This window comes from Flavobacterium sp. (genome assembly GCF_013823965.1).
Classification (GTDB): domain Bacteria; phylum Bacteroidota; class Bacteroidia; order Flavobacteriales; family Flavobacteriaceae; genus Flavobacterium.
Window position 1 is genome coordinate 1 of the sequence record NZ_PNNA01000095.1, and the last position, 115,343, is coordinate 115,343.

General features: G+C 35.2%; 102 protein-coding genes and 2 pseudogenes (1 of these 104 running past the window's edge). 27 read left to right on the top strand and 77 right to left on the bottom strand.

The window, feature by feature from the left end:
* Positions 1-693: 693 nt before the first annotated feature.
* A complete protein-coding gene (locus C0430_RS11110; protein WP_290869863.1) occupies positions 694-1,227 on the bottom strand; it encodes a hypothetical protein in 534 nt (177 codons plus the stop codon).
* A 123-nt stretch (positions 1,228-1,350) separates the two neighbouring features.
* A complete protein-coding gene (locus tag C0430_RS11115; protein WP_290869866.1) occupies positions 1,351-1,842 on the bottom strand; it encodes a thermonuclease family protein in 492 nt (163 codons plus the stop codon).
* Between the two features lie 97 nt (positions 1,843-1,939).
* Between C0430_RS11115 and C0430_RS11120 the strand changes: the two genes are divergently transcribed.
* The 4 genes from C0430_RS11120 to C0430_RS11135 all read left to right on the top strand — a co-directional run bounded on the left by C0430_RS11120 (position 1,940) and on the right by C0430_RS11135 (position 3,772).
* On the top strand, positions 1,940-2,743 hold the full coding sequence (locus C0430_RS11120; RefSeq protein WP_290869869.1) for a hypothetical protein: 804 nt from the start codon (positions 1,940-1,942) through the stop codon (positions 2,741-2,743).
* 68 nt (positions 2,744-2,811) lie between these two features.
* Complete coding sequence (locus tag C0430_RS11125) at positions 2,812-3,264, top strand: DUF5675 family protein (protein ID WP_290869872.1); 453 nt, start codon at positions 2,812-2,814, stop codon at positions 3,262-3,264.
* A 12-nt stretch (positions 3,265-3,276) separates the two neighbouring features.
* Positions 3,277-3,540 (top strand): hypothetical protein, encoded by a 264-nt coding sequence (locus C0430_RS11130; protein ID WP_035671714.1) that lies wholly within the window; start codon positions 3,277-3,279, stop codon positions 3,538-3,540.
* The gene (locus tag C0430_RS11135) at positions 3,530-3,772 is read left to right on the top strand and encodes a hypothetical protein (protein WP_233549327.1); all 243 of its coding nucleotides are present in this window, start codon (positions 3,530-3,532) and stop codon (positions 3,770-3,772) included. The genes C0430_RS11130 and C0430_RS11135 overlap by 11 nt, the downstream gene beginning before the upstream one ends.
* Positions 3,773-3,957: 185 nt before the next feature.
* Here C0430_RS11135 and C0430_RS11140 read toward each other — a convergent pair whose 3' ends face one another.
* From C0430_RS11140 to C0430_RS11330, 39 genes and pseudogenes are all read right to left on the bottom strand, one after another.
* Positions 3,958-4,380: a hypothetical protein gene (locus C0430_RS11140; protein WP_290869885.1), complete on the bottom strand. Its 423-nt coding sequence runs from the start codon at positions 4,378-4,380 to the stop codon at positions 3,958-3,960.
* Positions 4,381-6,090: 1,710 nt separating this feature from the next.
* A complete protein-coding gene (locus tag C0430_RS11145; RefSeq protein WP_290869888.1) occupies positions 6,091-7,335 on the bottom strand; it encodes a hypothetical protein in 1,245 nt (414 codons plus the stop codon).
* Positions 7,336-7,505: 170 nt separating this feature from the next.
* Complete coding sequence (locus C0430_RS11150; protein WP_290869891.1) at positions 7,506-7,970, bottom strand: 5-fold beta-flower protein; 465 nt, start codon at positions 7,968-7,970, stop codon at positions 7,506-7,508.
* 77 nt (positions 7,971-8,047) lie between these two features.
* Entirely contained in the window at positions 8,048-10,585 is a 2,538-nt protein-coding gene (locus tag C0430_RS11155) for a heavy metal translocating P-type ATPase (protein WP_290869894.1), read from the bottom strand.
* Between the two features lie 78 nt (positions 10,586-10,663).
* Positions 10,664-11,224 (bottom strand): AraC family transcriptional regulator, encoded by a 561-nt coding sequence (locus C0430_RS11160; RefSeq protein WP_290869897.1) that lies wholly within the window; start codon positions 11,222-11,224, stop codon positions 10,664-10,666.
* A gap of 86 nt (positions 11,225-11,310) precedes the next feature.
* A complete protein-coding gene (locus tag C0430_RS11165; RefSeq protein WP_290869900.1) occupies positions 11,311-11,622 on the bottom strand; it encodes a heavy metal-binding domain-containing protein in 312 nt (103 codons plus the stop codon).
* A gap of 65 nt (positions 11,623-11,687) precedes the next feature.
* Positions 11,688-11,993 carry a four-helix bundle copper-binding protein gene (locus C0430_RS11170; protein WP_290869904.1) on the bottom strand — a complete coding sequence of 102 codons (306 nt, stop codon included), beginning with the start codon at positions 11,991-11,993 and terminating at the stop codon, positions 11,688-11,690.
* Between the two features lie 129 nt (positions 11,994-12,122).
* Positions 12,123-12,533, bottom strand: a complete 411-nt coding sequence (locus C0430_RS11175) for a hypothetical protein (RefSeq protein WP_290869907.1) — start codon at positions 12,531-12,533, stop codon at positions 12,123-12,125.
* Between the two features lie 238 nt (positions 12,534-12,771).
* Positions 12,772-13,005 (bottom strand): hypothetical protein, encoded by a 234-nt coding sequence (locus C0430_RS11180; protein WP_290869910.1) that lies wholly within the window; start codon positions 13,003-13,005, stop codon positions 12,772-12,774.
* A gap of 88 nt (positions 13,006-13,093) precedes the next feature.
* Positions 13,094-14,314, bottom strand: a complete 1,221-nt coding sequence (locus tag C0430_RS11185; protein WP_290869913.1) for an efflux RND transporter periplasmic adaptor subunit — start codon at positions 14,312-14,314, stop codon at positions 13,094-13,096.
* Positions 14,314-15,561, bottom strand: a complete 1,248-nt coding sequence (locus C0430_RS11190) for an efflux RND transporter periplasmic adaptor subunit (protein WP_290869916.1) — start codon at positions 15,559-15,561, stop codon at positions 14,314-14,316. Before C0430_RS11190 ends, C0430_RS11185 begins: the two co-directional genes overlap by 1 nt.
* A 2-nt stretch (positions 15,562-15,563) precedes the next feature.
* Positions 15,564-16,817 (bottom strand): TolC family protein, encoded by a 1,254-nt coding sequence (locus tag C0430_RS11195; RefSeq protein WP_290869919.1) that lies wholly within the window; start codon positions 16,815-16,817, stop codon positions 15,564-15,566.
* Positions 16,804-18,741 carry an efflux RND transporter permease subunit gene (locus C0430_RS11200; RefSeq protein WP_086452983.1) on the bottom strand — a complete coding sequence of 646 codons (1,938 nt, stop codon included), beginning with the start codon at positions 18,739-18,741 and terminating at the stop codon, positions 16,804-16,806. Before C0430_RS11200 ends, C0430_RS11195 begins: the two co-directional genes overlap by 14 nt.
* A gap of 11 nt (positions 18,742-18,752) precedes the next feature.
* On the bottom strand, positions 18,753-20,033 hold the full coding sequence (locus tag C0430_RS11205) for an efflux RND transporter permease subunit (RefSeq protein WP_290869928.1): 1,281 nt from the start codon (positions 20,031-20,033) through the stop codon (positions 18,753-18,755).
* 15 nt (positions 20,034-20,048) lie between these two features.
* Positions 20,049-20,609 carry a DUF3347 domain-containing protein gene (locus C0430_RS11210; RefSeq protein ID WP_290869931.1) on the bottom strand — a complete coding sequence of 187 codons (561 nt, stop codon included), beginning with the start codon at positions 20,607-20,609 and terminating at the stop codon, positions 20,049-20,051.
* A gap of 23 nt (positions 20,610-20,632) precedes the next feature.
* Positions 20,633-21,091, bottom strand: coding sequence for a heme-binding domain-containing protein (locus C0430_RS11215; protein ID WP_290869934.1), 459 nt, complete (start codon positions 21,089-21,091; stop codon positions 20,633-20,635).
* 1 nt (position 21,092) lies between these two features.
* Positions 21,093-21,644 (bottom strand): DUF3347 domain-containing protein, encoded by a 552-nt coding sequence (locus C0430_RS11220; protein WP_290869937.1) that lies wholly within the window; start codon positions 21,642-21,644, stop codon positions 21,093-21,095.
* Between the two features lie 41 nt (positions 21,645-21,685).
* Positions 21,686-22,303, bottom strand: a complete 618-nt coding sequence (locus C0430_RS11225) for a heavy metal-binding domain-containing protein (protein WP_290869941.1) — start codon at positions 22,301-22,303, stop codon at positions 21,686-21,688.
* A 226-nt stretch (positions 22,304-22,529) separates the two neighbouring features.
* Positions 22,530-22,895 (bottom strand): hypothetical protein, encoded by a 366-nt coding sequence (locus C0430_RS11230; RefSeq protein ID WP_290869944.1) that lies wholly within the window; start codon positions 22,893-22,895, stop codon positions 22,530-22,532.
* A 191-nt stretch (positions 22,896-23,086) separates the two neighbouring features.
* Positions 23,087-23,950, bottom strand: a complete 864-nt coding sequence (locus C0430_RS11235; RefSeq protein ID WP_290869947.1) for a DUF3943 domain-containing protein — start codon at positions 23,948-23,950, stop codon at positions 23,087-23,089.
* A 62-nt stretch (positions 23,951-24,012) separates the two neighbouring features.
* Positions 24,013-26,037, bottom strand: coding sequence for a heavy metal translocating P-type ATPase (locus C0430_RS11240; protein WP_290869950.1), 2,025 nt, complete (start codon positions 26,035-26,037; stop codon positions 24,013-24,015).
* 16 nt (positions 26,038-26,053) lie between these two features.
* Complete coding sequence (locus tag C0430_RS11245; RefSeq protein WP_290870183.1) at positions 26,054-26,260, bottom strand: GDCCVxC domain-containing (seleno)protein; 207 nt, start codon at positions 26,258-26,260, stop codon at positions 26,054-26,056.
* A 97-nt stretch (positions 26,261-26,357) separates the two neighbouring features.
* Positions 26,358-26,732: an STAS/SEC14 domain-containing protein gene (locus C0430_RS11250; protein ID WP_290869953.1), complete on the bottom strand. Its 375-nt coding sequence runs from the start codon at positions 26,730-26,732 to the stop codon at positions 26,358-26,360.
* A 157-nt stretch (positions 26,733-26,889) separates the two neighbouring features.
* Complete coding sequence (locus C0430_RS11255; protein ID WP_290869956.1) at positions 26,890-27,357, bottom strand: MgtC/SapB family protein; 468 nt, start codon at positions 27,355-27,357, stop codon at positions 26,890-26,892.
* Between the two features lie 133 nt (positions 27,358-27,490).
* Positions 27,491-27,823, bottom strand: coding sequence for a YnfA family protein (locus C0430_RS11260; protein WP_290869959.1), 333 nt, complete (start codon positions 27,821-27,823; stop codon positions 27,491-27,493).
* 202 nt (positions 27,824-28,025) lie between these two features.
* Positions 28,026-28,658: a phosphatase PAP2 family protein gene (locus C0430_RS11265; RefSeq protein WP_290869962.1), complete on the bottom strand. Its 633-nt coding sequence runs from the start codon at positions 28,656-28,658 to the stop codon at positions 28,026-28,028.
* A gap of 141 nt (positions 28,659-28,799) precedes the next feature.
* A complete protein-coding gene (locus C0430_RS11270; protein ID WP_290869965.1) occupies positions 28,800-28,946 on the bottom strand; it encodes a hypothetical protein in 147 nt (48 codons plus the stop codon).
* A 17-nt stretch (positions 28,947-28,963) separates the two neighbouring features.
* Positions 28,964-29,158 (bottom strand): annotated as a pseudogene (locus tag C0430_RS11275) (GDCCVxC domain-containing (seleno)protein); the annotation flags it as partial.
* Between the two features lie 75 nt (positions 29,159-29,233).
* A pseudogene (locus C0430_RS11280) lies at positions 29,234-29,572 on the bottom strand (MerC domain-containing protein); the annotation flags it as partial.
* A 26-nt stretch (positions 29,573-29,598) separates the two neighbouring features.
* On the bottom strand, positions 29,599-30,864 hold the full coding sequence (locus tag C0430_RS11285; RefSeq protein ID WP_290869968.1) for an efflux RND transporter periplasmic adaptor subunit: 1,266 nt from the start codon (positions 30,862-30,864) through the stop codon (positions 29,599-29,601).
* Positions 30,865-30,875: 11 nt separating this feature from the next.
* The gene (locus C0430_RS11290; RefSeq protein ID WP_290869971.1) at positions 30,876-35,198 is read right to left on the bottom strand and encodes a CusA/CzcA family heavy metal efflux RND transporter; all 4,323 of its coding nucleotides are present in this window, start codon (positions 35,196-35,198) and stop codon (positions 30,876-30,878) included.
* Positions 35,199-35,294: 96 nt separating this feature from the next.
* On the bottom strand, positions 35,295-35,603 hold the full coding sequence (locus C0430_RS11295; RefSeq protein ID WP_366559339.1) for a DUF6660 family protein: 309 nt from the start codon (positions 35,601-35,603) through the stop codon (positions 35,295-35,297).
* Positions 35,604-35,717: 114 nt separating this feature from the next.
* Complete coding sequence (locus C0430_RS11300) at positions 35,718-38,411, bottom strand: DEAD/DEAH box helicase family protein (RefSeq protein ID WP_290869984.1); 2,694 nt, start codon at positions 38,409-38,411, stop codon at positions 35,718-35,720.
* 114 nt (positions 38,412-38,525) lie between these two features.
* Positions 38,526-39,416 carry a KilA-N domain-containing protein gene (locus C0430_RS11305; RefSeq protein ID WP_290869987.1) on the bottom strand — a complete coding sequence of 297 codons (891 nt, stop codon included), beginning with the start codon at positions 39,414-39,416 and terminating at the stop codon, positions 38,526-38,528.
* A 62-nt stretch (positions 39,417-39,478) separates the two neighbouring features.
* Positions 39,479-41,077: a site-specific DNA-methyltransferase gene (locus C0430_RS11310; protein ID WP_290869990.1), complete on the bottom strand. Its 1,599-nt coding sequence runs from the start codon at positions 41,075-41,077 to the stop codon at positions 39,479-39,481.
* A 431-nt stretch (positions 41,078-41,508) separates the two neighbouring features.
* Positions 41,509-43,614, bottom strand: a complete 2,106-nt coding sequence (locus C0430_RS11315; RefSeq protein WP_290869992.1) for a VapE domain-containing protein — start codon at positions 43,612-43,614, stop codon at positions 41,509-41,511.
* Positions 43,615-43,711: 97 nt separating this feature from the next.
* Positions 43,712-43,993, bottom strand: coding sequence for a helix-turn-helix domain-containing protein (locus C0430_RS11320; protein ID WP_269685188.1), 282 nt, complete (start codon positions 43,991-43,993; stop codon positions 43,712-43,714).
* A 189-nt stretch (positions 43,994-44,182) separates the two neighbouring features.
* Positions 44,183-44,971: a hypothetical protein gene (locus tag C0430_RS11325; RefSeq protein WP_290869995.1), complete on the bottom strand. Its 789-nt coding sequence runs from the start codon at positions 44,969-44,971 to the stop codon at positions 44,183-44,185.
* Between the two features lie 336 nt (positions 44,972-45,307).
* A complete protein-coding gene (locus tag C0430_RS11330; RefSeq protein ID WP_290869997.1) occupies positions 45,308-46,525 on the bottom strand; it encodes a site-specific integrase in 1,218 nt (405 codons plus the stop codon).
* A gap of 719 nt (positions 46,526-47,244) precedes the next feature.
* Between C0430_RS11330 and rpsA the strand changes: the two genes are divergently transcribed.
* Positions 47,245-49,026, top strand: coding sequence for a 30S ribosomal protein S1 (gene rpsA, locus C0430_RS11335; protein ID WP_290870186.1), 1,782 nt, complete (start codon positions 47,245-47,247; stop codon positions 49,024-49,026).
* 406 nt (positions 49,027-49,432) lie between these two features.
* On the opposite strand, the gene pheT is transcribed toward rpsA, so the two are convergent.
* Positions 49,433-51,853, bottom strand: coding sequence for a phenylalanine--tRNA ligase subunit beta (gene pheT / locus C0430_RS11340; protein ID WP_290869999.1), 2,421 nt, complete (start codon positions 51,851-51,853; stop codon positions 49,433-49,435).
* A 195-nt stretch (positions 51,854-52,048) separates the two neighbouring features.
* On the bottom strand, positions 52,049-53,044 hold the full coding sequence (locus C0430_RS11345; protein WP_290870001.1) for a hypothetical protein: 996 nt from the start codon (positions 53,042-53,044) through the stop codon (positions 52,049-52,051).
* A 364-nt stretch (positions 53,045-53,408) separates the two neighbouring features.
* On the opposite strand from C0430_RS11345, the gene C0430_RS11350 reads away from it, so the two are divergent.
* On the top strand, positions 53,409-54,914 hold the full coding sequence (locus tag C0430_RS11350) for an aldehyde dehydrogenase family protein (RefSeq protein ID WP_290870189.1): 1,506 nt from the start codon (positions 53,409-53,411) through the stop codon (positions 54,912-54,914).
* A gap of 76 nt (positions 54,915-54,990) precedes the next feature.
* Positions 54,991-55,365, top strand: coding sequence for a DUF779 domain-containing protein (locus C0430_RS11355; RefSeq protein ID WP_290870192.1), 375 nt, complete (start codon positions 54,991-54,993; stop codon positions 55,363-55,365).
* A gap of 1 nt (position 55,366) precedes the next feature.
* Here the strand turns inward: C0430_RS11355 and C0430_RS11360 are convergent, their stop codons facing one another.
* The 6 genes from C0430_RS11360 to recG all read right to left on the bottom strand — a co-directional run bounded on the left by C0430_RS11360 (position 55,367) and on the right by recG (position 65,225).
* Positions 55,367-56,290, bottom strand: a complete 924-nt coding sequence (locus C0430_RS11360; protein ID WP_290870008.1) for an AraC family transcriptional regulator — start codon at positions 56,288-56,290, stop codon at positions 55,367-55,369.
* 76 nt (positions 56,291-56,366) lie between these two features.
* Positions 56,367-57,230: a bestrophin family ion channel gene (locus C0430_RS11365; protein ID WP_290870011.1), complete on the bottom strand. Its 864-nt coding sequence runs from the start codon at positions 57,228-57,230 to the stop codon at positions 56,367-56,369.
* A gap of 24 nt (positions 57,231-57,254) precedes the next feature.
* Positions 57,255-58,565 (bottom strand): TolC family protein, encoded by a 1,311-nt coding sequence (locus C0430_RS11370; protein WP_290870014.1) that lies wholly within the window; start codon positions 58,563-58,565, stop codon positions 57,255-57,257.
* Positions 58,566-58,647: 82 nt separating this feature from the next.
* A complete protein-coding gene (locus C0430_RS11375; RefSeq protein ID WP_290870017.1) occupies positions 58,648-61,743 on the bottom strand; it encodes an efflux RND transporter permease subunit in 3,096 nt (1,031 codons plus the stop codon).
* A 61-nt stretch (positions 61,744-61,804) separates the two neighbouring features.
* Positions 61,805-62,863: an efflux RND transporter periplasmic adaptor subunit gene (locus tag C0430_RS11380; RefSeq protein WP_290870020.1), complete on the bottom strand. Its 1,059-nt coding sequence runs from the start codon at positions 62,861-62,863 to the stop codon at positions 61,805-61,807.
* A gap of 253 nt (positions 62,864-63,116) precedes the next feature.
* Entirely contained in the window at positions 63,117-65,225 is a 2,109-nt protein-coding gene (gene recG / locus C0430_RS11385) for an ATP-dependent DNA helicase RecG (protein WP_290870023.1), read from the bottom strand.
* Positions 65,226-65,387: 162 nt separating this feature from the next.
* Between recG and C0430_RS11390 the strand changes: the two genes are divergently transcribed.
* On the top strand, positions 65,388-65,942 hold the full coding sequence (locus tag C0430_RS11390) for a DUF1697 domain-containing protein (RefSeq protein ID WP_290870026.1): 555 nt from the start codon (positions 65,388-65,390) through the stop codon (positions 65,940-65,942).
* Positions 65,943-65,960: 18 nt separating this feature from the next.
* Here the strand turns inward: C0430_RS11390 and C0430_RS11395 are convergent, their stop codons facing one another.
* A complete protein-coding gene (locus C0430_RS11395) occupies positions 65,961-66,482 on the bottom strand; it encodes a hypothetical protein (RefSeq protein WP_290870029.1) in 522 nt (173 codons plus the stop codon).
* A gap of 97 nt (positions 66,483-66,579) precedes the next feature.
* On the opposite strand from C0430_RS11395, the gene C0430_RS11400 reads away from it, so the two are divergent.
* From C0430_RS11400 to C0430_RS11415, 4 genes are read left to right on the top strand one after another with little or no spacing between them, the layout of a single operon-like run.
* Positions 66,580-67,347 carry a TSUP family transporter gene (locus tag C0430_RS11400; protein WP_290870032.1) on the top strand — a complete coding sequence of 256 codons (768 nt, stop codon included), beginning with the start codon at positions 66,580-66,582 and terminating at the stop codon, positions 67,345-67,347.
* A 58-nt stretch (positions 67,348-67,405) separates the two neighbouring features.
* Positions 67,406-69,739: an ATP-dependent helicase gene (locus tag C0430_RS11405; RefSeq protein WP_290870036.1), complete on the top strand. Its 2,334-nt coding sequence runs from the start codon at positions 67,406-67,408 to the stop codon at positions 69,737-69,739.
* 18 nt (positions 69,740-69,757) lie between these two features.
* Positions 69,758-70,246, top strand: coding sequence for a hypothetical protein (locus C0430_RS11410; protein ID WP_290870039.1), 489 nt, complete (start codon positions 69,758-69,760; stop codon positions 70,244-70,246).
* 30 nt (positions 70,247-70,276) lie between these two features.
* Positions 70,277-70,897 (top strand): L-threonylcarbamoyladenylate synthase, encoded by a 621-nt coding sequence (locus tag C0430_RS11415; protein WP_290870042.1) that lies wholly within the window; start codon positions 70,277-70,279, stop codon positions 70,895-70,897.
* 93 nt (positions 70,898-70,990) lie between these two features.
* Here the strand turns inward: C0430_RS11415 and C0430_RS11420 are convergent, their stop codons facing one another.
* The 3 genes from C0430_RS11420 to C0430_RS11430 form a co-directional block, all read right to left on the bottom strand.
* On the bottom strand, positions 70,991-71,827 hold the full coding sequence (locus C0430_RS11420) for an OmpA family protein (protein ID WP_290870045.1): 837 nt from the start codon (positions 71,825-71,827) through the stop codon (positions 70,991-70,993).
* 79 nt (positions 71,828-71,906) lie between these two features.
* Positions 71,907-72,893, bottom strand: a complete 987-nt coding sequence (locus C0430_RS11425) for a glycosyltransferase family 2 protein (protein ID WP_290870048.1) — start codon at positions 72,891-72,893, stop codon at positions 71,907-71,909.
* Complete coding sequence (locus tag C0430_RS11430; protein ID WP_290870051.1) at positions 72,890-73,354, bottom strand: type I restriction enzyme HsdR N-terminal domain-containing protein; 465 nt, start codon at positions 73,352-73,354, stop codon at positions 72,890-72,892. The genes C0430_RS11425 and C0430_RS11430 overlap by 4 nt, the downstream gene beginning before the upstream one ends.
* A 48-nt stretch (positions 73,355-73,402) precedes the next feature.
* Between C0430_RS11430 and holA the strand changes: the two genes are divergently transcribed.
* Genes holA through ettA form a run of 3 tightly spaced genes read left to right on the top strand, consistent with a single transcriptional unit; the run spans position 73,403 to position 76,374 of the window.
* Entirely contained in the window at positions 73,403-74,407 is a 1,005-nt protein-coding gene (holA, locus tag C0430_RS11435; protein ID WP_290870054.1) for a DNA polymerase III subunit delta, read from the top strand.
* Between the two features lie 50 nt (positions 74,408-74,457).
* Positions 74,458-74,640, top strand: a complete 183-nt coding sequence (locus tag C0430_RS11440; protein WP_290870057.1) for a CAL67264 family membrane protein — start codon at positions 74,458-74,460, stop codon at positions 74,638-74,640.
* Between the two features lie 39 nt (positions 74,641-74,679).
* Positions 74,680-76,374 (top strand): energy-dependent translational throttle protein EttA, encoded by a 1,695-nt coding sequence (ettA, locus tag C0430_RS11445; RefSeq protein WP_290870060.1) that lies wholly within the window; start codon positions 74,680-74,682, stop codon positions 76,372-76,374.
* Positions 76,375-76,644: 270 nt separating this feature from the next.
* On the opposite strand, the gene C0430_RS11450 is transcribed toward ettA, so the two are convergent.
* Together C0430_RS11450 and C0430_RS11455 are read right to left on the bottom strand one after the other, a co-directional pair.
* Positions 76,645-77,058: a thiol-disulfide oxidoreductase DCC family protein gene (locus tag C0430_RS11450; RefSeq protein ID WP_290870063.1), complete on the bottom strand. Its 414-nt coding sequence runs from the start codon at positions 77,056-77,058 to the stop codon at positions 76,645-76,647.
* Positions 77,059-77,087: 29 nt separating this feature from the next.
* A complete protein-coding gene (locus C0430_RS11455; protein ID WP_290870066.1) occupies positions 77,088-79,253 on the bottom strand; it encodes a DNA mismatch repair protein MutS in 2,166 nt (721 codons plus the stop codon).
* A 114-nt stretch (positions 79,254-79,367) separates the two neighbouring features.
* Between C0430_RS11455 and C0430_RS11460 the strand changes: the two genes are divergently transcribed.
* Both C0430_RS11460 and C0430_RS11465 read left to right on the top strand, forming a co-directional pair.
* Entirely contained in the window at positions 79,368-80,048 is a 681-nt protein-coding gene (locus tag C0430_RS11460) for a uracil-DNA glycosylase (protein ID WP_290870068.1), read from the top strand.
* 15 nt (positions 80,049-80,063) lie between these two features.
* Positions 80,064-81,206 (top strand): serine hydrolase, encoded by a 1,143-nt coding sequence (locus tag C0430_RS11465; RefSeq protein ID WP_290870071.1) that lies wholly within the window; start codon positions 80,064-80,066, stop codon positions 81,204-81,206.
* Positions 81,207-81,231: 25 nt separating this feature from the next.
* On the opposite strand, the gene C0430_RS11470 is transcribed toward C0430_RS11465, so the two are convergent.
* The 8 genes from C0430_RS11470 to truA all read right to left on the bottom strand — a co-directional run bounded on the left by C0430_RS11470 (position 81,232) and on the right by truA (position 92,226).
* Positions 81,232-81,768 carry a GNAT family N-acetyltransferase gene (locus tag C0430_RS11470; protein WP_290870074.1) on the bottom strand — a complete coding sequence of 179 codons (537 nt, stop codon included), beginning with the start codon at positions 81,766-81,768 and terminating at the stop codon, positions 81,232-81,234.
* 3 nt (positions 81,769-81,771) lie between these two features.
* Positions 81,772-82,638 (bottom strand): nucleoside phosphorylase, encoded by an 867-nt coding sequence (locus C0430_RS11475; protein WP_290870077.1) that lies wholly within the window; start codon positions 82,636-82,638, stop codon positions 81,772-81,774.
* Between the two features lie 108 nt (positions 82,639-82,746).
* On the bottom strand, positions 82,747-83,076 hold the full coding sequence (locus C0430_RS11480; RefSeq protein WP_290870081.1) for a translation initiation factor: 330 nt from the start codon (positions 83,074-83,076) through the stop codon (positions 82,747-82,749).
* A 70-nt stretch (positions 83,077-83,146) separates the two neighbouring features.
* Entirely contained in the window at positions 83,147-84,097 is a 951-nt protein-coding gene (locus tag C0430_RS11485; RefSeq protein ID WP_290870084.1) for a 2-oxoglutarate and iron-dependent oxygenase domain-containing protein, read from the bottom strand.
* Between the two features lie 237 nt (positions 84,098-84,334).
* The gene (locus tag C0430_RS11490) at positions 84,335-87,859 is read right to left on the bottom strand and encodes a PAS domain S-box protein (protein ID WP_290870087.1); all 3,525 of its coding nucleotides are present in this window, start codon (positions 87,857-87,859) and stop codon (positions 84,335-84,337) included.
* Between the two features lie 280 nt (positions 87,860-88,139).
* Positions 88,140-89,528 carry a dihydrolipoyl dehydrogenase gene (gene lpdA / locus C0430_RS11495; RefSeq protein WP_290870090.1) on the bottom strand — a complete coding sequence of 463 codons (1,389 nt, stop codon included), beginning with the start codon at positions 89,526-89,528 and terminating at the stop codon, positions 88,140-88,142.
* 132 nt (positions 89,529-89,660) lie between these two features.
* Positions 89,661-91,415, bottom strand: a complete 1,755-nt coding sequence (locus tag C0430_RS11500) for an ABC transporter ATP-binding protein (protein ID WP_290870093.1) — start codon at positions 91,413-91,415, stop codon at positions 89,661-89,663.
* Between the two features lie 76 nt (positions 91,416-91,491).
* Positions 91,492-92,226: a tRNA pseudouridine(38-40) synthase TruA gene (gene truA / locus C0430_RS11505; protein WP_290870096.1), complete on the bottom strand. Its 735-nt coding sequence runs from the start codon at positions 92,224-92,226 to the stop codon at positions 91,492-91,494.
* 254 nt (positions 92,227-92,480) lie between these two features.
* On the opposite strand from truA, the gene C0430_RS11510 reads away from it, so the two are divergent.
* Positions 92,481-92,975 (top strand): metallophosphoesterase family protein, encoded by a 495-nt coding sequence (locus C0430_RS11510; RefSeq protein ID WP_290870099.1) that lies wholly within the window; start codon positions 92,481-92,483, stop codon positions 92,973-92,975.
* Between the two features lie 96 nt (positions 92,976-93,071).
* Here C0430_RS11510 and C0430_RS11515 read toward each other — a convergent pair whose 3' ends face one another.
* Positions 93,072-93,485 (bottom strand): DUF4293 family protein, encoded by a 414-nt coding sequence (locus C0430_RS11515; protein ID WP_290870102.1) that lies wholly within the window; start codon positions 93,483-93,485, stop codon positions 93,072-93,074.
* A gap of 180 nt (positions 93,486-93,665) precedes the next feature.
* Between C0430_RS11515 and rho the strand changes: the two genes are divergently transcribed.
* A complete protein-coding gene (gene rho, locus C0430_RS11520) occupies positions 93,666-95,438 on the top strand; it encodes a transcription termination factor Rho (protein ID WP_290870105.1) in 1,773 nt (590 codons plus the stop codon).
* Between the two features lie 375 nt (positions 95,439-95,813).
* On the opposite strand, the gene C0430_RS11525 is transcribed toward rho, so the two are convergent.
* The 8 genes from C0430_RS11525 to C0430_RS11560 form a co-directional block, all read right to left on the bottom strand.
* Positions 95,814-96,917 (bottom strand): endonuclease, encoded by a 1,104-nt coding sequence (locus C0430_RS11525; RefSeq protein WP_290870108.1) that lies wholly within the window; start codon positions 96,915-96,917, stop codon positions 95,814-95,816.
* Positions 96,918-96,921: 4 nt separating this feature from the next.
* Positions 96,922-98,145 (bottom strand): methyltransferase domain-containing protein, encoded by a 1,224-nt coding sequence (locus C0430_RS11530; protein WP_290870111.1) that lies wholly within the window; start codon positions 98,143-98,145, stop codon positions 96,922-96,924.
* A 116-nt stretch (positions 98,146-98,261) separates the two neighbouring features.
* Complete coding sequence (locus tag C0430_RS11535) at positions 98,262-100,223, bottom strand: KUP/HAK/KT family potassium transporter (RefSeq protein WP_290870114.1); 1,962 nt, start codon at positions 100,221-100,223, stop codon at positions 98,262-98,264.
* A gap of 122 nt (positions 100,224-100,345) precedes the next feature.
* Positions 100,346-101,578, bottom strand: coding sequence for a hypothetical protein (locus C0430_RS11540; RefSeq protein ID WP_290870117.1), 1,233 nt, complete (start codon positions 101,576-101,578; stop codon positions 100,346-100,348).
* Positions 101,579-101,804: 226 nt separating this feature from the next.
* Positions 101,805-102,260: a sensor of ECF-type sigma factor gene (locus tag C0430_RS11545; protein WP_290870120.1), complete on the bottom strand. Its 456-nt coding sequence runs from the start codon at positions 102,258-102,260 to the stop codon at positions 101,805-101,807.
* A gap of 6 nt (positions 102,261-102,266) precedes the next feature.
* The gene (locus tag C0430_RS11550; protein ID WP_290870122.1) at positions 102,267-102,683 is read right to left on the bottom strand and encodes a hypothetical protein; all 417 of its coding nucleotides are present in this window, start codon (positions 102,681-102,683) and stop codon (positions 102,267-102,269) included.
* A 33-nt stretch (positions 102,684-102,716) separates the two neighbouring features.
* Positions 102,717-103,259, bottom strand: coding sequence for a sigma-70 family RNA polymerase sigma factor (locus C0430_RS11555; protein ID WP_290870132.1), 543 nt, complete (start codon positions 103,257-103,259; stop codon positions 102,717-102,719).
* Positions 103,260-103,321: 62 nt separating this feature from the next.
* On the bottom strand, positions 103,322-104,431 hold the full coding sequence (locus C0430_RS11560) for a transcriptional regulator (protein WP_290870135.1): 1,110 nt from the start codon (positions 104,429-104,431) through the stop codon (positions 103,322-103,324).
* 304 nt (positions 104,432-104,735) lie between these two features.
* Between C0430_RS11560 and C0430_RS11565 the strand changes: the two genes are divergently transcribed.
* From C0430_RS11565 to C0430_RS11575, 3 genes are all read left to right on the top strand, one after another.
* Complete coding sequence (locus tag C0430_RS11565) at positions 104,736-106,772, top strand: dihydrofolate reductase (RefSeq protein WP_290870138.1); 2,037 nt, start codon at positions 104,736-104,738, stop codon at positions 106,770-106,772.
* A 248-nt stretch (positions 106,773-107,020) separates the two neighbouring features.
* Positions 107,021-107,404, top strand: coding sequence for a hypothetical protein (locus tag C0430_RS11570; RefSeq protein ID WP_290870141.1), 384 nt, complete (start codon positions 107,021-107,023; stop codon positions 107,402-107,404).
* Between the two features lie 12 nt (positions 107,405-107,416).
* The gene (locus C0430_RS11575; RefSeq protein WP_290870144.1) at positions 107,417-107,887 is read left to right on the top strand and encodes a PEGA domain-containing protein; all 471 of its coding nucleotides are present in this window, start codon (positions 107,417-107,419) and stop codon (positions 107,885-107,887) included.
* Between the two features lie 96 nt (positions 107,888-107,983).
* Here the strand turns inward: C0430_RS11575 and C0430_RS11580 are convergent, their stop codons facing one another.
* Complete coding sequence (locus C0430_RS11580; protein ID WP_290870146.1) at positions 107,984-108,172, bottom strand: hypothetical protein; 189 nt, start codon at positions 108,170-108,172, stop codon at positions 107,984-107,986.
* A gap of 81 nt (positions 108,173-108,253) precedes the next feature.
* On the opposite strand from C0430_RS11580, the gene C0430_RS11585 reads away from it, so the two are divergent.
* A complete protein-coding gene (locus C0430_RS11585; RefSeq protein WP_290870149.1) occupies positions 108,254-108,643 on the top strand; it encodes a nucleoside triphosphate pyrophosphohydrolase family protein in 390 nt (129 codons plus the stop codon).
* Positions 108,644-108,761: 118 nt separating this feature from the next.
* Here C0430_RS11585 and C0430_RS11590 read toward each other — a convergent pair whose 3' ends face one another.
* A complete protein-coding gene (locus tag C0430_RS11590) occupies positions 108,762-109,829 on the bottom strand; it encodes a branched-chain amino acid aminotransferase (RefSeq protein WP_290870153.1) in 1,068 nt (355 codons plus the stop codon).
* Positions 109,830-110,103: 274 nt separating this feature from the next.
* Here C0430_RS11590 and mnmD point away from each other — a divergent pair, with 274 nt between their 5' ends.
* Positions 110,104-110,766 carry a tRNA (5-methylaminomethyl-2-thiouridine)(34)-methyltransferase MnmD gene (mnmD, locus tag C0430_RS11595; protein ID WP_290870156.1) on the top strand — a complete coding sequence of 221 codons (663 nt, stop codon included), beginning with the start codon at positions 110,104-110,106 and terminating at the stop codon, positions 110,764-110,766.
* Positions 110,767-110,904: 138 nt separating this feature from the next.
* Positions 110,905-111,102 (top strand): hypothetical protein, encoded by a 198-nt coding sequence (locus C0430_RS11600; protein ID WP_290870159.1) that lies wholly within the window; start codon positions 110,905-110,907, stop codon positions 111,100-111,102.
* Between the two features lie 54 nt (positions 111,103-111,156).
* Here the strand turns inward: C0430_RS11600 and C0430_RS11605 are convergent, their stop codons facing one another.
* On the bottom strand, positions 111,157-112,098 hold the full coding sequence (locus C0430_RS11605; RefSeq protein ID WP_290870162.1) for a LysR substrate-binding domain-containing protein: 942 nt from the start codon (positions 112,096-112,098) through the stop codon (positions 111,157-111,159).
* Between the two features lie 95 nt (positions 112,099-112,193).
* On the opposite strand from C0430_RS11605, the gene C0430_RS11610 reads away from it, so the two are divergent.
* Positions 112,194-112,667, top strand: a complete 474-nt coding sequence (locus C0430_RS11610) for a DNA starvation/stationary phase protection protein (RefSeq protein WP_290870165.1) — start codon at positions 112,194-112,196, stop codon at positions 112,665-112,667.
* 80 nt (positions 112,668-112,747) lie between these two features.
* Positions 112,748-113,383, top strand: coding sequence for a carbonate dehydratase (gene can, locus C0430_RS11615; protein ID WP_290870168.1), 636 nt, complete (start codon positions 112,748-112,750; stop codon positions 113,381-113,383).
* A gap of 131 nt (positions 113,384-113,514) precedes the next feature.
* On the opposite strand, the gene C0430_RS11620 is transcribed toward can, so the two are convergent.
* Positions 113,515-114,717, bottom strand: a complete 1,203-nt coding sequence (locus tag C0430_RS11620; protein WP_290870171.1) for an LETM1-related biofilm-associated protein — start codon at positions 114,715-114,717, stop codon at positions 113,515-113,517.
* A gap of 117 nt (positions 114,718-114,834) precedes the next feature.
* Positions 114,835-115,343 carry the 3' portion of a superoxide dismutase family protein gene (locus tag C0430_RS11625; protein ID WP_290870174.1) on the bottom strand. It continues 19 nt past the right edge of the window, so only the last 509 of its 528 coding nucleotides appear in the window; its start codon lies beyond the right edge, outside the window; the stop codon is at positions 114,835-114,837.

Genomic DNA, 115,343 nt, shown 5'->3' on the forward strand with positions numbered 1-115,343 from the left:
TATTTTCGGATTTGCCAAATCATTCCAAGTACAAAACCATCTTTCCATTAAACCTAATGCCCAAATCCGTTGTAGTGGCTGTTAGCGGTTCGGTTGTTGCTTACCGATATTCCTAATTATTAATCGATTCTCAGCCTTATCTTGGCAGATTTAAAACCCAATTCTTGCCCAAATCTCGGCTAAATTTATTCCCTTTTTTCGCTTCAATTTCACAATCAAAACGTTTGTTTCGTTTCACTTAGAAAACCCAAGAATTTAAGTTTTAGTTTTCCTTTTTCCACTTAAAATCTCGAATATTTACATTCCAATATTCACGTTTCTGCTTTTCAAGTTCCAATTAAAAACTCAGATTTTCAAGTTTCAATTGTCAGATTCCAATATTTAAATTTCGGTTTTCCGCTTTCCAATCTTAAACATCAAAAAAATCGAATTCCGCCAATTCCGACCCAATTTTCACGCTTGCTTTTTCAGTTTCTGCATTTAAAAAGCCAAATCTTTAAATCCGGTTTTCTCCTCGTTTCTCGTCAACTGACCGCTAACGTTCTGGTACTACAGCGGGTTTGGGACTAAATTAAGCCCATTCTTCGGATTTGCCAAATCATCACAAATACAAGACCATCTTTCCATTAAGCCCAATGCCCAAATCCGTTGTAGTGGCTGTTAGGTAGCGTAACTTTATGCGTAAATTTATTACTAGTTCTTTTTAAAAATTATTGTATCCACAATTTTAGGTGGCGGAGGTGGTGGAAGGAGTTTTATATGATGTTTGCCATAATTTATATCTTTTGGATAAGGAACGAATGTTAATGATTTAAGCATTTTTTTAAATTCACTCGAAATTTGATTTATAATTTTTGGCGCTTTTCTTCCATAAACAAATATAGAATCAAATTTATTTTGATTTTGAATGATTATTCTAAATGCTTGTCCGTCTTGTAAAGATGCTTCAAAATATTCATTTTGTATATTTTTAAAATCAACTTGATTAACTAATGAATCTATTTTAAGTTTTTGTTTTCGACCATTTAGAGCAAAGAAAGATTGTTGAGTAGGATAATATTCTGTTAGAAATACTGTGTCTTCACAAGTTAGTTTTGCCGTGTAGACTTTTGATTCAGTTGCATTTGAATAAATGTATGATTTTAAAGAATCACATTCGCTAGTTTCCTTTTTATGACAAGCAGAAATGAGGAAAGAGAATAATATTATATAACTAAATTTCTTCATTTTCGTTGGTTTTTGTGGTTATGCTACCTAACTTGTATATATCTTCTTAACGCCTGTAAGGTATTGTATTTATTGGTACTCCTTAATTTTTAAAACCCTCTAGTACAACATAAGTACAACAAATCAGAATACTTTTACTTGACTATAGATCCCAATATTATCAAGCTGTGCTTGGCGGTTCATCGTTTGATATTCTGCTAACTTGCCACAATAATACTGCTGGGTTGCTTTAGCATACCCATTTTGTAAAAGTAACTCATTTAGACATAATCCGCTAGGCAAAATTACATATCCCAATTGCCTGTTCCAGTAGTCGTAATAGTTCTCTTGTTCCGTGATGATGGTTATAGCCGTTTTAGGCGGTGCAACCGACAAAACGAAGTGCAAGGATTGCAAACCAAATTGGAGCAATAATTGGGCAGGTAAACTGCTTTTCTCTTCGTCCTCTTTCATCTTCCTATTTATCTTCACTTCTGGTGCATCCAAGCCATAAAGACGAATTTCTTTTTGCAAACCAGTGAAACGATGGCAAATGATGATGCTATCGCCGTCAAGGACTTCTTCAATTTGCCAGTGGGTTTCCACTGTGTAGGGTGCTTTTGCGTTGTATTGCATTGATTTACAGTTGTTTAAGTTATTGATAATCAAAGATAATCATTGAACTTTGTTACTGCAATTGCAAGCAAATATTAACTTTAAAAATTTAGAAAAAATGGCAAGACAAAAAGGTGTTATTAAGTATGTTGGAACTCTTGGAGATATCCGACACTTCAAAATTAAAGGACAAGAAGGCTATTTCGCTGGAATGGTTGGCGGTCCAAGTGGTGAACAGGTAAACACTGCACCAGAGTTCGAGAGAACTCGTGAGAATATGAATGAATTTGGTGCTTGCGCCAAAGCTGGAAAATCGGTACGAACTGGTTTATCTCAAGTGATGAAACAAATGGCCGACAGCCAAGTAACAGGAAGATTAACTTCGATAATGAAGAAAATCAACTTGGAAGACCAAACTGAAGCTAGGGGTTACAGAAAAATTGAAATTAGTACCCAACGTAATTACTTGAAAGGTTTCGAGTTTAACAAAAACGTTTCTTTCAATGGCATTTTCAATGCACCCTATTCAATTGCTCACACAAATGACAGAGAAAGTTGTGATTTTGTAGTTGCTGATTTTAATCCAGCGAATTTGGTTAATGCTCCATCTGGTGCAACTCATTTCCGTTTGATTACAGCTCTTTCCGTAGTGAGTGATTTTGAGTACAACGCTACCACAAACAGCTATGATCCAATGGATGCAGCTTTGAATGAAGTAAACGACATTCAATACAGCGACTTTTTGGACTTGTACGTTCCAGTTCCTGCTACAACTGTAACTGCAACTTTACCTAATGGAGTACTTCCAACGGTAAATACCACAGTTTTACAGTGTATCGGAATTGAGTTCTACCAACAAGTGGGTGCAAACTTCTACTTGTTCTCCAGTGGTAACTGCTTGAAAGTCGAGGACGCTTTTTAGAAATAAAACTGAAGAATCCCTCACTTAAAACGAGGGATTTTTCATTTAAACTCAAATCTATCACAATTATGGAGACTAAAATAATAAGAGTAGCCCAGGGCAAAGAAAGCACTTTGAGCCAGTTATATATCAACGGAATATTCCAATGTTATTTGTTGGAGGATAAAATTAGAGAAGTGAAAATCCCTTCACAAACTGCCATTCCAAAAGGTGTTTTTAATTTGAAGTTGAACACTCACGGAGCTAAAAATGTGGATTACAAAAAAGCATTTGGAAAGCTTCACGAAGGAATGATTGAAATTACTGGTTTGCCAAATTTCAGCTTTGTTTATATCCATACCGGAAATACTATCAAAGAAACTGCCGGGTGTCCGCTTTGTGGTTTTGGTTTCCAATTCGTTGATGGCAATTTTCAAGTTACTCAAAGTGTTGCAGCTTACAAAATGATTTATCCAAAATTAGTAGCACTGGCAAAAGTTGAAAACAATGTAATAACTATTGAAAATAATTTTCAATTCTAAAAAGGCCAAAAAATGGAAAATATCAACATCATCGCCACACTTTTTGGAACGTTAATCACCTTGTTACTCTCGATTGTGGCTTATTTTATCAAGCAATTACACACTGATTTCAAGAGTATGGAGAAAGATTTGATTGAAGTAAAAACGATGGCTTTAATCATCAAAACAGAGTTCAAAAGTGGTAACGATTTATTGAACCAGAAAGTAGAATACATCGAAAAAAGAGTACACAATTTAGAATTATCAATTTTTAAAAATCCAGATTATGAAAAATAACAAAATGAATTTAGTAGAAAGAACCTTGGCACCAACCCCAAAATGGTTTAAAATTCTTCGCACTGTCGGAATTGCTTTGGCAAGTGTTGGAGGAATAATCATCGCTTCGCCTATTGCTTTACCTGTTGGATTGGTTTCGGCTGCCGGTTACTTGGTTCTGGGTGGTAGTATTATTTCAGTAGTTTCTCAAACTGCTGTAAAATCGGAAGAAGAACCGAAAGCAAACCCTTAAAAACGGTTAATAACCACCTCGAAAGCTCCATTTATTGGAGCTTTTTTTGTTTTTAGCAGTCAATACAAGTAGATTGCTTTGCTTTTCTTCGATTTATTTAAGTGGTGCAATCATATTGCACTTATGCGTTGGTTTGCTTGGGAATAAGGCGCAATCAATGCTAGTCTAGTTGGACCAGGATTGTTTTATTTCCTGCAATAGCGGTATAAAATGGCTCTGCGGATGTCATTTATGAGCATCATATCCTCTTTGTATTGTTTTTCTTTTTTCTCCAGAAGTTTGAGAGCTGCAACATTTTTTAGATGCTGCTCGTGCTCCAACATCATCAAACTGGCTTGTGGATTGAACTCTTTTTTGAAGTCTGGAAGTCGTAAAAAGGGAATAACTGAACCTATTAAAAATTGGTGCCAGAATTTTGTTTGCCATAAACTATATGCAACAAAAAATAGGCTTTCGCAATCTTCTTCTTTCTCAAAAATGACTACAAAACTGTTTGTGAACTGCTCTTTTTGGGGCTTCCCGCTGTTCATCCCCTTGTTAAGTATGAATAAATGGGGTTTTGAGTAAGCAGTATCTTTTCGGTGGGTCTTGATGATAAAATTCGGCATAGCTTCGGATTTAAGGGATGTGCCTCGCTACGCTCCGCACACATAAAATTTTTAAAAGAAAAAAAAAGAAAAAAAAGAAAGTCGTCCTTCAAGTGGAGGTTTCAAGAAAAGCAAGTTTTTTCAAAAAAATACTACCCGGGTTTTTAAGATGATGTTGTTCGGAAGTGGGGATTTGATTTTGTAATAAGTGTTGCAGCGAACCGTAAACGTAGGGTGGAGATTTTATTGAAAACCGTAGGCTTGAACTTTCTTTTCTTGAAACTGGAGCTTACCTTTACTTTCTTTTTATTTATTTTTTTATTTTCCTTTTGACCGAGATGTTTCTACTGAAGACTGATTGAAAACGTTGATGAGATAGATGGGCGTCTTCGGAAAGGGTGTGGATTCTTAAAACAGAAAAAAGAAATATCAAAACCATTCCTATTATTTTTCTGTTTTAAGAAACCACACTCTTTCTTGGACTTGATTTTGTGGGTATTGAAAATCACTTTCTGGAGTTTTTTAATTTTATGGTATAGGTTTTAAAGTGATTTTCAATACTTACAAAAACAATGAAAAAATAATACCTAGTGCGATGGGGCAGCAGCGCAGGCAAGTGTGTGGTTTTTTATTTGCTTACTGGGGTGTTTCTGATTGCTTTAGTGGAAAAGCTGGTGCCATTGACTTGAAAGAAAAATGATACTTCGGGCTGGTCAACTTTATATTTAGGAACGGTATGGCATCGGCTTTTCCGCTGAAGCAATTACTGCTTATTTTCTGGCAAATAAAAAACCACACTCTTGCTGGCTTCTCTTGATTTTGTGGGTGTTGCAAATTGCTTATTCCTGAATCGTGAATGTTTGAAATGTAGTTGATAAGCAATTTGCGACACGCACAAAAACAATGCAAACACTTACCGCTTTAAACATCAAGTTGCTAAAAACAGTGACCGTGAACGTTCTTGAAACTAGGTAGTTCAGTAAAAGTTCTTATGAAATGGCGAACGTTGTTAATGACAGTGGCGAAGGATGGTCTTTTTTATTGCAGGCCGGTGCGAGGAAGCAATAAAAAAGACTGTCCTGGAGCCACTGTCTTGCGCGTTGGGTGTGGCGGCTGTTTTACATAAATGATATTATAGCTTCATTGCAAAAACCAAAAAAACAATATAAACGCTTTGTAATGAACTATAATACTCAATTATGTAACACAGCTTGGGGGAAAAAATTACTGGCGCAAGTTGCGAAGCGTACGTGTTTTTTCTAAAAACTGTGCCAGTAATTTTTTTTGGAGCGTTGGCAAAGGAGTGGCAACTGAAATGTAAAACGTCCTTTTTAAAACAAACAAAAAAGAATGTTCTCGTTATTATAACCGTAATTAGTGAAATGAAGCAAACAAATACTTGAGTTTAGGAATACTTGGACTAAATGAAAGTTTTGTGCAGATGAATGAGATAATGGCTTTAGGATGATTTATTCACTTACTTTTGGATAAATATATTGTAAAAACCAAAACCCTCCTTTTGTGTCTTAACGTTCTAATAATCCTTCATCTTTTTGTGTTTCTAAATTTTTACCACGCATCGTTTGATTGTGTCATCAATTTCTAAATCTATGAAGTTGAGTTGTTCGTTTAGGTCTAAAAGTAGCTGGTTTATTTTTGAGTTCAATTTTTGGATTTAAATTAATTGGATAGACAGGAGGCTTTACTAAATGGTTAATTTTATTGACGTTTTTAAATTGATTTTGCGATTTTTTCCATAATAGAATGGTCTGTTCCAAATTTGCAAATTGCATCGCAATTGGCTCTTAATTCTGAAAACAGAATGTACTTGATATTCATTTTTGAGTTTTTTATAACTGGTCGGTTGAGTTGTTGAATGACATCTTTTTCCCGACTGTCCGGAATAATGATATAAAAGACTTCTTCTCCATTAGAGATACTAAAATACAAATCAGATAATCGTAATATTCCCGAATAGATACTGGTACTTTTTTCGACTTCAAATGCTCCAATAATTTTGTTTGTCCCTTTTTGAAACCATAACACATCAATTAATTTGATTGTATTTTGAGTGTCTTTGTCTGTTGGTAATTCTGGGAACTTATTAAGCGAAATAAATGAAAAACTTTGTCCGTCAAACGATTTGCTTTTGTCGTTACTCGCTGGTGTTACATCAAAGCCTAATGAAATCCCAATTTTTAATAAATGGTATTGCATTTCGTTATGAAGGTTTTCTGCTAATTTTTCTTCCTGGATTTCTTTTTGGCGTTTTAAGATGTTTTTTTCAAATTTATTGCGTTCTTCTTCGCTTAAATATTCATCGTTACCAATAATCATTTTTTGTGTCCCAATTTCAAAACATAATCCTGCAATCGCTCCTAAATCATTTGATAATACCGACTTATGTTTACTGTTAGTTTCTATTAAGGTTTCCCTAATTTTTAAATATTCTGTCCAACTGCCCAACTTCTTTTTGTCTTTAAACAGAAAATTAAATCCGTTGAGAATTGCTGTATTGAAAGGCGGAAACCAAGTTGGGTGCAAGAAATATAAAATACTGGCCACTGCTGGGCCAAGACCTTTTATTTTTAGTTCATCAAGTTTCACAATTTCTTTTATAACCAGCTCTTCAGTTTTGGCATTGATGCAGTTTTCCAGAAATTGCCCAAATGAGATTTTGTTGTTTTGGTTTTCGTAAATATCCGGAATTCTTAATTTTGGTTTCCAATAAAATGGATGTGCCACACCTACAAATATTTGTTTTTGTTCTGCAATACAGCTCAATACAAATTCTAAACTGCTTCCCTTAAAATCGTTTGGAAAAGTTTTGTTTTTAATGTCATCAATGACTTGTAAAACACCACGACGAATAGTCCGAAATGCTTTTAATCGTTGGTCATTATCTACAAACCAAGTAGTATAAACACTTTCGGTGTCGGTTTTGTATTGTTGGATTATTTGTGTAAGGTTGTTCATTTTTAATGCAGCTATAACTTATTTGTTTTTACTATTTCAGAGACCAAGTTAATATAATTTCAAAAAATCATATTTTTTTCATCCACACAGTTAACTGAAAGTCATTTTATAGTATAAAATAAATGGTTCGTTTTAGTACGAACCATTTATTAAAAAAATTAATTTTTAGATTATTCATCATTCATCTTTTTCTCCAACAATAAGCAATGAGCGGCACAGGCGTGGAGTTTGTAATTTTTATGTACGCTACCTACATTATGACCTTTTCCATCCAGTATTTCGCATTTTTCTTCTTGTGTTTTTCCAATATTAACCACGTTTTCACCTTTTATGTTGTAGTACGAACCATTCTTTTTAGCCATACCCATCTTTTTCCCATTAGAATCAATAACATTACCGTTTGCATCAATAAAATAGATGGTCTTGCCTTGGTTGTCTTTCACGATATTGTCTTTGGTAATAAATCCTAATTTGTTCCAACCGTGATCGTGAATTTCACCCTTTTTATTGATGTAAATTTTTTCAGTAGGGTTGGAGTCCGATTTAGTTTGTGCATTGGCACTTAACGAGATAATCATTAAAAACATTGTTAGTAATGAAACTGTTTTTGTCGAAATTAATCTTTGAATTTTCATAATAAATTGTATTTAATTATTCTTCAGTTCCGCTGTTGCCCGGTCTTCAGTTTCGCTGTTGCTCGATTTTTATTTTTCTATAGTTTCAAATTTCTCAATCGCAAAGCATTTACAATTACAGAAACCGAGCTAAAACTCATTGCTAAAGCTGCAATCATTGGCGATAATAAAATTCCGAAATATGGATATAAAACTCCTGCTGCAATTGGAACTCCTAAAACATTGTAGAAGAATGCAAAAAACAAGTTTTGCTTGATGTTTCGCATTACAGCGTGGCTCAAATTCTTTGCTTTTACGATACCTTGTAAATCGCCTTTTACTAGAGTGATTTTAGCACTTTCAATAGCTACATCGGTTCCTGTTCCCATCGCAATTCCAATGTCGGCTTGTGCTAATGCAGGTGCGTCATTAATGCCATCGCCAGCCATTGCTACAATTTTTCCTTCGGATTGCAAACGTTTTATTTCGTTTAATTTGTCTTCGGGTAAACAGCTTGCTTTGTAGGATGATAAGCCTAATTCATCGGCAACTGCCTTGGCAGTATTTACATTATCACCGGTAAGCATAATTACTTCAACTCCTTGACGCATTAATTCTTTTATGGCTTCTTTGCTTGATATTTTAATTGCATCAGAAATTGATACAAAACCAACTGCAACACCATCAACAGCAATATATGAAACTGTTTTTCCTAGTTTTTGCTCGGCAATAATTTTGTTTTCTAAATCATCAGAAACAGTGGCTTTGACCTGTTCCATTAGTTTTTTATTGCCTAATGTTATCTTTTTATCGGTAACTGTTCCTACAACTCCTTTACCTGCAATGGCTTCAAAATCCTTGACTTCAATTAACGCTATGTTTTTTGATTTAGCAAAATTTACGACCGCTTGTGCTAATGGATGTTCGCTGTATTGATTTAATGAAGCGATACTTTGAAGTAAATCATTCTCATTATTGTTTGATGCAAAAATCTTCTCTACCGATGGTTTTCCTTCTGTTATTGTTCCTGTCTTATCGGTTATTAAAACATTCACTTTATTCATATTTTCTAATGCTTCGGCATTCTTTATCAAAACTCCCGATTGTGCGCCTTTGCCCACACCAACCATTACGGACATTGGCGTAGCCAATCCCAATGCACACGGACAAGCGATAATTAAAACCGCAATAGCATTTATAAAACCATATACTAATGCCGGTTCGGGACCAAACTTTGCCCAAATGATAAATGTAATTGCTGATATAATTACTACAATAGGAACAAAATATTTGGAAATGCTATCGGCTAATTTTTGGATTGGCGCTCTCGAACGGGAAGCATCGTTGACCATTTGAACGATTTGAGAGAGTAGTGTTTCTGAACCCACTTTTTCTGCAATCATTACAAAGGACTTGTTACCGTTTATAGTTCCTGCAATTACATTGTCATCTTTTTTTTTGTCAACAGGTATTGGCTCGCCTGTAATCATTGCTTCGTCAATGCTACTTTCTCCATCAGTAATTTTACCGTCAACTGGTATTTTGTCACCAGGTTTTACGCGCAATAAGTCACCTTTCTTGATGTCGTGAATTGAAATTACTTTATCACTTCCATCAATTACTAAAATAGCTTCAGTAGGAGCGAGTTTTAATAATTCCTTAATTGCTCCACTGGTTTGGCTGTGTGCTTTGGCTTCCATTAATTGTCCTAATAAAACCAATGTTAGAATTACTGTTGTAGCCTCGAAGTATAATAATACTGTTCCGTGTTCTGTTTTGAATTCGTTTGGAAAAATGTTTGGAAAAAACATACCCACTAAACTAAACAAAAAGGCAACTCCGGTTCCTATACCGATAAGGGTAAACATATTCAAATTCCAAGTAATAATAGATTTGAAGGCACGAACAAAGAACATCCAACAAGCATAAAAAACAACAGGAAGTGTAAGTATAAATTGTACCCAATTCCATTTTGTAGCATCCATTATTTTAAGTAACGGATTGTTTGGCATCATTTCTATCATTGCGATGGCAAAAATGGGAACTGTAAATACGACCGCTATTTTCATTTTTTTGACCAAATCTTTATAGGTCTTTTGATCTTCTGTATCAGTTGGATTCATAGGCACTAAATCCATTCCACAAATGGGACAAGAACCTGGTGTTTCACTAATTACTTCTGGATGCATTGGACAAGTATATAAGGCTTTACTAACTGTCAACTCTGAGGCTTTTACTAAATCCATACCGCATACAGGACAGTCGCCTGCTTTGTTATAGACTTTTTCGCCTTCACAATGCATTGGACAATAATATTTGCCACTAGCAATAACAGGAACATTGATTTCCCTTTTATCGCTGTGGGAATGCTTAGAACAACAAGATTTTGTTGTATCATTATTAGTTGTTATTTGTTGTGGTGTATTACCATTAGTCACTTTTATGGTGTATTTTCCAACGGCAGATAATGCTTCTTGCAACTGCGTTGTTGGAATGTGTTTTTCCATTGTTATAGTGGCTATGGATGGGTTTAAGGAAACTTTTGCTTCAACGCCATCAATAGCATTCAATGTTTTTTCGACTTTAGAACGACAGCCATCGCAAGTCATTCCGGTAATGCTGTAAGTATGTATCATCTTTTATATTATTTTAATACAAATTTCTATCATAACTGTTTTTTGCATTTGCACAATTTTGGGTTTGATATGCAAGATTTACACATCTTCTATTTGCTTTCTTTTGATAGTTTTTATATTCTTGAAGTAGGTTGGCGAAAAGCCAGTTACTTTTTTGAATTGATTACTTAAATGCGAAACAGTACTATAATTTAAAGAGTAGGCAATTTGGCTTAGAGATAATTCATCATAAATAATCAATTCTTTTACTTTCTCAATTTTCTGATTGATGAAATACTTCTCAATAGTAGTATTTTCGACTTCTGAAAACAGATTACTCAAGGTGTTATAGTCTTGATGGAGTTCTTGTGAAATATAACTGGATAAGTTACTTTTCAAATCGTTGTTTTTATTTTGAACCAAATCAATGATCAATGTTTTAATCTTATCTATTGTTTTACTTTTCCTATCATCAATTAAATCAAAGCCAATGGCACGAAGTTTTTTTAACAATTCGCTTTTTTGATTTTCGTTAATGTCATTTTTTAATTCGACTTCACCTAATTCAACTGAAATTGGATTAATTCTGATATTCTCAAATACAGATTTTACTACCATTTTACAACGGCTGCATACCATATTTTTGATATAAAGTTTCATAGTAAACCGATTTTAAATGAATTATATAAACTAACCCTGCTAACACAATAACAAGGTTAATTTAGAATTTCCGCCCAGATAAAGTGTTATTTACTTTCTTCCGTTTTTTCTGGAACAGGTTCGGTTAATTTCATACCACATTTTGAGCATTTGTCATTCAGTTTTCCTTGTACTTCTGGGTGCATTGGGCAGGCATACATTTTTGTTTGATTGTTCATCATTTTAGTTTTATCATTCATTACTGTGCTATCATTACTCATCATAGTACTATCATTTTCCATCATAGTACTGTCATTGCTCATCATATTAGAATGATCTGTCGTGGCTTCTTTGTTTTTTTGATTACAAGAAACTAATACGTAAGCCATTATTACGGCTGAAAGAATTACTTTTTTCATTTTTTTAGATTTTTTAAAACAATACAAAATGCTTTTGAAAAGCATTTTGTATTGAATTAATTTTTTTACATTTTGCAGGCTTCTGCACATTTTGTGCAAGCTTCTGCGCATTTTTTGCAACATTCCATATCGTGTTTTTTGCACTCGTTGGCACAATCTTCACAACATTTTACGCATAATTCACAAAGTGCATCGGCAAATTTTGAACCTCTCGCACATAATCTTGCACAAAGGGCACAAATGTCGGCACAATCACGACACAATTTTACACATTCTAAATGGTCTTTTACTATTAGACAACCATCAGCACATTTTTCACATTCAACCATACAGGCTAAACACGCTTCAACACTTACTTGAACATTTTTCATTTTATGAATTTATTAATTGCAGATTAATTTCTGCACACAATAGTACAATTTACTTATGTTTAGAATGTTACAGAATTATTCGTTTAAGTTGTGTAACTTACATTTTTATATTATTCATATTTTTTTGTTTCATATTTTAAAGTATTTTTTATATGATAGTTCGGATTCAAAATAAAGAATGTCATTATTGCCACTCGGGGACAATACTATATAAGCCAGTGCTTTATCTACTTCTTTACCAGTAAGAGGGTCTAAGGCATAACGAACTTCTCTTATAGTTTTTATTTTTTTAACACAATCAGGACAACAACCATAATAGGTTTTACCTTCAACTTCTACAGGAATTTGGTCTATACCCATAAACTTATTGTTAACAAAACAAACTAAGCTTGATTTTATTTTAGCCTCATTTACCTTGATTCCTTGACTTGTTTCAACAGATGTAGACTCCTGAACAACTTCATTTTTAGCCTTATTACAGCTTACACTAACTACAAGAGCAATAAAACTTATTACTATAACATTGATTTTTGTTTTCATTTCATTTTTTAAATTTATAATATATTTATTTTGTGCCTGCTCAAGAAAAGAGATTGTTATTTTTTATTGAAAAACTATTATCAACAGGTTATTTCCAATATATGTTCCTAGCTCTTTTCTTAACAGGTCTTATTTTTAAATATGCTTTTATTTATTTTGTGTTTATTATCTTTTGATTTTTTTGATTTTTAAAATTCATACCGCAAACGGGACAATCATCTTATATCATATCCTATTACTATTGGGCGATGTATTTACCTTTATTTGTAGGGTTTGAATTTTTTTTGGGAATAATTTGAGCAATATTCTTTTTTTTTAATTTTATTTTCTGTTTTATTATTTGGAATACTGATTTGATACTTACCTTTTGAAATTTTTGTAAGTCTTTAATATCAAAGTGTTTATCCATTGTAACTATAGCTGTATTATTCTCTTTTGAAACTTCAATAGCAGTTACATTTTTAGTTGTCATTAAAACTGTTTTACTTTAGTTTCACAACTTGAACAAGTCATTCCTGTAATTTTATAAGTATGTGTCATAATTTTTTAATTTTTATTTATTACATCTGATGCCCAGCCATTGGGTCACTTCCTTTTCGGAATTTATATTCGCTGTTTATGGCATAAGCCCCTGTAATAACGACTTTTTTGGCAGGATCTATTTCAGATTTTATTTCTATCATTCCATTGGTTTCTATTCCAGTTTCGACCATTACGTTTTCAAATACTCCCGGTCTTTTTTCAACCCAAATATAGGAAGCGTTTTCCTCCCTGATCACTGCATCAACAGGAATATACAATCCTTTTAAATTGGATTGTGTTAATTTTGCCATAGCCTGCATCCCGGGTTTTAATTGCAAATTTGGATTTGATATTTCTAATCGAATTAAAAGCAGACGAGTATCTGGATTTATTTCAGGATTGATAAAAGAAACTTGCGCATTTATGGTTTTATCAGGAAAATCGGAAAATGTAATTTGGGCTTTTTGTCCTATTTTTAGTTTCTTGGCATAGTTTACGTTTACCTGTGTTTCTAACCAAAGACTGTTTAAATCCGCCAATTTAATGATGGGGGAACCTTCCATTGCATAACTGCCTTCTGTGGTACTTATTTCCGATATTGTTCCACTGGCAGTGCTATAAAAAATGGTATAAGGAGAAACTTCCTTACTGGTTTTTATACTTTCAATCTGGGCATTGGTTAAACCAAAGAACAACAGTTTTTGTTTTGCTACATTGAGCATATTTCGGGCATTTTTTCCAAAATCCCCTGGCATTGCGAGTTGTTTGTATGCCGTGAAATAATCCTGTTTGGCAATGGCAATATCTTCACTATACAATTGATATACGGCTTGGTTTTTAGCCACATAATCGCCAACGGTTTTGAAATATAACTTTTCAATTCGTCCCATTGCTCTTGCAGAAATGGTTTTTATTTTTTCTTGATTAATGGCCAAGACTCCCGTGTAATTTTGCTCTAAACTGCTTTGAGTTTCTGAAATAGTTTGTGTAGTGATATTTCCCAGTTGTATTTGCTGTTTACTCAAACTTATTTCATTAGCCTCTGTGTCATCTTGTTTTATTGGGGTTAACTCCATATGGCAAATGGGGCATTTTCCGGGTTTGTCTTCCTTAACTTGTGGATCCATAGAGCAAGTGTAAAATGTTGTTGCTGCACTCTTATTGTGTTTGCTATGGTCTTCTTTGTCTTTAGTATTACAAGCCACCATTACCATAAATAGTATTGATAGTACACTTATTTTTTTTATTGTCTTCATCATTATTCGGTTTTAATAAAGCTTTCGCTGTCAATTAAATATTGTGCGTTTTTGGCAATGGTGTCTTTTACTGAAATACCCTCAATAATTTGGATAAAATCATCTATTTCAATTCCTGTCTTTATAGTGGATGCCTTAAAGCCATTGTCCATTTTTAAGAAAACTATTTTCTTGTTTCCAATGCTTACCATTGACTGTTTTTGAATCCAAATCCCATTTACTGAATTTGTTTTCACAACTCCTTGCAATCTTAACCCAATTGGTAATTTGAATTTATTATTATTTAAATAAACTCGAATTCTGTTGGTTTTATCGGCTGGATTTAATTGTGTTTCGACAAAATTGATTTTTGCATCTATGAGTTCGTTTTTGTCTAGTTCGGAAGTAATTCTGATGGATTGATTGGTTTTGACTAGACTATTATAGCCTTGGATAACATTGAATATTCCCCAGACTTTATCTGTATTTAATAGTTTAAAAATGACTTCCCCTTTTTTTATATAACTCCCTTCCTTAACATCCAATGTTGCTGTGTTGTTACTTGCACTTTGCATCGCAGGATTTATTGTATTATCCATCGTTCCTGTTCCGTCAATAATCCCTGAAGCAGGACTGTAAATTGAAATTTGTGGGTTTACTTTTTTGGAATTTGACAGCGCATTTATTTGATTTTGAGTCATTCCATAAAGCAACAATTTTTGTCTTGACGCATTAATAATCGAAGGATTTTCAACATCATTAATGACCATATAAATGAAGTTTTGTTGCTCTGTCAGTAATTCAGGGCTGTACAAATCAAATAGTTTTTGTCCTTTATTTACTTTTTGATATTTATAATTGACATACATTTTTTCGATTCGACCGCTCATTCGAGCTGCAATATTTACCGATGAATTGGGATCATATTCCACAATTCCCGGTAGATTTATTTCACTGCTTATGGTGGTGTCTATTGCCGTTGTCGTTTGATAATTACCTACTATAAAATTGTCGGTAGGCTTTATAAGATTGTCGATTGAATTGTCGTCAACTGAATTATTCTCTGTTACTTTTTTTACCAAAGTCATTCCGCAAATGGGACAATTACCAGGTTCATCTCTAATAATTTCTGGGTGCATCGAGCAAGTGTAAACCTCGTTTTGATGCTCCATTTCCGAATGATTATCTGATTTTTTGGCAAAGAAATAGATTGCAATTCCGATAATAAAAATTCCAATAAAAGCTAAACTATACTTTATATACTTGTTCATAATTATTTGGTTTCTAATTGTTTTTCAATTTCTACTTGTGTAGTTAAAATTGATTTTAATTTGTCTAAAGCATCGATTTGAGTCATATTCATTGCTTCCCAAGCTTCTAACGCTATGAATAAATCTCCGGTATTGTTTTGCCAAGCTAAAATAGCCGTATCGTAGTTTCGTTTTAAAGCTGGAATAATGTTGTCTTGGGTAATTTGGTATTGTTTTTTTAGGTTCAAAAACTCAGCATTCATCCCTTTTATCATTCCGCTTGCTTCGTTGGCAATCATTTGCTTTTGCCAATCCAAACTTTCGTTTTTAATACGATAACTTTCTATATTGGCTTTATTCATTTTGGTTGACCAAGACATCGGAATGGTAATCATTCCCATTAATGAAAATTGCTGTGGCTGATTCCCGAAAGCAAACATATGGTCATATTTCACACCAAATTCTGGTCTGGTTGCTACTTTTTCAACCTCAATTTTATAGTTGTTAATTTCCTTAGTTTTATCAATGGCTTTGATGTCACTACGGTTGTTGATGTAGGAAGACAAATCGGTTTCGAAGAGATTGAAATCTTTAATCTCGTAATTGGAATCAATTTCTAATTCCTCATTTTTATTACGAGCCATTAAAGTATTGAGCATATATTTTCGCTGTGATACATCATTTTCCAACATCACAATCATACTTTGCAAAGTAGCTAATTGGGATTTCGCTTTATAATAAGACGGTAGTTTGTCCATATTATACTGATACCGTATTTCCATACTTTTAATCATATACTCAAGAAGCTGGAGATTGTCTTGGGCTATTTTTATTTTTTTCTTAATGATAATCCATTCATAATAATAGGTTTTGGCCAATGCATTTAATTGGTTTAGTGTAAAGTTTTTATTTTCACTTTCGACCGAAGACATCGCTTTCATCAAATTTTCATTGGCATTAAGCTTAGAAGCATTCGGAATCATTTGGGTTACACCCAACATATAACTCCCCATTCCTGGTTCCATTTCATTGGCTTTCCACATTTTTGTATTGTAGGGAGTCATAAAAAAACCCGTTTCTATTTGTGGAGCCATCCAACTTCTGGCACCTTTTGCCGCTGCATCCATACTTTGAATGTCGGCATCGTACATTTTTAGTTGAGGATTGTTTGTCTTGATTGTACTCAAGACATTATCCAAGGAAAGTGTTTGTGCTGCCAAATTAGTGGCGCTCAAAATCAAACAACTTATTGCTATATATAATTTATTCTTTAACATCTATAAGATCTATTTTTCCTTTTGTTCTTAATTCTCGAAGTTTTACCATTTCAAAAACAATCGGTGTTACTAATAATACATAAATCGTGGAAGTAATTGTACCTCCAATTAGTGGAACAGTAATGGGAAGCATTATATCAGATCCTGTTCCTGTTGCCCAAAGAATAGGGATTAATCCAAATAAGGAAACTGAAACCGTCATCAATTTTGGTCTTAACCTTTTGGCTGAACCATCAATAATATATTGTTTCAATATTTCTTCAGTTATGGTTTCCTTCGTGTTTCCGTACTTTTCTACCATTTTATTCATTGCTTCATTCAAATAGATGGTCATTAACATTGCCGTTTCGATTGCCATTCCAAACAAGGCAATAAATCCAACGGCAACAGCAACGGATAAATTAATGCCATAAAAATAAACCATAAATATTCCTCCAATTAAAGCAAAGGGTACTGTAATCATCGTGATTAATGCCTCTTTCATTGAATGGTACGTAAAATATAAAACAAGAAATATAATGACCACAACAATAGGCAGTATTAAACTTAATGTTTTGTTGGCTCTAATTTGATTTTCCCATTGACCGCTCCATTCCACATAATATCCTTTTGGCATTTTAGTCATCATTGCATCGAGTTTTTTCTGCGCCTCTTTTACAGTACTTCCTAAATCACGTTCCCGAACATTGAACAACACAGTGCCCCGAAGCATTGCATTTTCGCTATTTATCATTGGAGGGCCATCACTTATTTTTACATTAGCTACAGTTTCTAATGGTATTGGGCCAAAATCCATTGTTTGCACCTGTAGTTTTTTTAAGGCTTCAATGCTGTTACGGTATTCTTGAGCATATCTTGCATTTACAGAAAAACGCTGTCTTCCCTCGATAGTCGTGGTTAGTTTCATACCTCCAATAGAAGCTTCAACCACATTATTAATGTCGTCTATGGTCAATCCATATCTACCAATAACGTCTCTTTTTGCTTCAATGTCAATATATTTTCCGCCTGTTATGGGTTCCGCATACAAATCTTTAACTCCAGAAGTTCCTTCCAATGTTTTTTTAATTTTTTGAGCCAAAACATTGATGGTGTCTAAACTTGCTCCGTAGATTTTGATTCCTACATCGGTTCTGATTCCTGTTGAAAGCATATTGATACGGTTGATAATAGGTTGCGTAAAACCATTGGTCACACCAGGGATTTGCAGTTTGTTGTTTATTTCCGTGATAATATCATTCTTGGTTTTGTCTTCTCGCCATTCTGCTTGAGGTTTTAGCAAAATAATGGTTTCAACCATACTTATTGGACTGTTATCAGTTGCCGTATTTGCCCTGCCTGCTTTTCCCAACACGTGAGCCACTTCGGGAATCGACTTAATCAATTTGTCTTGAACTTGAAGAATTCTCTTTACTTCGGAGTTGGATACATCGGGTAAGGTTACTGGCATAAACAGTACAGATCCTTCATCTAAAGGGGGCATAAATTCTGAACCTAAACGAGTAAACATTAATACACCAATCAGCAAGGCAATGATATTGATGCCCAATACTGTTTTTCTCCATTTTAAACAAAAAATTAAAATGGGTGTATAAATACTTTCCAATTTTTTGTTAATTGGATTTTTATTTTCTGGACGAAGTTTTCCTTTTAGTAAAAAACTAATTAGCACTGGTACAAGTGTAATGGCTAAAAAAGCATCAACTATCAGAATAAAAGATTTCGTCCAAGCCAATGGTCCAAATAACTTGCCTTCCATTCCCGTGAGAAGAAAAACAGGCAAAAAGGATGTAATTACAATTATTGTTGAGTAGAAAACACCTGGACCTACTAATTTGGAAGAGCTTTCTATAAGCTTCAACTTATCTTCAGGAGATAGTGGATCGTTTTCTTTTTTGAATATATTTTTAATTTTATTTTTCATCTTATTTCCAATTACTGATTATTGTCCATTTCTTCTTGTTTCTCCGAAACTGTCCTGTATGCATTCTCAACCATTACAATACCATCATCAACAACAACACCAATTGCCAGAGCAATACCCGTTAATGACATAATATTAGATGAAATGCCAAATGCTTCAAGTAAAATAAAGCCAATGGACACAGAAATAGGTAATTGAATGAGTATAATTAAAGCACTTCGCCAATGAAAAAGGAAAAGAAGAACCACAAGAGAAACAGTAATCATAATTTCGATTAAAGTTCCTTTAACTGATGCGATTGCTTTTTCTATTAAATCACTTCGGTCATAAGAGGTTTTAAAAGTAACCCCTTCAGGCAATCCTTTTTCAACTTCTTTCATTTTTTCCTTGACTGCCGTTATTACCTTATCAGCATTTTCGCCATAACGCATTACCACAATTCCGCCAACAACTTCACCAGTGCCATTTTCATCAAAAATACCTAGTCTCAAATCGCCACCCATTTGTATTGAACCAATGTCTTTAACTTTTACAGGAACGGAATTATAATTTTTAATAGCAATCTCTTCCACGTCCTTTATGTTTTTGATATATCCTAATCCTCTTATAATGTATGACATATCACTCATTTCGAATTTTCGCCCACCAACATCGTTATTATTAGCCTTGACTGCATTCATCACTTCCATCATACTGACGTTATAGTATTGCATTTTCAAGGGATCCAACACTAATTGATACTGTTTTTCAAAACCACCAAAAGATGCCACTTCGGCAACTCCAGGAACAGTTTGCAAGGCGAATTTCACGTACCAATCTTGTAAGGCTCTTTGTTCACCCAAGTCCATACCGTTCGCATTTAAATGATACCAAAAAACGTGACCAACACCTGTACCATCTGGTCCCAATGTGGGAACTACATTTTGAGGTAACAATCGTTGCGCATAATTTAATCTTTCTAAAACCCGAGTTCTTGCCCAATATATATCGACATCATCCTCAAAAACAATATACACGAAGCTCATCCCAAACATAGATGCTCCACGAATATTTTTGACTTTTGGAATGCCTTGTAGGTTAGAAACCAATGGATAAGTAACCTGCGCTTCTATAACCTGTGGACTTCTTCCCATCCATTCCGTAAACACGATAACTTGATTTTCGGATAAATCAGGAATAGCGTCTATGGGATTTTGTTGCACACTGTAAACTCCCCAAGCAAATAAGCAAGCCGAAACCAGTAAGACAATTACCCGATTTCGTAGTGAGAATGTTATTAATTTTTCTACCATTATTTTTAATTTAGTTTAGTTAATTTGCTTTTTAACGCTACCACATTTTAGCATTTTGCTTCCATAATAAGGGTTTTTTACTTCTTTGCTTGTGCTTAACCACGCACTTCCTTTATCATACATTGGGCAAAACTGCTCATATAATGTGTTTGCAGTTCCAGTAATGGCAAGAAAATCGGCCACATCTTTGCTCAATGTTTTGAAATGTTCTCTTTGATGATCGATAGGGCTTTTTACAATGTGTTCGGCGTGCTCTGTTGCATCTACAATAATTTCGATAAGTTCCATTTGTTGCATTCCTTTATACGTTTTTCTATCAAATGCCTTTAGGGATACTATCAATTTCGACCCTGCTTGAGCCGCTTCTTTGGCATCATCATTCACCAAAGCATCTTTTAAATTGAAGTAATCACTTAAAATCGCCTCTGCTTTCGCATCGCTTTTTATAGTCATTTTGCTATGATCCATTTTCTTATTGTCCATTTTCATTGTGCTGTGGTTGTGTCCAGCTTGTGCGTTCACATAGGTTACTGCTAACAATAGTATTGCTGCTATACTCATTTTTAATCTCTTCATCTTTTTTTATTTTTAAATATTAATTATAAACTGTCTTTTAGTTGTGAAATCCAATTGATTATTTCTTTTTTTTGAGTGGCTGAAAGTGTTGCGTTTTTATGGATCATAGTGTAGGACGACAAAGGCATTTCGTTTGATTTGATTTGTTTGGCAATTCTATCTAATTTATTATTTTGTTTACGGGCACTATAATTTCCCCATTCATTGAAATTCAAATTTTCTTTACCTTCTTTAATATGACTTTCCATAAAAAACCGAGCGGGTTGAATGTAAGAGTACCAAGGATAATTGGTCTTGTTACTGTGGCAATCATAACAAGAGGTACGTAATATGGTTTCTACATTTTTAGGAACTTTATAAACTTTTGTAAAATTGGAAGTTATATCCTGCTCAAAACTTTCGTTACGAGCAGGTTGATATAACTGCATCAACAAAAAAATAATTAACCCAATAAAAAGTATCTTTTTGATGATTTTTTTCATTCTAGAATTCTTTTTTTATAGAACCGCAAGTAGCCATATCTTTTCCAAAATAAGGATTTGTAATTTCTTTGGTTTCGCTTATCCAAACAGCACCTTTGTTGTTATCTGCCATTGGGCAAAAATCCAGATAAAGTTTTTGATTGGTTCCGAATAATTGAATTAAGTCATCCATATCCTTACTTAAAGTTACAAAGTGCTCTCTTTGGTGTTCTATCTTTCCACCATTATCTCCAATATGCTCTGCGTGTTCTTTTACATCATCTGCAATACTCATATAAGCTTCCATCTGATCGGAAGAAACCTTTTCCATACCTGTTTTTGCCATTGTCTCTGACAATGCTTTTCCGGCATCAGCCGCAGCATCAGAATCATCAATTGCCAATGAATTTTTAATAGCTAAATAATTCTTTACAATTTTATCAATTGAAAAGGAGGATTGCCCAACAACTTCTGTTGTTGATTCTATTTTGATCGTTTCTTCCTGTTTGTTTTTTTGATTGCAGGAAATAATTGTTATTGCTAACGCTACTATTGTAATAATTCTATTTTTCATTTTGTTTGTTTTAGATTGTTAGTGTTGCTATTGGTAACGTTTTACTTTTTATCAGATTTTTTTTCAATCATATCCATTCCACATTTAGGGCATTCTCCTTTTATGTCGGCAGTTGTGCCATCCATTGGGCAAACATATCTTGTCACAATTTTAGTTTTAGGTTGACTGCCTTTTTGAGGATGGTTGTCTACAGTTTCGGTGATTTTTACCATTCCTGTTCCACATTTAGAACATTTTCCTTCAGTTTCAGAAGTTGAGCCATCTGTAGGACAAACATATTTTGTCACAATTTTAGTTTTAGGTTGGCTACCTTTCAGTGCGTGGGTATCTACTTTTTCGGTAGTTTTTACCATTTTCATTGCACATTTAGAACATTCACCTGGTTTATCAGAAGTTGATCCATCCATTGGGCAAACATATTTTGTTACCGTTTTAGTCATCGGTTGACTACCTTTTGTAGCGTTGGTAGGTACTTTTTCGGTAATTTTTGTTAATGCCATTCCGCATTTTGGGCATTTTCCTGCACTTGGATTCATCTTGTCGGGATGGGTAGGGCAAATGTAAATTGTTTCAGGGCTTTCTTTTTTTGCAGCTGTTTGAGCTGATATTGATGTGATTGCTATTAAGAATACGCTTAATACGATTATTAAATTTTTCATTTTATTTGATTTTATAAAACAGGGTAATGCCTTCATCGAAATTTTCGATTTAGTGAATTACAGTTTCGTTAATAAGTATAGATAATTTTTAAATTGAACACGCTAAAGCATAAGTAAACAATAGCAAAAAGCTATAATTTAATAGTTGATTAGCCAATAAAAAATAAATGATTTAAAAGCAAGAATTGCTTTCAATTTGACACACCTATGGCTGTCAAAATTTGATTTAGCTTATTTTTGGTATAAGCCAAAGAGAGGAAAAACCAGAAGAAAGATTGTCTTCTGAATTGAAATAATTTGATTTTTTTTCTGAAAAAGCAAAATTACTGTTGTTGAATTGTATTTCGAAAAATACTACACTAAATTGAGTTGAAGTAGTTACACAATTTGAATGACCACATTTTCCATTACAGCCTTCGCCTTTTTTATTTTTTGAATGATTATCATTTTTGCAACAATCCATTTTTTCTGTATTTGCAGAAGTTTCTTTGTTGCAAGAATCTTTTTCTGAATTACTTCCACACGCAAAAGTTACCGTTGGTATCAAGAAGATACCAAGTATAACTATTACTAAAATGTGAAACTTATTCATTTAAACCTTAATTTGCATCAAAAATAATCAAATTATATTGATTTGGCATTAACATTGTGTTAAAAAGTTTGTACATTAAATCAGAAAAGACATTAATTCTAAAATTAAATATGCTTTTTCTTAAATAATGACTACACTCTAAAACTTCATTCTCTGAATTCTAATTGCATTCAAAATAGTCAATTTGAAAACTAAAAGCTAGCCGAAAATTTAAGTCCTAAAGTAGCATTTTTGGTATATGGATTGAAGCCTACAGGAGCTACATTAAGTTGTGTTTTTACCTTTTGCTTGTAACCAAAACTATCCATAATAGTATTAAGAGGATCCATCAAAAACAAAGAGGTTTTACCTAGAAATCTCGAATTTAAAATTTTGGAATTATTTTTAAGAATACTTTTCTTAGCATAGAAAAATCCTTCACCCACAACAGAACCCAAGACAGGTGTAACTATTAAATCCTGAACAGAAGGTATTTCAGCAAAAGCTTCAATTCCATATTCCCAAAAAAAGGTTGACATTATAGCTGAATAAGTAAAAGATTCAAAGATGTTAAAACCATTACTTCTAGCTGTCATATAATAGACACCTCCAAAATAGGGGTGCATTACATAATTTAAAAAGAAATTATCTTCGTCTACTACTGGACCTGCTTTCACATTTTCTTTCCATTTAGCTCCAATTCCATTTTTTTTCATTTCTTCTTTATCCCATTGAGTGAAGCTTTCTGGGAGTAACCATAAAACACCATAAGCAACAATAGTAGTTCCAAAAACAATAGCGGTATTGTAGCCTAATTTTCTATAATCTCTTGTTAAAGATGGGTATGTAATAGTATCATTAATCTGTAAAGTTCTATTTAGCTGAACTATATTCTCTTTGGTAATAATATAAGTTCTAGTATCTGTATTTTCTAATATATCCTTACTAGAATTAGAAGTCAATAAAGATGTGTCTAATGAGAATTTATCCGTATAAATTGTATTTAATTGTTGTGCAAATGTTGTAATTCCTATCAATGTAAAAAGTAGGATGTAAATATTTTTATTTGTTTGCATTGTATTAATTTAAAATATGTTTTCTCTTATTTGTTATTAAGAGTATATGATTTATAGATTAATTAAAACTTCATTCGTTGTATTCTAACTGCATTTAATATTGCTAATAATGCTACCCCAACATCGGCAAAAACGGCTTCCCACATTGTGGCTAACCCTCCTGCTCCGAGTACCAAAACAATAGCTTTTACTGCAAACGCTAAACCAATGTTTTGATAGACAATTTGTTTGGTTTTTTTACCGATGTTTATTGCTGTATATATTTTATAGGGCTGGTCGTTTTGAATTACGATATCGGCTGTTTCGATTGTTGCATCACTTCCTAAACCACCCATTGCAATTCCTGCATCGGCTAGGGCTACCACGGGTGCATCATTTACACCATCGCCCACAAAGGCTAATTTTAGATTCTGAGATTTTAATTCCTCGACTTTTTGGACTTTGTTTTCAGGCAGCAAATCGCCATACGCTTGATCGATATTCAATTCTTTGGCAACAGCATCAACAACGGCTTGTTTATCTCCCGAAAGCATTACTGTTTTTACATTTATTTTATGCAGACTTTCAATAGCTTGTTTGGAATCTTCCTTGATTTCATCAGCAATCAAAAAGTAGCCTGCATATTTTTGATTAATAGCAATAACAATTATTGTAAATGGCGTATTGTCAATTTCAGCATCGTAACTGATGTTGAATTTCTTCATCAATTTTACATTTCCTGCCAAGATTTCTTTTCCATCTACTTTCCCTTTTAGTCCGTGTCCTGCAATTTCTTCGACATCGGTAACGGCTACATTTTTTTCAGCACCTTTGGCATATTCAATAATAGCAGTTCCCACAGGATGTGTTGATTTGGTTTCTAATGCTGCTGTAAATTTTACTAAATCAGCTTCGGAAATATCCACTGCTACGACTTTTTGAACTTTGAAAACACCTTTGGTCAGTGTTCCAGTTTTATCCATAACTACCACTTGAATGGCCGCCATAATATCGAGAAAATTAGATCCTTTGACCAGAATTCCGTTTTTACTTGCTGCACCAATTCCGCCAAAATATCCTAACGGAATGGAGATTACCAATGCACACGGACAGGAAATAACCAAAAAGATTAATGCTCTGTACAACCAATCGCTGAATACATAATTATCGAGAAAAAGCATTGGCAACACGCAAATTGCAATGGCTAAAAACACCACTATTGGTGTGTATATTTTGGCAAATTTTCTAATGAATAATTCAGTTGGTGCTTTTTTGGCTGTGGCATCTTGCACCATTTCGAGAATTTTAGATAATTTACTATCGGTGTAGGCCGTAGTTACCTCGACAAGAACAACTGTATTGAGATTTATCATTCCGGCAAGAACAATTGCATCTTTTTGTTTGGTGTCTGGTTTACTTTCTCCTGTTAGTGCCGCTGTATTGAACGAGGCTGTATCAGAAAGTAATTTTCCGTCTAATGCTAATTTTTCTCCCGGTTTTAATTGAATGATTTCTCCAATGGTGATTTCTGATGCTTTTTTAGAAATGGCGTTTTTACCTTCCATTACAGTTGCAGTATCAGGTCGTTGGTCGAGCAAGGATTTTATATTGGCTTTTGCTCTTTTGACTGCCAATGTCTGGAATATTTCGCCAATGGCATAAAATAACATTACCGCAACACCTTCGGGATATTCGCCAATAGCAAATGCTCCGATGGTGGCAATACTCATTAACAGGAATTCTGAAAAGATTTCGCCTTTTCGGATACTTTCAAAAGCTTCCTTGATTACAGGCAAACCAACAGGTAAATAAGTTATTGCATACCAAACTATTCTCTCCCAATCCGTGAACCAAGTTTGTGGAAAATAGTTATCGAATGCAATTGCAATGAGCAATAACACAAAACTCAAGATTGCCGGGACGAACATTCTAAAGGTACTTTCGCTTTGTTGTGAATGGTCGTGGTCGTGTCCGTCATCATCAGAATGTTCCGATTTAGAGTCAACAGCACAACAACCGATTTCAATATCAGTTTCTTGATTTATTTTTTCTTCCAATGTGCAACAAAGCTGTTTGCCGTTTGCATCGTATTTGTGTTGGTGTTTCATTTTGTTTTGATATTAATTAACAACAATTATCTCCTGCTTGTATTGGTGGACATTTTACTGAACCGTAGCTACAATAAACACAACAATCCCCTTCTAATGGTTTGAGTATTACTTTGCATTTTTCACATTCATAAAAGAACTGACAAGCATTGGTTGGCATTATCTCTTCTTTTCTGTATCCGCAGTTGGGACAAGTTAAAGTTGATTTTAATTTCATAATTATTTAATTTTGATGTACATCGAATCAATTTATCGTTTGTAAAGTATTTATGTTTAAGTTTATTTTATTTATTATCAATGTAATTTGTTTCAATCTCTACTTATTGATTTAGAATCCATTCTTTTGCTTTTTCTCTGTCGGGCAAATCGAAATACATCAACTTGGCTTTTGTAAATGGTTTCATAATTGAACGCATACTCTTTTCCCATTTTTTAACACCTACAATAGCAATTCTTTCGATATCCGCAGAATGTGTAAAATTCATTTTCCCATAATTGATTTCGATAACACCATCTTCCCAAAAACCATTTGAACCAGAATCATCGTCCATTTCAAAATACCATCGAACTTTTTTACCAGTACCAATAATATTATGGATAAAAGGATGAATTTTTTCATAATCTTTAATACCCAATAAATCATTTGCCCTTGTAGCTATGATATTTTCCCCTGTAAAATCTAAAAGCTGTAGCATAATTATAAATATTTTGAATTTCAAAGTTGACTAATTCTTTTTTAAGTTAATAAATACTAGATTTTTACCATAGGTGATGCAACTTTTGATTCAGCAGAAGTTGTGTTTAATGTAGTCATAATTATTATCTTTTAAATTATTCTCACTATTTTAAATACTAATTGTTGCAGTCTTCTTCTCCATACTTGTGTATCATTTTTTGCTTCCATCTTATATACCATTTTTGATGGTGTAATGAAAGTAGAAAATACAACGAACAAGCACCTATTATAGCTATAATAAACATATCTAATCCAACGGCAACACCAACGGCTGATGTACACCAAACCGTAGCTGCTGTTGTTAATCCGTGTGATGTTCCTGCGCCAGAATTGCGATAAATAATTCCCGCACCAAGAAAACCAACACCTGTAATGATGTTAGCAATTACTCTTGAAGTGTCCGACGGATTGTTGACCAAATGTGCTGTAATGGCTGTAAACAATGTTGCTCCGATACAAACGGCTGCATATGTTCTTATTCCAGCATCCCGACCGTGCCTTTCTCTATCTAAACCAATGAAAGCACCCAGCAAAAAGGAAACAATAAGTTTTGAAATTATAATTAATTCTGCATTTATATCCATTTTTAGTTTTTAAATTAAGTATTTTTTTAAATTTAACCGTTTTTACGAGTAATCATATAAATAATATAGGCTACGGGTATAACAAAGTTGCTTACCTTTTGCATCGTATTTTTGTTGATGTTTCATAATTTTTTTATTTTCTTGGTATAAATAAAATAATTGCTATACCAGCAATTATAATAGATATGCCTATTAAGTCGTATTTATCCGGTTTAAAATTATCAATCTTCCACGCCCATATTAATGCCATTACGATGAAAATTCCACCATATACAACATAGGCTTTTCCAAAAGAAACGGTTTGTAAAGTCATCACATATCCATACAAAGCAAGAATTATTGCTCCAAAAATACCATACCAAATCGACTTTTCTTCTTTCAACCAAAGCCAAACGAGATAACCTCCACCTATTTCACATAAACCAGCAAGGATAAAAAACACTACAATTTTAATAAATGAAATCATATTATTTTTGTTTTTTAAAACCACAAAATTGAAAATACTGAAATCGTATCAAAAGGCGTTTTTATGTTCTTCTGTAAAACAGTTGAGAGCCTCAAAACTTTCTTTAAAAAGTATGTTTCATTGTATTTTCAGAATATTCGTAACCTTTTTATTTTTACTATATATAAAACATAAGTATTTGATTTTAAGTAAAAAAAACTATTTATTCCCAAAGCTGTGGGATTTTTTTACTCTGTTTTTTATTTACCCATTTATTCAATTTATAGCAAAGATAAGCCGATCCGCTTCCTATGATTGCACCAGCTAACACGTCACTTGGATAATGAACGCCCAATGCCATACGAGAATAGCCTACCGCACTTGCCCACGCAAACGAAGGAGCAATAATGTACCATTTTGGATACGCCATACTCAAGGAAGTGGCAGTTGCAAAAGCTAAAGAAGCGTGCCCTGATGGGAAAGACGGTCCTGTTGCTGTTGTCGCTTGTTCAATATCTGGATAAGTTACAAAGGGTCGTTCTCTATTTACTGTTTCTTTTAAAGCAAATGTTATAAATCCTGAAGCCAAAAAGACTTCTCCAATAAAAATAGCTTTCTTTTTGACGGTACTATCTTTCATTATCAATCCGACAGAGTACATAATAATTGGAGTTCCAATACTTATAGGAGCTAGACTATTTGTAATTCCTCTTAATGCTGGATCCAGTGATTCGTTTCTATTATGATTTATGTTTCTTAAAACATCAATGTCTAAATTCTGGGCATTTGTAAAGTTTATGCAAAAAAACAGCACCACTAAATTGGTTATTTGCAACAAATTTATTTTGTTTTTCATTTTTCTGTCTTTTTAATCAAAATTTTTATAATGCAAATGAGTACAGAAAATAGTACTCATTTACATTATACTTTTTAATGCTTGTGTTCTTCATCGTGCGAATGACCGTGTTTTTTATCTTCGGCAGACATTTCCTTCTCTTTACAGTTTGTGACCATCATAAGAATGATTTTCTGAATCATTGTGAGTAGAACAACCTGATTGTTTGTCGGTTTTGTGATTTATTTTTTCTTCCTGTGTGCAACAAAGCTGTTTGCCGTTTGCATCGTATTTGTGTTGGTGTTTCATTTTTTTTATATAATATGTTAACAACAATTATCTCCCGCTTGTATTGGCGGACATTTTACGGAACCGTAGCTACAATAAACACAACAATCACCCTCTAATGGTTTGAGTATTGTTTTACATTTTTCGCATTCGTAAAAGAACTGACAAGCATCGGTTGGCATTAATTCCTCTTTTTTGTGTCCGCAGTTGGGGCAAGTTAAAGTTGATTTTAATTCAACCGTTTTTCCTTCATAGGTTGTGCAGGTCTTGCAGTTTCCGTGAAGTTTATTTTGGTAATAATTTACGATTGTAGCAATAAGAAGTCCAAACATTCCGGTATAAATTAAGTAAGTTGGATTTTCTATTTTGCTAAAATAATAAGCAAAGAATATTACTATTCCACTCGGAATAGCAATTAGCAAAGGATACAAACAAAGATGTTTTCGGTAAGAAATATAAAGTCCTCCGATTGCAATTAAAACCATCGCTTGAAAAATCCACATTGTCCAACCTCCAAATAGTTCGATACTTCCAAGTCCAAGTGCTGATGCCCCGAAAGCAAATAATGGAAAACAACAAGGGGAAAATAGTGCCGTAATGAAAAGCCCAATTGTTCCCAATTTGTCAATGTTTGATTTTAGCTTCATTTTTTTAATTTATTAAATATCAATTGTTAATGTTCGTGTTCTCCGCCACCTTTCATAGCAGAAAGTAAATAAAATGCTCCTTTAATCACAATTTTTGCATCGGCAGGAATTGCTTCAACAAATTTCACTTCGGTATAACCCAAATCAGTTGTTCCTGGTACAACTTCTATTGCTTTGAAATGTACTTCGTTGTGTTCTTCTTCCTCGCCAACAGCTTCTTCAGAATGTGCTTCGCCCTCTTTGTGTTCGTGTGCTTCTGCTTTTTTAGCTGTGGCTTTTTCTTCGTGTTCTTCTTGGATATAGACAAAGTATTTATCTCCATTTTTAATTACAGCATCTTTGGGTAGGGCAGGAACGGTTGTGTTTTTAATATTGATATTGGCAGCAACATACATTCCGGAAATTAAATCTTTAGAATCGGCCGGATTAATTTTGGCGTGAACAGCAACGGTTTTACTTTCGTTCGAAAATGATTTGTTGATGCCAAATATTTTTCCTTTGATGGATTTGTTTCCTTGGTTTGTCAAAATAAAATCGATAGTCTGCCCAACAGCAATAGATCCTAAATCTTTTTCGTAAACATTCAAATCCAAGTGCATTTGGCTATTATCAACCACTTCAAAAAGGGTTATTCCTGTTTCGGCAAATGCTCCTTTGGCAATGCTGATTTTTCCAACATAACCTGAAATTGGTGCAACAATTGGCACTAAACTAGAACCGCTTGTACTCATATTCAAGGCTTGTAATTTGTTTTTTGCTGCCTGCGCTCTCGCTCTTTCAACGGCTAGTTTTGATTTTACTTCCTGAAGCACTTTTCTAGGATTTACATTTTCATCACTTAATGTTTTCTGGCGATTGTATTCTAATTGCAGGTATTCGATATTAGCGATAGCTGAATTATAATCTTCCTGCATTTCAACTACCTCCAAGTTTTGAATGGTTGCCAATATTTTCCCTTTGCTAACAAAAGTGCCTTCCAAAACGAAAATATCTTTAACCGTTCCGCCAATTAAGGTTGAAATATTAGCCATATTTTGAGGAGGAACTGTCGTGTAGCCATTGGCTTTTATCACTAAATTAAGATTCCTGTTTTCTAAAGTTCCTGTTTGAATACCCACCGTTTTAAATTGTACAGCAGTTAATGCTACTTCGTTTTCTGATTTTTCTTCTTCGTGGGCTTCTTCTGTTTTTTTGTCGGCACAAGAATTTAGAGTAAAGAAAATTGAAAATAGAATAAAGAGGTTGAAGAAATAACCAAGTTTGTTATTTTGTTTTAAAAATATATTTTTCATTTTAAGAAATTTTATTTGTTAGAAATGGATGGGAATTGCAATTGAATTGCACTTTGATTATAAGCATTAGTAGCTTCGGCATTTTGTTTTTTGATGTCGATAGCCTGATTCAAAAAACTGATGTACGACCAATAACTCATATCGCCGTTGGCATAACTTTTTTCAGCCGTTGTAATGATTTGTTCCGCATATTGCAAACCTTCCTTTTGATAATAGTCTAATGCTTTTTGTTGCTTATCGAAATTATTTTTCAATTCCTGCATTTGCAATTTCAAAGCCAATCTGTTTTTGTCTAATTCTAATTGTGATTGCGAAATACTTATGGCAGATGCTTTGGCTTTGGCAGAATTTACACCTCCAAATACAGGGATTTGTAAACCCGCCGTAAATCCTTGAAAATAAGATTTGGTATCGATGGTTTGTCCAAAATACCCCAATCCTAATTTTGGTGTTCGCAATGCTTTGAAAGTGTTTGCTTCTTTTTGATACACCGAAATTTGTTGTGTATAATAATCCGTTACTAACGTTTCTACTTTTGATTGGTTTTCATTAGTCTTCATTGAAAACTGCATTGGTGTTGCACTATCCGGCACAATATTGTCTTCTGTTTGAATAAAAAACTGCAATTGTTTTTGATAAATCGCCAAATCAAATTCGAGTTGTGCTTGCTGTGTTTCTATTTCTTTTGATTTTGCTTTGGCACTGATTACTTCAATTTTTCCGCTTTCACCCGTTTCAAAACGTAGTTCCGCATTTTTTAGGAATTTTGAATAAATGGCCAACAAATCCGTATTCAGTTTTTGGATAGAAACACCATACAAATATTGATAGTAGGCGATAGTTACCGCTTTTTCAATCTCATATTCGGATAAAGCTTTTCGCTTTTCGGCAAGTTTTACCAATTCTTCCTGCAGTTGTCGGTTGGCTTTTGTAATGCTACCAATGGGAAAATACTGTTGCACAGAAACATTATGGTCATAATCGACACTATTGAATTGTCCGCCCTGGTATTGCACTTGCAAAGGGTCAGCTTGAAATGCTGTCTTTTTAAGAACCGTTTGTTTTTCAATTTCCTTATCAGCAATTTTTAAATCGATGTTATTAGTTTTTGCCATTTCGATGGCTTTTTGTAATGAAACAGGCTGACTATTTTGTGAGAATGCTACACAACTAATTAGTAAAAACCAAATGGTTACAAAAGGTTGTCTTTTTTTAATTTTTTTAATTTTCATACCGTTGTCAAATAGTAAATAAAGTATTGGTAAAACAATCAGCGTTAATAGTGTAGCCGATAATAATCCGCCAATAACAACCGTTGCCAATGGTTTTTGAACTTCAGCTCCACCGCTTGTTGATAATGCCATTGGCATAAATCCTAAAGAGGCTACGGCAGCTGTCATTAAAACAGGGCGTAATCGTGTTTTTGTACCCATTAAGACTCTTTGTAATGGATCTGTTATTCCTTCAGTTTTAAGCTGATTGAAATATGAAATCAATACAATTCCGTTCAATACTGCAATTCCAAATAAGGCTATAAATCCAATTCCTGCCGAAATACTAAAAGGCATTCCTCGCATCCAGAGTGCGAAAACACCACCAATGGCTGATAATGGAATAGCTGTAAATATTAGCAAAGATTGTTTCATACTATTGAAAGTAAAATATAACAGCACCATTATTAATGCTAATGCAATAGGTAAAGCAACCGAAAGTCTTTTCGTAGCTTCAATTAAGTTTTCGAATTGTCCGCCATAGGTAACATAATAGCCTGCAGGAAGTTTGAAATCTTTGTCTAATTTTTGTTGAATTTCTTCTACAACGCTTTTTATATCTCGACCACGCACGTTTAATCCAACGGTAATTCTACGTTTACCATCCTCACGAGAAACCTGAACAGGACCTTGCTCATAAGAAACTGTTGCTACTTGTGAAAGTGGTACTTGTTGTCCGTTTGGTAGTGGAATAAACAAATTACTTACATCGGTAATATCTGTACGACTGGCGGCATCCATTCGCACTACTACGTCAAAACGTTTGCTTTGTTCATATATTTTACCCGCACTTTCTCCTGCAAATGAGGAACGGATGATTTGGTTGATATCCGTAATATTCAAACCATATAAGGCAATTTTATTGTAATCGTATTTTACAGTAATTTGCGGCAAACCAGTTACTTTATCTGCTTTTAAGTCTCCAATTCCTTCAATATTATTGACTTTAGCAATCAATTCTTTGGCTTTAGTATCTAAAATTTCTAAATCATCCCCGAATATTTTAATGGCAATATCACTTCGGCTTCCTGTCATTAATTCGTTGAAACGCATTTGAATGGGTTGTGAGACTTCGATATTAGCACCTGGAATCGCTTCCATTTCTTCTTTCATTGCATTGGCTAAATCTTCCCAATTGTCGTAATCACCTGTCCATTCACTTTTGTCTTTTAGTACAATAATCATATCCCCACTTTCTATAGGCATTGGATCCGTTGGAATTTCACCACTTCCAATTTTGGTTACTATGGTTTTAATTTCGGGAAATTTAGCTTTTAGAATTTTTTCATATTCTGTGGTTGTTTTTATCATTTGCGAAAGGGAACTTCCTGTCATAATTGTAGCATTTAAGGCTAAATCTCCTTCTTCAATTGTTGGAATGAATTCGCCACCCATATTTTGAAAAATTACTAATGCCAATACAAATAGACCTAATGAAATTGCCAAAACTGCTTTTTTGAAACGTAACGCTTTTTCTAAAAAAGGAGTATATATTCCTTCGAACCAAGCCATCATTCTATCACTAAAATTCGGTTTGTGTTCCGTGTTTTTTGATAAGAACATTGCGCTCATCATTGGCACATAAGTTAATGACATTACAAATGCTCCAATTACTGCAAATCCTACAGTCATTGCCATTGGGCGGAACATTTTTCCTTCTGTCCCAACTAATGCCAAGATTGGCAAATACACAATTAAGATAATTATTTCCCCAAAAGCAGCACTGTTTCTAATTTTGGAAGCCGATTGATATACCTCGCTATCCATTTCTGCTTGGGTTAAATCTTTTTGTCTTTTAAGCTTTTGTAAATGGTGCATTGTGGCTTCGACAATTATAACCGCACCATCGACAATAATTCCAAAATCGATTGCCCCTAAACTCATTAGATTTCCGCTTACTCCAAAGGTATTCATCAAAATCACAGCGAAAAGCATTGATAATGGAATTACAGATGCTACAATTAGTCCTGCACGAAGATTTCCAAGAAATAATATCAGTACAAATATTACTATTAATGCACCTTCCAATAGGTTTTTAGTAACAGTTCCTATGGCACTATCTACTAATTTTCCTCTATCGATAAAAGCTTCAGCAACCACTCCCTCTGGAAGAGTTTTGTTGATCTGATCCATTTTTTCTTTTACTCTATTGACAACTGCACTTGAATTTTCTCCTTTTAGCATAAGAGCCATTCCACATACAATTTCTCCTTTTCCGTCTTTAGTAGATGCCCCATAACGTAGTGCTACACCTTCTCGAACTTCGGCTACATTTCGAACTAAAATAGGTGCTCCGTTTTTATTTGCAACCACTATGTTTTCTAAATCTTTGATGCCTGTAGCCATACCGACACCACGAATGAAATAAGAGTATTGGTCTTTTTCAATATAAGCACCACCTGTATTTTGATTGTTTTTTTCGAGTGCCTCAAAAATATCGGTAATGGTTATTCCTAAACTATTTAGTTTATTCGGATTAATAGCCACTTCGTATTGTTTTAATTTTCCTCCCCAAGTACTGACTTCGGCAACACCTTCAACACCCTGTAATTGTGGAGTGATAATCCAATCTTGAATGGTTCGTAATTTTACGGCATCGTATTTATCTTCATAGCCTTTTTTAGCATATACATCGTATTGGTATATTTCTCCTAGACCTGTAGAAATAGGTCCTAATTCTGGAGAGCCTGCATATTTAGGAATGTTTTCTTCGGCTTGCTTTAAGCGTTGAAAAATTTGCTCTCTTGCCCAATAAATATCCACATCATCTTTAAAAACAACAGTTACCACAGATAATCCGAAACGAGAGATACTTCTCAATTCAATTACTTTTGGAATCGTTTTTACAGCTTGTTCGAGTGGATAGGTAATTAATTGTTCTACTTCCTGACTTGCTAAAGTAGGGGCAGTGGTAATTATTTGTACTTGATTATTAGTTACATCTGGCAAGGCATCCAGCGGTAAATTTTTAATAGAATAACTTCCCCAGGCTATAAGCACAAGGGTAAATAAGAGTATAATGAACTTGTTCTTTATACTAAATTGTATGATTTTGTCTAACATTGAAATATTATAATGAATTAGAAATCAGCAAATAGAATATTTGCCATTATTTGTGAAAAGGTCACAATTTTCTAACCCGAAATTACTCGGGCATCATTATGCTATTTGAGGCGGTTGCCAAATACTTCCGAAGAAATTGGAAGCAAGAATTGATTTGTATTCCGGTACTTTTTTGTCAATTATGATTTTGACAGCAATGAAATTATAAGGGTAAATAATATTGTAAGTGAAACCTTGCCCCCCACAACAATTACAGATACACAATGGAGAGCAGGCATCATTGTCGTGAGTGTGATTTGATTCATTGCTGATTGTTACTTTATTATACGACACATCCGGCTCCATATCTGCGCAAGGCATACAGGAAAGTATTAGAATAATAATTGATAATATGAAGTTTAGCATTTTCACGGCTGTAAAAATAGGTATTTTATTTAATTGTCAATACATAATAATTCATTAATTTGCCGATTAATGCTTTAGATTAATGTAGTGGCTTTAATTCAGCATCAATAAGGACTACAAAGCTCCAATAATCTCCAAGAAGTTTTTGGCTGTGTAACAACCTTCTACGTTTTTACTTTCATAAACCATAAAATATTTATAGTTGTCTCCTGATTTTTCGGCCCATTTTTTACCTAAAACATTCTTTGCTTTGCTTTCGTCATTGTCCAAAAAATCGCCTTTGGTTTCCACTAAAATGATATTTTGTTTTTGGGTATAAAGAATGAAATCCGGGTAATGATTGTTGCTAAAACCGTTTAGGTAAAAACCTTTGTCTTTGGTTACAGAATTCCTGTGCCAAAACAACACATTTTCTTGAGAAGCAATATCCATTATCAAACGCTGTTCAAAATTATTCATATCACCTTCACGCTCGTAAAGTGATTTGTCAATTTTCGCTCCTTCTTTGGTGTGAATTAGCGTTTCTTTGAACTTGAAAGTTGGTTTCACAATGATTTTATTGGTATCCAACAATCTGCTGAATTCTTCTTTAGCGTGCTGGTTTGATAATTCTAAAATTTTGGCTTTTATTTTGTAAACATAATTGTATTCATTGTTTACTGCATCAATTATCTCTTCTGTGGAGAACTCGCTAAAGATGCGCTCGATGTATTTTTTGATTTCCTGTTCGGCAATTGGGGTCATATTACCAATTTTACCCACCATAATATTGGCTATGTCTTTGACCTGCTTTTCTTTTGGTTTGGCTACAATGGTATCAATTAATATTTTTTTTGCCTGAACACTAAATTTAGAAATTACAGCATCTTTTCGAGCTTCATCATAATCAACTTTTACAATTTCGGCACTAACGCTGTTAAAGTCAATTTCAATGTCTTTTGAAGACAATTTGAATGTGCTTAATAGCTGATCTCTATTCAAGAAAACTTCTCCTTGACTTAATTCATCAAAAACTAATTCCCGACTTAATACATCAGTTTCTAATTTTTTGTAAAACTGTGGTAGCTCGATACTTTCTGCTACTTGATGAAAGTGTTCTACAATTTTGTAACGCTTTGGTTCTTTTCCCATTTCTCTTAAAAGGTATTCGGTACTATCTCCAGTATCTTCTGTTAATCTTGTCTCAAAAGCAGCTCCTTGTTCGATTGCTTTTTGTGTAATTTGATTGATTGTAGTATTTGCAATTGGCACAAATTCTTTTGCCGTAGGATCGAATTCTATTGCATCAATATTGATATTTGTAATGTCATTATCATCAAACTGTTCAACGGTTTTGTTTTCTTCTGACGAACCAAATAAATCTCTATTTAAAGCCTCTTTGTCTGATATAGGTGCAGTAGTATTTTCTGTTATAATTTCTTCGGCATAATAGTCTTTGTTACTAAAACCTGCATCTTGTAATCCTCTAACAATATTGTCTAATGTTTCGTTGAATTTAGCGGAAGCCGTTAAAACAAAAGACAAATTCAATAATGGTTCTTTGTGCTTTAATACATAAGGCTGACGCAATACCCTTCCTAAAATTTGTTCTACTTCGACTGCTGATGACTTGTCTGCTAATGATGCCAAGATATAAGCAAAGGGGCAATCCCAACCTTCTTTTAGAGCATTGATTGTTATGATGTATCGAACAGGACATTTTTCGTCCATTAAATCAATTCCTTTTAACTCGTCTAAACCACTAACTTTGATTTTGATTTGTTCTTCAGGAATTTTTAACTCAATCAATTTTTCTTTAATCTTGATGTAGGTTGTATTGTCGCTACCCTTGATATTGGATTGTGCCTGGAATAAAATGATTGGTCTTATTTTTTTTCCACCCTCTAAACTTTCCTGAATTGCTAGTTGTTCTAACTGTCTTTGCAGGTGTAATGCACTGTTGATTACTTCTTCTTTTCGGCTGTGGTTGTAAACAATAACAGGGAGTTTTACCATATGCTCCTTTTTCAATTCAATAGCATTGACATAACTCACGATATTGCTGTTCTTTTTTGGAGTAGCGGTTAAATCCAACACAAAGGAAGGATTCAAATTTTGCAACATTTCTACACTCAAATCACTTTCGGCATTATGACTTTCATCAACAATAACCAAAGGATTCAAACTTCTGATAATGTTGATTAAAGCACTTTCATCAGTGTCTGGTAAAACTAAATCTTGCTCTACAACTGTATCTCTGAATGCTTCCAACGATCCGTTTTGTTGGTATATTTTTCGGTCGTCTTTTTTCTTGGAATTAATCCTTAAACTGCTAAAATTGAAGACGAAAATATTTAACTGTTCTGAAACTGATGTTGGATTAAAATTAGCTCCTTGCAACAAACTTTCTTTTTCATACACTTCAACACTATGATTGAATAATGTGTTTAATTTTTGACGATACGGATGTGTAGCGTCTGATAAACTTGAAGCGGTTTGTTGTAACAAATTGCTCCAAGGCACTAACCAAACTACCGCTTTTGGTCGGCTGCTGTCGTAGGTGCTAAAAATAGAATGTATGGCGTTGCAGGCAATAAATGTTTTTCCTCCTGCTGTTGGGACTTTTATCGCAATGTGCGGTGTGTTGAGAATGTTGTCTTTATAGGGCACCATTCCGCTGTATGTTCCATCAAGTTTCAATTCATAAGGACCAACTTTGTCTTCCCAATATTGTTTGAAAGCTGTGGCAGGTTTAGGATACTTTTGGAGGTATTCTAAAAATAATTCTAAATCTGTGATTACTTGTTGTTGGTAGGATTTTAACTCCATTTATGTTTTATTTTACTGAAAATTCATATATTTGCACCGAGTTCGTCATACCGTTTGGATGAAGGAAATCGAGAAACGCAAGCCTAGATGCTCTGCGTTTTTTGCTTTTTACCTCTAATTCTTTAACTTCTTTTGTTCCTCTACAAATGTACTATCTGATAATCTTTGCAACGATTTCATAGCATTGCTTTTATCTAAAACGGCTAATTGTTGTAATGCTGTTCTATGTAAATACTGAAATCGTTGGTTTTTAGATAATTTGTTTTTTATTAATTCTGAATTTAAAACTTCAAGATTTGAGAGTACCGTTAATTGATTTATACTTGCAAAATCTCTCATATTTTTATTTTCAAGTGCTAATTGCGGATTTGCAACTTTCCATTGTTTTGCTGTACAACCAAATAAGGCAACATTCAAGACATCGGCTTCATCAGCATAGGTTATCCATTCTTTGTCCTTGTCAATATTTAGTGTTGGTATGATATGATTTTTTATTGCATCTGTATGTATGCTATAATTGGCTTTTGTCAAAATTCTTTTTACATCCCATTCTAAATTGAACTGATTGCTTTCGTTTTCTTTAAGACGTTGGTATTCTTTTATTAAATATAATTTGAATACAGGGCTTATTGCCGAACCAAATTCAAAAGCAATGTCTTTATGGGCATAAGTACCACCATATCTACCTGATTTAGAAGTTAAACCAATGGCTCCCGTTTGTTCTACCCATTGCGAAACACTTAAAACAAATGTTGGTAATCCTGCTTCTTTTTTAAAGTGGTCGAATTCGACCACTTTAAAATTTGGATTGTTTATGATTTCCCAAGTTCCTAAAAATTCGATAGTACCTCTGTTTCTTAACCAATTTTTAATGATGTCAGCAGAACGGTTTTCTCCTTCTCTTGCTTTTGCCATATCAGTAAGACAAATAAAGTCTTCTTCTTTAGTGCTGTGTATGTTTATAGCAACATCATTTACTAGTATTTGTTTTATTTTTGCCGTCATACTTTTAGTTAAGTTACTTATTTATAAATATTTATGTTTTAAAGTGGTCGAATTTGACCACTTTAGAATCGTGTTATATCTCTAGGTATTTTTTTGAAAATGATGTGATGCTTTAGCATAAAAGCTGCATCGAGTAAACAGTTGTCTGCGTAAATTATGTACTGGCTGGCTTTGTGTTTTATTTTAGCCATAAAATCATAATCTACCGTTGTAACCGCATCTACGGTGTAATAAAAATAATAATCGGTTTGGTCTTTTGAACCTATACGATAGTTTTCTTCTACAAGCGAATGCGCTTTTGGATTGTATGCAGTTCTTGTTTCGGAATACCAAATGTATTTTAATATATTTTCTAATCCCACTGCTTCATTAAGCACATCTTCTTCGAGAAACAAAGGTTCGCCTAGTTGGTAATAATTAAAACTTCCTCCCGTGCCTTCGGTTTTTTTACTGTCTTCGCCGTAACCATTAATTACTCGTTTTACCCTTTCGGCTGTGATGGTATTGGCATAATCTTCCATTTCTGTTAAAATGAATTTTCTGTTGCCGCCATCTTGTTTGTTCAAGTTTAAAACAGCGTGTGCAGTAGTTCCTGAACCTGCAAAACTGTCTAGGATTACGGAGTTTTTATCTGTTGATAACTCTAATATTCTATTAATTAATTGATGTGGTTTTGGGCTATCAAAAACATTACCCTCAATAATTTTATTTAATTGATTTTTACCTTCTTGATTATGTGAAACATCATCATATTTCCAAATTGTTTGAGGAACTACACCATCATTTACTTCAGACAAGTAGCGTTTAAGTTGGGGTTTACCATTACCATCTTTACCAAAATAAAATTTATTATCTGATAACATTGTTTTGGATTTTTCTTCATTAAAACGATAACAATTGCCTTGAGGCGGAAAGTGAATTTTGCCATTGTTAGGGTTTTTTATACCGAAAACACCTGTTTCGGAAAATGATTTTACAAGAACATTATCAGGTCTCCATAGACCTCTTCCGTCATTATCATCGTATTTATAGTATTTATTTTGTTTTTCAGTTCTTGGTGCAAGATTGAGTTTCCAATCATTTTTGCTTTTTGAATAAACAATTACAAAATCGTGGGAAGCCGAAAAATACTTTGCATCATTTCTTGGAGAATAGTTTTTTTCCCAAATAACATTTGTAATGAAATTTCCATTTCCAAAAATCTCATCACAAATCAACTTCAAATGTGCCTGTTCATTATCGTCAATACTTATAAAAATAGCTCCGTCTTTAGCAAGTAGTTTGTGCAACAGTTTTAGCCTTGGATACATCATACACAACCATTTGTCGTGGCGTGTTAAATCTTCTCCGTCTTTACCCACAACTTCGCCCAACCATTTTTTAATTTTTGGGTGATTTACGTTGTCGTTGTACACCCAACTTTCATTTCCTGTATTGTAGGGTGGGTCAATGTAAATACATTTTACTTTGCCTTCGTATTCTGGTAATAAACTTTTTAAGGCTTCGAGGTTGTCGCCGTGAATAATTTTGTTGCCGCTGTCATTAGGTTCGGGTTGTTGTACACCATCAGCAAAGCCATATTGAGGCTCCAGTATTTTGTAGGGTACGTCTTGGTGGTGGTTGATTACTTTTTCTTTTCCGATCCAGTTTAATGTTGGCATTTTTAAAATTATGAGTTATGAGTTATGAATTATGACGGTGTAAGGACATAGTTTGTAAAAAAAATATTTACCTATTTTTAGTACAAAAAACTAATACATCAACGTAGTAATTATGTACAAACATACAAAAAAGCAATTGAATGTAAAGAGGTGTTTTTAGATTAAAGTTGATAGGATAAGCAAAAAAAGGATAAAAGATATTTTTATTTTTTTATGAAATAAAAAACGGATTTAAGTGGCTGTTTGAGTGTAAAAGGGTTGTAGTGGTTAATTGATTTGCTTTACTATTGGCTTATGTTACCCAATTGTTTAAAATTAAAAAAAGTAGTTTATGTTTTAGGTGTTTTTTGGTTATCCTATCCTATCCCTTATTTTAATGAAAAAAGGTGCAATTTGCACCTTTTAGAATTTGTATTGATTTGACTGGAATTTTAGAGAATATTGTCGATTGAATTACTAGTGTTTTTTTGGTCGACTTCTTCATAAGTGAATTCTCTAATAGCGTAAACATATCCCGTTTTAGTGCTTATTCTGATGAAGTTGTGTTTTTTCATAGCTTTTCCGATTTTGTTTATTGTACCGTCATTGATATTAATTTTTGCCTTTTCTGCTAATTTGGCAGCTATTTGAGAAGCGTTTAAAAACAATGTTGCGTTTTCTCTTTCGATTGGTTCAAACCACGTTAAAAGCAATTCTTCCTCTGGGCTTCGTAACTGGTATTGTTCGTTATTTTCTGTAATTGATTTTATTTCTTCTTGGTCAAACCAATATCTAAACCCACTTTTGAAAAGAAACAATGCTTGTGAAAATGCCATATTAATATCTACATTGTGTTGGTATTTTATGCCTTCCAACTCGAAACAAAGAAACCTTCTGCTTCCTGTACTATCGTTCAAGAATTGTGCTGTATTTACACTTCCGGCAAATGATGCCCTTCGTGGCATTGTTTCGTTGTTGTGTCCGTAGGCTTTTCTCATTCTGATTTGGGTTTTTGTGATGATTTCTTTGAGTGATCCAATTTCGGAACGGTTTAGGTTTTCTAGTTCGTCCAAGTTGATTAGCATACATTCTGAAAGCTGCACCAATGTATCTTTGTTGTTTGGGTTTATGGTTCCGGAAAATAGATATTCTTTCAAAGGTTTTGGAACAAGCTTTTCAACCCACGTTGTTTTTCCCAGTCCTTGTTTGCCACTAAATACAATAACCGTGTGATTAATCACTTTATCATCGAGAACACATCCCACCATAGCAACTAACCATTTTTTAAAGCATTGCTGCCAAAGTTCTTGTTTTGTAGTTGTGATTGTGTTTGCTAATTCGGTAATATAATCGGTCTTTTCATCATAAGAAGGTAAATTGAAAAAGTAATCTTCAAATGGATTGAACAGCACACAAAAATCGGAGTACAATAAATTTCGTAATGAAGATAAGTTTGTTTTAATCCGACCTTTTAAACATTCTCGAAGCATTGAATTTTCAATAAAATCATTCATTACATTCCACTTCTTTTTACCGAAATACTGGAACTCTAATTTTCCAGATACTATGTTGTGCCGAAATACATATTTGTTTGATAAAAACAACTCTAAACGGTCTATTTGGGTTGGTTTTGGTTTGTCTTTATCGTCTTCATCCTCTATAATAGTTGTAGGTTGATGAGTTCCCTCGTTCCTCGGGATGACAATTTTGGACTTCTCATTTTTACCAAACTCGTGACTATTTCCATAAGCACTATTTACTGCTTGGGTTACTTCTTTTTCGTCATACCCAAAATCAGTTAAAATATATCCTAGAGCTTCTTGGAGCAATACACCTTTACGATTGAGGTTACACGCTAATTGATGAACGAATACGTTTCGGCTACCATTCACGAATTGCACTTTTTTTTCGGTAAAATTTACACAATGGTTGTAGATTGCATCGCTATTAATAACAATTTTTGGCTCTGTTCTTTTAAACTCCCTCTCGATGTTAGCTTTAGGTTCTTTTTCTTGTTCTGTAACACTAAATATTTTTGCGTTTTCATTGTAATAAAGGTTTTCATCATAAGAATAAAAGCATAGTCTGGTTAAGTCTTTGCCTGATTTGTCTATTTCTAATTTTAAAATACTCTCGTAATGCGCTTGTACCAATAGAAACGCTTCTTTGTGATTGGCTTTGTCTGAATTGATTTTTACTAGAATTTTTAATCCGTTACCTGATGGACTTATGAAACTGGCAAATGTGAATTCACTTTGATTGGCCAAATGCTTTGCATTTTGCAAATCGGCAACAGTTAATTTGTCGATGTCCAAAATGATGCAACTTGAATAATCCGCTAGGTATTCCAATTTACGACCTCCAACAAACTTTCCAGAAGGAGTGAATGCTGGAAGTGATTTTTTGGCTTTGTTATAGGCTTCTGTTTTGTTTTCAGCAAGTGATTTACGCAAGTAAATTATGCCCGGTCGGTACTTTCCTGTTTTGATTTCTTCTAAAATTGTTGAAATTGTTTTGTGTTCAACAACCTCGTTGAAATTCTTGAAAATGGTTACCATAATTTAGTGAGAGGTGAAAAGTGAATAGTGAAAAGTGAATCTCGTTTTGCGAGGCTTACAATCGCAAGATTCGCAGGTTCCATTGCAGCTGCTCATACTATCGTCCTTTGAAAGATTTGTTGTAGTGCTCGGTTAGGAGTTTTTCAACATCAGAAAGTTTGTAATAGATTTTGTTTCCCACTTGACTAAATGAAATTTTGCCTTCGTCTCTCCAGGTTTGCGCTGTACGTTTTGAAATTTTCATCAATAATAGAAATTCTTGATTGTCCAGAAAGGTTTCTTTCTTGGGGTCAGCTTTGATAGAAAGTTGGGATTGAATTGTGTCTAATTTACTCATTAGATCTGTGAACTGGTCTTTTGTGAAGATAATTGCATCCATTTTTAAAAGTTTTAAATTGTTATGGTGCAAATGTGAGAAGTTGAAAAAAGTCTTTTAGTTCCCACTTGGTCTCCAGGGGACCATTTTGTTTAAAGCAATTTATCGATGTCCAGTCTTTTATGGGTGTTCGGACGTTTATCCTCTTTGGAAGGTTTGAGGATTGTTTTGACTGTTAGGGGACTTATTTCTTTACCCTCCCTTATCCAAGAAGGAATTTACAATCCAATCCGCTAGATCGTTTGTGTTTTCGTCAATATAAGGTTTGCCATCAATAAAAAGTTCGCGATTTAATTGGTAAAACATATCTACTAATTGGTTTAGATTTCCATTGAATTTTAGTTTTTTGTTTGGTTTTGGGCTGCTTAATTTTAGTTTTTGAGCTTCTTCAATTGCCGCTTGTATTTTTTGTAAGGCATAAATGTTCTCTATTTCTTTGGTGCATTGTGCATCATAAAACGGTGTCTTTTGATTGATAAACTCAATATTAGCTTGTTGGTATTCAAACATTTCTTTAGTCAATAACAATATTTTTTGATTGTCATCATTGATTTTTTCAAGCTGCTTTTTTAACTCATATAATGAGAAATGACGGTCTTCACTTTCGGCATTAATGAATTTTTTAGGAGTTTTTACAACTGGTTCTTTTACTCTGGTAGATTGCAGCTCTGTTCGTTTTTTCTCGATTAAAATGTACAATTTATTGTATCTACTCATTGCTGTTTTGGAGCTGAAAAAAGCTTCATTATTGGCTAATAATTTTTCGAGTTTACATATCCATATTTCCGGGTTCTTCACCTGGTTGAATTGATAATCGATAAAAGCAGGAAATTGAGATTGTTTGAGTTCTAAAATTTTAGCAATTAAAGCATTGCAATAGTTTTGAATAGTAACTTTGTCTTCAACGATTATATCAAATAAAGGATTTTTGGCCAGAGCCGCAGGCGCTGCCAATAATTCTACAAACGGAGCTGTTTGCATATTTTGATCCTTTGAATTCAAATTGTAATATGTTTTTTTTGGTATTCATTTAGTATTGAAAGGTAATTAAAAGCGGTTTTAAATTGTTTGCCTTTTGGAAGTCCTAGTGTTTTCAACTAGAGTTCGTTTATCACTCGTTTCGAATGCTTTAAAAATTACTTGTTTTCTCTTTTGTAAAATTATAAATTAAAAAAAATCCTTGTTAAAGTATTTCAAATGAGTTATTAACAACTTTGATTTTTCTATATTTTATTGGTGTTTTTGAATACGAGAGTAAAAAACAATAAAATTTACCTTCGAAAAAAAAACGAGGGTAATTTCTTCCCTCGTTGTGTTTTAAAAAATATAATTGTCAACCGCTTTATCCAGTTCTTCGCTGATGATTTTGGCATATACCTGAGTTGTGCTAATATCTCGGTGGTCCATTAATTTTGAAACGTGCTCAATTCTCATTCCATTATTTAAAGCATTTGTTGCAAAACTGTGTCTTGATAAATGGAAAGAAAGGTCGAAAGGGAGTTTTATTTTTGTCCCCAATTTTTTTAGATGCCAATTTGCCAATTTATTGAAAGCTGCTGTTTGAAAATAACGTTTTGCTTCACTGTTCAAATAGCCTTCTTTATCGACAATAATCGGAAAGATAAAATCATCGTGATTGGCATTTACTTTTTTGTATTTTTCTAAAATATCGATAGCCACTTTTCCAATTTTGAACTGGTGTACTCTTCCAGTTTTACGAATGTGTTTGTTGATTTTATGTTCAGCTTCATTATAATTAGAATATTGCATTTCGATAACATCACTAAAACGCAATCCTCCGGCATAAATAGAGAAAAGGAATAAATCTCTCCACATCATAGCTTTTTTGCCTTCTATGAGCTTTAAATTGGTTAAATTATCAATCTGTACTTTATTAAGAAATAATCTTTTAGAAGAGCTGATTTTGAGGGTTATTTTGCTAAATGGAAACATAGTTTCGGGAATTACTTCTTCACGAATAGCATCCCTGAATATGGTTCCGAGCACAATTATGGAAAGGCGTTGCGTTGTATCTCCGTTGCCTAAAGTATCTCCTAAATGAAATTTATAGTCGTTTAATAGTGCTACCGTAATTTCATCAAAATATACATCCTTTGTTCCCATATATTTTTCAAATTTATCAACCTGAGAGGTGTATGCTCTGTAAGTGGAATAAGAAACGGTACTTTTGATTTTTTCTAATCTCTTTCTGGCATATTCAAAAAAATTAGGTACTTCTTTTCCCTTTATGGCTTCTTTGAGTTTTTTAACCGATACCGTTTTTATTTTGCGTTCCATATCGGCAACCTGACCTTCGGCATCTGCAATCTTTTGAGATAATGCAGCATTCATCCTGGCACTGTTGGAATGGTTCTTTTTTACTTTCTGCTTTGCTTCATCCCACTCGTTCTCTTTAAGCTTCACTCCAGCAGTGATAAATTTCGTTTTTCTATCTTTTATAATTCGGATATACAAAGGGCTGTGCCCGGTTTGATCTGCCTGATGTGTTCTTAAAATTAGTTTTACTGATGCCATAATAATAGGAATTTAGAAATGTTATACTACTTTTGTAAAGTAATGCAAACGAGTGAAAGTATTGTAAATACTGGGTTTTCAATTGGGTGCATCGTGATACGAAGGTACAACATTGGGTACAACAAAACAAGTATTTCGTTGCTTTTTGTTGCTTAAAATTGCATTGTTCATTTTTATAAAGTCAATGAATACAACACTTTAAGTGCAAATTGGAGGGTTGAATGAAAAGTTGTAGATAACTTGTATATATGTGTCACAAAATCACACAAAGCCATCCAATTTCTGGTAGATAATAGTGAAAATGATCATAACAATAATTAAATTCAAATATAGACTTTATTTCTTACAAATTTTGAAAAATCAGTTTTTTATTTTCAAGCTAATGGTTTGATTTTTAAGCTGTAATTATTTTTTAAATCCCAAAGTCATAAATAAGCCCGATTGCAGTAAAAATCCGTTGTGTCCAGTATTCGGCCGCCAAGATTGCAACGAAAAGCGGGAGCAGAGTTCCTGAAAACCCCGAAAAGGGCTGCAACCAATAAACCATTGATTATCTGGGAGAAAATATTTTGTGGTTAAATAAAAAAGAATTACTTTTGCACACCTTTTGGTGAATAAGAGTTTCCTTTAGGTATCAACTAATTATACAAACAACTTCTGTTGTTTTCTATCGCATCAAGAAACTCGAGAAAATGCAGAATACAAATTTTTTAATCAGCATGTCTGAAATTTTAAAATCACAAGAAGAGTTTTTAGCAAATTTTAACTGGCACAACTTCGAAGAAGGTATCGATGCAGTAGATGAGAAAAACTTACAAGAATTCGAAGACCTAGTTTCAAAAACTTTTATCGCGACAGATCAAGAAGAAGTAGTGGAAGGTATCGTTGTTAGAATTACTGATAGAGACGTTATCGTTGATATCAACGCAAAATCGGAAGGTGTTATTTCATTGAACGAATTCCGTTACAATCCAGCATTAAAAGTAGGTGACAAAGTAGAAGTATTGATTGACATCCGTGAGGATAAAACAGGTCAATTGGTATTGTCTCACAGAAAAGCACGTACTATCAAATCATGGGATAGAGTTATTGCTGCAAACGAAACAGGTGAAATCGTTAATGGTTTTGTAAAATGCAGAACTAAAGGTGGTATGATCGTTGACGTTTTCGGAATTGAAGCATTCTTGCCAGGATCTCAAATTGACGTTAAGCCAATTAGAGATTACGATGTATATGTAAACAAAATGATGGAATTCAAAGTGGTAAAAATCAACCACGAATTCAAAAATGTTGTTGTATCTCACAAAGCGCTTATCGAGGCTGATATTGAAGTACAGAAAAAAGAAATCATCGGAAAATTACAAAAAGGACAAGTATTGGAAGGTGTTGTTAAAAACATCACTTCATACGGTGTGTTTATTGACCTTGGTGGTGTTGATGGATTGATCCACATTACCGACCTTTCTTGGTCAAGAATCAACCACCCATCTGAAGTTCTTGAATTAGACCAAGTTCTTAACGTGGTAATCCTTGATTTTGATGACGAGAAAACAAGAATCCAATTAGGATTGAAACAATTGAACGCTCACCCTTGGGATGCTTTGAATGCTGATTTGAAAATTGGTGACAAAGTACAAGGTAAAGTAGTTGTAATCGCTGATTACGGTGCGTTTATCGAAGTGGCTGAAGGTGTTGAAGGTTTGATCCACGTTTCTGAAATGTCTTGGTCAACTCACTTGCGTTCTGCTCAAGATTTCGTAAAAGTGGGTGATGTTGTTGAGGCTGTTATCCTTACTTTGGATAGAGATGACCGTAAAATGTCATTGGGTATCAAACAATTGACTCAAGATCCATGGACTGATATTACTTCTAAATACCCAGTAGGTTCTAAACACACAGGTATCGTTAGAAACTTTACAAACTTTGGAATTTTCGTAGAATTGGAAGAAGGAATCGATGGATTAATCTACATTTCTGACCTTTCTTGGACTAAGAAAATCAAACACCCATCTGAATTTGTAAATGTTGGTGAAAAATTAGACGTAGTTGTATTGGAATTGGATGTTGATGGACGTAAATTATCTTTAGGTCACAAACAAACTACTGCCAACCCTTGGGATCAATACGAAGATTCATTCGCAGTGGGAACTATCCACTCAGGTGAAATCTCCGAGATTGTTGACAAAGGAGCTACTGTAGAATTTGGTGATGATATCGTTGCTTTCATTCCTACACGTCACCTTGAAAAAGAAGACGGAAAGAAATTGAAAAAAGGCGAAACTGCTGATTTCAAAGTAATCGAATTCAACAAAGAATTCAAAAGAGTAGTTGCTTCACACACTGCCATCTTCCGTGAAGAAGAAGAGAAAAATGTGAAAGCTGCCACTGAAAACACTTCATCTAATTCATCTACAAATGCACCCGCTGCAACTTTAGGTGATGCAAATGATATTCTTGCAGGTCTTAAAGCAAAAATGGAAAAAAACGAGAAAAAGAAATAATCTAATTTCAGTTTTTTGAATATAGGAAGTCCCACGCTAAGGCGTGGGACTTTTTTTTTGCCGCAGATTCACAGATTTTAAAATGTTTTTGATTGTGGAAATTTGTGCTTGACTGATCTATGTTTTATTGGCTTTGTTTATTAATTAGGAGTTCTATTCTTTAATTAATAGGGATATAAAATATTTTATAAAAGAAATGCAATCCTAAATCAGTAATGTTTTATTGGCTTTATTTTGGGTTTGTTTATTCTAAGCAAATTAGGAGTTCAATTCTTTAGTTAATAGGAATAAAAAATATTTTATAAAAAAAAATGCCAATCCTAAATCAGGGATTGGCATTTTACTTTTATAGACATTAATAAAGTCAAACTTAAATGACCTTAATTGCCTTACAGGATTCAAAATTTTACCTCAAACTGGCTTCCAAATCGGTTTCCAGATTCTTTTGCAATTTGCCCATAATCTTGTCAATTTGAACGTCGGTCAAGGTTTTGGTGTTGTCTTGAATGGTGAAACTTACCGCATAGGATTTTTTGCCTTCTGGAAGGTTTTTCCCTTGATACACGTCAAACAAACTAATGTTTTTCAACAATGATTTCTCGGTTTGCCTAGCTAGGTTGTAAATAGCTTCAAACGATACGTTTTCATTCAACAACAAAGACAAATCCCTGCGCACTTCTGGATATTTCGGAATTTCCACATATTTGATTTTATTGGAAAGCAGTTTTAAAACCAGTGCCCAATTGAAATCGGCATACAAAATTTCCTGCTTGATGTCGAAATGTTTCAATATGGATTTTTTTACGACACCAAATTCCACCAAAACATTGCTTCCTTGGCTTATGGCGATTCCTTCCGAAAAAACATCGGTAGTCACGGGAAGATTTTGTGTTTTTTGAATGCCCAATCTCGAAAGCACGGCTTCCACATAGCCTTTGAACAAGAAGAAATCGCTAGGTTTCTGTGCGTTGGTCCAGTTTTCTTGATTCCTGTTTCCGGTGATGAACATCGTCAAATGCTTGTTTTCTTCATAACCTGATGGAAATTTATGATAGGTTTTTCCAAATTCAAATAATTTCAAATCCGAATTTCTACGGTTGATGTTGTATGAAATGGCTTCCAATCCAGAAAATAACAGCGATTGACGCATGGCTGCCAAATCATTGCTCAATGGATTCAACATCATTACATTGTGTTCCTCTTTCAGTTTTTCCGACAATTGTACGTAAGACGAAGTTGTCAAGGAATTGGCCATCATTTCATGGAATCCTTGCGAATTCAATTGGGTTCCAATGATGTTTTGCACTTTGTAATCTTCGGTTCTTGGCGCATTGGAAACCGTGGCATTCAATTTATCCGAAAACTTGATGTTGTTGTAGCCATACACACGAAGAATTTCCTCGATAACATCGATTTCTCTTTGCACGTCCACGCGATAAGCAGGAATGGTCAATCCCAAACCGGCGTCAGAAACGCTGTTTACCTTTATTTCCAAAGAAGCCAAGATGTTTTTGATGATTTCTTTCGGTAATTCTTGACCAATAATTTTCTTTACGTTATTGAAATTCAAAACTACTGGAAAATCCTCAATCTTCTTTGGATAAATATCAACAATATCCGAAGTGATTTCGCCACCGGCAACTTCTTGAATCAACAAAGCAGCGCGTTTTAATGCGTATTCGGTAATGTTTGGATCAATTCCTCTTTCAAAACGGAAGGAAGCATCTGTGTTGAGTTGGTGTCTTTTGGCACTTTTTCTAATACTCACTGGATTAAAATAAGCGCTTTCCAGGAAGATGGAAGTCGTGTTTTCAGAAACTCCCGAATTTTTTCCTCCAAAAACTCCTGCAATACATAAAGGCCCTTTTTCGTCACAAATCATTAAATCTTCTTCGTGCAAGGTTCTCTCGATATCATCAAGTGTCGTAAATTTTGTTCCCGAAGGAAGTGTTTTTACAATTATTTTTCCGTGTATTTTTGATGCGTCAAAAGCGTGAAGGGGTTGTCCTAATTCGTGCAAAACGTAATTGGTGACATCCACAATGTTGTTTTTTGGATTGATTCCTATGGCTTTCAATCGGTTTTGCAACCAAGCCGGTGATGGTTTGATTGTAATTCCAGAAATGGTAACCCCGCAATATCTTGGAGCCAAAAGGTTTTTCTCGACGTTGACATCAATCTTTAATGTTCTTTTGTCGACCCTGAAATTGCTCACGGAAGGTGAGATTAATTCCACTTTAACACCAGATTGCAACAAACCGGCTCTTAAATCACGAGCAGTTCCAAAATGACTCATGGCATCGGCACGGTTGGGTGTTAATCCAATTTCAAAAACTTCGTCATTTTCAATTTTAAAAACACTTGCCGCAGTTGTTCCAGCTGCAATGGAATCCTCAAGTATCATAATTCCGTCATGACTTTCTCCAAGACCCAGTTCGTCTTCTGCACAAATCATTCCGTGACTTTCCTGTCCTCTAATTTTTCCTTTTTTGATTTGAAAAGCAACTCCTTCTTTGTCGTATAATGTGGTTCCGATGGTTGCGACTGGCACTTTTTGCCCTGCAGCGACATTGGTTGCGCCACATACAATTTGAACAGGAACGCCGTTGCCTAAATCTACGGTGGTTACTTTCAAACGATCTGCATCAGGATGTGGAACACAGCTAAGAACATGGCCTACAACAATGCCTTCCAAGCCTCCTTTTACGGATTGATATTTTTCGACTACTTCCACTTCCAGACCCAAGTCTGTCAATAATGCTGCGGTTTCTTCGGATTTCCAGTCTATTTTTATGAATTGTTTTAACCAGTTGTAAGATATTTTCATTTGTCAATTTTATGAGATTGCAAATATAAGGATTGCAGTTTGGAGTAGGAAACAATTTATTTGATTTTTACCGGTATTTTGTTTCATTCCAGAATATAAATTCATAAAAAAACCGTCTCACATTTTATTTGTGAAACGGCTTATTTATTAATTATTTATGTTTGGAAAAATTTATTTTTCCAAACATCTTTAGTGTTATTGACAGTGGTGGGTTTCGATATATTCTGCAATTCTTGTTCCAGCTGCATCTACCATGGCTGTTGTAGTTGTCACATTTGTCAATGTATTGGTCACGGATGCTGGAAGGTTGAAATATTGGTAAGTAGAATTATTCCCTTTAGTTCCAATTGCCAATTTTGAAAAGATGTCCATTCCATTAAAATAAGCATCAATGATTGCGGCATCAGTTGCAACTTGACTTTCAACACCGCTCAAACGTACAGCTGCAAGTTGGAAGAATGCGTTCAACGTGATATCACCTCCAGGGCCACGATCAATATCCCAAGCATTATTTCCTTGTTCTTGTGTATAGCTTATTCCACCAATGGCAAGACCGTTTGCCCATAAATCACTGGCTCCGTTTTTTTCAGAGCCATTACCAAAGAAAAATCCTTGTGAAAAAGAACAATAATCCTCTTTTGGACAACCTGGAGCAGAAATTACTCCTTGGTTGCAAGAAGTTCCGGCTTTAATCCAGGCAGCAGCAGAAATAAATGTTTCATAACCACGGTCAAATTTCAATACCAGCGTCCAAGATGATGCCGCTGAAAATGCTGGAAATTTAACAAAATTGTTTGTAGTGTCTTGTGGGTTACAAGTTGTGCCTTTTCCCTCCGTTGGGGATAAGTCTGTTGGCACTCCATTGACAGTTGCCCAAAGAATATCGCCAAAAGTTGCACTGTCTTCACCACAGTTATTAAGGTCAATAATGAAGTGACTCAAGGTTTTAGCACTCGATTTAGCCTTTGTGATGGTGTAAGTCCATTCGGAACCATCAGTGCTTACTGAAACTGCAATGTTGTAATCGCCCCAATTGCTGGTGCTCGCTGCAGAAGGAGATTTTGCACTAGAAGCAAATTTTGCTGTGGAATCATTGGTTTTACTAATGGCTCCAGAATCTGTAGCCAAAGGTTCAGTACTACAGCTAAAAGTAAAAAGAGCGACAACTACTAATAAAATAATTTTTTTCATGGATTTAATTTGGTTTGAATTAATAAAGGCTTTTTGACTTATTTCTATTTCACAAATATTGTGTGATTACTAGTAATAAAAAATTAAAATCGTTTAAACTGTTTTAAAAATCGTTGAAGTGCGTAATTCTCATTTGTGGTATTTTAAAACAGGACAATTTGGTGTTTTTTTACAATTTAATTTGTAATTCTATTTAAATCACAAATAAGAATAATCTAATTTAAAACATAAATAACTACTAATTGTTTAATAAAATAACGTTAAAAAAACACATAGTAAAATTTTATGCTACTATTTGAATGAATTGTGCTATTTTGATGATGGATATGAACCTATTTTTGAAAAAATTAAAACAGATAACAATATGGACAACTTGGTAAAAAGACCTGAATTTAAGGCAACGTATGATAATTATATTGGAGGAAAATTTGTTGCACCAATAGGTGGACAATATTTTGATGTAGTTTCTCCCATTGACGGAAAAGTGTTTACAAGAGCTGCCCATTCGACTAAAGTTGATATCGATTTGGCTGTTGACACGGCTTATGATGCTTTTCAAACTTGGGGGAAAACTTCTGTAACTGAGCGCAGCATATTATTGAACAAAATCGCCCAGGTCATTGAAGATAATCTGGAATATATTGCTACCGTTGAAACCATTGACAACGGAAAAGCAATTCGAGAAACTTTAGCAGCCGATATTCCTTTGGCGATTGACCATTTTCGATATTTTGCCAGTGTAATTCGTGCCGAGGAAAGTTCCATCGCCGAATTGGATTCCCAAACCGTTTCGATTGCTTTGAGTGAACCTTTGGGAGTAATTGCCCAAATTATTCCTTGGAATTTTCCCATTTTGATGGCTGTTTGGAAACTGGCTCCAGCATTGGCCGCAGGAAACACGGTAGTCTTGAAGCCAGCAGAAAGCACTCCAATTTCCATTTTGATTTTAATGGAATTGATTGGCGATATTCTTCCTCCCGGAGTGGTAAATATTGTCAACGGTTTTGGCGCGGAGCTTGGAAGAACTTTGGTAACAAACAAAAAAGTGTCCAAAGCTGCGTTTACAGGTTCAACTCCGACGGGACGTTTGGTGATGCAATATGCTACGGAAAATATTATTCCCGTTACATTGGAATTGGGTGGAAAATCTCCTAATATTTTCTTGAAATCTGTTGGTGATGCCGACGATGATTTCTTTGATAAAGCCGTTGAAGGAGCTGTGTTATTTGCTTTAAATCAAGGTGAAATTTGTACTTGTCCTTCGCGATTACTGATTCACGAAGACATTTACGAAAAATTTATTGCCAGAGTAATCGAAAGGACTGCAGCAATCAAATTGGGAAATCCATTGGACAAAACGACTATGATGGGTGCTCAAACATCATTAGTTCAAAAAGAAAAAATACTTTCCTATATCAAATTAGGTAAAGAAGAAGGTGCCGAGATTTTAATTGGAGGATCAGAAAACCATATGGAAGGTGATATTTCGGGAGGATATTACATCAAACCGACACTTTTTAAAGGAAATAACAAAATGCGTATTTTCCAGGAAGAAATCTTTGGACCGGTTTTGGCCGTGACCACTTTCAAAACGACTGAAGAAGCGATTGCTATTGCAAACGATTCGATGTATGGGTTGGGAGCCGGTGTTTGGACACGTGATGCCCACGAAATTTATCAGGTTCCAAGAGCGATTCAAGCGGGTCGTGTTTGGGTAAATCAATACCATTCATATCCGGCTGGTGCGCCTTTTGGAGGGTACAAACAATCTGGAATTGGTCGTGAAAACCATAAAATGATGTTGGGACATTATCGTCAAACCAAAAATATGTTGATTTCTTACGATAAAAAGAAATTAGGCTTCTTTTAATATATTTCAGATGATTAACTAATTTTAAACCCGGCAGATTGTATTATTTGCTGGGTTTTATTTTAAACTAGAAATGATGACAACAAGAATTGACGCAACGGAAAAAGCAATAGCATTAATCAAAATTTTACAGGAAAAACACGGCGATTTGATGTTTTATCAGGCCGGAGGATGTTGTGAAGGAACGCAACCACAGTGTTTCGAAAAAGGCGGATTTTATCAAAGATTGGGTGATGTTTGCATTGGCACCATAGAAAATACCGAGTTTTGGGTGGACAAGGATTTATTCGAATATTGGAAACACGCCCATTTTACATTGGATGTAATTGATGCTTTTGGAGTAGGAGGATTTTCTTTGGAAACACCATTAAAAAAGACATTCCGAATTGAATATCGAATTTTTACGCCAGAAGAAGAGCTTTCTCTTGAGCCGGTAAAATTTATAGAATAACTTAATTTACGTACAACAATTGATATTGTTTTGGGGTAATTCCTTCGTGTTTTTTGAACAATCGAATGAAGTAATTGGAATCTTCAAATCCAGATAAATAACATACTTCATTGATTTGTATTGTTGGATTTTTGAGTAATTGTTTGGCGCATCTTATTTTTTCGCTAATTACAAATTCAATTGGACTCATGCCCAATTCTCTTTTGAAAAGTCGGTAAAAAGAAGCCGTGCTCATACAGGCTTTCTCACTCAAATGTTTCATGCTGATATTCTCTTTCAAATTCAATCGTATGAATTCGACCACTTGGGTGATTGGATTTTTTGGATCCGTAAACAAACCGTCGTCAATGGCTTTTGCTGTTTGCGTTTGAATGATTCGGATTAATAATTCCTGTAAAGTCAAATCGGCAAGAACGTCTTTAGTAATTGACGTGCTCATACATTCTTTGATCAATTTGTTAATGGTTGTAGCCAATTCGATATTGTTGTAGAAGAAATAATTCTGGTAATCCAAATGCCAAAATTGGTTGTTGCCTTCTTTTGGATACCTTTCATTCAAGAAATGTAAAGTTTCTGTGATTTTAGTTTGGTCTATTGCCAAAGCCAAGCATTGCGTAGGATTATGGAGCGATGCTTCGGGAAAATCGATTTTCATTTCAACATTTGAAGGGATAACAACCGTTTCGCCCGGTAAATACTCAAAACAGGGATCATCAAAAAGATGCATCACTTTTTTGCCTCTCAACATGCTTGTAACCACCAAATCATTGAATTTTAATGGAACCAATTGAGAAGATTCATAAGTTTCGAATAGATTGAGTTCGCAATGATTCAAGGAGTAAACGGTCCTATTTTCCACTAAAGTTTTTAGCGATTTCTCGTTAGATAAAAGTGGTGGATGTATTAAGGCCCGATTGGAGTTCATAATTTAATTTTATTAAAAAAAGATTTTGAAATTTAATAAAAATAACTATTGGAAAAACAAATCGTTAGAAAAAAAATTAAATCAATTCTTCAACCTGTCTTTTTATGTTTTCCGCAATTTTTTTTGTTGGCAAATCATTGGCATCAATGCCAAAAGGATCTTCTATTTCCTCGGCAATCAATTCTAAACTAGCCAAAACATAAAAGATAAAAACGACTACTGGAATCACCAAATAGCCCAAAATAAACACATAGGCAAAAGGCAAGGTCAATACATAAATGAAGATGAATTTCTTGATGAAAGCGCTGTAAGAGTAGGGGATGGGCGTGTTTTTGATTCGCTCGCAAGCGCCACAAATGTCAGTAAAGGATTGCAATTCGTTGTTTAAAATGATAAGTTGATTTCCGGTAATTTTTTTCGAAACATACAAATCATTTACTTTTTGAAACAGCATTTTTGCCACTTGATTCGGTCTGTGTTTGTGATGGTCAATTTCCAAATCCACGTCATCAAACAATTGTTTTGCCGTATCGCTATCGTTCAAATGTTTGTGCAAAATAGAAGCATAACCGGGAATCATTTTTCTGAAAAAAGCAAGGTCACTTTCCGAAGTTAAAATCGAAGCTAGCTTAATGGCTAAATTTCGGCTGCTGTTGACCAATCCGCCCCACATTTTGCGTCCTTCCCACCAGCGATCGTATGCCGTATTGGTTCTATAAGCCAATAACAATGAAATCACAAAACCCAACATGCCATGCATTACAGAGATATTTTTCACGGGACTGTCGTCGGGCAATTCCCAATATTCGATTTCTAGATAAGCGATACTTCCTGAATATATACCGATGATAATCATCATTGGAATTAATTTTCGGAACGTATCTGCCTTACTTATGTTAAAAATAAAATCAAACCAGTCTTTTGGATTGTAGGAGGTCATTGTGCTTTTTTGAACAAAAATAAACTAAAAATTGATATTTCCAGCCAATTCGCGCAAGGCAATTTCAGATAATTTGGCCTGATATTGGGCATTGCTGTAACGCACTTTTGCATTGATGTAATTCAATTGCGCCGTTCTAAATTCGAGCGTATTTATGGTTCCAATGCGAAACTTGTCAACGGTTATGCTTAAATTTTGTTTGGCGATGGCCTCATTTGTTTCTTCTACTTGAATCAATTCCAAATTGGTTAAATACGTTTGAAAAGCAGTGGTCAATTCCGAATTCAAAAGAAGACTTTGTTGTTCGATGGCAATTTTAGAGTTTTCTATTTGGATTTTGGCAATTTTCTCGTTTCGGTTTTGAGCCAGACCATCAAACAAATTCATGGATGCCCTCAATCCATAATTAAGTCCTTTGGCCGAAGATTGCGAGGTGAAACCAAGGCTGGACTGGCTTTCGGCAAAATTATAACCGGTAGTCAAGTTGACAGTTGGATAACGTCCTCCTTTTATTTGCTTCAATTCTAATTCGGAGACTCTTTTATTGATTATTTGGGCTTCTAATTGTGGATTTTGTTTTTCAGCCAAAGCCATTAGTTCAGCCAAGATTAATTTGTTGTCAACGGCGACTTCGTCCACGACTTTAAAATCTACTTTGGCATCTCTTGCCAAAATTTGATTCAAGGCAATTTTTCGGTTGGCATACGATTCTTTTTGTCGCAAAAGCGCCACTTTGTCCGTGTTCAAATCCACTTGGGCATTCAAAACCTCTAATTTGGAAGCTTTCCCGATGGCAAAACGATTTTGTGCCAATGTTAAACGCTGGGTCGAAATCACGATGGTGGTATCTAATGCCGCCAATTGTTGTTGTTGCTGCACCAAATCAAAATAAACCGCATTCACGGCACTGATTTTCATGATTATGGTGTTTTTTAATTCGGCCTCCCCTAATTTTTGTAATTCTTTGAGTTGTTCGAGTCTGGCAAACATTTTGAAACCGTTAAAAACCGTCCAATCCAAGCCAACACCATAATTCAAACTGTTGTTTTTGGCATTGTCAAGCGAAGTGGTTGTACCGTCTTGTCGCGTTTGTGAACTGTTTTGAATACTGTTGGCATCAGTCAATGTTGCAGTTACTTTGGGCAGCATTCCAGCATTTCCAGTGGTAACATTTACTTTGTCAATGTCTAGATTATTGGAAGCGATTTTGATGTCAAAATTATTTTGCAATGCAATCTTCATCGCCTCTTCGATAGTCAAAACTTCTTGTGCATTCATTTTTACAATGCACAAGAAGAATAAAATGAGACTTTTAAAAATATTTTTAGTTTTCATAAAATGAATTATTCTGTAAGTTTTCAGAAAAGCTTCACCAGTTTTTACAACTAGCGCGGTTTTATTTTTTATTGCAAATCAACTATTCCATATCTTTTTCATATTCTTTTATATGGTCAAATTCGGGATAATGTTTTCTGGCTTTTGACCACATCGAATACAATGCTGGAATTACGAACAAGGTCAAAACCAAAGAGAAAATGGTTCCACCCACAATCACTACTCCCATTCCAATTCTACTGGTAGAAGCTGCTCCAAGCGACATGGCGATAGGCAATGCACCCAATGAAATGGCTAAACTGGTCATTAATATTGGTCGAAGCCTTGCTTCAGAAGCTTCCATGATGGCTTCCAATTTTGGTTTTCCTTGTTCTCTCAATTGATTGGCAAATTCCACAATCAAGATTCCGTTTTTGGTAACTAAACCAATCAACATCACCGTTCCAATTTGACTGAAAATATTCCAGGTTTGGTCAAACAACCACAACGAAAACAAGGCTCCGGCAACCGCCATTGGAACTGTTAGAATGATTATGAATGGATCGATGAAACTTTCGAATTGTGCTGCCAAGATTAAAAATATCAACAACAAAGCCAATCCAAAAGCAAAAGAAGTGTTCGAACTACTTTCGACAAAATCCCTGGATTCGCCGCCTAAATCGGTAGTGAAAGTATCGTCCAAAACCTTGGCTTTTATTTCATTCATCGCATCAATTCCGTCGTTGATACTTTTTCCGGGAGCCAAACCAGCCGATACAGTGGCTGACATGTATCGATTATTGTGATACAATTGTGGTGGATTGCTTTTTTCAGCAATAGTCACCACATTGTCCATTTGAATCAACTCTCCTTTATTGTTTTTGACAAACATTGCCGTTAAATCCATTGGTTTTGATCGGTCTTTTTGTTCAAATTGTCCAATGACTTGGTATTGTTTTCCGTTTCTCATAAAATAGCCAAAACGCTGTCCGCTCAAAGAAAGCTGCAAGGTTTGGGCAATGTCAATCACGGATATTCCTAAACTTTCGGCTTTTTCGCGATCAATGGTGACATTGATTTCCGGCTTGTTGAATTTTAGGTTGACATCAGTAGTCGAAAAGGTTTCGTTTTTTGAAGCTTCATCCATAAATAATGGAATTTTTTCTCGTAATTTTTCAAAATTGGGTGCTTGAATAATATACTGGATGGGTAAACCGCCACGCCTGTTTACTGCGATGGTGGGTTGCTCCATCACCGATATTTTTGCTTCTGAATATTGGCCTGTCAATTGGGTCAATTTTTCGGCAATCTCTTTTTGGGAACGTTTTCTTTCTTCAGGTTCTTTTAAAGCGATTCTGATGAATCCATTGTTTACTGAAGAAGCAGAAAATCCTGGAGCCGTAATCACCAAAGCCACTTTTTTCTCAGGAATGGAATCGTCGACCAATTTTGAAATTTCCTGCATGAATCGCTCGGTATATTCATAAGTCGAACCTTCGGCAGTATTCATTCTCAAGGTTAGAGCGCTTCTATCGTCATAAGGTGCCGTTTCTTTTTGCAAAAGATTAAAAAAGACGTAAATCAATCCAAAACACACAATCAGAATAGGGAAACTTAACCATTTTTTCTTCATGAAACGCTCCAATGCATCGGCATAAGCTTTGTTTAGTTTTGCAAAATAGGGTTCTGTTTGAATGTAGAATTTTGACTTTTTCTGTTCGCCACTTTTCATCAAATAGGCATTCAACATTGGCGTAAGCGTAAGCGAAACAAAGGCCGAAATCAATACCGCCGCCCCAATGACGACACCAAATTCCCGAAACAATCTGCCTACAAATCCTTCGAGGAAAATCACCGGAAGAAATACCGCTGCCAAGGTTATGGAAATGGATATTACGGCAAAAAATATTTCGTTGGAACCTTTAATGGCTGCTTCAATGGGCGTCATTCCTTCTTCCACTTTTTTGAAAATGTTTTCCGTGACCACAATTCCATCGTCGACTACCAGACCAGTTGCCAGCACGATGGCAAGCAAAGTCAATACATTTATCGAAAATCCGAACAACCACATAATAAAGAAAGTGGCAATCAACGAAACTGGAATATCAATTAATGGCCTGAACGCAATGGCCCAATCCCTAAAAAACAAAAAGATGATCAAGATTACCAGAATAATCGAAATGCCTAATGTTTCAGCTACTTCAATAACTGATTTTTTGACAAAATAGGTGGTGTCCAATGCAATATTTAAGTTGATGTCTTTGGGTAAATCCCTTTTTAGCGCTTCAAATTCTTTATAAAATTCCTTTGAAATATCTAAATAATTGGCTCCAGGAAGCGGCACAATGGCAACTCCCACCAATGGCATTCCGGACTGCGTCATTTTAGTTTCCAAATTTTCAGGTCCTAATGAGGCAGAACCAATATCGCTAAAACGAACTATTTTTTCTCCATCAGAGCGTATGATGATATTGTTGAATTCTTCTGGAGTGGAGAGATTTCCAACCGTTTTTACGGTCAGTTCCGTATTGGCTCCAGTAATTTTTCCGGAAGGCAATTCGACATTTTGTTTGTTTAATGCATTTCTAACTTCTGAAACCGTACAACCATAGGACGCTAATTTTACAGGATCAATCCACAATCGCATTGCATATCTTTTTTGCCCCCAAATTTGGACACCACTCACGCCGGGAATGGTTTCGAGTCGTTGTGAAATCACATTTTCGGCATAATCACTCAATTCCAATGGGCTTCTGGAATCGCTTTGCACAGTCATGGAAATTATGGCATCTCCATTGGCGTCAGCCTTTGAAACCACTGGAGGCGCATCAATATCTTGGGGTAAACTTCGGATGGCTTGGGATACTTTGTCACGAACATCGTTTGCCGCTTCTTCCAAGTCTTTATTTAGGTTGAATTCAACGGTTATGTTGCTGCTTCCTTGAGTGCTGGAAGAAGTTACATTCCGAATTCCATCAATCGAATTGATGGCTTTTTCTAGCGGTTCCGTGATTTGGGACTCAATAATATCTGAATTGGCTCCCGTGTAATTGGTACGAATGGAAACTTGCGCTGGATCAATTGAAGGAAATTCCCTGACGCCAAGAAAGGTGTAGCCGATAATTCCAAATAACACAATTAATAAATTGATTACAATGGTAAATACAGGTCTTCTTATGCTTGTTGTTGATAAACTCATAGAGATTTTTGATTTTTGATTGCAGATTTTAGATTCAAAAATTGAAATCTAAAGTCTAAAATTATTTAATTTTAACCTTTACAGGAGTATCTTCTTTTAACGACATCACGCCACTGGTTAAAACGGTATCACCCACTTTTAGACCAGAAAGCACTAAGATGGAAGCGTCAGTTCGGGTTGTGGTTTCGACCAAAATTTCTTTGGCTTTTCCTTGGTTTGAAATAAAAACTTTTTTTCCGTCTTGTACAGGAACAATGGCTTCCGTTGGAATGACAATGGCATCTTTAATGATGTCTAAAGGCAATTCTACATTGGCAAAAGTACCCGGCAATAATTTCCCGTCCTTATTTTCGGCAAGGGCACGAACTTGCAAGGTTCTTGTCGCAACTTGAACTTCAGGCTCAATGGCATACACTTTGGCAAGATAACTTTGGGAGGATCCCGTGACGGTAAAACTTAAATTTGAATTCATTTTTATCTGGTTGGCATACTTTTCAGGAACCGAAAAAGTGATTTTGAGTTTACCAATGTTAACTAATTTAGCCACTAAAATGGAAGGAGTAATGTAGGTTCCCTGTGAAATCGAACGCAATCCAATTTTACCGGAAAATGGGGCTTTTACTGAAGTTTTCGCAATTTGTGCCTGAATCAATTGGATTTGGGCTTGCGCCAATTTATAATCGGCTCTGGCAATATCATATTCTTCTAGGCTGATGGCTTCTTTTTGAAGTAAAAGTTTGGCTCTTCTTTCGTTTTCCGATGCCAGCCCTTCTTTTGTTTTGGCCTGGGCCAATTGTGCCCTCAATTCCAAATCATTTACTTTGAAAAGCAATTGCCCTTTAGAAACATTGCTTCCTTCTTTAAAATAAATTCCTTCCACAATTCCTGAAACCTCTGAACGAATATCCACCTGCTCATTGGCTTCAATAGAACCGGAAAGGGAAAGGTTATTGTCGAATGTTTGGGATTTTACAACAATTCCGTTAACGGTCATTGATTTGTTTTTTCCGTCTTTGCCTTTGGGACCGGAATCACCACTTTTGTTTTCAATGACTCTGTACGTTATAAATGCTAGGAACCCTATTATTAATAAGGCATAAATAATATTTTTTAATTTCATGATATAGTTAAAAAGCGAGATTAGACTGCTTATATTTTAGTTAAGAAGACAAATTTAGGTTTTAGAATTTTGAATAATGCTTGTTTTGCCAATAATTTAACAGTGGATTAACAACTAATTTTAATACAGTAAAAAGTCCAATGAGCTATGACTTCAAAAAAATATAAAGGTTTAATTTAAATATTGGTTAAATCCTTTTTTATTCGTTTCTCCACTAAGTTAAACAATTTTATCAGTGTGTTTTTCCTCCCGCTTAACTGATGTAATTCCAGATGTTTTTCTTCTTGGTCAATTCGATGTAAACGGCTCTCAAGATGGCATTTTTGGGTTTTTGCATCGGAGCGTCTTCTTTCAGGATTTTCAAGGCATAATTACGTGCCAATGCCAGAATATCTCGATCCCGAACAATATCGGCAATTTGCAGATTCAAAACACCGCTTTGTTGGGTTCCCATCATGTCGCCAGGGCCACGAAGTTTGAGATCGACTTCCGCAATTTCGAAACCGTCATTGGTTCGAGTCATTGTTTCCATTCGGGTTTTGCTGTCGGCACTCAATTTGTGGCTCGTCATCAGGATGCAATAACTTTGTTCGGCACCACGACCCACGCGACCCCGAAGCTGGTGGAGTTGCGACAATCCAAAACGTTCCGCACTTTCGATAATCATTACGCTGGCATTTGGAATATTCACGCCCACTTCAATCACGGTCGTGGCGACCATAATGTTGGTTTTTCCTTCGGCAAAGCGTTTCATTTCAGCATCTTTATCAGCTGGTTTCATCTTGCCGTGAAGGATGGAAATGGCATATTGTGGCAACGGAAAATCACGGGAAATGCTTTCGTAACCGTCCATCAAATCCTTTAAATCCATCGTTTTTGATTCTTCAATCAACGGATAAACGATATAAATTTGTCTGCCAATGGCAATTTCGTCCCGAATAAATTTCCAAACTTTCAGGCGGTTGCTGTCAAATCGATGCACGGTTTGGATGGGTTTTCGTCCCGGAGGCAATTCGTCAATAACTGAAATGTCTAAATCACCGTATAAACTCATCGCCAAAGTTCGCGGAATAGGCGTGGCGGTCATTACCAAAATATGTGGCGGTATTTCGTTTTTTTTCCAAAGTTTGGAACGTTGTTCCACCCCAAAACGATGCTGCTCGTCTATCACGGCCAAGCCCAAATTTTGGAATTTTACCTTGTCTTCCAATAAAGCGTGGGTACCAATCAAGATGTGTAAACTGCCGTTTTCGAGTTCCTCGTGAATAATTTTCCGTTCTGCAGTTTTGGTTGAGCCCGTGAGTATTTTGATGTTGATGTTCAGTTCTTTGGATAACTCCGTCAAGCCGTTGAAATGTTGGTTGGCCAAGATTTCCGTTGGCGCCATCAAGCAAGATTGAAAACCGTTGTCCAAGGCAATGAGCATACTCATTAAAGCTACAATTGTTTTTCCAGAACCCACATCGCCTTGTAGCAATCGGTTCATTTGGGCGTTGCTTCCCATATCTATTCGGATTTCCTTGATGACTCTTTTTTGGGCATTCGTCAATTCAAAAGGCAAATGGTTTTGGTAGAAATCATTGAAATATTCGCCCACTTTCGTAAACGGATGTCCTTTTATTTTATGCTTCCGAATGAGGTTTTTAGTGATTAATTGCAATTGGATATAGAACAATTCCTCGAATTTCAACCGGTATTGGGCTTTCGCCAAAGCATCGGCACTTTTGGGGAAATGGATATTGAACAAAGCCGCATTTTTTGGAATCAGTTTCAATTCGGAAGTCAAATAATCGGGCAGGGTTTCCGAGAATTTGGCTTGGGTTTCCAAGAACAATTGCTGCATCATTTTATTGATTACTCGATTGGAAATTCCTCTGTTGGCCAAGGTTTCCGTCGATGGATACACGGGTTGCATTGCGGAGCGCAGACTTTTTTCGTGCTCGCTCATCAATTCGATTTCGGGATGCGCCATATTGAAAGTATTTCCAAAAGATGTGCATTTTCCGAAAATCACGCAGATTTCGTTGAGTTTCAAACTCTCCCGAATCCATTTGTGGCCTTGAAACCAAACGAGTTCCATTTGTCCCGTATCGTCCACGAATGTGGCGACAAGTCGTTTCTGGTTTTTGCCAAATTCCACCGTCTTGATGTTGACGATTTTGCCAATAATCTGGACTTCGGCAACATTGTTTTGCAATTCGTTGATCTTGTAATAACGTGTCCTGTCAATGTAGCGATTGGGGTAAAAATTGAGTAAATCGCCATATTTATGAATTCCCAATTCCTTGCGCAACAAAGTCCCGCGGTTGGGACCGACGCCTTTGAGGTATTCGATTGGGGTTTCCAGTAGGTTTTGCTGCATAGTTAAGACACGGATGACGCGGATTTACTTCGTAAAAAAGCAGATTCAAACGGATTTTTAATTTGATGAAGCGAAGATAGTTTTTTGTTTGGGAATTAGAAAATGGAATTGTTTGGTATTGAAAGTTGGAAAAAGTATATTTGGATTCTTAATTTATACAATATGACAACCCATCTCGCATTACTCCGCGGCATCAACGTTTCCGGTCACAACATGATAAAAATGGAGGCTTTGAAAACGACTTTGGAATCCATTGGTTTCCAAAATGTGGTGACTTATATCCAATCGGGTAATGTTTTTGTGGATAGCGAGGATGAAAATGCCGCCGCCGTTGGTTTCAAGATCAAGCAGGAAATTTTCAAGGTTTTTGGCCACGAAGTGCCTGTGGTGGTGATTGGAAAAACCGATTTAGAAGCTTGTTTCAAGAACAATCCTTTTTTGAAAGCATCCGATTTGGACGTAAAAAAATTGTATGTAGCTTTTGTTTCGACCAGTTTGCGAAGCGAGAGTATCAATGATTTAAAAATTAGCCAATTTAAACCCGATGAAGCCAGTATCGATGCCAACAGAATTTACATTAAATATGCTGTTGGTGCAGGAAAAACAAGATTTGACCAGAAATATATAGAGAAAAAATTGAACGTGACGGCCACCATCCGAAATTGGAATACCGTGACGCAATTGTTGAAAATGTATGAGGAAATAATTATAAAATAGTAATCCGTGACAAAAAAACTACCACAATTGTCCCACTTCGTTTTTGATGAATGCCAAAGCCGCACTACTGGGAGATTGTTTTTCCAATAAATCACTCAAAACCACTTCACGCAACTGGTTGGCATTGGCCACTTTTTCGCTTTTCGTAGCCAAACGAATCATTTGGATTGTGGCATTTTTTGCTGCCGTAATTATCGACCAACATTCATCCGAAATGTAGATTTGTTGGGCTAAATTGTGTTCGAATTCTTGTTCCACTTGCGCAATCACATAATTGGTATATTCGTTTTTATCGTTGGAAATTGGAGTGATACGAATCAATAATTGGCTTGGATTGATACGTTCCATAAACAAGGTCATTCTTTCGTAGGCTTGTAAACGCAGGGGTAAAGTGTCTTTTCGATTGTCTTTTTGCAACAGCCATCTTCTGGTATTTTGTTGGTCTTTGAAATACGAATCAAATAAAAAGTAAGCCACTCCTCCGGTAATTAAGGAAGGAATTGTGTAAGCAAGTATTTCAATTATTTTTGTTGAATCCATTTGATAATCTAGATTTTTATTTAAAATTTTATAACCAAAGACAAATTAACGAATAAACCAATAAACTTATATTACATTTGATGAAATTTTATAAAAAATGGAATCCTACATTATCATTTTGCTTTGTTTGGCTGCTTTTGTGGCAGGATTTATTGATGCCATCGTTGGAGGAGGAGGATTGATCCAGACTCCGGTAGGATTGATTTTGTTGCCCAATCTTCCCGTTTCAACCGTTGTTGGCAGCTTGAAAGTGCCTGCTTTTAGTGGTACTTCTTTTGCCGCTTATCAATACCTCAAAAAAGTGGACATGAACTGGAAGTTGTTGGCCATCATGATGATTTTGGCTTTTCCATCTGCTTTTTTGGGTTCCACTTTATTGACTTATGTCAGCAATGATTTCATGAAACCCTTATTGTTGGTCGTTCTTTCTTTTTTGGTCATTTACACTTATGCACAGAAAAATTTCGGGCAACATGTGGTGAAAAATCATTCTGCCCGAACCCAAGTTTTTTATTCGGTAATCATCAGTTTCGTGGTTGGTTTTTATGACGGTTTTATTGGGCCGGGAACCGGAAGTTTTTTAGTTTTAGCCTTTATTGCCCTGCTGGGATTTGATTTTTTACACGCTTCCGCCAATGCCAAAATGGTGAATCTGGCGACCAATTTTGGTTCGATTTGTTTGTTCTTTCTTAAAGGCAAAATTATTTGGGCTATTGCCGTTCCTATGGCTTTCAGCAATGCTTTTGGAGGTTGGATTGGTGCAAAATTGGCCATCAGCAAAGGCAACAAGTTTATTCGAATCTTCTTTTTAGTGGTTGTCATCGGCACCTTGATTAGGTTTGCCTACGATGTTTTTTATAAATAGAAAAGCAGTCTTTTTTTAATTCTGAAATCCTTATTTTTGCATTCAACAGAAATTTTTTATGCAGAAATACATCAATCAACTTAACGAAGCCCAACGCGAACCCGTACTCCAAAAAGACGGTCCAATGATTATTATTGCTGGTGCCGGCTCAGGGAAAACCCGTGTGTTGACCATTCGAATCGCCTATTTGATGAGTCAGGGCGTGGATGCTTTTAGTATTTTGTCATTGACTTTTACCAACAAGGCGGCGCGCGAAATGAAAAAGCGTATCTCCGATATTGTTGGTTCCAATGAAGCCAAAAATCTTTGGATGGGAACTTTCCACTCGGTTTTTGCCCGAATTCTGCGTTCTGAAGCCGATAAATTGGGCTATCCTTCGAATTTTACCATTTACGATTCCCAGGATTCTGTTAGAGCCATTTCTGCCATCATCAAGGAAATGCAGTTGGACAGGGATGTTTACAAACCCAAACAGGTTTTAAGCCGAATTTCCTCTTACAAAAATAGTTTGATAACGGTGAAAGCCTATTTCAACAATCCCGAATTGCAGGAGCAAGATGCAATGAGCAAAAAGCCTCGTTTGGGCGAAATTTACCAAAATTATGTCGACCGTTGTTTCAAGGCGGGTGCCATGGATTTTGATGATTTATTGTTGAAAACCAATGAATTGTTGAATCGTTTTCCAGATGTTTTGGCCAAGTACCAAAACCGTTTTCGTTATATATTGGTCGATGAGTACCAAGATACCAACCATTCGCAGTATTTGATTGTTCGTGCCTTGTCGGATAAATTTCAAAATATTTGCGTGGTGGGAGACGACGCCCAGAGTATTTATGCTTTTCGAGGTGCCAATATCAACAACATCCTGAATTTCCAGAAAGATTACGAAGGCGTGAAAACCTTTCGATTGGAACAAAATTATCGTTCGACCAAAAATATTGTGGAAGCCGCCAACACGATTATCGACAAGAACAAAACCAAGCTTGATAAAGTGGTTTGGACGGCCAATGATTTTGGCCCCAAAATAAAAGTGCATCGCAGCTTGACCGATGCCGAAGAAGGGCGTTTTGTGGCGAGCACGATTTTCGAACAAAAGATGCAGCACCAGATGATGAATGGTCAATTTGCCATTTTGTATCGCACCAATGCGCAATCCCGTGCGATGGAAGATGCGCTCAGAAAAAGGGATATTCCGTATCGAATTTACGGTGGTTTGTCCTTTTACCAAAGAAAAGAAATCAAGGATGTATTGTGTTATTTGCGATTGGTTCTGAATCCAAAGGACGAGGAAGCCTTGGTGCGCGTCATCAATTATCCAGCTCGTGGAATAGGGGACACAACGGTCGAAAAACTGACGGTTGCCGCCAATCATTACAAGCGTTCGATATTTGAAGTAATGAAAAATATCGACAAAATCGACTTGAAACTCAATTCGGGAACCAAGCAGAAATTGCAGGATTTCGTGATGATGATAGAGAGTTTCCAGGTCATCAACGAGAATCAGGACGCTTTTTACATTACCGATCACGTGGCCAAAAAGACGGGATTGGTTCAAGAATTGAAGAAAGACGCCACTCCGGAAGGTATGGCGAAAATCCAGAATATAGAGGAATTATTGAACGGTATCAAGGATTTTACCGAAGGTCAACGAGAGATTGACGGTGCCCGTGGCGCGTTATCCGAATTTATGGAAGACGTGGCACTTGCTACTGATTTGGACAAAGACACCAGCGACGAAGATCGTGTGGCCTTGATGACGATACATTTGGCCAAAGGATTGGAATTTCCACACGTTTTTGTGGTGGGAATGGAAGAAGATTTGTTTCCGAGTGCGATGAGTATGAGCACCCGAAGCGAACTCGAGGAAGAACGTCGTTTGTTCTACGTGGCCTTGACCCGTGCCGAACATCAAGCGTATTTGACGTATTCGCAATCCCGTTACCGCTGGGGAAAACTGACCGATAGCGAGCCTTCGCGTTTTATCGAAGAAATCGACGGACAATATCTGGAATACCTGACTCCTGCCGAAAGCAATTATCGCTACAAACCTATGATTGACAACGATATTTTTGGAGACGTGGACAAATCCAAGTTGCGATTGGCCAAGCCTGTTGCGGGAACTCCACCCAATTATGTTACCAATAATGAACCAAAACCAGACCTGAACATTCGGAAACTAAAACCCGTTTCAAGCAATTCTTCTTCGGGTGGAGCCAATTTGTTTGACAATAAGTTGGTTGCCGGAAATATCGTAATGCACGAACGATTTGGCAAAGGAGAAGTGTTGAATCTTGAAGGTGTTGGCGCCGACAAAAAAGCCGAAATCAAATTTGAAGTGGGCGGCATCAAGAAGTTGTTGTTGCGTTTTGCAAAATTGAACGTGATTGGGTAGAAAGAACAAAGAAAATAGATGTTAGACAAAAGACTTGAAAAGAAGATTAATTTTATTGAAATATATCAAATTATAGGAGGTGTAATTGGTTTTCTCTTTACATTCTATTTACTATTGACCACGGATTTGTCCAAGTATCAAAATGGGATTGGATATTTTTCAATGCTGACACCATTTCTTTTCTTTGGGTTTTGCATTTTTTCAGGAATTCTGTTAAACAAGAAAAATTATGTTCAAGGATTGAAATTAGTATTTATTTCTCTGTTGATGCAATTAATTGCTTTTGATGTTTTTGGGTTGTTTTATTCAGCCATTAATGGAATAGGTGTAAATTTAACATTGAATTTGACAAATGATGTAATTGCAGGTTTTGATTTTTATCCATCACAATTTTTATTGGCATTAAATTCAAATAATGCTATTTTTATTGTGAAAATTAATTTGTTTACCATTGCAATGTTGTTTTATACTGCAAAAGTTTTTCAAAAAATTAAACAAAGTCTATAATCTATTCTCTATCATCTATATTCTAAAAAAATGGCACAATTCATAAAAATATACGAAGACAAACCCAGCGAGGCGGCAATTGATCGAGTGGTAAAGGTTTTGAAAGACGGTGGTTTGGTGATTTATCCCACCGATACCGTTTATGGTTTGGGATGCGACATTACCAATACCAAAGCTTTGGAACGCATTGCCAAAATAAAGGGAGTGAAGTTGGACAAAGCTAATTTTTCCTTTATTTGTCACGATTTGAGCAATCTTTCGGATTACGTGAAGCAAATTGACACGGCCACTTTTAAACTGTTAAAAAGAGCTTTGCCTGGACCCTATACTTTTATTTTGCCGGGAAACACCAATCTACCCAAAGAATTCAAGAAGAAAACCACGGTTGGTATTCGTGTTCCGGACAATTCGATTGCTTTGGAAATTGTTCGACAACTGGGCAATCCAATTGTTTCAACTTCTATTCGGGACGAGGATGACGTCATTGAATACACCACCGACCCGGAACTTATTTTCGAAAAATGGCAAAACCTTGTTGATGTAGTTGTAGATGGTGGTTATGGAGACAACATTGGTTCCACCATTATTGATTTATCGGGACACGAACCAATAGTCGTGAGAGAAGGCAAGGGAAGTTTGGATATTCTTTAGAACAGTGATCAGTTTGAAGTATAAAAAAAACGTCCCGGTTGCTCGAGACGTTTTTTGTTAGTAGTAAACCGTGACTGAACACTGGTTACTTTCTTATTGTTTTTGTTGTTTTTTCATTTCTTTTTCCACCATTTCGTAGAATTGGTCGATTTTTGGCAACACAACAATGCGGGTTCTTCTATTTCTAGCTTTGTTTTCGGCAGAATCATTGGCTACCAAAGGAACATAAGAACTTCTACCGGCAGCAATTAACTGTTCTGGTTTAACACCCAATTGACCAGTCAAAACGCGAATGATTGATGTAGAACGTTTTACGCTCAAATCCCAGTTGTCAAGCAATACTCCGTTTCCAACATAAGGAACGTTGTCTGTATGACCTTCGACCATACACTCAAAATCAGGTTTGTCATTTACCACTTTAGCCACTTTGGCCAAAACTCCTTTTGCTTTGTCGGTTACTTCATAGCTACCGCTTTTGAACAACAATTTATCTGCAATAGATATAAATACAACACCTTTTTCCACATTGATTTCAATATCTGGATCCGAAATTCCAACAGCACTTTTCAAACTAGTCACAACAGCAAGGGTAACACTGTCTTTTTTAGTTAAAGCATCTTGCATTCTTGAAATTTTTAAATCTTTTTCCTTGATGGATTCCAAAGCTTTTTCAATGTTTTCAGCTCCTTTTGTAGTAAGCACTGTCATGTCTTTAGATTGGGAAATCAAAGTTTGATTGTGTTCTTTCAATCCATCAACACTAGCTTTAAGCCCAGCTTTTTCTTCCAAACAGGAATTTAATTTTACGGTACATGTATTTAATAAGTCTTGAGTTTCTTTGTTTTTAGCTTCAAGATCTGCATATTTCTTTTTAGAAACGCAAGAAGTCATGACAGTCAATAAGGATAGTGCAATAACAATTTTTTTCATAGAGGATAAAATTTAATTAAACGTGAATTACAAAGTTAGTTTTTTAAGATTAGAATAAGGTTCTAAATTTATGTTAAAATTATTTTTCAAAAACCTTGCCAGCTTTGACATAATATTGAAAAACGATGCTTTTAGTTGTGTAGTATTTTTTAGATTGAAACAAATCTCTTTTCTTATAATGCACAGCAACAAGCTTGTAAAATGAAAAATGGGCTTTCAGAATCGCCAATAAATGTTTGAACTTTCCCTGAAAAAGAAATTGTATTCCAGCAACACCATCCAAAAGGAGTCGAACGAAAATTATGGGAATTAGTTGTTTTTTTGGGAGATTTTTCAATAACATCAACAACGAATTCCTGAAATTCAAGAATGTTTTCTTTGGATTTCCTTGTTGCAAAGTTGCTCCGCCCACGTGATAAACCACCGATTGTGAATTGTATTTTATTTGATGTCCTTTATTGAAGGCACGCCAACACAAATCGATCTCTTCCTGGTGCGCAAAAAAATCGGCATCGAAACCTTTTAATTCTTTGTAAACCGAACTTCGGATAAAAAAACAAGCACCCGAAGCCCAAAATATTTCGCGCTTGTCATCATATTGTCCGTTGTCTTTTTCCAAAGTTTCGAAAACACGACCACGACAGTATGGATAACCGTATTTGTCCACAAATCCACCTGCTGCACCGGCATATTCAAAGTATTCTTTTCGCTTGAAATCCAAAAGTTTGGGTTGGATGATGGCTGTTTTGGGTTCATTTTCGAAAGTTTCGATAATGGGTTTCAACCAGTTTTCGGTCACTTCTATATCGGAATTGACCAAGGCAAAAACATCGGAATCTACCTGTTTCAAAGCTTCATTGTATCCTTCGGCAAAGCCAAGATTGCTATCGTTTTGGATAATTTTTACCGTTGGGAAAAAAGCCTTGAGATACGAAACAGAATCATCGGTCGAAGCATTGTCGGCCACATAAATGTGGGCTTCGGGAGAATATTGAACAATCGAAAGCAAGAACTGTTCCAATAATTTTTCACCGTTCCAATTGAGAATTACGACTGCTATTTTCATTTGAATTGTTTCATTTTTAGTTTGTAATCCGGCAATGTTGCCAAAAATTCGTATTTTTCGTTCTCAAAATCCATTTGACAAAAGTAATGATTAAGTCCATTGGTTACCATCAAATATTCGGCTTTCAAGGTCATGTTGTAACGGGCGATTTGGTCAAAAGTGGCTTGTGCGGTTTTAATTTCCGGTGCTTTGCATTCGATCAAAACGAAAATGGAACCATCGGGATTGAACACGACAACATCGTATCTTTTTCGCAATCCGTTGACGTTTAAAACCTTTTCGACATTGACCAGGGATTTTGGGTATTTTTTTTCCTCCAATAAAAACCGAACCACGTGCTGGCGAACCCATTCTTCGGGAGTGAGAATGATGAATTTTTTCCTGATTTCGTCGAAAATAGACACTTTATTTTCGCTATTTTTGAAACGAAAAGAATAAGAAGGAAAATTGAGTTGCTGCATAAAGCAAAAGTAAGACTTTTAGATAATAGATAAAAGAGAATAGAGAAAATGGACGAAGTTTTAAAAATAGTCAATGACATCAAGGCAGGCAACATCAAACCCATTTATTTTTTGATGGGAGAAGAGTCCTATTACATTGACAAATTATCCGATTATATTGAAGGAAATGTGTTGACTGAAGACGAAAAAGGTTTCAATCAAACGGTTTTGTACGGAAGAGACGTAACCATAGAAGACATTGTTTCGACAGCCAAACGTTACCCGATGATGGCCGAGCGCCAAGTGGTAATTGTCAAGGAAGCCCAAGATTTGTCCAGGACTATTGACAAACTTGAAAGTTATGCCGAAAACCCAATGCCATCAACGGTTTTGGTTATTTGTTATAAATACAAAACCTTGGACAAGAGAAAAAAAGTGACCAAACTTTTGGCCAAGAACGGCATCGTTTACGAAAGCAAAAAACTGTATGAAAATCAAGTAGGGGATTGGATTAAACGCGTTTTGGCTGGAAAAAAATATTCGATTGAACCCAAAGCCAATGCAATGTTGGTTGAATTTTTGGGCACGGATTTGAGCAAAATCAACAACGAATTGGAGAAACTGCAAATTATTTTGCCCAAAGGCAGTACCATAACACCGCACCACATTGAGGAAAACATTGGTTTCAGCAAAGATTTCAATGTTTTCGAATTGCGAAAAGCCATCGGTGATAGAAACCAGTTGCGAGCCTACACCATTGCCGATAATTTTGCACAAAATCCGAAAGACAATCCTATTGTAATGACCACAAGCCTGGTTTTTAGTTTCTTTGTCCAATTGTTGAAATACCACGGATTGAAAGACAAGAATCCCAAAAATGTAGCCACTGCATTGGGCGTGAATCCCTTTTTTTTAAAGGATTATGATGTGGCAATCAAAAATTATCCGATGCGAAAAGTGAGCCAGATTGTTACTTCTTTGCGGGAAGTTGACGTGAAAAGCAAAGGAGTTGGGGCTAATGCTTTGCCCCAATCGGATTTATTGAGAGAAATGCTGTTTAAAATATTTAATTAGCAGCTAAAATTTTAGATATTTGTACTTCGAAAAAAAATAATACTAGAGATATGGGAATGAATAAAAATACCATTTTAGGATGGGCTACTTTAATAATGATATTGATGGGGTTTTTGCTTATAGGATTGGGCGCATTTCGATATGATGATGTTGCAGGATGGGGATTTGCAGCCGTTGGCGTGGGATTCTTGGCCAATGCCTGGGTTTTTAGTTCTTTAAAGGGAAGAGTGTAATTGTTTTGAATAATGAATTTTTAAATTTTATATAGAGAAATGGCAGACGATAAAAAAGTAATATTTTCGATGCAAAAGTTGAGTAAAACGTACTCAAGCAGCGACAAACCAGTATTGAAGAATATTTATTTGAGTTTCTTTTACGGAGCTAAAATTGGTATTTTGGGTCTAAACGGTTCGGGAAAATCGTCACTTTTGAGGATTATTGCCGGAGTCGATAAAAATTATCAAGGTGACGTGGTTTTTCAACCGGGTTATACCGTGGGTTATTTGGAACAAGATCCACAATTGGACGATAACAAAACGGTTATTGAAATAGTTCGAGAAGGAGTTGCCGAAACAATGGCAGTTCTTGAAGAATACAATAACATAAATGATTTATTTGGTCTTCCGGAAAACTATGAGGATGCCGATAAAATGGACAAGTTGATGGATCGTCAGGCTGCTTTGCAGGATAAAATTGATGCTCTTGGCGCTTGGGAAATTGATACCAAACTCGAAATCGCGATGGATGCTTTGCGCACTCCAGACGGTGATACTCCAATTAAAAATTTATCTGGAGGAGAGCGTCGTCGCGTTGCTTTATGCCGTTTATTATTGCAACAACCGGACGTTTTGTTACTGGATGAGCCTACGAATCACTTGGATGCGGAAAGCGTGCTTTGGTTGGAGCAACATTTGGCACAATACGCCGGAACCGTGATAGCAGTAACGCACGACAGATATTTCTTGGATAATGTTGCCGGCTGGATTTTGGAATTGGATAGAGGAGAAGGAATACCATGGAAAGGGAATTATTCTTCTTGGTTGGAGCAAAAATCAAATCGGATGGCATCAGAAGAAAAAGTGGCATCCAAACGCAGAAAAACTCTGGAACGAGAGTTGGACTGGGTGCGTCAAGGTGCCAAAGGTCGTCAAACGAAACAAAAAGCACGTTTGCAGAACTACGACAAATTATTGAACGAAGACCAAAAACAATTGGATGAAAACTTGGAAATCTACATTCCAAATGGACCTCGTTTAGGAACAAATGTTATCGAAGCCAAAAATGTGGCGAAAGCTTTTGGAGAAAAATTACTTTACGATAATTTAAATTTTAATTTGCCACAAGCTGGAATTGTTGGAATTATTGGACCAAATGGTGCCGGTAAATCAACTATTTTCAAAATGATCATGGGAGAAGAAAAACCCGATGGTGGCGAATTTTTGATTGGTGACACCGTAAAAATAGCTTATGTAGATCAATCCCATTCGAATATTGATCCTAATAAATCCATTTGGGAAAACTTTGCCGATGGACAAGAAATGATAATGATGGGAGGTCGTCAAGTGAATTCTCGCGCTTATTTAAGCCGTTTCAATTTTGGCGGAAGCGACCAAAACAAGAAAGTTTCGATGCTTTCCGGAGGTGAACGAAACCGCTTGCATTTGGCGATGACTTTGAAAGAAGAAGGAAACGTATTGTTACTGGATGAGCCAACGAATGATTTGGATGTCAACACGCTTCGTGCCTTGGAAGAAGGTTTGGAGAATTTTGCAGGTTGCGCCGTGGTGATTTCACACGACAGATGGTTCTTGGACAGGATATGTACACATATTTTAGCGTTCGAAGGCAACTCAGAAGTGTATTATTTTGAAGGAGGTTTCTCTGATTATGAGGAAAATAAAAAGAAACGTTTGGGTGGCGACTTGACTCCAAAACGTTTGAAATACAGAAAATTGATTAGGGGTTAAAAACCTATTCCAGATTGCTGTTTAATAATAAAGAGAGGATGTCTTTGCAGATTTCCTCTCTTTTTTTGTACACTTAATTTATAATCTTTCTCGGACTTGTCATTATAATAAAGGCTCTATTAAACCATATTGCTAAACCAAAAACAACTATTAAAAATCACCGTTTCAATATTACAATATCAAATATCCAATACCCTAAATTAAGATTGAGACAAATATATGGCTACTTTAAAACGTGGCACATGATAAATATCATAATAGGTGATTTTATTATAAAAATTTTGATTTTAATTCTGGTGTTGGCACCAAGCAGCTTTCTTTTTTACCATACCATTTGTAACGATTTTTGGCAATGTAATCATAAAGTTGGTTACTAATTCCCTTTGGGATTATCCGGAAAAGGGTTCCCAAATGTAAAAAACCACCAAGACTTTTTGCAATTTGCAATGCTGCTTCCGACTTGTAATAATAAGCAATTCCGGGTTCGTATAGAATTATACTGTCAATATTTGCGGGTTTAATTCCAATATGTTTTAGAATTTCTTGCCCCAATTCCGATTGCAAAGACACAAACCGAAATACATCTTTTTTATCGTGTTGAATCACAAATTGGACTGCTGAATCACATAAATTGCATTCGCCGTCAAAGAGGATTATTTTCTTGTTTGGAGGAAAATTAAGCATGATTTAAAATTTGAAATGCAACATTTAAATTATTTTTTAACCGATTCGACCAATTCCAATAGATCCAAACTTACTTTTGAAGTGAATATTCCATAATTTACGGTTGCCTTGTTTTTCTCAATATGGTCAATGCTTCCCACTGATTTTCCGTCGGACATTCGTACTCTGTCGCCTACTTTTAGGACAGCTTTTGGTTTTTCGATAATGGGTTTTAGTTTTTTTTCTTTTTTAGCGACCCTGATTTCTTCGACCTTAACCTCGATTTCTTTGATTACTTCTTTTTTCTTTTCCACAATCGCTTTGATTTCTTTGGGTGTAGCTTTCTTGCGTTTAGAATTTTCGATTTCGATTATTTTCAAAAATTCTCCAATGAGATCTTTCTTGTTTTTATTGTTGAAATAATTTTCGGCAATCGATTCAATTTTTTGTCCAATGTAAATCGTTTTCTGGTTACTGTCGTACAATTCCTGGTAGCTTTCCAGTTTTTGCTTAATTTTCACGTTGATGGTTTCCATTTTTCTGCCTTCTTCGCGCGCTTTTGTTTCTTCTTCCTTGAGTATTTGCGAAGTTTTTTCCAACTTCGAACGCTCTTTTTGAAGTGTGGCAATGGTTTTGTCAAAACGCACTTTCCCCACTTCGATTTTCTTTTTCGCTCGATTGATTAAACTGAAAGGAATTCCGTTTTTCAAAGCCACTTCAAACGTAAAAGAGCTTCCCGCTTGACCTAAAACCAATTTATACATGGGTTCCAATGTTTTTTCGTCAAACAACATATTGGCATTTATGGCAAAAGGCAATTCGTTGGCCAAAATTTTAAGGTTCGAATAATGTGTCGTTATGATCCCGAACGCTTCACGGTGATAAAATTCTTCCAAGAAAATCTCGGCCAAAGCACCACCTAATTCCGGATCGGAACCGGTTCCAAATTCATCAATCAAGAACATTGTTTTCTTGTTGCATTTCTTCAAGAAGTAGTTCATGTTCTTGAGTCGGTAACTGTAGGTACTTAAATGATTTTCAATGGATTGATTGTCGCCAATGTCTGTTAAAATTCTGTCAAACAAAAAGGTTTCACTGCGTTCGTGAACGGGAATCAACATTCCGGATTGCAACATTAATTGGAGTAATCCAACGGTTTTCAGCGAAATGGTTTTTCCTCCAGCATTGGGTCCAGAAATTACGATGATTCTTTTTTCCTGATTTAATTCAAAAGTTTGAGGATGCGTTATTTCGTTTTTTTGTTTGTTGTTCAAATACAAAATAGGATGGAAGGCATCCCTGAAATACAATCTGCGATTATCCGTAATTGTTGGTAAAATTCCATTGATTCTGTTGGCATATTTTGCTTTTGCGGCAATCACGTCAATATCGCTTAAGAAATCCTGGTATTGGATGAGCAAAGGTAAAAATGGCCGAATTTGGTTGGATAATTGTTTTAAAATTCGGGTGATTTCTTCTTTTTCCTCGTATTCTAAATTGCTCAATTCACGGGAATATTTCAAGGTAGTTTCGGGTTCAATATAAGCAATACTACCCGTTTTGGAACTGCCCAAAATAGAACCTTTCACTTTACGACGATACATCGCCAAAACCGCCAAAACCCTACGATTTTGAACAAAACTTTCTTTAATGTCGTCCAAATATCCAAGGGAATTGTATTGGGTTAAAGCAACTCCAAAACTTTGGTTTACTTTGCCCCGAACGAGATTCATTTCCCGTCGAATATTCAATAAATCGGGAGAAGCATTGTCCTTAATTTCTCCATATTTATCAACCACGACATCAATCAAGCTGCTGATTTCTTTGGTAATTTGAATTTCGGAAGCTTTTCTATTCAAATAAGGATAATAATCATCGAATTTCTTGAAATAATTCAGCATAAAATTCGTGGTTTCGGATATGGTTGCAATTTTTCGGAATCCGCCCACTTCCAGAAAGCTGTCTTCTATTGCCAAAAACTTGATTTCATACGTAATCGCATCAAATCCGTGATTGGGAATGGCGTTGTTATTTTGGAAAGATGAAACATATTCCGAGGTTTGCATCAAGGCATTCATCAAGGTTTCCTTGTCTCTGAAAGGCGTAATTTGTAGCGCTTTTTGCTTGCCAATATCGGTGTTGCAAATCGCCGAAATGGTTTCGAGAACGGTTGGAAATTGTAAGTCTTGAAGTGTTTTTTCTGTAATGGATATCATTTTTGTGTCGAAAGTCTAATGTCAAAGCTCCAAAGTTACAAAGTAATAAAGTCAAAAACCATTTTCTAGTGGCACTTTGCGAAAACTTTACGAACTTTGCTAAAAGATATATTTATGCAACCCCAAATCAATCCTTCCTGGCAAACAATTTTATCCGATGAAATCCGGAGTTCTTATTACCAAGATTTGATGAAAGCTGTCGATGAAGAATATCAAAACCACATTTGTTTTCCTCCAAAAGAATTGATTTTTGCGGCTTTCGACCATTGTTCATTCGATGATTTGAAAGTGGTAATCATTGGTCAAGACCCGTATCACGGCATTAATGAAGCTAATGGTTTAAGCTTTTCGGTGAATGATAATATCCGAATTCCGCCATCGTTGCGCAATATTTTCAGGGAATTGAATGACGATTTTGGAACTGTTTTTTTGCCTACTTCTGGTAATTTGCAACATTGGGCAAAGCAAGGTGTTCTACTTTTAAATGCATCACTTTCGGTTCGAATGGACAGTCCCAACAGCCATAAACACTTGAAATGGAATACTTTTACCGATGCCGTAATCCAGAAAATTTCGGATGAAAAAGAACAGGTGGTTTTTTTGCTTTGGGGAAGTTTTGCCCAAAAGAAAGGTTCCAAAATTGACCGAACCAAGCATTTGGTTTTAGTATCGGGACATCCATCACCAATGAGTGCCAATCAAGGAAAATGGTTTGGAAACAAACATTTTAGTAAAACTAACCTATATTTGGAAGAGAAAGGAAAAATTCCCATTGAATGGAATTCCAATATGTAATTTAAAAATTCCCAAATGAAAATCTACAAAAGTTTATTAATAATTGCCCTGATTTTTTTGGAGTTTGGATGTTCTGCAATGAAAAAAAATATCTTGCAGGAGACATTGGCTTCTGCTAATCCGAAGATAAAAAAGGTGATGTCAAATCCTGAAGCATTCGAGCTTCAAATTATTTATACCCAGATTTTAAGGGACAAAAACAACAAAGTAAGTTTTAAAGATTTTACTTATCGTTTGAATGCCGAGAACTACTTTTATCCGGCAAGTACGGTCAAATTTCCTATCGCGGTTTTAGCTTTGGAAAAGTTGAACACCATTGAAAATACTTCAAAAGACACTGAATATGTCATCGAAGGAAAGCCTGAAAAACTTCGATTTTCGGAAGAAATTTCTAAAATTTTTGCGGTTAGCAGCAACGAAGCCAGTACTAATTTGTTGGAATTTATTGGGTTTGACTATTTGAATGAAAGTATGAAAGCCAAAGGACTATCGCCTTTTAGGGTTTCAAATAGAGTGAGTGCTCCAGATGCGGGAAACCCAATTACAAAACCGATTACACTTTATAAAGACGATAATACCGTTGTGATTTTGCCTGAAATTCATAACAAACCCAGTGTTCCTTTGACGATGAATAAACTGAAAAAAGGAATTGGATACATGAAAGAGGACAACTTGGTTAATGAGCCATTTGATTTTTCGAACAAGAATTATTTCCCGCTGGAAACGCTTCAGAATACAATGAAAAGAATTGTTTTTCCGGAAGCATTCAAAGAATCGGAACGGTTTAATTTGACCGAAAAAGAAAGGGAATTTATCTTGTATTCGATGCAAAATGTTCCCAAAAATGCGGGTTATGATCCTGCTATTTATCATGATGGCTATTGCAAGTTTTTTATGTTTGGAGACACAAAAGAAAATATTCCGGCCAATATTAAAATTTACAATAAACCGGGCGATGCTTATGGAACTTTGATTGATTGCGCTTATATTGTTGATGCAGCCAATAAAGTTGAGTTTATGGTTTCGGCTACTCTTTTGGTCAATAATGACGGAGTTTTCAATGATGATAAATATGAATATGAAACAATAGGTTTGCCTTTTCTGGGAGAACTTGGAAGGCAACTTTACGCAAAAAACTTGCAAAGTAAATCCAAATAAATTTGGGTTAGATGTCTATGCGAAACTAACCCAAATTATAATTTTCATTTTCCAATTGATACCAATTCCACGAAACTCCATCTTCAAGATATTGTTCTGTCATTTGCATTCCAATTTTTTGAAGAATTTTATTCGAAGCGGCATTGTTTGTATGAGCTGCGGCTTCCATAGTTTTGATATTCATCGTTTCGAAAGCATATTTTAACCAAGTAAAAGTTGCTTCGCTAGCGTATCCTTTTCCCCAGAATTTTTCGTCCAATCGATAACCGATATCGTAAAAATTAACTTTGTTGTTAACCACTTCGGTATTGTATTTTAATCCAGCCCAACCAACAAATTCATTGGTTTCTTTCAAAATCATGGCAAATCTGCCAATGCCATTGTCAATATATTGTTTTCTGACAGAGGCAATGATTTCAATAGTTTCCTCGATTTTTTGAACAGGTTTATTCCACAAGTATTGGTGAACCTTGAGATTGCTGTCCATGGCAAAAAAAGCCTCTGCATCAGAAAGTTGTAGTTCACGAAGGATGAGTCTGTCGGTTTCGAGGATTAAATTCATGAATTATTCTGCTAATTTTCCCAAAGCATAAGCTATCAATTCATCAACAGCTTTGTATGGATCTTCGCTAAAAGTTCCGTTGGCACGATTGGCAATGATGGCGTTTAACGATAAACAATTGTGTCCCAAAAGTTTTCCAAGTCCATAAATGGCACCTGTTTCCATTTCGAGATTGGTCATTCGAGTGCCATTGTAATTGAAACTGTCCATTTTAGAATTCAGGTTTTCGTCTTGAATGTTCAAACGCAAAACTCTTCCTTGTGGCCCATAAAAACCTCCGGCAGTTCCCGTGATTCCTTTGAAAATTCGGTCACTTTCCATTCGTTTTTCCAGTTTTTCGGAACAAGAAATTACGTAAGGACGTCCTTTTCTCAAATCCCAATTGGTGTGTTTGATAAAGGCATCTTCCATTTCAATTTCCGAGATTTCGTCAATCAAGTAGGAGCGAAGCATATTGTCCAATCCCAATCCAAATTTGCCCATCACAAAACTATCCACGGGAATATCGGCTTGTAACGAACCTGATGTCCCAATGCGGATAATATTTAGCGAAGTAAGATTTTCTTTTGGTGCTCTGGTTTTTAAATCGATGTTGACCAATGCGTCCAATTCGTTCATCACAATGTCAATGTTATCGGGACCAATTCCGGTTGACATTACCGTAATTCTTTTTCCTTTAAAAATCCCGGTTTGGGTTTTGAATTCTCTTTTTTGGGTCGAAAATTCGATGCTGTCAAAGAATTGCGTGATTTTTTCGACACGATTTTGATCACCCACAAAGATGATGTCGTGTGCAATATGTTCTGGTAGTAAGTTCAAATGATACACACTCCCGTCTGGGTTGAGTATCAATTCTGATGATTGTATCATTATTTATATTTTACCGCAAAGGCGCAAAGTTTTATCGCAAAGCGCACAAAGCTCATTAGTATTATTATTTTTTAATCTGAAAACTGAAAACTGAGACTGCCAACTTATTTACCCTCCAACTCGTTTTACTTTAAAGCCTTTTTCTTTGAGTATTTGCATGATTTTGTCGCGATAATCTCCTTGAATGATTATGGAATCATCCTTGAAAGTTCCGCCAACGCTCAATTTGGTTTTGATTTCTTTGGCCAGAATTTTAAAATCTTCGTCCGTTCCTTCGTAGCCTTCGATTATGGTGGTGGCTTTTCCTTTTCGCTTTTCGAATTTGCAAATCATCGGTTCTTTTTGAATAAAAAGCACGTGATCTTCTTCTTGAACTTCTTCAGGTTCCGATTCGATGTGGTCGGGAAATAAATTTTTCAATTGCTCTTGTAAGTCCATATTTAAAGTATAAAAACCTAAAAAGACATCAAGTAAACTCAATGTCTTTCTTACTTTATAAAGTTATAAATTATTTTTTGATTAATCCTAAATCTACCAATCTTTCGTACAAGTAATCTCCGGCTGTAATGTCCTCGAATTTCTTAGGGTTTTCAGCATCGATGCAATTTTCCAGGCAATCCAATTTCATGTCGCTCACGGGATGCATAAAAAACGGAATGGAATAACGTGAAGTTCCCCATAATTCCCTTGGTGGATTCACCACTTGGTGGATGGTGGATTTCAATTTATTGTTGGTGTGACGCGACAACATATCGCCTACATTTATGACTAATTCGTCTGGTTGTGCAATGGCGTCAATCCATTCTCCATCGTGATTTTGAACTTGCAATCCACGACCTTGGGCACCCATCAAAAGGGTAATCAAATTGATGTCGCCATGCGCTGCGGCACGAATCGCATTTTCAGGTTCAGAAGTTATGGGTGGATAATGAATTGGACGTAAAATAGAATTGCCTTCTTTGGCATATTCATCAAAATAAAATTCGTCCAAGCCAAGGTGTAAAGCTAAAGCTCTAAGTACATAAACTCCTGTTTTTTCTAGCATTTGGTAGGCTTCTTTCCCTACAATGTTAAAACGGGGCAATTCTTTTACTTCTACATTGTCAGGATATTCTGCAGCGTGTTTGGAGTCTTTCTCGACATATTGGCCAAAGTGCCAAAACTCTTTTAAATCCCCTTCTTTTCTGCCTTTGGCGTGTTCTTTTCCAAAAGAAACATAGCCTCTTTGTCCTCCAATTCCGGGAATTTCATAACCGTGTTTGGTTTCTAATGGCAATGCGAAAAAGTTTCTTATTTCGCCATACAATTCTTCGACTAATTGGTCGTCTAAAAAATGCCCTTTTAAGGCAACGAATCCAATTTCTTCAAAGGCACTTCCGATTTCATTTACAAATTTTTGTTTACGTTTCGGGTCATCCGAAAGGAAATCACGCAAGTCAACACTAGGAATGTTTTGCATAGTATAATTTAATTTAAACTTAAAAAAGGTTGTTAAACCTCGAACCAACAAATATAAAGAATAATTTTAAATTTGGATTTTAAAAGCAAAAATATAATTTATGCCATAATAGTTTTAGAAAAGGATTTAAAGCCAAAAAAATCCGCTTTGTTTTACAAAACGGATTCCTGCTAGAGGTGTGCCATTTGAATGTATTTGCAATGTCATTGCCTTGAAACCCTTCAACGAATTATTTTATCAAGAAAAATATTTTTGTAAAAGTGTTAAAAATTCATGTTTGTCTATGGGTTTTGAAATGTGATCATTGCATCCTGCATTAATTGCCTTTTGTATATCATTGCTTAGTCCATTGGCTGTTTGCGCAATGATGATGACATCTTTATTAAATTTTCTAATTTCTTGAGTCGCTTCATAACCATCTTTTATAGGCATTTTTATATCCATTAATATCAAATCAATATCGGGATTATTGCTGCAAACGGTGATGACTTCGGCTCCATTGGAAACGTTCAGGGTTTGCTTGCTAAATGGTTGAACCACTTTGTTGATAAAAAGTTTTGATATTTCGTCATCTTCAGCAATGAGAATTTTTAGCTTTTTGAGATGACTTACTATTTCATTGTCTATTTTACGGTTTTGATTATTGGTTTTTTTATTTAATTTATTGTCGTATGGAATGGTAAAATAAAAAGTGCTTCCTTTTCCTGGTTCACTGTCCATCCAGATTTTTCCACCAAGCATTTCAACAAAAGCTTTTGAAATGGACAACCCTAATCCGGCACCTTGAATGGCTTTTTTGTCATCAATATCAGCTTGTATGAATCGCTCAAATACTGCATTTTGTCTGTTTTTTGGAATTCCAATACCGGTATCGCTAACAAAAAATTCCAGGTATTTTCCCTTTTTTATGTATCCAAATTCTATTACGCCTTCATTAGAATATTTAACGGCATTTTTAACCAGATTGATGAGAATTGCAAAGACTTTTTCACGATCTGTTTTGATGATTGAATCTACCGATGTCAAATTTTTGATACAGGACAACTTCATTCCCTTGATTTCCACTTCTGGCTTAAAGAAGGTGTAGATGTAATCAATTTGATCATTTATGTTGGATTCCGTCATTTTCACTTTCATGAGTCCGGATTCGATTTTAGATATGTCGATAATGTCGTTGATTATATTGAGCATTCTGGTACCACTTTTTTCTATGATGTCAATATATTCTTTCTGTTCTTCGCCGGATAACATTGGGTCTTTGAGCAGTCCTGCAAAACCCAGAATACCGTTCATTGGAGTGCGTATTTCGTGACTCATGTTTGCAAGAAAGGATGTTTTTAGCTTATCGCTTTCTTCCGCATGATTTTTGGCGATTATTAATTCTTCATTTAAGTGTTTGTATTCTAGATTTTGTGCTTCAATTTTATTGTTTTTTTCTTCCAGCAAAAGGTCTGTTTCTTTACGATACGTGATGTCTTCCTTTATGGCAATAAAATGTGTGGTTTCTCCTTTTGCGTTTGTGATGGGGGAAATACTTGCAGCTTCCCAATAAAATTCCCCATTTTTTCTCTTATTAAGAAATTCCCCTCTCCAGTCTCCGCCTTTACTTACTATATCCCATAATTCCTTATATTCCTCCGGTTTGGTATACCCCGATTTTAAAACTCGAGGATTTTGTCCAATGACATCTTCCAAATTATAACCCGTAGTTTCCACAAATTTTGGATTCACATATTCGATTTTCCCTGTAGTATCGGTGATAACAATGGTTGTTGGACTTTGTTCTACGGCTTGCGAAAGTTTGCGTAGTTTTTCTTCTACTTCTCTGCTTTCCGTGATATCTTCGATCATGCAAAGATGTTTGGTATGGATTTCATTATTGATAGATATGGGAGTCACGGTCATGTTGATCCAAACAATAGTATTATCGGGTTTTATATAGCGTTTTTTCATTTGGAATCCAGGAATTTTCCCTGAATTCATGAGCGCCATATTATCCAAGTCTTCCTGAACATCTTCAGGATGCGTGATGGACATCCAGTCAATGGTAGCCATTTGTTCGATTGTTCTGCCCACAATTTGGGCAAACATTTGATTTACTTCATAGATATGGCCTGTATTTGAATCGACCAAGGCAATGCCCATGGGAGTTTCATTAAATATGGTTTTAAATCGTTTTTCACTCTCGCGTAATGCTAGTTCAGATAGCTTCCTTTGTGTAATATCCCGACCAATCCCCATTATTCCCGTCACTTGGGATTTGTTGTCATAAAGCGGTGTTTTTATGGTTTCAACCAACTCGACATGGCCATCACTTGCAAAGGTTAATTCTTCTTCATTCATGATTGGTTTACCAGCTTCCATGGCAATTCTATCATTTTTTCTAAAGAAGTCAGCTAATTCTTTGTCAAAAAAATCATAATCTGTTTTTCCGATAATATATTCTTTTGTGGATCCAGAAAGTTGTTCAAAACGGGTGTTGCATTCCAGATATACTCCATTTTTATCCTTTAACCAAACTAAATCGGGACTTCCAGAAATCATTCCTTTCAGTTTATTTTCACTCTCTCTTAGTTTTTCTTCAGCTAACACGCGTTCAGTAATGTCTCGAAGTACTCCTTCGTGAAACAGGGTGTTTTTTGTTTTGTCGAAAGTTAACCATCCGTGGTCTTCCACCCATACTTCGGATCCGTCCTTTTTTTTCATCCGATAAACCCCTAATTCTTTTTCTTCTACTTGGAGTGCCACACTATCGCGATCGGATAGTTCAAAGTATAGTTGGGATTTTATATCGATGGCCATTAGTTCTTCTTTGCTGTCATATCCAAGTATTTTGACCATGGCGGGATTGACCTCAATAAATTTGCCTTCGTCGGTACTTTTATACACACCGTCAGGCATATTCTTGATTAAGTTTTTGTATTTTTTTTTGCTTTCTTTTATATTTGTTTCTGCTTGTTTGCGCATCAATGTGGTGCCAATATTGGAACAAATTCCTTCAAAAAAATGAATTTCCTCCTTGGTAAAAGCATTAGTTTCTTTGTGGTTGAGTTGCAGTGTGCCTACAATTTTATGGTTGGCCATAATGGGAATTATGGCAACGGAACCATATTTTGAATGAATACAAGTGTTTTTTGGGTTTAATTCAGTTTTCTTATCCGTAAATAATTCCAATGAAGGAGAAGAATTATTGGTAACATAAGCTCCAGTTTTTGTGACTGATCCATTTTCTGGGTCAATTTTATCAAAAATAGCTAATGAACAACTACATTCCAGTTTATTGTTTCCCTCTCTTTTTTTGCAAGACAATTCATTTTCGTCATCTTCAAGGGATGAATTTTCCTTTTGGATACAATTTTCCTGAAAACCAATTTGAGAATAATAAGGCGAATTATTATCTGTTTTGATGCAGATTCCAACGGCAGAAAATTTTTTTTCTGTTTGAATTAATTTAAGAACAGCATCAATAATTTTTTTTAGGCCAAGATTGCCGTTAAGCAAAACCAATATTTGATTGGAAAGAAATTGGAATTTACGGGTTTCCTCCTTCAATAAGATTAGTTCATCGTGCTCTAATTCCAGTTTTTGAATAAGCTCCAATGTTGGCTCTTTAGAAAGTTTAGTTACTGTATTTTGGGACTCATAACCTAGCTTTTCAACACTAATTTCTTTTTTGTATAAATCTAGGATTGCATTATGCTTTTGCTGTAAATCCTGCAACTCCCATAAGAGTTCTTCTTTGGTTCTACTGTCAATATCCATTTGTAAATTATATTTAGGTATAAATATAGGTTTATGGGGCTTTTAGAGTTGAAAATAAGTGGTTTTTGGCCACAATTTGGAACCGTCTTCAAATGTAATGAATTAAGTGGTAGTTTTTTATAATTATTTAATAGTTTTTCTTGCCATAAACATTATTCATAACAAATAAATTTCTAGATAAATAATTTATAACAGAATTAGTTAATAAGGAGTTGATTTTAAAGAAAAATCCGTTCTGCTTTCACAAAACGGATTTATGTATAAATATAAAATAGTTAATTTACAAGTGGATTACCTCGCCATAAGCATCGGCAACGGCTTCCATAACAGCTTCACTCATTGTTGGGTGAGGGTGAATCGATTTAAGGATTTCGTGACCTGTTGTTTCCAGTTTACGAGCCACAACTGCTTCGGCAATCATGTCCGTAACACCGGCACCAATCATGTGGCACCCCAACCATTCGCCGTATTTGGCATCGAAAATTACTTTCACGAAACCATCCGAATTTCCGGAAGCTTGTGCTTTTCCAGAAGCAGAGAACGGGAATTTTCCCACTTTAATTTCATAACCTAATTCTAGCGCTTTCTTTTCAGTCAAACCTACAGAAGCGATTTCAGGAGTAGCGTAGGTACAACCCGGAACGTTTCCGTAATCGATTGGATCCACGTGAAGACCAGCGATTTTCTCCACACAGTTAATTCCTTCGGCAGAAGCAACGTGTGCCAATGCTTGTCCCGGAGTAACGTCTCCAATGGCATAATATCCAGGAATGTTGGTTTGGTTGTAAGCGTTTACCAAGATTTTGTCTCTATCAACGGCAATTCCCACTTCTTCCAATCCAATGTTTTCGATGTTGGTTTTGATACCAACGGCAGACAACAAGATGTCGGCTTCCAAAACTTCTTCTCCTTTAGCGGTTTTAACGAAAGCTTTAACTCCATTTCCAGAAGTATCAATTCTTTCTACAGATGAATTTAACATTACTTTAATTCCTGCTTTTTTCAACGATTTTTCAAATTGTTTCGAAATATCTTCGTCTTCTACAGGAACTACATTTGGCATAAATTCCACTATGGTCACATCAGTTCCCATTGAGTTGTAGAAATGGGCAAATTCAACACCAATGGCGCCAGAACCAACAATGATCATTTTTTTAGGTTGACTTGGCAAGTTCATTGCTTGACGGTAGCCAATTACTTTTACACCGTCTTGTGGCAAGTTTGGCAATTCACGAGAACGTGCTCCAGTGGCAATAATGATATGGTCTGCTGAATATTCAGAAACTTTTCCATCTTTATCGGTAACGTCCACTTTTTTGCCTGGTTTTATTTTTCCAAAACCATCAATAACGTCAATTTTATTTTTCTTCATCAAGAAAGTAACTCCCTTGCTCATTCCTTGTGCAACACCACGGCTACGTTGAATTACTGCCGGGAAATCTTTGTCGAATGAGGAAACAGTCAATCCATAATCAGAAGCGTGTTTCAAGTAATCAAAAACCTGTGCAGATTTTAATAACGCTTTCGTGGGAATACAACCCCAATTCAAGCAAACCCCACCAAGGTTTTCCTTTTCGATTACGGCAACTTTAAAGCCTAACTGTGATGCTCTAATGGCTGTAACATATCCGCCTGGTCCACTTCCTAAAACTATAATATCGTATTTCATGTGTCTGTTTTTTCTAAATTAAATTCAGTTGGCAAAATTAAGGATTTATTTTATTAATGAAAAAGTTTACCGTTTAAAGTTTAAATGGATTGCTACTTAAAATGGTTAGAATTTTAAATATATGTTTTCAAACTAATTTTCAACGGCAAACTGCGAATCATAAAGGTTTTTATAATAACCACCTTCTTTGATTACCAATTCTTGGTGTGTTCCTTGTTCCACAATCAAGCCCTTGTCCATCACCACAATTTTATCGGCATTGATGATGGTAGCCAATCGATGCGCAATCACGATGGAAGTTCTTCCTTTGGTAATCGTTTCGGTCGCTTTTTGGATTAATTCTTCAGAATATGTATCTATGGAAGATGTGGCTTCATCTAAAATAAGGATACTCGGATTGCTGACATAAGCACGAAGAAAAGCAATCAATTGACGTTGTCCGGAAGACAACATTACGCCGCGTTCTTTCACGTCAAAATCATAATTGTCGGGCAAACTCATGATGAATTTGTGGACGCCAATTTTTTTGGCCGCAGCCAAAACCTGTTCCCGCGAAATATCGGGATTGTTTAAAGTGATATTATTGAAAATTGTGTCGGCAAAAAGGAAAACGTCCTGCAAAACTACGGCAATTTGTTTGCGCAACGACTCCAAAGTATAGTTTTCGATATTGTGGTCGTCAATGCAAATGGTTCCGCTGTTGATTTCGTAAAAACGGTTCAGCAAATTGATGATGGTCGATTTTCCGGCTCCCGTTGCACCAACTATGGCCACTGTTTTTCCCGCTTTCACGTCCAAATCTATGCCTTTTATCACTTCTTCATTGGCAATGTAGCCAAAATGAACATCCTTAAATTGGATACTTCCCTTGAAAATAGGCGCTTCCACTGTTCCCGTGTCCTGGATTTGGTCTTGGGTGTCGAGAATGTCAAAAACACGATTGGCGGCAATCATCCCGAGTTGCATCTCGTTAAATTTATCCGCAATTTGACGCAGCGGGTTGAACAACATTCCTATGAACATCGTATAGGAAAACAAGTCTCCGAGTGTCGTAAAATTATCGCCACCCAATATTTTGAAACCTCCATACAATACAATAAAACCAAGAGTCAACGATGAAATAATATCAGCGATAGGGAAGAAGATGGAGTTGTATAAAATGGTTTTTATCCAAGCTTTGTTGTGTTTTTCGTTAATCGATTTGAATTTTTCTAATTCAATGGATTCCCTATTAAATAATTGGACAATTTTCATTCCCGTAACGCGTTCCTGCACAAAGGAATTCATATTGGCAATTTGTGTTCGCACTTCTTCAAAAGCGATTTGCATTTTCTTTTGAAATATTCGCGTGAAAAAAACCAATATCGGCATCGCTATAATCACGATCCAAGTGAGTTTCCAGTTCATGTAAAACATAAAAATCAATACCACGACCATTTTCATCAAGTCGCTTATGATCATAAACAATCCTTGACTAAAAATACGGGCAATTGCCTCGATATCGGAAACGGAACGTGTCACGAGTTGTCCCACGGGCACATTGTCAAAATACTTCATTTTGAAACTTAAAATGTGTTTAAACATTTTGGTTCGAATATCTTTTACAATGTCTTGTCCCAACCAATTGGCCCAATACACGAAGAAAAACTGCGAGAAAACTTCCAATAAAAGAACAAAACCCATTAGGCTCACGTAAAGTAAAAGTCCGAATTGATCGTGTGTTTTTATGTATCCATCAACGGTTTGTTTTAATAAATAAGGGCGTAAAGCCGCAAAAATCGACAACGAAATGGCGAAAGCAATCACGAAATAGAATCGTGATTGATAGGGTTTTGTATATTTTAATATTCTTTTGAATAATCGGGTATCGAATGCTTTTGCTTTCATAACTTTTCAGGAACTTTATCCTGTGGCTCTTTATAATTTCAATATCTATTTTCTATTCTTTACTCTCTTCACTCTTTTACAAATAATCATATTCAATTTTCGTCAAATATAATCCGTGTGCCGGAACAGAGAAACCAGCCTTTTCTCGGTTTTTGCTTTTAATAATTTCGTTGAAATCATCCAAGGTGATTTTGTGCAATCCCACGTTTACAAGAGTTCCCACGATGGCGCGAACCATGTTTCTCAAGAAACGATTGGCCGAAACAGTGAATACAATCTTGTTGTTTTCTTTTGTCCAATATGCTTCAAAAATAGTGCAATCAAAAGTGTTTACATCAGTGTTTACTTTTGAAAAACATTGAAAATCCAAATGGTCAAACAATAATTTTGAGGCTTCATTCATCAAATCCAAATCTAAATCTTGATGAAAATACCAACTTCCATCCTGCAAAAAAACATCCTTGAAAGTATTGATGTGGTATTCGTAAGTTCTTTTCTTGGCGTCAAAACGAGCGTGTGCTTCGTCCAGAACGGGAATAATGTCATAAACCACAATGTCTTTGGGCAAGTAGGAATTGAGTTTGTGTATCAAACTAGAAACAACAATTGGTGTTTCAAAATCAAAATGGGCAAACATTTCTTTGGCATGAACTCCCGTATCTGTTCGTCCAGCTCCCATAAGATTGATCTCGGTATTCAATATAACCGAAACCGCCTTGTTCAGGGTTTCCTGAACGGAAGAAGCATTGGGTTGGTATTGCCATCCATGATAATTGGTTCCGTTGTATGCCAGTTTTATAAAATATCTCAAGTTTAGTGTACAGTATCCAGTGTTCCGTTTTCAGTCAATAATGCTGAAAAAGTGTTAGCGAACGAGTTAATAATGGCAAATTTACAAAGATTTAAGTTGATTATACTTTTAAAGTTTTCCCAAAACCGAAATTTAAAATCAAGAATCTTCCATCTTAAATTTTAACTTTGCATAAAAACAATAAACTTCGTGACTTAAAATAAAGAGGATGAGATTGCCTTGCCGCTTACCTCGCAATTCCTCGCAATGACAAAATGAAAAAAATCCTCCTACTTTCCGACACGCACAGTCATGTTGACGACACGATTTTAAAATACGTTTCCCAAGCTGACGAAGTGTGGCACGCCGGAGATATTGGCGATTTGATCGTGACCGATACCATCAAGAAACTCAAACCATTGCGTGGTGTTTACGGTAATATTGATGATGAAAAGGCTAGAATGGAATTTCCATTGCACAATCGTTTTATGTGCGAAGAAGTTGCTGTTTGGATTACCCACATTGGCGGTTATCCAGGAAAATACAATCCAAATATTAAAGCTGAAATGAATGCAAATCCACCAAAACTATTCATTTGCGGACATTCCCATATTCTAAAAGTAATTTTCGACAAGAAAAATAATCTTTTGCACATGAATCCCGGAGCTGCAGGAAAAAGTGGTTTTCACCAAGTGAGAACGATGTTGCGTTTCGTTATTGACGGCGATAAAATAAAAGATTTGGAAATCATTGAAATAGGGAAGAAGTAAGTGATCAGTGGCAGTTTACAGTTTAAAAAATACCACAAAAAAACCCGAACTTTTACATTCGGGTTTCCTTCGCACTAATAAACTAAGTTTATAGGATTATCTCAACCTGTCCACAGATTTTACAAGATCTTCGTCCTTTTTGATGGCCTTGTTAGCCAAAACTAACAACACGATAGCAACAATAGGAAGAAACATCCCAATACCTTTCTCAGAAACAGCCAGTGTTTCTCCAGATAAATTTAGTGAACGATAGACAAACAAGCCTAATAAAATTAAATTTAAAATCATGTTCAATCTGCCAATAACAAATTGATTTTGTCTCTTTTTATATGAAATGATACTCAACAAGGAAAGTGTCGTACTCAATCCCAAAATCACTACATATACTTGATTTTGCATAAAAAAGTACGCTTTACCATCAGCCATTGTCCACAAAGGGATGAAGAACGGTATAACACCAGTTACCAAAAAGGCAAGAAGTAAATATAGGGTTTGAATTCTTTGTATCATTGTTTAAATTTCTTTGACAAAAATATATTTTCTTTTCAATAAATACTATTGTATCATAAAATTTATTCGTATTATTGCATAACAAATCCGTAAGTACTTCATTCTTCGGTGAATTCAAAATCAAAAATTTACTACACACTTTTAGAGTATTCCCAAATTATTTAAACTCACAGAACATTTATGTTTGATATTTCTGCATTAAAAGAAATGAAGCTTTCCGAGCTTCAACAAATAGCTAAAGCTGCTAAAACAATTAAATTTAACGGAGTAAAAAAAGAGGCATTAATCAGCCAGATTTTAGAACTTCAATCGGCAAACCCCGATTCATCTTCAGACAATAAAAAGTTAGAAAACAAAACTGAAGACAATAAACCAAAAAGAACCAGAATTGTAGCTCCAAAAAAAGTGGCAATTGAAAAAAATTCCAACTCTTCCCTTTTTCCAAACGAAGAAATCCCAGTGGCAACAGCTCCTCCGGTTGTAGAAAAAGAGGTCAAACAAGAAGCAATACCTGAAACAGTTGAAAAGAAAGTAGGCAAGGCAATTAAATTTAATAAATCAGCTTACGAAAAGAAGATGGCTTTGCAAAAGCAAAAAGAAGAAGCAAAAGCTGCCACTGACGACAATGAGCCTTCCAAAGACAATGCCAAAGATTCAGAAACTACCACTCCTGAAAACCCCGAAGTTAGCATTCCCGCAAAAAAAATAAACCCAAATCAACTTCACAAACAAAACCAAAATCAAAATTCCAACGCAAATCCAAACCAAAACAATAATGGAAATGCAAATCCCAATTTTAAAAACAAGAAAAACAATTTTAGAGATTCGGATTTTGAATTTGACGGCATAATAGAAAGTGAAGGAGTTCTTGAAATGATGCCTGATGGCTATGGTTTCCTTCGCTCCTCGGATTACAATTATTTGGCTTCGCCTGATGATATTTATTTATCCACTTCGCAAATTAGATTGTTTGGACTTAAAACCGGCGACACCGTAAAAGGTGTGGTACGTCCTCCAAAAGAAGGCGAAAAATTCTTTCCATTGGTTCGCGTTTTAAAAATCAATGGACATGATCCGCAAGTAGTTCGAGACCGAGTTTCTTTCGAACATTTAACGCCTGTTTTTCCTTCTGAAAAATTCAAATTGGCCGAAAGACAAAGTACCATTTCCACTCGAATTATCGATTTGTTTTCACCAATAGGAAAAGGCCAACGTGGCATGATCGTGGCGCAACCCAAAACGGGTAAAACCATGTTGCTAAAAGACATTGCAAACGCCATTGCTGCCAACCATCCAGAAGTTTATTTGATTGTTTTATTGATTGATGAACGTCCGGAAGAGGTAACTGACATGCAACGTAGCGTTCGTGGTGAAGTAATTGCCTCCACATTTGACAGAGAACCTCAGGAACACGTAAAAATTGCGAATATTGTTCTCGAAAAATCAAAACGATTGGTAGAATGTGGACACGATGTCGTGATTTTATTGGATTCGATTACGCGTTTAGCAAGAGCTTATAACACTGTGCAACCAGCTTCTGGAAAAGTGCTGAGTGGTGGTGTGGATGCCAATGCATTACAGAAACCAAAACGATTTTTTGGAGCGGCCAGAAATGTGGAGAATGGAGGTTCATTGAGTATCATTGCCACCGCATTGACTGAAACTGGATCGAAAATGGACGAAGTTATCTTTGAAGAATTCAAGGGAACTGGAAACATGGAATTGCAGTTGGACAGAAAAATTGCCAACAAACGTATTTTCCCAGCGATTGATTTGACTTCTTCCAGCACAAGAAGAGACGACTTGTTATTAGATCCAAAAACCTTGCAAAGAATGTGGATTATGAGAAAATACCTTTCAGACATGAATCCTGTGGAAGCAATGGATTTTATCAACGATCGTTTCAAGAAAACCAAAAATAACGAAGAGTTCTTGATTTCTATGAATGATTAAAAGAGAAAAGAATTAAGTTAGTGATAATGCTAAATGACAAGTGACACAGAAAATTTGATAATGAATAGTCAATAGAAATTAATCATAACATCAAAAATAAAATAAATTATGTCAAGAGTTGTAATGGTAATAGGTTTAGTAATCGCTTTTATAGGTTGGATTTTATATCGACTTATAATTAAAAAAGATTTAAATAAAAATTTAAATAATTTATACCTTGGATTCTTTTTTATAGGAATATGGGCGTTTTTTTATTTTTTCATTGTTGAATATTTTTAAAAATCTTGTAACAAAGAGAATAGTATATAGATTTAACACAAAAAAGTCCTCGAATTTCGAGGACTTTTTTATTAACTTTTTAATCAAATTTTGAAATTAGTTCACTATGATTGACTTGGTTGTTGACTGATTGTCAGACGTCATTTTCAACAAGTAAAATCCTTGTGGCAAATTATCTAAAGTATAGGCTTGGTTTTCTAAAGTAGGTTTTTTGATAACTTGCATCAACTGACCGTCGATATTGATTAAATCAATTTCATCCAAAACAATGTCAGTTTGTATTTTTATTTTGTGACTGTTTGTTGGATTAGGGTAGATGGAAATGTTGGCAAATTTGTCGAAAGTGTCTGTAGCCAATATAATGCTTGGCCAACGGTTTTCGGCTGCAGTTCCACCCCAAATAAGAGTTGCTAAATACGGATTGTCAATAAAAGGATTTCTATTTCCTTGCGCATAAGTATTAGCCGTATTTCCGTGATATGTATTTCTGGCGTCTTCAAATGCCGATACGGGATCTTCCACATTCCATTGGAGAAATAAATTCAACATATTAGGGTCAGAAACCGGTGAAGTTCCAGTTCCCACATTTATTGGTAAACATTGCGTTCCATAACGCAAATACATATACATCATCATTCGAGCCACATCGCCTTTCCATTCGTCTCCTGGATACCAACCGCCAGCAACATTTCCGGAATTTCCACTTCCTGCTGCGTAGGTTAAATTCCCACGTGTACCATTCCATTGTACATCGGCAGGACGAATATGATGGGCATCTTCACCAGCATCACTACTTGAATTATTTGCAGTTCCTCCATCTTGTAAAGACGGAGTACCTAATGATTTTGCATAAGTATGTTCGCGATTCCATTGGCCATTATTACCTCCGTTATTGTTTTTATCTCTGGATCTGTCATTGGTAACACTATTATCAGAACCGTTTTCCCATCCGTAAATTAACAGTACATTATTGGAATTGTTTGGATCTAAATCGGTCATTTTCGAAGCTTCCCAAACCCCGGGAGTATAGGATAAAAGGTTGGTATGTGTAGAAGTAATTTTAGTTGCCAAAGCATCTTTTAATGCGGTTCCGGTTAAAGTCCAATTTGAACCATCATAATAGGGAGTCGCTGGAGCTCCAGCTTGCGCGAATACTAAACTTATGTAAAGAAGTGAAAGGATTGAGTAGATTTTTTTCATGCTATTATATTGATTCATTTTTTCTTTCTAACAAAGCCATATAAAAACCATCAAAACCAGATTCTGAAGCTAATATTTTACGGTCTTTTATAAACTCAAATTGTTTTCCAATGTCTGTAGTCAAGAATTTTTTTACCTGTTCTTGATTTTCAGAAGGCAAAATGGAGCACGTTGCATAAACTAATTTCCCGCCAGGTTTTACAATTTTAGAATAATTTTCCAAAACTTCAGCTTGTACTTTTCGAATATTGTCGATGAATTCCGGTTGCAATTTCCATTTGGCATCCGGGTTTCTTTTGAGAACTCCAAAACCGCTGCAAGGTGCGTCAATCAAGACTCTGTCGGCTTTTTCGTGAAGTTTTTTGATCACTTTTGTCGTATCGATAATGCGATATTCAATGTTGAAAGCGCCATCTCTTTTGGCTCTTAACTTTAATTGTTTCAATTTGCTTTCGTACAAATCCATCGCAATCAATTGTCCTTTATTTTCCATCAAAGCGGCAATGTGCAAGGTTTTTCCACCGGCACCGGCGCAAGTGTCCACTACGCGCATTCCTGGTTTTACGTCAAGGAAAGCGGCAACGAGTTGTGAATTGGCATCTTGGACTTCAAAAAAACCTTGTTTGAAAGCATCTGTCAAGAAAACATTGGCTCTTTCTTTCAGAACCAAAGCATCCGGTTGATCTTTCAAGTATTCGGTTTCAATGTTCAAGTCCATTAAGATGGCTCTTAATTGTTCTTTGGTCGTTTTTAATGTGTTTACTCTAAGAATGACTTTGGCAGGTTGGTTTTGGGCTGCAATTTCTGTTGCCCAAACTTTTTCGCCTAATTCTTTCACGCCCAATTCGTCCATCCAATCCGGGATAGATTCTTTTACGGCTCTTACTTTTGAAAGTTCGTCAAATCGTCCTTTTATTTTTCTTTCAGGAGTTCCTTCCAGTTGGCGCCAATCGGGAATAGGATAGCCTCTCAAAACTGCCCAAACCGAAAATATTCTCCAAAGATTGTCTCTGTCGAAGGGTTCTTTTACTTCGGCGATTTCAGCGTATAATCTTTTCCAACGTACGATTTCATATATGGTTTCGGCCACAAATTTTCTATCGGAGCTTCCCCAACGTTTGTCTTTTTTTAAGGATCTTGCCACCACTTTATCGGCATATTCGCCTTCGTTAAAAATGGCATTTAAGGCGTCGATTGTAGTGTAAACTAAATTTCTGTGTAATCTCATTTTAAATAATTGAGGTGCAAAGGTACTACTAAATGATTGAATGTTGCTTTAATATTTTTACAACAAAAAAACACTGGTTTGAAACAGTGTTTTTAAGTCGTGATTAAAGATGAGTTTTAATGAACTCTGGTTAAACCAATATTTTCTGGTGCATGAAGAACCATTGGGAATTTCTCCACTTTCACAGAACTGCTGTCTAAACCGAAGGCACTTTCTTCGGACAGGCTCAATTTTTTGATGAAGAAGTACGAATTCATGATTATTTTTTCGAAAAAAGTCAAATCGCTATCATTGGATAGGTATTTTTCGGACAGTACAAATTTGAAATCACCTATGATATTGTTTTTATTCAAGGATTCATACCTACTGGTTACGTCAACCTCTCCTTTTTTTACCATATCCGTGATTACTTCTTTGAACATGAGGTTAATTTTTGTTGGTTCTCTAAAACCTAAATTGAAATCGACTCTAAACAAGGTGTCTTCAGCAATTTCAACAACTTTGTATTCTGTTTTATAAGGAATGTTTAAAATATTGACGTGGACAAACCAATATATATCGGCTCGTTTTGGTCTTTTTCGTAAAATGGAGTACATTACTTTTTCCTCGATTTCATCAGCTCTTCCTGCATTTGTCATATAAATCAAATGGGTAGCATATTTTGGTATCGATAAATCGTCACTTAGTTCAGATAATACTTTTTTGTAATCTTCTAATTTTACAATTTGAGTGTAGCTTTTGTTAATTTTCTTGGCAAAATACCAAATGGTCATAACAGAAATAAGAATGAAAGCGATAATCAATGTAACATATCCGCCTTCTGCAAATTTTGTGACATTGGCGATAAGAAAACCGAATTCAATGGTTAAATAAACAGTTATTAATGGAACCATAAAATAGAGTTTTACTCTTTTCATTATCATGTAATAATTGAGTAATATCGTGGTCATTATCATGCATAAAATAATGGCCAATCCATAAGCGTGCTCCATATTGCTGGATTTTTCGAAGTGCAATACCACTCCAACACACCCAAAAAACAACAACCAGTTTATTGATGGGATATACAATTGGCCTTTTAATTCTGAAGGGTATTTAATTTTTACTTTTGGCCAAAAATTCAATCGCATGGCTTCATTTATCAATGTAAACGAACCGCTTATCAATGCTTGGGAAGCAATTACTGCTGCCAATGTTGCAATTATGATTCCTATGGGTTGAAACCAATCGGCCATAATTAAATAGAATGGATTTCCATTTTCGCCACCTAAACCCACTAAAGTTTGACCTTCATGATGAATTAGATACGCAGCTTGTCCAAAGTAATTTAAAACCAAGGTAGTTTTTACAAAAATCCAGCTGATCCTGATATTTTTTCGTCCACAATGTCCCATGTCCGAGTATAAGGCTTCGGCTCCAGTGGTACAAAGAAAAACAAAACCCAAAACGTAAAATCCTTCCGGGTGGATGGATAATAAATTATAGGCATAATAAGGATTAAAAGCTTTCAGGACTTCAGGATGTTGTGCAATTTGCAACAATCCTAAAACACCTAACATTCCGAACCAAAGGAGCATCATTGGGGCAAAAAATTTCCCTACCAATTTCGAACCAAATTGTTGAATGGTGAACAACACGAATAAAATCCCAATAACGATAGGAACCGTATTTATTTCTGGATAAAATGTTTTAATTCCCTCCACTGCCGATGATACAGAAATGGGCGGCGTGATTATTCCGTCGGCAAGCAAGGCGCTTCCTCCTATAATGGCTGGAACAATCAACCATCTTATTTTTGTCTTTTTTACTAAGGCATACAATGCAAAAATTCCTCCCTCACCGTGGTTGTCAGCACTTAAAGTGATTAGTACATATTTGATGGTAGTTTGTAGCGTAAGAGTCCAAAACACGCAAGATATTCCTCCTAAGACTATATCTGCATTTATCAAATGGGAACCAATTATGGCTTTCATTACATACAACGGAGAGGTACCAATATCACCGTAAATTATTCCTAATGAAACTAATAACCCACCTAACGTCAACTTACTGTGTAAGTCCTTATGCGAAATATTCATAATGTATTTATATAAAAAAACTTTTCAAATTTACTGTTTTTAAATATAGAATTGATTTTTATGTAAAAAAAATAAAAAAACACGGTTATTTAGACCGTGTTTTAAATTGCGTCATGAAGAAATCAGGATCTTCTGTTTCCATTTCTAGAGGAATTATTATCTCTGGAAGATGAATTTCTGGAAGATGAATTATCACTTCTGGATTGCGTGTTTTGTTGAGCGCTTACGTTTGGAACTGCAGACCTGTTTTGGGAATAATTCCTTTGTGGTTCCGTTCTTTGTTGCGATGATGCTCTTTGAGATTCGGCTCTGTTTTGAGCATAGTCTCTTTGTGAACCAGCTCTTTGTTGATAGGCTGAATTTGGCGATTCATTTCTATTCGAATACTCTCTTTGTGGAGCATTTACCCTTGGAGATGCAGTTTTGTTTTGAGAATAATCTCTTTGATAATCCATTCTCTGTGGAGCATTTCCTCTTTGAGATTCATTTCTGTTTTGATAATTGCCACTTTGATAATCTGATCTTTGTCGCGTTGCCAATCTGGAAGATTCATTTCTGTTTTGAGAATAGCCAACATCATTTCTTGAACCCGAATTCCTGATGTTTCGTTTTTGATCTAATTCATAACGATTAACCACATTGGAATTTCTTCTTTCAAAAGAACGATTCGGATTTTGTCTTTCATAGCCATTTGAACGTCTTGCATTGTACATATTTAGGGCATAACTGCTTCTTCTATGATTTACATAATTGTAATTGTTGTAGCTGTAATAAGTATTAAGACAATAGTTTACATTATTTCTATATCTAAAAACTGGATATGGATTCCATGCATAATAATAACTTGGATAATAATTCCAAGACCAGCTAGAATAATAGGGACGATAATTTGAAAACCAAAATGAAGCATAAATCAGTGGAGTAGTATAATATACGGGTTCATAAATATAATTAGGCCCATACATATAGGTATTTCCCACGACTTGTATGTGTACTTTATTGTACCTGTCTTTTTCCACTTCAATAGTGGCAACATCTTGATAGACATCTTGATCGAGAACGGATTGTATGATAACCAAGTGTGTTCTATTTTCTACAGATTCGATAACTCGCAAATAATCTACTTGGTTGTCATTATTCAAATCTAAATTTGATATTTGTAATTGTGGATCATTCAATCTTCTTTCAAATTCCTGTAGATTATTTGAGTCTCCAAAAATGGAAGCAACAACTCTTAAATCTAAATTATCACTAATTTCAGAATTATTTGCGTTTACGATAGTTCTATTTTGTCCTTCCATTTGTGTTGCAAACACAGAAGTCATCAGGGTCAATAACAGTAGTTGAGTTTTCATGATTAATGGTATTAAGTTATTTAATTATGATCATCCAATTACTGTGCCAATAAAATATAACTCTAACCAATATTATTTTATTTTGTATTTTAAGTACTTTAAAAACAGTTGTTTATGTCTTGTTTTATTTTAAAAATAAATATCAAGAACAAATTTTAAATAAAAAAAAACCAAGAAACAGATTGAACTATTTCTTGGTTTGTTAAAGTATTAAAAGAATAAAAATTTATTTTTTCATGCCTTTGTTACGATATTGTTGCAGCAATTTTCTATTGAAATCATCCTCGGCTTTTTTCAATTTAATAATTTTAATTGAAGGCAAGACTCCTTTTAGGTTGGTGATAAACTTTTTACGAAGTTGGTACAATTCATCCTCATTACTTTCCATCTGGGTTAGTAGGGCAGAAGCTTCTTTTTCGCTCATTTTGCTTAAAGCTTCATCATCCATTCTAACCCTGAAGGTTTTCATGTTTTGATGTCTCAATTCAAACTGTTTGTCGTCAAAAGTATTGTATATTGGCCAAAACTTGGCAGCTTCCTCTGTTGTCAATGCCAATTCATTGGTTATAAAACCAACTTTCAAGGCTCTTATCTGCTCTTTCTTTTCACTCATTGGCGGTTGTGCAAAAGTGTGAATCGAAACTAAAAATAGCATAATCAGCAATATTCTGTTTGTTTTCATGGGGTTTTAATTTAATAAATAGTGTTCTAAATTTTGATTTTCAGAAAGTTCATTTTCTATTGTTTTATCTTCTATTTTCAATCCGATATCTATTTTTTGAATGTCTTTTTCGTCCAGAAGATTAACTAAATCCGCATCGGAAATAGAGGTGTTGTAGGAAATGTAATTTTCCAGAGTGGCATCATCAATATCTGGTGATGATTTATAAAAATTAGTATAAACCACAGGAACGACCATTGCCAAAACTAAAACAGCTGCAGCAGCGTAAATCCAAGATTTCCTTTTGGAAAAAAGCGAAATTCTTTTGGGTTCTGCTTTTGGTAATTGTTGCATTACTCTTGCCGAAAAAGTGTCAAAGTAATTTTCGGGAGTTTTAAATCCTGATTCAATTTTGGGTTCGTTATCTAGTTTAAATGTTTTCATAATATGTATTAGACTTCAATATTGGCAAAAAGTTTAATTTGTCGTTATAAAAGCTTCTATTTTTTTTACGGCATAATGGTAGGAAGCCTTTAAAGCACCTACGGATGTACCCAGGATTTCTGATATTTGTTCGTATTTCAACTCTTCAAAATATTTCATTTTGAAGACCAATTGTTGTTTTTCGGGTAATAAAGCAATGGCTTTTTGTAACTTGATTTGAATTTCGTTTCCATCAAAATAAATGTCGGCTTTTAGATTATCGATGACTTTATTTTGCAATGTTTCCGAATTAACTCCATTCATTTTTGCTTTTTGATTTAAAAAAGTCAAAGCTTCATTGGTGGCGATGCGGTAGATCCAAGAAAAAAGTTTGCTTTCGCCTTTAAATTTATCCAGATTGCGAAACACCTTTACAAAAGTGTTTTGCAAGACATCATCCGCATCATCATGATTCAAAACTATCGTTCGGACATGATTGTATAAAGGTTTTTGAAACTCTTTCAAGAGTTTTTCAAACGCCAAATTTTGTGTTTTGGGGTTTAATAATTCCTGAATGAATTCCTTTTCTTCTTGCAATGTTATTGTTTATCAATTTAGAATATAATTTATCAAAAAGGTTTAATCAATTTGAAAAAATATTAAAATTCTGAAGGAATTTCCTTTTCTATTTTAGGTTGCGAAACATTTTCTCCGGTTGATTGGGGAATTACTGCTGCAGGTTTTGCTGCCGCTTTTGGTCTTATTGGATAATAAATTTCAGTAGTCCATTTCGACGGATTGTTTATTTCGGTTTTGCCTGTGGTATATATTTCCAGATGGGAAAAAGTGGCATCGGCGGTCAGGTATTTTGAGCGAAGATATTCCTCGGTTTTGTCCAATGCTTTTTTGTTGTGTGAGTAATCTCCCGTCAAAGTTGTTTTTACGGCTTGGAAAGGCGGAAGTGTTTTAGACGAAATATCGCTTCCTTCAATTATAAAAATAGGATCCTTGATAGGAATACAAATCGACAATTTTGTTAATTCCTTGATTTTGTCATAAGTGTGATAAATGATAAACGGTTTTCCGCTGATTGCAATGTTGTTTTTTTTGCAGAAACTAGTGATTTTAGAAAAAACGATACCTGAATTTTTACCCACTTTTGAGAATTCGCTGGTAAATGTTTGCGCCAGATAAAAAGTTTCGGGACGGTTCACTAAACCATCCACTTTTACCGAGTAAGTATTTATTTCGTAATCCAGTTTTTTGTCTAGATTATTCAAACTTTTTTCAAACATCGAGCCAATAATTCCACTTGCACCACCATTAAAAGCGGTCAAAACTTTATACATAAATCCCATTTTTCCTTTAGCTTTCCAGGATACTTTTGTTCCTCCAATGGTATCTTTAAAATACATGGAAACTTCAGCGGCGTTGCCATTGAAATTCATCGTTTGATTGATACTGTCGTTCTCTTTTGTATTCGTTGTTTGAAAGTCGCCAGTACCTTGTTTTCCGTCCCAAGTGAAGGAACTTCCTTTACCAATGGTAATTTCTGAAAGAATTATGTTTATTAGAGAATCTTCCACTGCCAATGAATTCCAGTCTTGCCAGTTTTTTGTGTCGTTCACATAATTGAACACCGCTGATTTTGGCGAATTGATTATTTTGCTTTTTTCAACGGTAAATTCTCCTTTTTGTGTGGCAACAAAAATGGATAATGCTACTAAACTAAGCAACAGCAAAAGGAAAAGATATTTTAAAATTCTCATAATAAACGGGTTAATTTATGATGTAAAGTTAGAAATTTTATTAATACGTTTAACTTCCCCAAAAAAGTATATAATTACTTTTTATGTTCTATTGCTAGACATTTAAACCCATAATTGTCGTTTTTTGAAATTAAATTCCAATAAATCAGAAAGTTGAATTTTGCACATGAACAAATAATTTTGTTTTATAAATTGGCATTATTCTTGGATTTGGTTCTAAATAGTAAACGAATATTTTAATATTTTCAAAGAATGCATATATTTGTTAAATATTATTTATAAAAAACAACTAAATATTTTAATAATGAAATTACTTAAAATCGCAGGTATTTTTATGACTTTGGGAGTTTCTATTGTTTGTGATGCACAAATAACAAAAACTTCTGATGCAAAAATTTCCAAAAAAGACACTTTTGATTATGTTGTCGAACAATTCGCTGACATAAAAGTATTACGGTATCAAATTCCTGGATGGGAAAATCTAACGCTAAAAGAACAAAAATTAGTTTATTACCTTACCCAAGCTGGATATTCTGGTCGTGATATCATTTATGACCAACATTATAAAAATAACCTGAAAATTCGAAAAGCACTCGAGAATATTTATGTTAATTATAAAGGAAACAAAACTTCAGAAGATTGGAAAAATTTTGAAATTTATCTAAAAAGAGTTTGGTTTGCCAATGGAATTCACCACCATTACTCCAATGATAAAATTAAAGCCGGTTTTTCAAAAGAGTATTTCAATGGGTTGATGAAAGCCACTAAAACAAGCCTTTCGCCAGCAATTGTTGACGTCATCTTTAATGATGCCGATGCAAAAAAGGTGAATCTAGATGAATCAAAAGGATTGTTGGAAGGTTCTGCAGTCAATTTTTATGACAAAGGAATTACAGCAAAGGAAGTCGAAGATTTCTATGCCAAAAAATCCAGTCCAGATCCAAAAAGACCTTATTCTTATGGATTAAATTCTAAATTGGTTCGCAATGCCAAAGGACAATTAGAAGAAAAAGTTTGGAAAAGCAAAGGAATGTATGGAGCAGCCATCGACAAAATCATTTACTGGTTGGAAAAAGCAAAAAGTGTTGCCGAAAACCAAAAACAAGGCGATGCCATAGGATTGCTTATAAGTTATTACAAAACAGGAGATCTAAAAACTTGGGACGACTACAACATCGCTTGGTCGCAAGCCACAGAGGGAAATATTGACTACATCAACAGTTTTATAGAAGTATACAATGATCCTTTGGGATACAGGGGTTCTTATGAAAGTGTGGTCCAAATCAAAGATTTTGACATGTCCCAAAAAATGGAAGTTGTTTCTAAAAATGCCCAATGGTTTGAAGATAATTCTCCTTTGATTCCGGAACACAAAAAGAAAAACGTGGTTGGAGTTTCCTATAAAACGGTTGTCGTTGCCGGTGAATCGGGCGATTCTTCTCCTGCAACACCCATTGGTGTAAACCTTCCGAATTCTGATTGGATTCGTGCCGAACACGGTTCAAAATCAGTGTCTTTGGGAAATATTATTGATTCTTATGCAAAAGCGGGCGGAAAAGGGAGATTAAAAGAGTTTGCCAATGATGCCGAGGAAATCGCTTTGGCCGAAAAATATGCTGAACTAGGCGATAAAATGCACACTGCTTTGCATGAAGTGATAGGTCACGCATCGGGACAAATAAATCCGGGTGTGGGAACTCCAAAAGAAACACTTAAAAGTTATGCTTCCGCTCTTGAAGAAGGAAGAGCTGATTTAGTGGGATTGTATTTTGTTTACGATCCAAAATTACAGGAATTAGGTTTGGTTGACGATTGGAAAAAAATGGGAATGGAGTCTTATGACAGTTACATCAGAAATGGATTGATGACACAGCTTGTTCGTTTGGAACCAGGAACCAATATTGAAGAAGCACACATGAGAAACCGTCAGTTTGTAAGTGCCTGGGTTTTCGAAAAAGGGAAAGCTGATAATGTAATCGAGAAATTAACTCGTAATGAAAAAACTTATTTCAACATTACGGATTATGAAAAACTACACGATTTGTTTGGTCAATTGTTACGCGAAATTCAACGCATAAAATCCGAGGGAGATTATGAAGCTGGTAAAGCATTGGTTGAAAATTATGGTGTAAAAGTAGATCAAAAACTACACGCTGAAGTATTGGAAAGAAACAAACAATTTGATTCTGCACCGTACAGTGGTTTTGTGAATCCAGTTTTGGTTCCAAAAATGGATGCAAAAGGAAACATTCTTTCAATAGAAGTAAAACAGCCAAAATCATTTGTGGAACAAATGTTGAACTATTCTAAAAACTACGGTTTTTTACCTCTGGAAAACTAGAAAAAACATTTGATTTTACAGAAAAGGATGTCCTGATTTGGGCATCCTTTTTTTTTGGAATTTATGTAAAAAATATTTTAAAAATTTAAGATAAATTCTTACATTTGAATGACGTTAATTGCAAAGCAAATATTGTTAAATAATAATCTAGCTATCAATTGATTAACTTTTTTTTGTTTATTGATCGTGGCCAATGCTTTGAAATTAAGATGTACTTCGTGGAAACATTATTTTAAAAAAGAATATTTATGAAAAGATTATGTATTGCAATTTTACCATTTTTGCTTATTAGTTGTGCAGCAAACATTCAATCAAGTTTTACGAGTCAATACAAACCTTTGACAATTGAGGACAAAGTTGCTTTTTTAGATATCCAAAATCCAGTTCCGGAGAATGCAAAAAAAATTGGGGAAGCAAAATATGGAGATAGTGGATTTTCAACAAGTTGTGATTTTAATACCAACCTAATCAGTGCAAGAAAATTAGCAAGGGCAAATGGAGCAAATATTGTTAAGGTTATCAGTAAATCAACTCCAGATCTTTGGAGTTCTTGCTATAGAATTAAAGTGGAATTCTATTTTTATGAAGGAGATGTCACCAAATTATCCCAATATCAATTACAAATTAATTAATATTTATATAAAATGAAAAAAACTATTATTTCGTGCTCATTAGCTTTAACGCTATTATTTTCAAGTTGTGCAACTATCATTTCGGGTTCAAGACAAAACGTGAAATTTTCCAGTAATCCTTCCTCGGCATCTATTTTTATTGATGAAGTAGAAGTTGGTAAAACACCTTTTGAAATGAAACTTGCAAGAAACAACGAACATAGCGTAATGATTAAACTGGAAGGATATCAAACTTTTCAAACCACTTTAACCAAAAAATTCAATGCTTGGTATTTAGGAAATATACTTATAGGTGGATTAATTGGATTAATTGTTGACCCAATCACTGGAGCAATTTATAATCTATCGCCAAATGAGATTAACGCCCAAATGACTCAAGGAACAGTTTTTAATTCTAGTAAAAAAGATATTTACATTGCAGTAGCTTTAAATATTGATCCTAGTTGGAAAAAAATTGGACAATTGGAAAAAGCGGTCAATTAAAAATAATTTGAGGAAATATTGAACCAAAAATACATTGATCTTTAAAAAAACAATCCCCTTGATGCAATCATTGAGGGGATTGTTCCATTAACGGGACTACCGTTTAAAAAATATTTTTATCAGAAATAAAATCAAGATGAAAACGATAAAACCAATCAAAATTTTGTAATTTCCTTTGTAAAATAATTGGTGCAACTTGGCATCTTTTCTATAGGCAAAAATCATTGCGATAACAAAAGCAACAAAAAAACAAACGGCAAATACTAATTGTCCTTGACTAAACATAGTGTATAATTTTTTGGACAAATTTAAGGTTTTGTTTAGGAAAAGTTACTAATTTGCCCACTCATTTAATCAAATAAAATTATGCAAAAGCAAATCAATGCAGTAAAGGAATTTCATACGGCATTCGTCATTGGTCACAGTGAAACTCCAATAGCCGATTTGGGCGAAAGTAAAAACAGGCTTCGTTACAATTTGATGAAAGAAGAAAACGAGGAATACCTGGAAGCGGTACAGAATAATGATTTAATAGAAATCGCCGATGCGCTGGGAGACATGATGTACATTCTTTGCGGAACCATAATAGAACACGGTTTGCAGCATAAAATTGAAGAAGTTTTCGACGAAATTCAACGCTCCAACATGAGTAAACTTGGCGAAGACGGAAAACCCATTTATCGCGAAGATGGCAAAGTAATGAAAGGACCAAATTATTTTAAACCGGATTTCTCTAAAATACTAGGTGAAAGATAGAAGATTTCACAAAGCAGAAAAGCAGTTTAAAAATGAAATGAATCATCTTTAAACTGCTTTTTATATTTAATCCAATTCTGTAAACAGTAACTGAACACTGATTACTGAAATCTGTCAACTATACTTTAACAGTCCAGCCAAAAGTATCTTCGGCAAGTTTTTGTTGAATGTTTGTCAGTTTAGTTTTAAGTAGCAAAGCCATTGAATCTTCAATTTGTGGCAATTCATAATAAATATCTTGGTATGAAAATCCAGAAATTGGACTAACCACGGCAGCAGTTCCGGCTCCAAAAATTTCTTTCAAAGTACCGTTTTTGGACGCTTCGATAAGTTCAGTTGTTAAAACAGAACGAACTTCTACATTGATGCCTTCGCTTTTTGCCAAATCGATAAGTGTTTTTCGGGTCACGCCGTCCAATATTCTTTCGCTTGTGGGAGCAGTCAATAAAGTATCGTTGATTCTAAAAAATACATTCATTGTTCCGGCTTCTTCCAGTTTGGTATGCGTGGCATCATCCGTCCAAATAATTTGTTGAAAACCTTCTTTGTTGGCTAAATTCGTTGGATAAAATTGTGCGGCATAATTTCCAGCAGCTTTTGCAGCTCCAATACCACCATTGGCAGCTCTACTGTAATGTTCTGCGATAGTTACTTTTACACCACCAGAATAATAGACATTTACGGGTGATAAAATAATCATGAATTTATAATCATTTGACGGACTCGCAACCACTCCAGTTCCGGTAGCAATCATGAAAGGTCTTATGTACAATGAATTTCCTTTTCCTTTTTTTACCCATTCCTTGTCCAATTGCAGCAATTGTTTCAGTCCTTCCATAAAGATTTCTTCAGGAACTTCAGGCATTGCCATTCTAACGGCTGATTTGTTGAAACGCTTGAAGTTTTCATCAGGTCTAAAAAGCCAAACGTCATCTTGCTCATCTTTGTAAGCTTTCATTCCTTCAAAAATGGCTTGGCCGTAATGAAAAACTTTTGCTGATGGATCCAATAAAAATGGAGCATAAGGTTTGATGGTTGGTTTTTGCCATTCCCCATTTGTAAAATCACATTCGAATAAATGATCTGTAAAAACAGCTCCAAAATGTAAATTATCAAAATCCACCTCTTTTATTTTTGAAGTAGTGGCTTTTATTATTTCAATTTTGTTGGTTTGTGTTGCACTCATGATTAGTTATTATGTTTAAAATCGTGTAAAAAATTAGAAGTCGGTTTATAATTTCGTTTTGCAAAATTAAATAAAAATCATCAAATTCCTTGTCAAAAAAACATTAATTATAGCATTTAACTGCGATTTATTTAGATTCCAAAAATTAGGAAAAATGTCGAGTTGATTTTATCAAATATATAATAAATAGGAGTTTTTGATGGCTATACATAATCGAATTTAGTTAAATTTGGCACAGCAATGCAAGTAAAAGCAAAAAATAAAACAGAGCATTTTGAAAAGAAAAATAATTCAAACCCTTGACGGCTCCACAACCATTCATATTGAAGAGTGGGATGAATGCTATCATTCCAGATTTGGAGCCATCCAGGAAGCCCAACATGTATTTATAAAAAACGGTCTTTCCTTGTTTGAAAACAGTACCATTTCTATTTTAGAAATTGGGTTCGGAACAGGATTGAATGCCTTCATCACTTTTTTGGAATCAAAAAAAATAAATCAAACTATTGATTATATAGGAGTCGAAGCATATCCGGTTGCTCCCGAAGAAGTACGATTGATGAATTATATCCCGGAATTAAATGCCGAGAATGAAAGTGCCATCTTCGATAAAATGCACAAATGCAACTGGGAAGAACCAATAATTTTGCGGGAAGATTTTTTGTTTACCAAAAGGAAACAGTTTTTTGCAGACATTGACGATTTAGAAAAATTTGACTTGATTTATTTTGATGCTTTTGGTTTCGATGTTCAACCCGAATTGTGGAGCACGGAAATTTTTCGAAAAATGTATAATTCCCTGAAAATAAAAGGCATTTTGGTGACTTATGCCGCCCGTGGTGTCGTGAAAAGAAGCATGAAAGAAGTGGGTTTCACGGTTGAAAAACTCGAAGGTCCACCGGGAAAACGAGAAATGTTTCGGGCTAGAAAAACTTAAATTTTATTTCAAGCAATTCTATTTTTTTACACAATAAATGTGTTAATATATCGTTATAGTCAAGTACAATCTGATAAAAATAAACTACTTTTACAATGCCCTAAAAAAACAGGATCTAACCCTAAATCTTAATTTATTATGTCTAAAGTAATGTTTGATTATACTAAATCTGTGCTCGAAAGAGTCAGTTTTGATCCCACCCTTTTTTGCAAAGAATTAGAAAAAGCAATAAAAGCTTTGTTGCCTTACGAAATGGAGTTATTACGGGAATGGCTTTTATCCTTTACATCGGAAAAGCCGGAATTAAAGCAGTGTCTATTGATTGTAAATTCATAAAAAAAAGAACCTTATCGGTTCTTTTTTTTGTTAAAACTCAGGCAACACCTCATTTTATTTCTTCTGGATAGGACTAATTATTTGAACATTCTGAAAAGCAATAGCTCCTTTTACAACACCTGAAATGGTGTTTCTAAGCGCATCAATTATGTGGATTTTTAATTCGTTTTTTGGATAAATCAAACTTACTTCGCGCGCTGGTTTTGGTTCTTTGAACTGTCTCAATTTTGACTTGTCTTTTTCTTTTAAATCTAAGGTATGCAAATAGGGCAGAAGCGTGGTTCCCAGTCCTTCATCGGCTAGTTTTATCAAGGTTTCAAAGCTGCCACTTTCTAATTGAAACGGGTTCGAAACATTGATATCTTGGGTTTTGCATAAATTCAAAATCCCATCCCGGAAGCAGTGGCCGTCTTGCAACAAGAGAATGTCGTCCAGGTTTAAATCGGAAACTTCAATTTCGTTTTTATGCGAAATGGCAAAATTATCTGGAATATAAGCCACAAATGGTTCATAATACAGCACGATTTCTTTTATTTTTTCATCTTCTAACGGTGTTGCGGCAATGGCAGCATCCAGATGTCCTTTTTTTAAGCGAAGAATAATTTCGTCAGTATTTAATTCTTCGATGATGAGTTTTACTTTGGGATATTTTTTGATAAAATTATTCAAGAACATTGGCAAAAGTGTTGGCATAATTGTCGGGATAATTCCCAATCTAAATTCACCACCAATAAACCCTTTTTGATGCTCGACAATATCCTTTATCCTGTCGGCTTCAATGACAATATTTTTGGCTTGATTTACAATTTTATGCCCAATTTCAGTAAGTTGGATTGGTTTTTTGGTTCGGTCAAATATTTGGACATTGAGTTCTTCTTCTATTTTTTGGATTTGCATGCTCAACGTGGGTTGGGTGACAAAACATTTTTCGGCGGCAAGAGTGAAATTTTTATGTTCGGCCACAGCCAAAACATATTGTAGTTGAGTAATTGTCATTGTATAGTATTTTATGATGTAAATATAAAAACAATCAATTTAATTTATAGTATGTTGGCTTTGTTATTTTTTAAATTTGTTAAAAATTAGAAATCATGAAATTAAACAGCATTGGATTACCTATTAAAGAAGCCGCAATTTTGTCTGCGGAATTAAATGTTTTATTGGCCAATTTTCAAATCTATTATCAAAATTTGAGAGGTTTGCATTGGAACATTCGAGGAAAACGTTTTTTCGATTTGCATTTAAAATTTGAAGAATTGTACAACGACAGCCAATTAAAAATAGATTTAATTGCAGAGCGTGTGTTGACTTTAGACGGAATTCCGCTTCATACATTCGAAGATTACATCAAGCATAACCAGCTTGAAATAGGAAAAAATATTCATCAAGATGAAAAAGCCATCGAGTTAATTGTTGCTTCGTTGACTAAATTGCTTGCTATAGAAAGAGTTATCTTGAAAAAATCCGGCGAGATTGATGACGAAGGAACTAATTCGATGATAGGTGATTTTATAGTTGAGCAAGAAAAAATAATTTGGATGTTGAAAGCTTGGCAGCAAGAATAAATATTTTAAATCAAATTTCCTTATTGGCTAACTAACGATTAATTTTTTTACATTTGGTAAAGCATAATTAATAGACAGCAATGAGCGATTTTTATAAAAAAATATTAGAAAATAATATTGAATGGGTGGAAGCCACACTGGCAGAAGACCCGAATTATTTTACGGATTTAGCCAAGGGGCAAACGCCTCCGTTGCTTTGGATAGGTTGTTCGGACAGTAGGGTTCCAGCCAACGAAATTATTGGTGCAAAGCCGGGAGAGGTTTTTGTACATAGAAATATTGCCAATATGGTGGTGCATTCCGACATGAATATGTTGAGTGTGCTGGATTATGCGGTCAATGTTTTGAAAGTGAAACATGTATTGGTTTGTGGGCATTATGGTTGTGGAGGTATCAAAGCCGCCATGGGAAATGATTCCGTTGGCATCATTGACAACTGGATTCGTCACATCAAGGACGTTTATCGCCTTCATAAAGTGGAATTAGACAGCATCAAGGACGAAACGGAGCGTTTCAACAGATTTGTTGAATTGAATGTTATCGAGCAAGTATGTGATTTAGCCAAAACATCGATTGTGCAATCGGCTTGGAAAAACGGCCAGGAGTTATCGCTTCACGGTTGGGCTTATGGATTAAATTCAGGATTTGTAACTGATTTGAACGTGAATTTTAGTTCTGACAAGGATTTGGACGATGTGTATCAATTAAAGTTTTAAATAAATAACTTCGACCAGCAAAGAATTTAATTAGTAACCACGAATTTACAAATTACGCCACGAATTTGTGAATTCGTGGTTCAATTTTTTTTAGAAGTAAAAAGTTTTCTATCTTAAAACGAAACAAACTCTTAATCGTCATTATCCAGATTTTCATTGAAAGCAGATGGCAATAATGTGGGAATAAATTTGATGAAAATGGGAAGCAACAAACTGCCTCCCGGCAACAAAAATATGGCCAATGAAGGAATCGTTTTGCAAATATCCAACAACTGTTTTCTTACTTTCTTCTTTTCTTTTTCATCTAAATCTCTTCGGGTGGAATAGGCCAAAAGCAGCATTAGTTCCTTGCTTTGAATGATTTCTTTCACCAATCTGTTTTTGTTTCGGGTAATCAGTTTTACAACAGTTTGCGTGGTTTGGTCATAAAAATGTTTGACCGGATTGGAATATTTAAAATAGGGAATTTCGTTTTTGTAATTGTTGATAAATTCGTTTGTTTTATCGATACTTTCGGTGACAAAAATATCGGGAACACGCATCAGTTCGGCTAATTTGTACAGAAAATAAGCTTCATTTTTTTCAATGATTCCATCACTCCACAATGCCATTCCAGCCAAGTCAATGAGGTAGTTTTGTTCCAATTCATTGGTGAAATAATCCAGTTTCAGTTCTTCGAGGTTTTTAATGTTTACTTTTGAAAACTTGCTGTAACGTACGGAGGATTCAAAAAGTTTGATCAATAAATCGTCGTATTTCGACTTGTTGGATTTGGTTTTCAACGCCAGCGAAACGATGCTCACGATGGTTTCTTCTATTTTTTTAAGGTATTTTTCAGGAATTGCTCCGTGAATCAAGTATTGGCGAAAAGCCAAAACATCTATAAAAAGCAACGCATTGGTAACAATATGCGAAAAATTTTTGCTGATGATGTCGATATTGGTTTGAACGCGACTGTCGATTATTTTCTCCAAGTCCAGGGAAGCTGAGCTGTCCGGCAATACTTTTTTAAGCAAATTAAAGCCTTGCGGATTCATTTCATTATAGAAAGTCACCGCTTGTGCAATGAATTTTTCAGGATTATTTTCGTTTGTCGTCAGCGCATAAATTCCGTGCAAAGTATGGAGCAGGGCTACTTTAGAAATTTCATTTTCGACCCAGCCTTTTGTCACTATTGGGGCTGGCGTGTCAAAAGAAACGATGTGTCCGTATATGAAACCGGTTTCCCTGACTTTTTTGTAAAATATATTGGGTTGCAGGGCTACAGGAAGCAAGGATGGTTTTTGCTTCAAGAAAAATTTGTCTATCCAACCAACTGCCGACGGGTTAATCATTGCTTAATTTTGAGTTGCAAAGCTATGATATTTTGTGGTTTCCTTGTCAATTTATAATTAAAAAACCGTCATGTTCATTTTAACATGACGGTTTTGCAAAGACTTTTATGTGATGACTTATTTTATAATAGCGGAGCAAGCCACTCGAGCACCAGCATTTCCGGCGGGTTGCGAAACAAAATCATCGGCACCTTGATGCACGATCAATCCTTTTCCAAGAATGTTTTTAGTTGCATCTTCGCCACCAATGGTCCATTCATCAGTGGTCATGGTGATGGTTCCATTTCCTTGTTCATCAGCGATGAAATTACCGATATCGCCTCTATGGTATTCGCCAACTCCCCATTTACCATGTTTTTTGAAGGTTGGATTCCAATGTCCACCAGCCGAACTTCCGTCAGCAGCCGTACAATCTGATTTTTCGTGAATGTGAATGGCATGAATTCCGGGAGTCAAACCCGATAACTTGGCCACAAAAGTCACTTTGCCATTCTTTTGTGTGAAAGTGGCAGTTCCTTTTACGCTACTGTTGCTTTTGGATTCGAAAACAAGATTTAAACTCTTGGAATCGTTTGAGGTGCTTTTTGTTTTGCATCCAATGATTACGGCAATAAGTAACACAATGG

Coding starts and splice junctions, on each gene's coding strand:
- C0430_RS11110 (WP_290869863.1), bottom strand. CDS start 1,227: ATGAAGAAATTTAGTTATATAATATTATTCTCTTTCCTCATTTCTGCT.
- C0430_RS11115 (WP_290869866.1), bottom strand. CDS start 1,842: ATGCAATACAACGCAAAAGCACCCTACACAGTGGAAACCCACTGGCAA.
- C0430_RS11120 (WP_290869869.1), top strand. CDS start 1,940: ATGGCAAGACAAAAAGGTGTTATTAAGTATGTTGGAACTCTTGGAGAT.
- C0430_RS11125 (WP_290869872.1), top strand. CDS start 2,812: ATGGAGACTAAAATAATAAGAGTAGCCCAGGGCAAAGAAAGCACTTTG.
- C0430_RS11130 (WP_035671714.1), top strand. CDS start 3,277: ATGGAAAATATCAACATCATCGCCACACTTTTTGGAACGTTAATCACC.
- C0430_RS11135 (WP_233549327.1), top strand. CDS start 3,530: ATGAAAAATAACAAAATGAATTTAGTAGAAAGAACCTTGGCACCAACC.
- C0430_RS11140 (WP_290869885.1), bottom strand. CDS start 4,380: ATGCCGAATTTTATCATCAAGACCCACCGAAAAGATACTGCTTACTCA.
- C0430_RS11145 (WP_290869888.1), bottom strand. CDS start 7,335: ATGAACAACCTTACACAAATAATCCAACAATACAAAACCGACACCGAA.
- C0430_RS11150 (WP_290869891.1), bottom strand. CDS start 7,970: ATGAAAATTCAAAGATTAATTTCGACAAAAACAGTTTCATTACTAACA.
- C0430_RS11155 (WP_290869894.1), bottom strand. CDS start 10,585: ATGATACATACTTACAGCATTACCGGAATGACTTGCGATGGCTGTCGT.
- C0430_RS11160 (WP_290869897.1), bottom strand. CDS start 11,224: ATGAAACTTTATATCAAAAATATGGTATGCAGCCGTTGTAAAATGGTA.
- C0430_RS11165 (WP_290869900.1), bottom strand. CDS start 11,622: ATGAAAAAAGTAATTCTTTCAGCCGTAATAATGGCTTACGTATTAGTT.
- C0430_RS11170 (WP_290869904.1), bottom strand. CDS start 11,993: ATGAAAAATGTTCAAGTAAGTGTTGAAGCGTGTTTAGCCTGTATGGTT.
- C0430_RS11175 (WP_290869907.1), bottom strand. CDS start 12,533: ATGAAAACAAAAATCAATGTTATAGTAATAAGTTTTATTGCTCTTGTA.
- C0430_RS11180 (WP_290869910.1), bottom strand. CDS start 13,005: ATGACAACTAAAAATGTAACTGCTATTGAAGTTTCAAAAGAGAATAAT.
- C0430_RS11185 (WP_290869913.1), bottom strand. CDS start 14,314: ATGATGAAGACAATAAAAAAAATAAGTGTACTATCAATACTATTTATG.
- C0430_RS11190 (WP_290869916.1), bottom strand. CDS start 15,561: ATGAACAAGTATATAAAGTATAGTTTAGCTTTTATTGGAATTTTTATT.
- C0430_RS11195 (WP_290869919.1), bottom strand. CDS start 16,817: ATGTTAAAGAATAAATTATATATAGCAATAAGTTGTTTGATTTTGAGC.
- C0430_RS11200 (WP_086452983.1), bottom strand. CDS start 18,741: ATGAAAAATAAAATTAAAAATATATTCAAAAAAGAAAACGATCCACTA.
- C0430_RS11205 (WP_290869928.1), bottom strand. CDS start 20,033: ATGGTAGAAAAATTAATAACATTCTCACTACGAAATCGGGTAATTGTC.
- C0430_RS11210 (WP_290869931.1), bottom strand. CDS start 20,609: ATGAAGAGATTAAAAATGAGTATAGCAGCAATACTATTGTTAGCAGTA.
- C0430_RS11215 (WP_290869934.1), bottom strand. CDS start 21,091: ATGAAAAAAATCATCAAAAAGATACTTTTTATTGGGTTAATTATTTTT.
- C0430_RS11220 (WP_290869937.1), bottom strand. CDS start 21,644: ATGAAAAATAGAATTATTACAATAGTAGCGTTAGCAATAACAATTATT.
- C0430_RS11225 (WP_290869941.1), bottom strand. CDS start 22,303: ATGAAAAATTTAATAATCGTATTAAGCGTATTCTTAATAGCAATCACA.
- C0430_RS11230 (WP_290869944.1), bottom strand. CDS start 22,895: ATGAATAAGTTTCACATTTTAGTAATAGTTATACTTGGTATCTTCTTG.
- C0430_RS11235 (WP_290869947.1), bottom strand. CDS start 23,950: ATGCAAACAAATAAAAATATTTACATCCTACTTTTTACATTGATAGGA.
- C0430_RS11240 (WP_290869950.1), bottom strand. CDS start 26,037: ATGAAACACCAACACAAATACGATGCAAACGGCAAACAGCTTTGTTGC.
- C0430_RS11250 (WP_290869953.1), bottom strand. CDS start 26,732: ATGCTACAGCTTTTAGATTTTACAGGGGAAAATATCATAGCTACAAGG.
- C0430_RS11255 (WP_290869956.1), bottom strand. CDS start 27,357: ATGGATATAAATGCAGAATTAATTATAATTTCAAAACTTATTGTTTCC.
- C0430_RS11260 (WP_290869959.1), bottom strand. CDS start 27,823: ATGATTTCATTTATTAAAATTGTAGTGTTTTTTATCCTTGCTGGTTTA.
- C0430_RS11265 (WP_290869962.1), bottom strand. CDS start 28,658: ATGAAAAACAAAATAAATTTGTTGCAAATAACCAATTTAGTGGTGCTG.
- C0430_RS11270 (WP_290869965.1), bottom strand. CDS start 28,946: ATGAAACACCAACACAAATACGATGCAAACGGCAAACAGCTTTGTTGC.
- C0430_RS11285 (WP_290869968.1), bottom strand. CDS start 30,864: ATGAAAAATATATTTTTAAAACAAAATAACAAACTTGGTTATTTCTTC.
- C0430_RS11290 (WP_290869971.1), bottom strand. CDS start 35,198: ATGTTAGACAAAATCATACAATTTAGTATAAAGAACAAGTTCATTATA.
- C0430_RS11295 (WP_366559339.1), bottom strand. CDS start 35,603: ATGCTAAACTTCATATTATCAATTATTATTCTAATACTTTCCTGTATG.
- C0430_RS11300 (WP_290869984.1), bottom strand. CDS start 38,411: ATGGAGTTAAAATCCTACCAACAACAAGTAATCACAGATTTAGAATTA.
- C0430_RS11305 (WP_290869987.1), bottom strand. CDS start 39,416: ATGACGGCAAAAATAAAACAAATACTAGTAAATGATGTTGCTATAAAC.
- C0430_RS11310 (WP_290869990.1), bottom strand. CDS start 41,077: ATGCCAACATTAAACTGGATCGGAAAAGAAAAAGTAATCAACCACCAC.
- C0430_RS11315 (WP_290869992.1), bottom strand. CDS start 43,614: ATGGTAACCATTTTCAAGAATTTCAACGAGGTTGTTGAACACAAAACA.
- C0430_RS11320 (WP_269685188.1), bottom strand. CDS start 43,993: ATGGATGCAATTATCTTCACAAAAGACCAGTTCACAGATCTAATGAGT.
- C0430_RS11325 (WP_290869995.1), bottom strand. CDS start 44,971: ATGCAAACAGCTCCGTTTGTAGAATTATTGGCAGCGCCTGCGGCTCTG.
- C0430_RS11330 (WP_290869997.1), bottom strand. CDS start 46,525: ATGGCATCAGTAAAACTAATTTTAAGAACACATCAGGCAGATCAAACC.
- rpsA (WP_290870186.1), top strand. CDS start 47,245: ATGTCTGAAATTTTAAAATCACAAGAAGAGTTTTTAGCAAATTTTAAC.
- pheT (WP_290869999.1), bottom strand. CDS start 51,853: ATGAAAATATCTTACAACTGGTTAAAACAATTCATAAAAATAGACTGG.
- C0430_RS11345 (WP_290870001.1), bottom strand. CDS start 53,044: ATGAAAAAAATTATTTTATTAGTAGTTGTCGCTCTTTTTACTTTTAGC.
- C0430_RS11350 (WP_290870189.1), top strand. CDS start 53,409: ATGGACAACTTGGTAAAAAGACCTGAATTTAAGGCAACGTATGATAAT.
- C0430_RS11355 (WP_290870192.1), top strand. CDS start 54,991: ATGACAACAAGAATTGACGCAACGGAAAAAGCAATAGCATTAATCAAA.
- C0430_RS11360 (WP_290870008.1), bottom strand. CDS start 56,290: ATGAACTCCAATCGGGCCTTAATACATCCACCACTTTTATCTAACGAG.
- C0430_RS11365 (WP_290870011.1), bottom strand. CDS start 57,230: ATGACCTCCTACAATCCAAAAGACTGGTTTGATTTTATTTTTAACATA.
- C0430_RS11370 (WP_290870014.1), bottom strand. CDS start 58,565: ATGAAAACTAAAAATATTTTTAAAAGTCTCATTTTATTCTTCTTGTGC.
- C0430_RS11375 (WP_290870017.1), bottom strand. CDS start 61,743: ATGAGTTTATCAACAACAAGCATAAGAAGACCTGTATTTACCATTGTA.
- C0430_RS11380 (WP_290870020.1), bottom strand. CDS start 62,863: ATGAAATTAAAAAATATTATTTATGCCTTATTAATAATAGGGTTCCTA.
- recG (WP_290870023.1), bottom strand. CDS start 65,225: ATGCAGCAAAACCTACTGGAAACCCCAATCGAATACCTCAAAGGCGTC.
- C0430_RS11390 (WP_290870026.1), top strand. CDS start 65,388: ATGACAACCCATCTCGCATTACTCCGCGGCATCAACGTTTCCGGTCAC.
- C0430_RS11395 (WP_290870029.1), bottom strand. CDS start 66,482: ATGGATTCAACAAAAATAATTGAAATACTTGCTTACACAATTCCTTCC.
- C0430_RS11400 (WP_290870032.1), top strand. CDS start 66,580: ATGGAATCCTACATTATCATTTTGCTTTGTTTGGCTGCTTTTGTGGCA.
- C0430_RS11405 (WP_290870036.1), top strand. CDS start 67,406: ATGCAGAAATACATCAATCAACTTAACGAAGCCCAACGCGAACCCGTA.
- C0430_RS11410 (WP_290870039.1), top strand. CDS start 69,758: ATGTTAGACAAAAGACTTGAAAAGAAGATTAATTTTATTGAAATATAT.
- C0430_RS11415 (WP_290870042.1), top strand. CDS start 70,277: ATGGCACAATTCATAAAAATATACGAAGACAAACCCAGCGAGGCGGCA.
- C0430_RS11420 (WP_290870045.1), bottom strand. CDS start 71,827: ATGAAAAAAATTGTTATTGCACTATCCTTATTGACTGTCATGACTTCT.
- C0430_RS11425 (WP_290870048.1), bottom strand. CDS start 72,893: ATGAAAATAGCAGTCGTAATTCTCAATTGGAACGGTGAAAAATTATTG.
- C0430_RS11430 (WP_290870051.1), bottom strand. CDS start 73,354: ATGCAGCAACTCAATTTTCCTTCTTATTCTTTTCGTTTCAAAAATAGC.
- holA (WP_290870054.1), top strand. CDS start 73,403: ATGGACGAAGTTTTAAAAATAGTCAATGACATCAAGGCAGGCAACATC.
- C0430_RS11440 (WP_290870057.1), top strand. CDS start 74,458: ATGGGAATGAATAAAAATACCATTTTAGGATGGGCTACTTTAATAATG.
- ettA (WP_290870060.1), top strand. CDS start 74,680: ATGGCAGACGATAAAAAAGTAATATTTTCGATGCAAAAGTTGAGTAAA.
- C0430_RS11450 (WP_290870063.1), bottom strand. CDS start 77,058: ATGCTTAATTTTCCTCCAAACAAGAAAATAATCCTCTTTGACGGCGAA.
- C0430_RS11455 (WP_290870066.1), bottom strand. CDS start 79,253: ATGATATCCATTACAGAAAAAACACTTCAAGACTTACAATTTCCAACC.
- C0430_RS11460 (WP_290870068.1), top strand. CDS start 79,368: ATGCAACCCCAAATCAATCCTTCCTGGCAAACAATTTTATCCGATGAA.
- C0430_RS11465 (WP_290870071.1), top strand. CDS start 80,064: ATGAAAATCTACAAAAGTTTATTAATAATTGCCCTGATTTTTTTGGAG.
- C0430_RS11470 (WP_290870074.1), bottom strand. CDS start 81,768: ATGAATTTAATCCTCGAAACCGACAGACTCATCCTTCGTGAACTACAA.
- C0430_RS11475 (WP_290870077.1), bottom strand. CDS start 82,638: ATGATACAATCATCAGAATTGATACTCAACCCAGACGGGAGTGTGTAT.
- C0430_RS11480 (WP_290870081.1), bottom strand. CDS start 83,076: ATGGACTTACAAGAGCAATTGAAAAATTTATTTCCCGACCACATCGAA.
- C0430_RS11485 (WP_290870084.1), bottom strand. CDS start 84,097: ATGCAAAACATTCCTAGTGTTGACTTGCGTGATTTCCTTTCGGATGAC.
- C0430_RS11490 (WP_290870087.1), bottom strand. CDS start 87,859: ATGGATATTGACAGTAGAACCAAAGAAGAACTCTTATGGGAGTTGCAG.
- lpdA (WP_290870090.1), bottom strand. CDS start 89,528: ATGAAATACGATATTATAGTTTTAGGAAGTGGACCAGGCGGATATGTT.
- C0430_RS11500 (WP_290870093.1), bottom strand. CDS start 91,415: ATGAAAGCAAAAGCATTCGATACCCGATTATTCAAAAGAATATTAAAA.
- C0430_RS11510 (WP_290870099.1), top strand. CDS start 92,481: ATGAAAAAAATCCTCCTACTTTCCGACACGCACAGTCATGTTGACGAC.
- C0430_RS11515 (WP_290870102.1), bottom strand. CDS start 93,485: ATGATACAAAGAATTCAAACCCTATATTTACTTCTTGCCTTTTTGGTA.
- rho (WP_290870105.1), top strand. CDS start 93,666: ATGTTTGATATTTCTGCATTAAAAGAAATGAAGCTTTCCGAGCTTCAA.
- C0430_RS11525 (WP_290870108.1), bottom strand. CDS start 96,917: ATGAAAAAAATCTACTCAATCCTTTCACTTCTTTACATAAGTTTAGTA.
- C0430_RS11530 (WP_290870111.1), bottom strand. CDS start 98,145: ATGAGATTACACAGAAATTTAGTTTACACTACAATCGACGCCTTAAAT.
- C0430_RS11535 (WP_290870114.1), bottom strand. CDS start 100,223: ATGAATATTTCGCATAAGGACTTACACAGTAAGTTGACGTTAGGTGGG.
- C0430_RS11540 (WP_290870117.1), bottom strand. CDS start 101,578: ATGAAAACTCAACTACTGTTATTGACCCTGATGACTTCTGTGTTTGCA.
- C0430_RS11545 (WP_290870120.1), bottom strand. CDS start 102,260: ATGAAAACAAACAGAATATTGCTGATTATGCTATTTTTAGTTTCGATT.
- C0430_RS11550 (WP_290870122.1), bottom strand. CDS start 102,683: ATGAAAACATTTAAACTAGATAACGAACCCAAAATTGAATCAGGATTT.
- C0430_RS11560 (WP_290870135.1), bottom strand. CDS start 104,431: ATGAGAATTTTAAAATATCTTTTCCTTTTGCTGTTGCTTAGTTTAGTA.
- C0430_RS11565 (WP_290870138.1), top strand. CDS start 104,736: ATGAAATTACTTAAAATCGCAGGTATTTTTATGACTTTGGGAGTTTCT.
- C0430_RS11570 (WP_290870141.1), top strand. CDS start 107,021: ATGAAAAGATTATGTATTGCAATTTTACCATTTTTGCTTATTAGTTGT.
- C0430_RS11575 (WP_290870144.1), top strand. CDS start 107,417: ATGAAAAAAACTATTATTTCGTGCTCATTAGCTTTAACGCTATTATTT.
- C0430_RS11580 (WP_290870146.1), bottom strand. CDS start 108,172: ATGTTTAGTCAAGGACAATTAGTATTTGCCGTTTGTTTTTTTGTTGCT.
- C0430_RS11585 (WP_290870149.1), top strand. CDS start 108,254: ATGCAAAAGCAAATCAATGCAGTAAAGGAATTTCATACGGCATTCGTC.
- C0430_RS11590 (WP_290870153.1), bottom strand. CDS start 109,829: ATGAGTGCAACACAAACCAACAAAATTGAAATAATAAAAGCCACTACT.
- C0430_RS11600 (WP_290870159.1), top strand. CDS start 110,905: ATGTCTAAAGTAATGTTTGATTATACTAAATCTGTGCTCGAAAGAGTC.
- C0430_RS11605 (WP_290870162.1), bottom strand. CDS start 112,098: ATGACAATTACTCAACTACAATATGTTTTGGCTGTGGCCGAACATAAA.
- C0430_RS11610 (WP_290870165.1), top strand. CDS start 112,194: ATGAAATTAAACAGCATTGGATTACCTATTAAAGAAGCCGCAATTTTG.
- can (WP_290870168.1), top strand. CDS start 112,748: ATGAGCGATTTTTATAAAAAAATATTAGAAAATAATATTGAATGGGTG.
- C0430_RS11620 (WP_290870171.1), bottom strand. CDS start 114,717: ATGATTAACCCGTCGGCAGTTGGTTGGATAGACAAATTTTTCTTGAAG.